This is a genomic window from Enterococcus sp. C50 (assembly GCF_040887505.1).
Taxonomy (GTDB): domain Bacteria; phylum Bacillota; class Bacilli; order Lactobacillales; family Enterococcaceae; genus Enterococcus_B; species Enterococcus_B thailandicus.
On the sequence record NZ_JBFOFW010000005.1, the window covers coordinates 115,344 to 230,686 of the forward strand.

The following is a 115,343-nucleotide window of genomic DNA, read 5'->3' on the forward strand; positions in this document are numbered from 1 at the left end:
CGTGTTCCTTATGGCGTGGTAGCTATCGCAGCAGGCCAAGGAATCCAAGAACTTTTTGAAAGTCTAGGTGCCAACTATGTGATTAGCGGTGGGCAAACAATGAATCCAAGTACAGAAGATATTTTGAAAGCAATTAAAGATGTTAATGCTGATCAAGTAATTGTTTTACCAAATAACAAAAATATTTTCATGGCTGCAGATCAAGCAGCTGAAGTTGCCGAAATTCCTGTAGCAGTTGTTCCGTCACGGACAATCTCTCAAGGCTTGACAGCGATGTTATCATTCAACGATCAAGTTTCATTAGAGGAAAACAAAGCAACGATGACTGATGTATTAAGTAGTGTCATAAGTGGTCAAGTAACACATGCTATCAGAAATACTTCAATTGATGGAGTAGAGATTGTCGAAGGCGACTTTTTAGGAATGATTGATGGAAAAATCGTTATTTCAAATCCTGATATTGTGGATACTTCTTTAACTACTTTAAAACAAATGATTAATGAAGATACTGAAATTGTGACAATCCTTGCTGGTGAAGGCGGTACAGTCGCACAGGCAGAGGAGTTGGCAGCAACGCTAACAGAAAAATATCCTGATTTAGAAATCGAGATTCACCAAGGAGACCAACCAGTCTATCCTTATCTGTTTTCTGCTGAATAGGAAAGTTTGTCACAAAGCCATCATTTCATGGTGCAGAAAGTATGAAGGACCTCGGTTTTCGATTAACTTTGATCGAAAACCAAAGTCCTTTTTTTGTTAAGAAAGGAGTGAAGTCGATGCGAGCGTTAACGGATCCAGTTACTGTGCTAGCTGGTGTAGGACAAAAAAGAGCAGAGAGTCTAGCTAGTTTAGGTATACATACAATTGAAGATTTGCTGACGTACTATCCTTTTCGTTATGAAGATATACAAGAAAGAAATTTAACAGAAATCCAAGATCAAGAAAAAGTGACGTTAAAAGGATTGGTTGTTTCACCACCCGTATTGAGTCGCTTTGGATACAAAAAAAGTCGATTGCAGTTTCGGATGATGCAAGATCATGCTGTTTTTAATGTTTCTTTTTTTAACCAGCCTTATCTTAAAGATAAAATTATTTTGTCTGAAGAAATTGCAGTGTATGGTAAATGGGATTCAAAAAGAAAAGCACTAAGCGGGATGAAAGTTCTTGGCTCGCAGACGTTAGATGATTTTTCACCAATTTACCATGTCAATAAGTCAATCAGACAAACAACGTTGGTTGATTTGATCAAAAAAGGGTTCGACGAGTATGGTGACTTAGTTGAGGAAAATCTTCCGTATACATTAGTGGAGAAGTATCGTTTGCTTGATCGTCAAACGGCAGTTAGAAGCATGCACTTTCCCAAAAATCATGAAGAAAATCATCAAGCCAAGCGCCGAGTTGTTTTTGAAGAATTTTTCTTATTCCAAATGCAGCTGCAAGGACTTAAACATGCAGAAAAATCTGAAAAAAATGGAATCGAAGTTTTATATGATGTTCAAAAGCTCAAAGAATTCACTCAAAGTTTGCCATTTGAATTAACTGATGCTCAAAAACGAGTAACAAATGAAATTTGTCGTGACTTACGGAGTCCTCAACATATGCAACGTCTCTTGCAAGGGGATGTTGGTAGCGGAAAAACAGTGGTAGCAGCAATTGCATTGTACGCAGCTGTTACAGCAGGGTTCCAAGGTGCGCTGATGGTTCCAACTGAAATTTTAGCCCAGCAGCACATGGAAAGTTTTGTACAATTGTTTTCAGATAAGCTTTCTGTTGCCCTGTTAACGGGTTCAACAAAAGCAAAAGAAAGACGTGAACTATTAGAGCGTTTGGAAAGTGGCAAAATAGATGTGGTGATTGGTACCCATGCATTGATTCAAGAAGGTGTAGAATTTAAGAACCTTGGACTAGTTATCACGGATGAACAACATCGTTTCGGTGTTAACCAACGAAAGGTTTTACGAGAAAAAGGATGGCGACCAGATGTTTTATTTATGACAGCGACACCGATTCCGAGAACGCTTGCTATTACTGCTTATGGTGAAATGGATGTATCCATTATTGATGAACTTCCTGCAGGGCGAATACCGATTGAAACTAGATGGATTCGTACGCCGCAATTAGATAGTGTCTTAGAGTGGACCAGAAAAGAGTTAGGCAAAGGACATCAAATGTATGTAATCTGTCCGTTGATTGAAGAATCCGAAGCACTAGATGTTAAAAATGCTGTAGAAATTTATGAAAAACTCAATGATTTATTCGCGCCAGAGTACGAAGTAGGTTTATTACATGGAAAAATGAAGAATCAAGAAAAAGAAAGAATCATGGAAGACTTTAAAGAAAATCAAACACAAATTTTGGTTTCTACCACAGTAATCGAGGTTGGGGTGAATGTTCCAAATGCAACGGTTATGCTAATCATGGATGCAGATCGTTTTGGTTTGGCACAGCTGCATCAGTTGCGTGGTCGAGTTGGTCGTGGAAGGGATGCTTCATTTTGTATTTTAGTTGCTAACCCGAAAAACGAAATGGGTGTGGAACGGATGAAAATTATGACGGAAACGAATAATGGTTTTGTTTTAAGTGAAAAAGATTTAGAATTACGAGGACCAGGTGAAGTTTTTGGTTTCCGTCAATCTGGGTTACCACAATTTGCAATTGCAGACTTGGTAGCAGACGGAAATATTTTAGAAGTAGCTCGGGATGAAGCCACACAAATTTGGCAGAAGGCTAATTGGCAAATTTTGCCAGAATATCGAGTATTAGTCCAAAGCTTACAATTAGAAAGTCAAGACAATCGTTATTTTGATTAGTGGATGTGCTATACTTTGAAATGATGAACGAAAGAGGAGTGAAGACAATGAGAATTGCGGTAGATGCAATGGGCGGTGATCATGCACCACAAGCAATTGTGGAAGGTGTTGCTTTAGCTCAACAAGATTTCCCAGAAGTTGAATTTTTATTGTATGGGAAAGAGTCAGAAATCAAAAAATATTTAACAAATGAAAAAAATATTACAATTATTCATACAGATGAAAAAATTAGTAGTGATGACGAGCCAGTGAAAGCAATCCGTCGTAAAAAAACGGCCTCAATGGTTCTTGCTGCACAAGCTGTTAAAAATGGCGAAGCAGATGCGGTTTTTTCAGCAGGAAATACGGGTGCGCTACTTGCCGCTGGTTTATTTATCGTTGGCCGAATCAAAAATGTTGAACGTCCTGGCTTGATGTCAACCTTACCAGTCATTGGAAAAGAAAATGCTGGCTTTGATATGTTAGATTTAGGTGCGAATGCTGAAAATAAACCAGAACACTTACTCCAATATGGGATTTTAGGTTCATTTTACGCACGAAAAGTTCGTGGAATCGGACGTCCTCGCGTAGCCTTATTGAATAATGGAACAGAAGCGACAAAAGGTAGTGAGTTAACGAAACGTGCTTATGAGTTATTGCAAAATGAAACAAGCTTGAACTTCATTGGAAATGTAGAAGCACGTGAATTGTTGAATGGTGTTGCTGATGTGGTTGTGACAGATGGTTTTACTGGAAATGCTGTTTTGAAATCAATTGAGGGAACAGCATTAAATATGATGGATTTATTGAAATCTGCAATTTTGAATGAAGGAATCAAAGGGAAGATGGGCGCTTTATTATTAAAAGATGGGTTACGTTCATTAAAATCTGAGATGGATTATTCAAAACATGGCGGTGCGGTTTTATTTGGATTAAAAGCTCCTGTGATCAAAACACATGGCGCAACTGGACCAGACGCCGTTCGTTATACGATTCGTCAAATCCATACAATGTTAGAAACGAACGTTGTTGGACAGTTAGTTGAGCAATTTGAAAGCTCTGCAGATTAATTATCATTTAATGTAAACGATGTGAAATATGAGATAATGAAAAAAAGGTAGACATTTTCAAAAAATGTCAGTAAAATTAGCCTTGGTTAAGGCAGTTGTCTCGATTGTTGGAGGTGAAAACATTGACTCGTGAAGAAATATTTAATAAAGTAGCGAAAATTATTTCAAACCACTTTGAAATGGATACAGATAAAGTTACAGATGATTTGAATATCAAGGATGATTTGAAAGCTGACTCAATTAGTATCATGGAATTTGTTTTGGAGCTTGAAGACGAATTTGGAACAGAAATTTCGGATGAAGACGCAGAACAAATTGAAACGGTGGGCGGCGCAGTAAATTATATCTCAGAACATCTAAAATAAGTTAAACCCACGTATAACCAAAAGACCTAAAAATCTTCGTTGATTTTTAGGTCTTTTTCTTTTATTTTAAAAGCACCTTTTTTAATCTAATGCAAATGGTAGCGGTTGTAGTAGATTTAGTTTTCAGACAATTCAGGCAACAATTTCAATTGTGCTTGCAAAGTAAAACGGTTTTCTATATAATTATTAAGAAAATATTATACTTCGTTAAGAATAGGATTGGTTTAAATGATTTTATTCTGTGTGAGTATTATTTTATTAACGAAAAACTTCCATCTAGGGAGCAGAGAGGGGTATTCGATTGTCGGATAATCAATTATTAGATGTTCAGAACCTACACACAGGCTTCCGTATCAAAGATGAATTTTACGATGCAGTAGACGACGTTTCTTTTACTTTAGATAAAAACGAAATCTTAGCAATCGTTGGAGAATCTGGTTGCGGAAAAAGTACATTAGCCACTACTATTATGGGGCTGTTGGATCCTAACAATACCAAGATTACAGGAGAAATTTTATATAATGATTTAAATCTAATTGATTTGAATGAAACACTTTATAACAAGATTCGTGGAAATGATATTGGAATGATTTTCCAAGACCCATTGTCAGCGTTGAATCCTCTAATGAGAATTGAAGACCAAATTAAAGAAGGTCTTTCTTATCATACAAAGATGAATGCAGAAGAGCGTCAAGCAAGAGCACTTGAATTGTTAGATCAAGTGGGGATTCCTAATCCGACTCGAGTGGGACGTCAATATCCGCATGAATTATCTGGTGGGATGCGTCAACGTGTAATTATTGCGATTGCGATTGCATGTAAACCGCCAATTGTCATTGCTGATGAACCAACAACAGCGTTAGACGTGACAATTCAAGCACAGATTCTTGATTTATTAAAAGACTTACAAGAAGAAACAAAAACAGGAATTATTTTGATTACCCATGACTTAGGTGTTGTGGCTGAAATGGCAGATCGCGTAGCTGTTATGTACGGTGGACAATTCGTTGAGGTTGCTGAAGTTGAAGAATTGTTTGAAAATCCAAAACATCCATATACACGTTCATTATTGAATTCAATTCCTCAAGAAGGACAACATGAAGAAGAACTACATGTGATTGAAGGAGTTGTTCCTTCATTGAAAAATATGCCACGTCGGGGTTGTCGTTTCGCTCCACGGATTCCATGGATTCCAGAAAGTGATCATGAAAAAGACCCAATTCTTCATGAAGTAGCACCGAACCATCTCGTTCGTTGCTCATGCTATAAGCATTTTCATTTTAGAGACGAAAAAGGAGAGGTGTAGATGACAGAATTAATCACAATTAATGATTTAAAAGTTCACTATCCGATTCGCAGCGGTTTTTTCAATCGAGTAAATGATTATGTTTATGCTGTAGATGGCGTCGACTTCGTTATTGAAAAAGGAAAGACGTATGGTTTAGTTGGAGAATCTGGTTCAGGAAAATCAACGACGGGTAAGGCGATTGTTGGGCTAGAAAAAGTGACGGATGGTCAAATCATTTATCAAGGAACAGATGTAACAAAACGTAGTAATCGCAAGAAAATCGAATACAACAAAGATGTTCAAATGATTTTCCAAGATTCAATGTCTAGCTTAAACCCTAAAAAGCGGGTATTAGATATTATTGCGGAACCAATTCGTAATTTTGAACGTTTAAGTGATCAAGAAGAAAAGAAAAAAGTAAAAAGTTTACTTGACATTGTTGGGATGCCAGAGGATGCGTTATACAAATATCCACATGAGTTTTCTGGTGGTCAGCGTCAACGTTTAGGTGTTGCTCGTGCCGTAGCAACAAATCCAAAATTGATTGTAGCGGATGAACCAGTTTCAGCGCTTGATTTATCTGTACAAGCGCAAGTTTTGAACTTTATGAAACGAATCCAACAAGAATTTGGACTTAGTTATCTATTTATTTCTCATGACTTAGGTGTTGTTAAACACATGTGTGATAATATCGCTATCATGTATAAAGGTCGTTTCGTTGAAATCGGAACAAGGGAAGATATCTACAATGACCCACGTCACATCTATACAAAACGTTTACTGTCTGCAATTCCTCGAATCGATGTTGAGAATCGCGAATTGCATAAAGAGAATCGCCGAAGAGTTGAACAAGAATACATCAATAGTCAAAAAGATTATTACGATTCAACTGGTCGGGTGTACGATTTGCGTGCATTATCAACTACTCATAAAGTAGCGTTAAAAGATGGAGGTGCTAGCTAATGTGGAAAACAATCCTACGTCGTGTGTTATTGATGATTCCTCAAGTTATTATTCTTAGTGTTTTAATTTTCATGTTGGCAAAAGCGATGCCAGGTGATCCATTTACTGGATTAATCAATCCAAACCAAGATCCAGCTGTGATTGAGCAAATGCGACAAGCTGCTGGGCTAAATGATCCGTGGTACGAACAATATTTCCGTTGGATTGGAAACGCATTGCATGGAGATTTTGGTCAAAGTTTCTTATACAAACGTTCAGTTGCTGACTTGATTGGTGAGCGTATCGTCAATACGTTGTACTTATCTATTTTGACAGTTATTTTAACGTATTTGATTGCTGTACCGTTAGGAATGTTAGCAGGTCGTTACCAAAATTCGATTTTAGACAAAGTCGTAGTTATCTATAACTTCTTCAGCTTTGCTGTACCATTGTTTATTTTCGGTCTAATCATGTTATTCATTTTTGGTTACCGTCTAGGTTGGTTCCCAACAAGTGGTTCACAGACTTTAGGACTAAGTGGCGGATTCTTTGCTCAGTTTGCCGATCGAATGAAATATATTTTATTACCATCAATCACGCAAGCATTTTTGGCTACGGCGGTTACGATTCAGTATCTTCGAAGTGAAGTAATTGATTCAAAATCATTAGACTTTGTAAGAACAGCACGTTCGAAAGGTGTACCAACTAAGAAAGTCTTCAGTCGTCATATCTTTAGAAATGCTGCTTTACCAATGGCGTCACAGATGGGGTACGAAATTACTTCATTGATTGCTGGTTCAGTGGTTATCGAGAAGATTTTTGGTTATCCAGGTGTTGGTAAGTTATTTATTGATGCTATTGGCCAACGTGATTATGCTGTTATTACTTCTTTAGTATTGATTTTAGGGATTGCAACATTAGTGGGGACCTTGCTTTCAGATATTATCATGAGTATTGTTGATCCACGTATTAGAATCCAATAAAAATCAATCAAAAAAGGAGGATGAGTCAAATGAGTGAAAAGAAAGATGTCGTAGCGCAAGAAAGTGTCCCACCAATGGGCCTGCGCATGATTGCACGTGAATTTAAAAAAGACAAAATAGCCATGTTTTCATTGGGCTTGTTAGTTCTTTTATTATTGTTTGTCTTTATTGGCGCTATTTTAACAGATCAAGATAAAGTAATGTATGTAAGTATTTTTGATAAATACGCTGAACCTGGAGCGATTTCTACTCAAGGTCATAAGTTCTTGCTTGGCGCAGATGAAGGTGGCCGAGATGTATTCGGTCAATTAGTGATTGGTGCTAGAAACTCTGTTTTAATTGGTTTTGCGATTACGATCATTACTTCGATCATCGGGGTAGGATTAGGAATCATTTCTGGGTATTACGGTGGAATGATTGATAATATATTGATGCGAATCGTTGATTTCGTCATGATTTTACCAATTATGCTGATTATTATCGTATTTGTTTCAATTATTCCTAAATACAATGTTTGGTCATTCATTTTTATCATGAGTGCATTCTACTGGGTAGCGAAAGCGCGACTCTTTAGAAGTAAAACATTATCAGAAGCAAGACGTGATTACGTCAGTGCATCGAAAACAATGGGAACAAGTGATTTTAAAATCATGTTCCGTGAAATTATGCCCAATTTAAGTTCATTGATTATTACCAACTTAACGATGAACTTTGCAGCAAATATTGGAATTGAAACTACTTTGACTTTCTTAGGATTTGGATTACCTACGAATGTACCAAGTTTAGGAACTTTAATTGGTTACGCAAGTAGTGGTGAAGTGTTAGTAAATCGTCAATGGATCTGGTTACCCGCGTCAATGCTAATTCTAGTTTTGATGTTGTGTATAAACTATGTTGGTCAAGCATTTAAGCGTTCTGCTGATGCGCGTCAACGTTTAGGATAGAACGAAATAAGGGGGATATAGGAATGAAGAAAACGATTTTTGGAGTAGTAACATTGTTATCTGTCGTAACACTAGCAGCTTGTGGCGGCGGCAGCGGTACTGATTCTTCTGGAAATGCTTCAGGAGATAAAGGGGATAGCCAAGCTTTATCATTCCCACTTGCAACAAAAAATGATAAAGATGCAATTGAAGATGGTGAGTTAGAAGCCGCAGTTGCAACAGATAGTCAATTCGCTGGGTTGTTCCAATGGGAATTCTATCAAGATGCGTTTGATGCGGCATTCATGGCACCATCACATGAAGCATTATTCTCAAATGATACAGATTTCAAAATCACTGATGATGGAGCAGCTACTTTAGACTTAGACCAAGATAAAAAAGTTGCGACAATCAAACTGAAAGACAATGTGAAGTGGTCTGACGGAGTGGACGTTACGGCGGATGACGTAATTTTCTCTTACGAAATCATTGGTCACAAAGACTATACAGGTATTCGTTATGACGATACTTTCCGTAATGTAATTGGTATGGAAGAATATCATGATGGCAAAGCAGATACGATTTCTGGAATCAAAAAAGTAGATGACAAAACAGTTGAAATTGAATATAAAAAAGTTGAGCCAAGTATGTTACAAGCCGGCGGTGGTGTTTACTCATATGCTGCTCCAAAACATACACTTGAAGGCGTAGCAATCAAAGACATGGAATCAAGTGATCAAGTTCGTAAACACCCTGTAACTTTTGGTCCTTATTACATGAGTAATATTGTTGCTGGTGAATCAGTAGAATACTTGCCAAATGAGTACTATTGGAATGGCAAACCAAAATTGAAAAAAATCACAATGAAGTCAGTGCAAACAGCTAGTGCAACAGAAGCATTGAACTCTAAGTTGTATGACATGATTTTCCAAATGCCAACAGATACTTACGAAACATATAAAGATATTGAAGGCTATACAAACTTAGGCCGTGAACAAACTTCATACACTTACCTTGGATTTAAATTAGGTAAATGGAACAACGAAGAAAGCACAGTTGAATACGATCCTAATTCAAAAATGGCTGACAAATCATTACGTCAAGCAATGGGTTACGCTTTAGATAATGACTCTGTTGGTAGCAAATTCTATGCTGGTTTAAGAAGCAACGCAACGTCATTGATTCCTCCAGTGTTCGAATCTTACCATGATTCTAAACTAAAAGGGTATACACAAGATATTGATAAAGCAAACAAATTATTAGATGACGCAGGATTCAAAGATGTTGATGGCGATGGTATTCGCGAAGACAAAGATGGCAAAGAATTCACAATCAAATTTGCTTCAATGTCAGGTGGCGAAACAGCACAACCATTAGCTGATTACTATGTACAACAATGGAAACAAATTGGTTTAAATGTTGAATACACAACTGGACGTCTAATTGAGTTTAACTCATTCTATGACAAACTAAAAAATGATGATCCTGAAATTGATGTTTATCAAGCAGCTTGGAATACAGGAACTGATCCAAATCCAAGTGGACTATGGGGACCAAATGCAGCATTCAACTACACTCGTTACGAATCTGAAGAAAACACAAAATTAATTGATGCAATCAATTCAAGTGATGCGTTTGATGCAGATTTCCAAAAAGAAGCATACCAAAAATGGCAAGAATATGCGTTTAAAGAAGCTTTTGCAATTCCAACATTATTCCGTAATGAAGTCTTACCTGTGAATGATCGCGTAAAAGACTGGAACTGGGCATACGACGAACGTAATCCTTGGGCAGAAGTTTCTGTAACAGATGCTTCACGCTAATCAAAATTTTTAACAGAAACTATTTTCGTTTATAATTTTACAATGAATAAGGTCAACCGCTTGCTGGTTGACCTTATTTTTTTGTTGGATACTAAAAGGAAAAAAAGAGTGACAGATTAGAACAAAGCTGTTCAAAAATTTAAGCAACCTTTTCTAAAAAAATCCCAATTAGTAAAGCAGCCTGTTTTGAACGACAGCCTTTTTCTTAAAGCTTTCTTACTTTTTAGTCAAACATTTCAAAATTATCAAAAAACCAGTATAATAAGGAAGTATGAAAAATATCCTATAAAAGGAATGTGGAAAATGGACAATCAGCTGACAAAAGAACTTAAAGAAAAATATACAATCGTTTTTCACGATCTAAATTTACTTGAACAAGCTTTTACCCATTCATCCTATGTGAATGAGCATCGCAATCTACACCTATCAGACAATGAACGTTTAGAATTTTTGGGAGATGCAGTGTTAGAATTAATGGTTTCTCAGTATTTGTATCGCTTGTATCCCGATTTACCAGAAGGAAAATTAACAAAAATGCGTGCAGCAATCGTTCGTGAAGACAGTTTATCAAAATTCGCAAAAGAATGTCATTTTGATCAACACGTCATGTTAGGTAAAGGTGAAGAAAACTCTGGTGGACGAACACGTCCTGCGTTATTATGTGACCTATTTGAAGCTTTTCTAGGTGCTTTATATTTGGACCAAGGCTTCGAAGTAGCGCATGCATTCATCAAGCAAGTTATCTTCCCAAAAGTCAAAGCAGGTGCTTTTTCACATGAGATGGATCACAAAACCAAATTGCAAGAAGTCTTGCAAAAATCAGGGGATGTTTTTATTGAATATCGCTTGATTAAAGAAGAAGGACCAGCCCATGAACGTATTTTTTGGATTGAAGTCTATGTTGATGATCAATTGATTGGTACGGGCCAAGGAAAATCAAAAAAATTAGCAGAACAAGCTGCCGCTGAAAATGCATTAGCAGCCTTGGAAGAGTAAGTGAGGGAAAGCTTTCGTGTATTTGAAACGAATTGAAATCGCTGGATTCAAGTCATTCGCTGATAAAACAGTGATTGACTTCGAAAACAGTGTCACAGCAGTTGTTGGTCCCAATGGTAGCGGAAAAAGTAACATCACGGAAGCCATTCGTTGGGTCTTAGGTGAACAATCAGCAAAAAGTTTACGTGGTGGAAAAATGCCAGATATTATTTTTGCAGGTTCAGATTCTCGTAAACAACTAAACGTAGCAGAAGTAACGGTCATTTTAGATAATGAAGACCATTATCTACCATTGGAATACAATGAAATAAGTGTGACACGTCGCTACCGTCGAACAGGAGAAAGCGATTTTTTTATCAATAAACAATCTTGTCGGTTGAAAGATATCCAAGAGTTGTTTTTAGATTCTGGCTTAGGAAAAGAATCTTTTTCAATTATCTCACAGGGAAAAGTTGAAGCGATTTTTAGTAGCAAACCGGAAGATCGCCGTGGAATCTTTGAAGAAGCAGCGGGTGTTTTAAAGTATAAACAACGTAAGAAAAAAGCAGAACAAAAGCTTTTTGAAACAGAAGATAACCTTAGCCGAGTTCAAGATATTATCTATGAATTAGAAGAACAGCTAACTCCTTTAGCTACTCAAAGTAAGGCAGCAAAGGAGTTTTTACGCTTAAAAGAAGAATTGACCGAAACAGATATTGCTCTAATGATTGCAGAAATCAAAGCGGCAAGAACTGAGTGGACCCAACGAGAAGCTGAACTAAAGCAATTTAATCAAGAGTTAGCGACCGTAACCGAGCAAATCCAAGAGCGTGAATCAACTCTGGCAACTTGGCGTAAACAAAATGCGCAAGCTGATCGTTTGATTGAAAAGAATCAGCAAAAATTACTTGCTTTGTCAGAAAGCCTAAAGCAAACAGAAGGACAAAAAGATGTTTTATTGGAACGCTCAAAGCATACCAAACAAAGTACACAAGAATATCAAGCATCTTTAGCGGAAGTACAGAAAAAAGTTCAACACTTTGAAAAACAACAAGCTAGTTTAACAAAAGATGTTGATAAAAAAGAAGCGGAAATCCAGCAAGCAGAAGCACAATTGATGGTAACCCAACAGGAACTTGAAAAATATCAAAAGTCGACAAAAGAATTATTAGCCGAATTACGCGATCAATATGTCGATTTAATGCAAGAACAAGCAGCTGTCGGAAATGAATTGAAATACTTAGAACGTCAGTACCAGCAAGAGACAGCAAAGAGTCAACAAACATTGGCAAAGCAAACAGAAGTTCAAGCAACTGTTGCAGAATTGTCGGCAAAAAAAGCAGAATTAGTGGAACAACAAACGAAACTGACTCAATCATCAGAAGAAATAAAAACAAAAGTGACAGCTATTCAGACAGAAGGAAAGAAATTCCAAGAACAGTTGAATACTGAACACCCAAAAATGTATCAATTGATGAATCAGGTGCAACAATTACGTGCACGACAAAAGAGTTTACAAGAAATCCAAGAAAACTATTTTGGCTTTTATCAAGGTGTACGTTTAGTGTTACAACACAAGCAACAATTATCTGGCGTTGTAGGTGCAGTCGCAGAACTAATTGATGTTCCAGCTGATTTCACTTTAGCAATCGAAACCGCATTAGGGGGAGCTGCACAACATATTATTGTTGAAAATGAAGTGGATGCAAGACAAGCAATCACTTATTTGAAACAACAAAAAGGTGGACGTGCAACTTTCTTGCCATTGACAACGATTAAACCACGTCAATTACCTGCTCATGTTGCGGCACAAGCAGCTACTATCGAGGGCTTTTTAGGCGTAGCAAGTGAACGAGTGACTTACCCAGATGCAGTCCAATCAGTAGTGAATAATTTATTGGGAACGATCCTTTTAGCAAAAGACCTAGCTAGTGCTAATACGATTGCACAAACGATTCATTATCAATATCGTGTGGTTTCTTTAGAGGGAGACGTTATGAACGCAGGTGGTTCAATGACAGGCGGAGCCAATAAGCGTGGAAACCAAGGAAGTTTATTCGCTCAAAATCAAGAATTGAAACAATTGACTAGTGAGTTTGACCAAGCAAATCAAGAACTACAAGTTCAAGAAAAGAAAGTTCAAGCTTTACAAGAAAAAGTTACGACACTTAGTGAAGAATACGAAGCTGCACGAAGTGTTATGGAACAGTTGCGTTTCGAAGAACAAGAAGTTGCAAATAAACTTCAAAATATCTCAAATGATTTAACACGTTTTGAAAAAGAACAACAGATTTCTAATTTTGAGACACGTGAGTTAAATCAATTTATCGAAACTTATGAAAAACAACGTACAGAATTAGCAACGAAGCAACAAGAATTGGAAGAACAACGCACGAAAATTGACGAAGAAATCAAATCTTTAAGTCAAGAAAGCGATCAAATGGAAGCTCGTCGCGCGCAAATCCAAGGACAAAAAGCGCAAGAACAAGCGGATCTTGCCGTATTAAAAGAACAGTTCAATCACTTGCAGATCCAGTTACGTGGTGCACGTGTCCAAAAAACAGAGGCAATGGAACGCCAGACAAGTTTAGAACAACAGCTAGCTGCGTTAACGGCAAACTTTTCTGATCATGAGTTGACAGAAGAAAGCTTAGACGAAAAAATTCGTGAATTATCTGTGCAACGTGAACAGCTACAAGCTGAACTTCAGGAAGTGAAAGCAACCCGTGACACAACGCAAAAAGAAATTGACCAGCTAGCAGAAGTATTGGCACAACAAAACCAAGAACACAAAGTTCGCTTGACTGAGCAATCAAAACTTGAAGTGAAAAAAGATCGTGCAGAGATGCTACTAGATCAGCACGTTACGTATTTAGAAACAGAATATCAAATGACTTTTGAGAAAGCTGTGATCGATTATCAACCAACAGCAGATGTTTTCGGTAGCAAAGAAAAAGTAGCGACATTGAAACGAAGTATTGAAGCACTAGGACCGGTTAACTTGAATGCCATTGAGCAATATGAACAAGTGAATGAACGTTATACCTTTTTATCTACTCAAAGAGATGATTTGCTTTCTGCGAAAAATCAGTTATTTGATACAATGGATGAAATGGATGATGAAGTTCGCACTCGTTTCAAAGAAGTTTTTGAAGCAATCCGCAAAGAATTCAAAGTGGTCTTTCCGAATATGTTTGGCGGTGGACGAGCAGAACTTGTCTTGACTGATCCCACTGATTTATTAAAAACAGGAATTGAAATCGAAGTTCAACCTCCAGGTAAAAAACTACAAAGTCTAAGTCTACTTTCTGGTGGAGAGCGCGCATTGACGGCAATTGCTTTGCTATTTTCAATCATTCGTGTGCGTCCGGTACCGTTTTGTATTCTTGATGAAGTAGAAGCAGCTTTAGATGAGGCAAACGTGACACGTTTTGGGAACTATTTGCGTAATTTCCAAAATGATACCCAATTTATTGTGGTCACCCACCGTAAAGGAACAATGGAAGCTGCGAATGTTTTGTATGGCGTAACGATGCAAGAATCAGGTGTTTCAAAAATCGTTTCTGTCCGTATGGAAGATCTTAAAGAAGATGAGAATCTTGTTGTGAAAGAGTAGGAAGTAAATATGATTAAATTAGTTGCCATTGATTTAGATGGAACATTACTAAACGAAGAAAAACAAATTTCTGCTAGAAATAAAGAAATTTTGGCGCAAGCAAAAAATCAAGGAGTTAAAATTGTTTTGTGTACAGGTCGTCCACTGGCGGCTATGGCACATTATTTAACGGAATTGGATTTGCTTGATTCAGGTGACTATAGCATTACGTTTAATGGTGGGCTTGTTCAAAAAAATGACACAGGCGAAATCATGGCGAAAAAAGTAATGACTATTGCAGACGTTGAGCAATTGACCCAGTTAGCACAAGCGTTGTCTTTGCCACTAGATGTGTTATCTGATGGGATTGTTTATCAGTTACCAACAGCTCCTGAAAAACAATCGCTTTATAATGTGCTGAATAAAGTTTTGGATTTCCGTCCGGGAACTTTGCTGGATGTTAAGAAAGCGGATGTTTTGAACAAAGCAGTTATTGCTTATGCACAAGAAGAATTAGATCCAAAAATTCAAGAAATTCCAAATGTGTTCCATGAACAATTTGAAATCATCAAGACACGTAGTATGCTGCTAGAATTTATGCCAAAAGGTGTTACTAAAGCGTATGGAATTTCTTTATTAGCAGAAGAGCTAGGAATCACCCAAGCAGAAGTCATGGCAATTGGTGATGAAGAAAATGATTTACCAATGATCGAATATGCAGGAATGGGTGTCGCAATGGCAAATGCTGTTCCTTTAGTTAAAGAAAGTGCAGACTATTTGACTGCAAGTAATGATGATGACGGTGTTGCACAAGCAATTGAAAAATTTGTTTTAGTATAGGGGGGAATCAAATGGGATTTTTTGACAAAATCAAGCGAGCGTTTACTGGTGAAGAGCAACCAGAAGAAGTCGTTGAAGTCCAAGAAAAGTATGACAAAGGATTAGAAAAAACGAGAAAAACTTTTGGCGAGCGAATGAATGAATTGTTTGCTAATTTCCGAACAGTTGATGAAGATTTCTTTGAAGAATTAGAAGAAACATTGATTGGCGCGGACGTTGGTTTTGAAACAGCAATTCAAATTACAGAGTCTTTACGTCAAGAAGTGAAGTTACGTAATGCGAAGAAACCAGCAGAAGTTCAAAATGCCATCATTGAAAAACTGGTTGATTTGTACGAACAAGAAGGTCTTAATGAAGTGAATGAGTTGAATATCCAACCAGAAGGACTGACGGTAATGCTTTTTGTTGGTGTGAATGGTGTGGGTAAAACGACAAGCATTGGGAAACTTGCACATCAATACAAAAATGAAGGCAAAAAAGTTTTGATGGCAGCAGCTGATACATTCCGTGCGGGAGCGATTGACCAATTAGTAGTCTGGGGTGAACGCGCTGGTGTGGAAGTCGTTCACGGAAATGCTGGTGGCGATCCAGCAGCAGTTGTTTATGATGCATTGGAACGTGCCAAAGCAGAAGAAGCAGATGTTTTACTTGTTGATACAGCTGGACGCTTGCAAAACAAAGTAAATTTGATGAAAGAGTTAGAAAAAATCAAACGTGTGATTCAACGTGAACTACCAGATGCACCACATGAAACATTATTGGTATTAGATGCAACAACAGGGCAAAATGCAATGGTTCAAGCAAAACAATTTAAAGAAACAACAGATGTAACTGGGCTAGTTTTGACTAAATTAGATGGAACTGCTAAAGGTGGAATTGTGTTAGCTATCAGAAATGAATTGCATTTACCAGTAAAATTAGTTGGATTAGGTGAAGGAATAGATGATCTAGAACCGTTTGATCCAAATGATTTTGTTGTTGGATTGTTTAAAGGATTACTGAAAGAAGAATAATCAATTAACTTATGAACAAATCATGGGAACATGACGTTTTAAATGTAAGAAGTATGCCGGAAAAAGACTGGTATACTTCTTTTTTTGTGCAGTTTTTCATAATCTCCTCATTTTAAGGCAAGATCGTTCTTTTTCTGATTGTTTTTTACTATAATGTCAATGTATGAAGTGGAGGACATGTAATGATGAACTTTAAAAAATTATTAGAACATTCAAGTGCGATACCGTTTATCGATCAAGCTCGATTTGGAATTGAACGTGAAGGACAACGGGTAACACATGACGGAAAGTTAGCAAGAACAGATCATCCAGCTATTTTTGGTGATCGCACGTATCATCCATATATTCAAACTGATTTTAGTGAGACTCAAGTGGAAATGATTACACCAGTAACAGATTCCATTGATGAACTTTTTCAATATTTAGATGCAATTTATGATGTGACTTCTCGGTCAATGTCAGATGAGGAAATGATTTGGCCACTAAGTATGCCACCTGCTTTGCCACAAAAAGATGAGGAAATCATGATTGCCAAACTAGCAACGTTTGAAGATGTTTTGTATCGTCGCTATTTAGCAAAAGAATATGGTAAACGAAAACAAATGGTCAGTGGCATTCATTTTAATTTTGAATTTGGTGAGGAATTAATTCGTTCTCTGTTTGTTCAGCAAACAGAGATTCAAGAGTTTGCAGCTTTTAAAACAGAAGTGTATTTAAAAGTAGCAAGAAACTTTTTGCGCTATCGCTGGTTGATTACGTATTTATATGGAGCTTCTCCATTAAGCGAGGCAAATTATTTCGTTGATGAACTACATCCTCATGAACCTGTTCGTAGTATTCGAAATAGTGAATATGGCTACACTAATCATTCAAATGTAAAAGTTTCTTATGCCTCAATGGAGCAGTACTTAGCAGATATTGAACAAATGATTGAAGAAGGCAAGTTATCTGAAGAAAAAGAATTCTATGCACCTGTACGTTTCCGTGGAGGTAAAAGAGTTGCGGACGTTGCAAAGATGGGTGTACGTTATATCGAGTTGCGGAATATTGATTTGAACCCGTATCATCATTTAGGAATTAGTAAAGAACAAGTCCAGTTTTTACAATTATTTTTAGTATTTATGCTCTGGGCACCCGAAGGATCATCTGTCGACGAGTGGGTGGAAGAAGGAACGCTTTACAACAATCGAGTTGCTTTGGAAGGACCATTGGATCAAACCGCGATGTACGAAGAAGGTCTAATGCTCTTTACACAAATGAAAGAGATGGTTCAAGCTTTGCAACATGAAGAATTGTTACCTACAATTGACAAATTAGCTGAACGTTTAAATAACCCTTCTCAGACGATTGCTGCCCAATTATACACAGAAGCACAAAGTGATAGCCAAAAAGCTGTTGCAGTTGCCTTAGGCAGAAAATACGATGCTGAAAGCCATGAGCGACCATATCAATTGGCGGGCTTTCGTGAGATGGAACTATCCACACAAATTTTCTTATTTGATGCAATTCAAAAAGGAATTCAAGTGAAAGTGATTGACGAAGCAGATCAGTTTTTACGTTTGCAATTTGAAAATCATGTCGAATACGTTAAAAATGCGAATATGACAAGTAAAGATAGTTACATTGTGCCTTTGATTATGGAAAATAAAACGGTGACCAAAAAAATTCTAGCAGAAGCAGGTTTCCGTGTTCCTTCTGGTGCGGAGTTTACTTCGATGGCTGAAGCAAAACGTGCCTATTCTCGTTTTGCAAAGGAAGCATTTGTCATTAAACCAAAGTCAACGAATTACGGATTAGGTATCACAATTTTTAAAGAGGGCGCGAGTGAAGAAGATTATCACAAAGGGTTAGAAATTGCTTTTCGGGAAGATACCTCCGTTTTAGTAGAGGAATTTTTACCTGGAACAGAATATCGTTTTTTTGTGATTGATGGACAAGTTCAAGCAATTTTACTTCGGATACCTGCAAACGTTATTGGCAACGGCGAGCAAACTGTGACGGAATTAGTTGCTCAAAAAAATCAAGATCCTTTACGTGGGACAAATCATCGCGCACCATTAGAATTAATTCAGTTGGGTGATCTTGAACAATTGATGTTGAAAGAACAAGGATTAACAATTGATTCTATTCCTGCGAAAGATCAAATCGTTTATTTACGTGAAAATTCCAATATCAGTACTGGTGGAGATTCAATTGATGTAACAGCTGAGTTTTCTGATGCGTACAAAGAAATTGCAGTCGCAGCCGTTACGGCGTTGGGGGCAAAAGTCAGCGGAATCGATTTGATTATTCCAGACAAAGAAATTGATCCGTCAACAGATGAGAAGGCTTATGGTATCATCGAAGCCAATTTTAATCCTGCAATGCACATGCATGTCTATCCATTTTCTGGGACAGGACGACGATTAACTTTAGCGGTGTTGAAACTTTTGTATCCGGAAGTCTGGGCGTTGAACCATTGGAACGAGGAAGAAAAATAAGTTGATTTAAATAAAGTAAAAAGCTCGTGTAAAATTCGTTAATGAATTTACACGAGCTTTTTGCTTTATTAGTGGAATAATTTGTCCCAAAGACTTTTTTTCGGTTTTTCTGATTGTTCAGGTTCTTGAACTTTTGGATATTTTTTTTCAATATCAATGACGGGCTCATTGACCGCTTCTTTAGCAGCTAAAATCAGACCAAGACTATCGTCATCATTTTTAACAAAATCATTGATAACTGTGAAACGAACTTTTTGTTTTGTTGCCAATTGGATATAGCGTGCTTGAAGGTCTTCAGGCATACTGCCATTTAATAAAATTTGTTCATCTGGGTATTTTTCAAGTTCCTTAGTGAAGTTTGCTTGATTCTCAGCTTTTTTCATTTCACCAATGGTCATACTGACATAGCAACGCTCACGAAAAGTTCCTAGATATTTATGTTGTTCATCTGGGTTGACCAAAGGTGTCCCGTAACGACCTTTGTCCAAGTGACTTTGCAATTCATCTTGTGGCAAAAGAAGCCCTCCTTTATAGCGATTGATACAGCGATTATAACACAAATTACTTGAAATAAGATAAATGGTAAAAAAGCGGTTGCTTTTGCTCAACTTCTCACTTAGAATAAGAATGAAAATCATTCTCAATTAGAAAAGAGGGGTTTTATGCGTTATCGCTGGTTGATTGCCAGCTTAGTGGGACTCAGTTTTCTTTCACTATTGATAGGAGTGTCATCGGTCCAATTAACAGAATTTTTTCAGGCAGATACACAAAGTGCGCAATTATTTCTTATTAGTCGTTTGCCTCGTACCATTTGTATTGTGCTAGTGGGAGCTACAAGTAGTATTTGTGGGTTGATTATGCAGCACTTGACTCAGAATAAATTTGTTTCACCAACGACTGCTGGAACAATGGACAGTGCACGCTTAGGAATTTTGATTGTAATGCTTTTTCTACCGAATGCGTCGATTGTCACACGTTCAGCAACGGCTTTTGCATTTGCTTTTTTAGGGACAGGATTGTTTCTTTATTTTGCAAGAATGATTCCACAAAAAAATCAGTTGATGCTGCCATTGATTGGTGTGATGTGGGGCAATATTATTGGTTCCATCGCAACTTTTTTTGCTTACCAATATCAGTTGGTGCAAAATATGTCTTCGTGGTTACAAGGAAATTTTTCTACCATTCTGCGTGGCAATTATGAACTGCTTTATCTAACGATTCCTTTGTTAGAAATTATTTATTATTTTGCGTATCAATTTACGATCGTTGGATTGGGTGAGTCATTTGCGGTGAATCTTGGTATGAATTATCACAAAATGCAGTTGTTAGGTGTCGGATTAGTTTCTTTAGCTAGTGCAGTCGTGTTAATTATGGTTGGAACAATGCCGTTTTTAGGCGTTATTGTTCCCAATTTAGTGGCGAGAATGTATGGGGATCAAGTCCATCAAACTTTAGGAATAACTGCATTATTTGGAAGTGTTTTTTTATTAATTTGCGATATTTTGGCTCGCGTTCTAATTTATCCTTATGAAATTCCAGTGAGTGTCATTGTTGGAATAATTGGCGGAATTATTTTCCTCTTTTTATTAGTGAAGGGGGAGAAACGATGAAAAACAATATACGCTGGCGTTTATTGTTATTAGTTGGTGTGGTGTGCTTGGTTACGATAAGTTATTTAATCATCAACACTTATGGAAACTGGTCGTTTGCTTGGGCATTAAGAAGTAAAAAAATTGGTGCTTTTTTCTTGGTTTCACTAGCAGTGAGTGGAGCAACAATTAGCTTTCAAACAATCAGTCAAAATCAATTTTTGACCCCGTCCGTTTTGGGACTAGATTCGTTGTATGTACTTGTTCAAACAATTTTATTTTTCTTGTTAGGTGGCGTGACGATGCTACAGCAAACAGGTCTTGTCTTTTTTTTGCTGACAATTAGTCTAATGGTTGGCTTGAGTTTGAGTTTATTCTATTTTTTATTAAAAAAAATGCAAGCTAGCTTATTTTTATTATTGATGACTGGGATGGTCTTAGGAACGTTGTTTGGCAGCATGAGTACGTTTTTACAAGTCATAATGGATCCTAATGAATATGATTTGTTACAAGGTCGGCTGTTCGCAAGTTTTGGGAATATTCAGAGTCAATATCTCTTGCCAGCCACTTGTTTGATTGTTGCTGGCTGGTGTCTGCTGTTTTATTTACATCGTTTTCTAGATGTTATTCACTTGGGAAGAGAAAAAGCGATGAACTTAGGTGTAGATGTTGCACGATTACAATTTCTTGTGCTGTTTGTGGTTAGCTTACTGACGGGAACAGCGACAGCGTTAGTAGGTCCTATGACCTTTTTAGGGTTTATCGTAGCAAATGTTAGTTACCGGTTATTTGCAACATATCAACACAAAGTTTTATTTGTCGGTAGTTTTTTAGTGGCAATGCTATTACTGACAGGTGGGCAGTTGCTTGTTGAACAACTTTTTGGTTGGAACACAACAATTAGTGTAGTGATTGAATTTCTGGGGGGGAGTTACTTTTTACTAAAATTAATTCGTGAAAGGAAGCAAGCAGGATGATTGATTTAGCTGGTGTGAATAAAGCTTATCAAGGAAAGTCAGTGGTAGATAATATCAACTTGACGATTCAAGAACAACAATTAACGGCTTTTATTGGACCAAATGGCGCGGGAAAATCAACTTTGCTTTCCTTGGTTAGCCGTTTAGTTCCTAAAGATACAGGTGAAATTTATTTAGATCATAATGAAGTGCGGACGTGGAAGTCAAATGAATTAGCGAAAAAATTAGCCATTTTACGTCAATCAAATGAATTGAATTTACAAATTACAGTTAGAGAATTGGTTGAATTTGGTCGGTTTCCTTATACAAAAGGACGCTTGACACAAGAAGACCATCAACTTGTGGAAGAAGCGCTCAAACATTTGGGGTTAACTAAGCTAACAGATCAATTCGTTCATACCTTATCTGGCGGACAACTTCAGCGTGCATATATTGCGATGGTCTTAGCTCAAGATACCGATTATATCTTGCTAGATGAACCGTTGAATAACTTAGATATGAATTTTGCAGTTCAAATCATGCAAATTTTAAAAAAATTGGTGACCGAGCTTGGCAAAACAGTCGTAATTGTCCTACATGATATTAATTTTGCGGCTAGTTATGCAGATGAAATCGTGGCAATGAAAGAAGGACAATTGTTTACGCAAGGAAAAACCAATGAGATTATCCAAAAAGCTGTACTCGATGAATTATATGAAATGGACATTCGAATTTGCGAAATTGAAGGTCGTAGATTCTGTCTTTATTTCTAAAAAAAAATGTTAGGAGAACAAGGAATGAAAAAATGGATGTTTAGTTTCGTGGTTGTTGCATCATTGTTAACAGCTTGTGGAACAGGGAATAAATCAGAAGAAACAACAGCAACAAAAACTGCTAGTAGTGAAGAGACAACGCTGACAGTCAAAGACAGCAATGGTGAGGTAAATGTAACCAAGAATCCTCAGAAAGTTGTTGTTTTTGACAATGGGTCACTAGATACACTTGACGCATTAGGCGTAGGCGACCATGTTGTTGGTGCTGCAACGCAAAATTTACCTGCTTATTTATCAAGTTACAAAGAAGTTGAATCTGCTGGTGGAATCAAAGAACCAGATTTAGAAAAAATCAATCAAATGAAGCCAGACCTGATTATTATTTCTGGTCGTCAAAGTGATTTTCAAGAAGAACTAAGTAAAATCGCACCGACTTTATTTTTATCAGTTGATACGGAAAAACCATGGGAATCAATTCAACAAAATGTCTTAACGCTAGGTGAAATTTTTGATAAAGAATCTGAAGCGAAGAAACAAATCAAAGAACTATCTACTGAAATCAAAAAGACAGCAGACAAAGCAAGTGACCTTGATAAAAAAGCATTAGTTGTTTTAGTTAACGAAGGCCAACTATCTGCTTATGGTTCTGGTTCACGTTTCGGATTTGTACATGATGTTTTTGGCTTCCCGCAAGCAGATAATGAAATTGAACCTTCAACACACGGTCAAAGTGTTTCATTTGAATATGTGTTAGAAAAAAATCCAGACTTATTATTTGTAATTGATCGTACCAAAGCAATTGGTGGTGATGACAGCCAAAATAATTTGGCAGAAAATGAATTGATTGCACAAACGAATGCAGGTAAAAATGGAAAAATCATTTCACTACAACCAGATGTATGGTATTTGAGCGGTGGCGGATTAGAGTCAATGAAATTGATGTTAGAGGATGTAAATCAAGCATTTGAATAAAGATGAAAGAAAAAACCAAGGCAAAACGATTATTCGTTTTGCCTTGGTTTTTTGCTATTTTCATACTCAGTCCGTAAAATCAGTTGGTAACAGGCATTCGCTATCAATCTCATAAGGACTGATTCGCGGCGGTTCATCGATTAAAAAAGTTGCGAGCCAGTGTAAGAACATCGTTCATCGCCTCCTTTAGGGTAAATCTATCATAAGTGATTCACCTTAAAGGAAGCTTAACTTACCTTACGCATAGTATTCTGCAAGTGGTTGGTATTGAACGATATTCATTTTACGATAAAAGTCGGCAGGTAAATGACTCCAGCGTTTTAATAATTGATAAAAATAACTTGCTTCAGCTTTGATTTTATATTCACTTAACGTCAAACCAAAGGACTTTTGTTGTTTCTTTGCCTGTGTTTCGTAAAATTGAAGAGCCGTTTCTTTGTCCTCATTGACAAAAAGAGTTTTGACTTCAATATATGATCCTTCAATGTTCTGAGTTTCTTCAATAAAATAAATATTTTTGATTTGCTCGCTCATAATGGTTCCTCCAAATACTTGATTTGCTTTGATAAGAAAACTATAACTAAGAGATATTAACAAACTGTGAACAAATCATTATTCTTTTTCAACTAGTTATTAAAACTTTCTTGTTTTGCTTTTCCATCTTGTTCTTTTAAGGAAGGTCTAAGGATAGTTAGGTAAATACTTGCTTCTTACAGCAAATTTCGCTACAGTAATTAGAAAACTAGAGATTGGTGCGTGTTGCAAATGGAATTAAAAGTAAACCGAAACTTGATTTTTGCTGAACATCAACAAATAGAAACAGCACGACTATGGTTGCGTCCCGTTTCAATTATGGATGCAAAAGACATGTTTGAATACGCGAATGATGAAGAGACGACTCGTTTTGTTTTTGTTCGCCATCAAACACTAGAAGAGACAAGAATTTCCATCGCCAATTATTTTATGAATGAACCGCTGGGAAAGTACGCCATCGAAGTCAAAGAAACGGGTAAGATGGTTGGCACCATTGATTTGAGAATCGAAGACGTTGCGGCAGTTGCTGAGTTAGGCTACGTACTGAACAAAAACTATTGGGGAAATGGATATATTGCAGAAGCAGCGGAAGCTTTACTTGATTTGGGCTTTACCAAGTTAGATCTCGTACGCATTTTTGCTTATCATGATGTTGAAAATCCAAACTCTGGTCGCGTAATGGAAAAACTTGGGATGAAACAAGAAGGAATGATTCCTGATGCGCGACGTTGGAAAGAAAAAGTAATTTCGGTTATATTAAGAGGCATTACAAAAAGCGAATGGGCAGCAGCTCATCAATGAATGAGAGGGGAACAAGCATGGAGTTAATAGTGACGAAGGAAGCACAAAGCTGGTTAGAAAAACATCGGGAAAAAGATGAACAAATTTTGCTGGATTTAGAAAATGGTGACGGGCCGTTTTCTGATAGTCGGATTACTTGTCAATTAGATACAGCTTTTCGTTTGATTTTTCTCAAGAAAGAGTCAACGGCTGATCTTAGTTTGTATTCGATTTTGGCAGACACACCTCTAGGGACAATTCGTATCAAGAAAAGTGCCGAGATGTATTTAGATGATCCAACAACTTTAGCTTTAGAACCAACTTATCAAAGTTTACAATTGAAAGGGCCAAGTGGTTTATTAAAAGGGAACTTACCAGTCGTTCGAAAAGCTTGAAAAATTTCAAATAAGAAGGTAACAAAAAATGGGGAAATTGGCAGTAATTAGTGATTTACACGTAGATATCAATAAATTTGGCGAGTCGCAAATGAATGATTTGTGGCAAGTGTTACAAAAAAAAGAAATCACTCGCCTGCATTTAGCCGGTGACATTGCCAATAAGGTCAATCAGGCTTTGGCAGTTGTTGATTTTTTTGCAATGAGAGGATTGCCGACGACGTTTAACTTTGGGAATCATGAACTAGCAGACGTGACGGGTGAACCAATGATGAATCATTTCCCAGATGACCATTTTTTGAATGAACGTTACCTTGCATTAAATGATCACACAGTCCTACTTGGAATGAATGGCTGGTATGATTATCAGTTTTCTGAGCTAACGGATGAGGAACAAATTTTGCGGATGAAGCGATTGTACTGGTATGACCGAATGATCGAGCGAGAAGGAACCGATTTGGAAGTCAATGAGCAAGTGCTTGTGGCAACCAAGCAACTCCTTGAAACACTTACGCAAAAAAAATTAGATGTCATATTGGCTACGCATTTTGTGCCAAAAAAAGAATTTATTGTATATCAATCTGCGCCTTATGAACGTTGGAATAAATTAAATGCTTTTTTGGGTTCTGCTTCAATGGGGCAACTTTTGGATCAATATACCAATGTAAAACAAGTTGTTTTTGGGCATACCCATCGTCGATTTGAAGACCAGGTCATTCAAGGAACGAAATATAGTTGTCGGCCATTTGGTTATTATTATGAATGGCAACTGACAAGGCAGTTTGTGCTACAAGAAAAGCTGGTAGAAAAATATAATCCAATGAAATTGCGTGGTGTTTTACGTGATCATTATCCAGCCTTTTTGGCCTATCAAAAAAAGCATTTGCAAGAAGAGTTTGAGCGAGCACTAACAATCATTGATTATTAATTGGATAACTAAAAAGGATGGGACAAGTAGTTGCTTTGTTCCATCCTTTTTAGTTATAAATATGAACAAAACTGCTACCTTCATTGAAATGTGTCAATTGTTCGCATGCTTTTTTGCAATGCTAGCTTGTTTCTAGCGCAATGATTCTGTTAAGGGTGAATGTACGCCAAGAAAGTGAAGCTAATTTGGAGAGGTGGGACTGTTTATATTGAAAAATCAACGCATTTGATTCAAAAAAAAACTCACAATGAAAAATTTCATCGTGAGTTTTTTTATAGATAAGATTAAGCCATAAATAATGCTTTGTATAAGAATACTGCAACGATCCCAGCGCAGATAGGTGCAACGACTGGTACCCAAGCATAGCTCCATTGTGATGAGCCTTTGTGTTTCAATGGTAAAATTGCATGTAACAAACGAGGACCAAGGTCACGAGCTGGATTTAATCCAGGACCAGTAGGACCACCTAGTGAAGCTACAAGTGTCCAAACAAGGAAACCAAGTGCTAAGTGAGCAGTTCCAAGATTATCTTGGAAGAAAGGTGCTTTGGTAATTCCTAAAGCGCCAAAGAATAAAACAAATGAACCAAAGAATTCGTTAACGAAACCGTTGAATTTAGAACCAACACTATTGATAGTTGAGAAAGTTCCTAACACGTGGTTTACGTCTTCTGTTTGATCGTAGTAAGGTTTGTAACAAGCAACAACGACTAACTGTCCAATGATTGCTCCAAGGAATTGTGCGCCAATATAAGGTGCAACTTCTGCCCAAGGGAATAATCCGTTCATTGCTAGAGAAATAGTAAACGCAGGATTGATGTGGTTTCCACTGATTCCACCAAATACCATTGCAGGAATCATAACCCCACAGCCGTAACCGACAGCGATCAACATCCAGTCACTACCATAACCTTTTGTACCTTTTAAATCTACATTTGCTACAGCGCCATTACCTAAAATAATCAATAAAGCTGTACCCAACATTTCCGCCGCAAGACGAGTCATTAATGAGTAATCCATATATACCTCCAAAAATTTATAAAAGTGCAAAAAAAAAGAAACATCAACACAAAAGCAGGTGCGGTGTCTCGTGCTAGTCATTCTTCGAGGTCGTAATAAGTGCAATCAATCAAAAGAAAAAATGATTTCGACCAACTTGAACAAGCTAACCCTTTTTTTAGAAAAAAAGTCCCCTACAACTCACCAACTTCACTTTTAAATATACCAAAGAAAACTTATTTATTTTTTCAAAAGATGCTTCTTAGAAACAACACGTTTTGAAACTTTCAGAAAAAGATTGTTAGTAAAATGAAAATCAGACGTAAGGAGTGTATTACATGAAATTTTTTCAAGAGTTTTTCATTATTCTTTTTTTCTCTGTCTTAGGCGAGGGAATACGAGTGTTTGCCCATCTACCAATTCCGGGAAGTATTTTAGGTATTATCTTTTTGTTTTTAGCATTTGAAATGAAATTAGTAGACCCTGAAAAAATTGGGGCAACTGGTGATTTTTTATTGAATAATCTGACCATTTTATTTGTACCTGCTGGCGTGGGATTATTGGAATATTATGATGATATTGCGACCATCTGGCCTATCTTATTGGGTGCAGTAGTTGTTTGTGCGATTGTTACGATGGTTGCTGCTGGGAAAACAGCAGAAGGTGTCGAAGCAGCAATCAACTATTTACAAGAGCGGAAAATTCAAAAAAATGAAGTGGAGGATAACCAAGTTGAGTGAGTTTCTTAAAAACCCATTGTTTGGTCTTAGCCTAACTTTAGGTGTGTATGTATTATCAGATAAATTTTTGCGGAAATACAAATTACCGATTATCAATCCTTTAGTGCTATCAATAGTTGTTATTATTTTCTTTTTACATTTTACAGGAATTAGTTATGCAGACTATAATGTCGGCGGGAATTTTTTAACGATGTTAATTACTCCTGCAACAGTTGCATTAGCGATTCCTTTATACAAGAATCTACATTTACTCAAAGAAAATTTCTTTCCGGTCATTTCAGCGATTTTGGCTGGAATTTTGGCGAATTGTTTAGTTAGTGTTGGAATTGGCTCTCTTTTTTTGTTGAAGAAGGAAATGGTCATCTCTTTATTACCAAAATCTGTGACAACAGCAATCTCCGTTGATCTTTCTCATACAATGGGTGGCGTTAACGCAGTTACTTTAGCAATTGTTGTATCAACGGGTATTTTTGGTTCATTGATTGCAACACACATCTTTCGTTTGTTTAAAATCAAAAGTCCAGTTGCACGAGGTGTCGCTTTAGGTAGTACCTCACATGCTATTGGGACTGCAAAAGCGATTGAGATTGGTGAAGTGGAAGGGATTATTTCTGGGCTTGCTATTTGTGTTAACGGGATGCTCACAGTTTTCTTACTACCGTTGATTTTCCAACCCTTTGCTAGTTGGTTTTAATGCGGGAAATGGCGTTTTGTGCTACAATAACCAAAAAGTTCTAGCACAAAGGAGCATAGCAAATGTATTTGTCATCAGATTATCTCAAGACGTTTGATAAAGACTTATATTATCAGATTCTCCTGCTGGAAAGCTTCGAGGATCATGAGTGGCACACTGCGGCTCAGCTTGCACAAAGTGTACAGCTTGACGCGCGGAGTGTCACAAAATATTTAAGTGAATTAACAAAAAGTTATCAGCGCTTCAGCGGAAAGACACAAGCGCTCTTTCGTAAAAATCGGCGCTCAGGTTACAACTTTTCAACGACGTTGGATCCGATAGAACATGAACGATTTTTAATCTATCTCGTGCAAAGTACGCTGAAGTTTCAGTTATTGCACGACATTTTTTTTGAAGAGTTTCGGACGATGTACCAGTTTGCTCAAAAAAATTATATCAGTGAGTCAACAGCGCACCGAAAAATCAATGAATGGAAACAAGAGTTACATTCATATGGAATCACGTTACAACGGAGAAGTTATGTCGCAAAAGGGGAAGAAGAAATCATCCGCTTATATTTACATATGACTTTTTGGCAATTGTTTCGCGGAAAAATCTGGCCATTTGAGACAATTTCACAAACAGATGTCAAAAAAATCGCAGATCAAATTATTGATTTTTTCCACGTTCAACTTAATGAAATCAAAAAAAGAAGACTCGAATACATGCTAGGTGCATTCTTTTTACGGAAATCACAAAAACATTTTGTTATTTTAAATCGTAAGAAGCGCGAGCTTATTTCTAACAATTTGTTATTTAAACGTTTTTGTCAAGCAATGGCACCAGTGTTCCCAAATTATTTTCAAGTTGAGGATGAATTAGGTGCATTGTTTTTAGTGTTGATGACTAGGGAAGAGTACTACTGTAATCCTCAAATCAGAGAAATGATCTACTCGTTTCATCATTCAGCAGAAACCCCGCCATTTAAAGCTTTGCGGGAAGCGGAGCGTGCCTTGCTACTTTATCAAAAAGAGCAGCATCTACCTGAGGAACCTTTGTCATTGGAAGCAGAGAATTATTTATTTAGTAGCCATATCTTTACTTTTTTATTTCCAGATGCAAAGGCGACGATTGATGGCAACAGTAGCGATTTTCATAATCATCTGATTGTGAAAAATCCTAAATTAAACCAATGGCTGCTCTCTTTTTTTGAAGACGCAAGAGAAACGGAAGCTAGTTTAGCGTTTCAAAATCAGGGGTTTTTGATGGCTCGTTATCTAACGGTCATGAAAACGTTAGGTGCGTTTATGACACAATTACCAGAAATTACTGTTTTGTTAATGACTGATTTCCCCGTTTTTGAAGAAGAATTGTTGATGGCAAGTCTTCATAATTTTTTCCGTAATGATTATCGACTGGTTTTTCTGCCGGCGAATTATCGTGGGCGAGAAGCTGATTTACTGATTTCGACGAGCAAGGTGCATAAAAAACCTTGGGCAGACCTAGATTATTTTATTGTTGCTCAAGAGTTACAGTTGACAGATTATATTCAGTTGACTCAAAAATTACAGACAATTCAAAAAGAAAAAAGTGAGAAGGGGTACAACAATGACATTTGAAGAAATTTTACCAAAAGTGAAACAAGGTGCGAAAATGATTCGTAAGGGCTGGAGCGGCTTTGAGCTGTATGTCATTTTAGTCACAGATGATGAATTTGATGGTTGTCCAGTAACGCCTTATTTTCTAATCAAGACAAGTGATGAAGGATTCTCAAGTTTTGCACCGACTGTGTGTGATATTTTAGCAGATGATTGGGAAATAGTTGAATGAGCAACCAGTATCCGGACTTAGCAAGAAAAGTCGTTTTTGTCACCGGTGCGGCTTCAGGGATTGGTGAAGCACAAGCGCACGCTTTTTTAGCGCAGGACGCTTTTGTGTTTGGGTTTGATCGACAAGCAGGGAAAATGGCAACAGTAGCGCAACATTTCCCTGATCAGTTTGCTTTTTTTGTAGGTGATATAAGAGATCAAGCTTCAGTAGAACAAGCAGTTAAACAATGTCATGAGCATTTTGGCACTGTGACTATTTTGTTAAATACTGCCGGCATTCTGGACGACTATAAACCACTACTTGAAACAAGTGAAGAATTGTGGGAAAACATCTATGAAACAAATGTAAAAAGCATGTTTCGCGTGACGAAGGTATTGTTACCTGAAATGCTCGCCCAGCAAGCTGGTGTGATTATCAACATGGCTTCCATTGCCGGCTTAGTAGCTGGCGGAGGTGGAATTGCTTATACGAGTGCCAAACATGCAATCGTTGGCTTTACGAAACAGCTTGCTTTAGATTATGCTGCAAAAGGGATTCGGATAAAGGCGATTGCGCCAGGTGCAATCGAAACACCGATGAACGCAGCTGATTTCGCAGGAACAGGAGAAATGGCTCAGTGGGTAGCAGATGAAACACCAGTTAAACGTTGGGCGAAACCAGAAGAAGTGGCAGAACTGACTTTGTTCTTGGCGACGCCCCAAGCGAGTTATATCCAAGGAGCAGTTGTGCCAATCGATGGTGGCTGGTTGCTAAAATAATCTTGAGTTTTTTCTTGATTCCTGTATGATAAATGTAGCGGAATTTCCGCACTACGGCACTTCAGTTGGAAGAAGATTCCCATCCTTTGGCCGTAGTTATTACCAAGATGTTGATCTTGCAAAGGAGAACAATTATGGAACAGAAAAATAGCCAGACTGCTAGTCGCTGGACGACGACAGAAGTGGCAACAATGGCGTTAGTTACTGGACTTTATGTGGCAGTGACCGTCTTTTTAGCTGTCATTAGTTTTGGTGCAATCCAAATTCGTTTATCAGAAATGTTTAATTATTTATCGTTGTACAATAAGAAATATATTATTTCAGTAACTCTTGGTGTTGCCTTGGCCAATCTGGCTTCGCCATTGGGACTCGTCGATGTCGTCGTTGGAAGTGTCAGTACATTGATTGTTTTGCTAATTAACTATCAAGTAACCAAACGTGTCAAGAATATGAAAATAAAAATGGTTATTACTGCATTGATTTTTGCTTTTTCAATGTTTACGGTGGCAGGTCAGTTGACTTTTTTCTATCAAGCTCCCTTTTTCTTTAACTGGGCAATCATTGCTTTAGGAGAGTTGGTGTCAATGGCAGTCGGCGGTGTGATTATCTATTGGATAAGTAAAAAAATTGATTTAACAAAATAAATGATTCGTCTATTGTGAGTTTGATGGGAACTTGCAGTGGGGACGATTACGTGAAGAGCTTAAGGGAGTGTCTTAAGCTCTTTTTTTATTTTGGAGTTAAAGTTATACTAAATAGAACGACAGGATAAAAATGAAAGAAGTTTTGTGTATGGAAAAAAATCAAACGAAAGATAATTTCAATGAATACATAGAGAAAAGAATCAAACAACCAATTATTCATCTACGCAAAAAAAGAAAACGATTGAAGAAAGTCATCTTTGTTAGCAATGCATCGAAATTGATTTTGTCTTCCTGTATACCCGTTCTAGCATCAATGGTGCCTGAGCACATGTATCTATTAACGGTCATCTCAATTATCAGTGCAATCGTGGCTGTACTTCAGGGGTTGCAAACGTGGAAAAATTTTGAGGAGCAGACGTTAGCTATCTCTAAGTTTATCAACGAGTTGGAAAAAGAATATTTTCTCTTTTATGTAAAGTGGGAAGAGGGAACAAGTACGAAAGCTGAGGTTGAAAAATTTGTCGAAAGCGTTGAAAACTTATACGACGAACAAATTAATGAAATGCTTGATTCTAGTTCAAATTAAACACAGAAAAAGAGTGGAACGAAACGCTAAGCCGTTTTGTTCCACTCTTTTTTCTGCTGAAAGTTGCTCTGCTTTGAACTTTTTTGAGTCAACGATATGAAGCAAAACCTCTATTTTATGACTGTGGCTGTTCAAATGAAAAATATTTTGGTAAACGATGACGAATGACTGTTCCTAGGTAACCGGCAGCAACTGCTTTGATGATTCCTGGTAAAATAAATGGAATGAATCCGCTAACTATGGCTGTATTCCATGATAAATCGCCACTAGCTTTTAGCCAAATGACACCAAAAATGAGTGTGACAAATGAACCAATCACGTTAGCAAAGATTACCCAAGTATAACTAGAAACATTTTTTTCAACGAGGTAGCCAGTAAGCCATGCTTGAAAAATGAAACCAATCAGATAGCCACCAGTGGGTCCAAAAACAATACTCAATCCACCTGATAGTCCTGCGAAAACAGGTAGTCCAATAATTCCTAATAATAAATAAATCAAGACAGAAAGTGTCCCACTACGTCGCCCCAATAAAGTAGCCGTTAGTCCAATCGCGAAAGTTTGCCCAGTCAATGGAACAATACCTAATGGAATCGTAAATTGAGATAAGATAGCAATAATAGCTGAAAATTCTGCAGCGATAATAAGTGGCTTCAATGACGTTTTCATAATTTCCTCTTTTCGTTAACTTCGTTTTTTATATTGGTTAACGATAGTTTAGAAGAAAAAATTTAATTTGTAAAGTGTTTTTTGCAAAAAAAAAAACCAAAGCCAACCATCCGAAGATAGTTGCTTTGGTTTTGAAGCCATGAATTATAGGCTTTGGTTGTAGTATTCAACGACAAGAGCTTCGTCGATTTCTGGATATAGTTCGTCACGTTCTGGTAAACGAGTTAATGAACCTTCCAATTTTTCAGCGTCAAAGCTTACAAATGCTGGACGTCCAACAGTAGCTTCTACAGCTTCTTTAACAGTTACGATGTTTTGTGATTTTTCACGAACACCGATTACTTGACCGATTTCTACGTGGTATGAAGGAATATCAACACGTTTGCCATCAACAGTAATGTGGCCATGGTTAACTAATTGACGTGCTTGACGACGAGTAGTTGCAAGACCTAGACGATAAACAACATTGTCTAAACGTTGTTCTAGTAAGATCATGAAGTTAACACCGTGTTTACCTTCTTTGATTTTGCTAGCTTTAACGAACAAGTTACGGAATTGACGTTCGTTCATTCCGTACATGTGACGAAGTTTTTGTTTTTCAGTTAATTGCATACCGTATTCAGATTGTTTGCCACGGCTGTTAGGTCCATGTTGACCTGGTGCGTAAGGGCGACGTGCTAATTCTTTACCTGTGCCTGATAATGAAATACCTAAGCGACGAGAAATTTTCCATGATGGTCCAGTATAACGAGACATTGAGATTTCCTCCAATAAATTAAATTTAGTTTTTGGAGTAAAATAATCCGTTAAAAAATTCATATTCGTTTAGTTTGTTCTTCAATCTTCACCTTTGCAGCCGCGGTTACACAATTGAACCCGAATCGGGGCAACAAACTAGGGACGAGCTATTATTTTCCTGCTGCATTATTTTACACAAACTACAGTATAGTTGATTTAAATGGCAAGTGTCAAGTAGATAAACACGTAAAAACGCTTTACAAACAATCATATGCTCTATAAAATGAGAAGGTGTCTGTTAAATCAATTTAGCTGACAGTAAAGAAAATTTTTAAAATAAGCATAAATCATGAAATGGTAAGGGAACGGTAAAGGAAAATCGCTTATTATTTTGAGCGGAGGAGCTAACTTGGAAGAACTTATTTTTCCTAGGAATGAAGAACAAGCTGTGCCCATGGCAAAGTATATGAAAAATCATTTTCCGTTTGCGGGCGTGCCAAAGCCGGAACGTGCGCGTTTACAAAAAAAGTTTTTGGTACAAAGCAAACAACTAGAAGTGACAGAAGTTTTGTCACTTGCAAAAAAATATTATCAAAAAGCAGAAAGAGAATATCAATATGTAGCAATTGAGTTGATTCAGCTCAATGTAAGGCGTCTGGCATTCTCTGACTTGGTAATGCTGTTATCACTCGTGCAAGAAAAAGAGTGGTGGGACAGTATTGATTCTTGGCGTAAAGTATACACGACGTGGTGTAAAGCTCACCCAGATCAGCTAGAGCAAGTATTTAACTTGTTCATTCAACAAGAAGATTTTTGGCTGCGAAGGATCGCAATTACTTTACAGCTGGGATTAAAAGAAAAGGTAAACCAGTCGCTATTGAAAAAAGCAATCCTGCAAGATCGAGAAACAACAGAATTTTTTATTCAAAAAGGGATTGGCTGGGCATTACGCGATTATAGCAAAACGAATCCTGGTTGGGTAAAAGATTTATTAGAACAAGAAGCATTAAGTAAGTTAGCAGTGAGAGAAGCCAGTAAATACTTATAAGAAAGCGAGACGATCAGACATGAAACGAGGCTTATTTGCCTTTGATATTGACGGAACGTTATTGGACACGAACAAGCAAGCATTGGATAGTACAAAAGAGGCATTGCAACAATTGCGTCGAGCAGGACATTTAGTGACAATTGCAACAGGGCGTAGTCGTTTTCATGCGCAAGAAATTATTCGTGAGTTAGAATTTGAAAATTATATTTTATGTAATGGTGCAGCTGGGTTCTTGGATCACGAACAAGTTTACAAAAATCTGTTGGATCGTGACCAGCTAGATACGTTTGTTGAAGAAGCGCAGACAAAAGAAATTGATACAGCCTTTGTTAGTTTGGACAATATGAAACGATCTTCTTCTAATGATGTTCAAATCATGGAAGAGGCGATGCATTCATTTGGCGCTGTGTTGCCTGAGTTGGATCAATTTTTTGTTGAAGACCAAGACATTTATCAAGCTTTAGCATTCTTCAATAAAAGCTACGACACACAATTTCAAAAATATGACAAACTTCGTTTTGTTCGTTGGCATGAAAACAGTGTAGATGTTGTACCACACGATGGTTCAAAAGCTGCAATGATTCTTCATTTGGCAGACCAAGTTGGAATTCCTCGCGAATCTATCATCAGTTTTGGTGATGGACTGAATGATCGAGAAATGTTACGTGAATCGGGGATTGGTGTGGCAATGGGAAATGCGTCAGCAGAAGTTCAAGCTACAGCTAATTTGGTAACTGACACGAATGACCAAGATGGCATTTGGAAAGCACTGAAAAAATTAGCTGTAATTTAAACACAAATAGTCAATTCGTGATTGTTGACCCTTGATAAAAAAGTTCGAGACTTTCTTTCGTCTCGGACTTTTTTTGTTCAATCGTTTGTCTTACGCCTCATAGTTACAACCTTCTCAGAGAGCTTTTCTTTCTTAAAAAAAACTACTATAATAATAGAATGATGTTAAAAGAGAAGAGGAATCAATGTGCGGGTATTGTTTATTGGTGATGTAGTGGGTTCGATGGGGAGAGAAATGATTACGGAATATGTCCCTCGTTTAAAGAAAAAATATCGTCCACAAGTAACCATCGTGAATGGTGAAAATGCAGCTTCTGGAAGAGGTATCACTGAAAAAATCTATAAAAAACTTTTACAAGATGGTGTGGATGTTGTGACTATGGGAAACCATACATGGGACAATCGCGATATTTTTGAATTTATTGATGACGCGAAAAAAATGGTTCGTCCAGCAAACTTTCCAGAAGGAACACCAGGTCAAGGAATGGTATTTGTCAAAGTCAATCAAGTGGAACTTGCTGTTATCAATATGCAAGCTCGTTCATTTATGACGGATTTGGATGACCCATTTCGTAAAATGCAAGCATTAGTTGCTGAAGCAAGAAAAAGAACGCCAATCATTTTTGTCGATTTCCATGGAGAAACGACTAGCGAAAAACAAGCAATGGGCTGGTTTTTAGATGGTGAAGTGTCAGCTGTTGTTGGAACACATACACATGTCCAGACCAATGATGCACGGATTTTGCCAAAAGGAACCGCGTACTTAACGGATGTCGGTATGACAGGACCATATGATGGTATTTTAGGAATGCGTCGGGATGTAATTATCGAAAAATTTTTAACGGCAATGCCAAAACGTTTTGAAGTTGTGGAAGAAGGTCGCGCTATTTTATGTGGTTGTTTGTTAGAAATTGATGATGCAACTGGAAAAGCAAAAGATATCCAATTGATCCAAATCAATGACGACCGACCATTTATGGAATGAGGCAGATCAATGGCTTTTTTAGAAAATGAACCAGAGATACAAGAAACAGTTGAGCAACTGACCAAACTTCTAAGCAACAATGAAATTATTATCCGCTATAAAGAGTTAGAAGAAAAGGTCCATCAAAATAATTACTTAAAAGAATTGACCGAAGAGATCAAAGTGGCGCAAAAAGAGGCAGTCCAATTTGGTCACTATGGAAAAGTGATTGCTGAGCAAACAGCAATCACTCGGGCGAATCAATTGACGAAAACATTTGAACAGCACCCTTTAGTGGTTGCCTATCGTCGCCAATTGCTCGAGGCAAATGATCTCTTGCACCATTTAACTGGGTTGATTCAAGATGAAATCAATGAATTATTAGAGGAGGAAAACGATGCCTCAAAAAACGAAGAACACACCAATGATGGAACAATATCTAAGCATTAAGGCGCAATACCAAGATGCTTTTTTGTTTTATCGTCTTGGTGATTTTTATGAACTATTTTATGAAGATGCAATCCAAGTTTCACAGCTATTAGAGCTGACACTAACGAGTCGAAATCGTAACGCAGATGATCCGATCCCAATGTGTGGCGTTCCGCATCATGCAGCCCAAGGGTATATCGACAGTTTAGTGGAAAAAGGTCATAAAGTGGCGATTTGCGAGCAAGTTGAAGATCCGAAAACAACGAAAGGTATGGTCAAACGTGAAGTTGTTCAGTTAATTACACCAGGAACAGTCATGGACAGTAAGGGACTTTCTGCAAAAGATAATAATTACTTGACTGCTGTTGTACAAGAAGACAATGAATTTGGTTTTGCTTATGTTGATTTAAGCACAGGTGAGTTAAAAACAGCGCATCTTTTTGATGAAGAAGGCGTTTTAAATGAAACTTCTGCATTACAGACAAAAGAATTAGTTCTGGGTACAGAAATTTCTGCTAGCCTACGTGAACAACTAAGTATTCGTCTGGGCTTAGTTTTTTCTTCTCAAGAAACACTAGAGGAAAATGCCGAATTTAATTTTTTGACTCGCGAAATAACGGATGATCTTGAAAAAGAAGCTACAGGTAAGTTATTAACTTACTTGGCAGTGACGCAAAAGCGGAGCTTAGCGCATATTCAAAATGCGGTGGAATATCAACCAGATCACTATTTAAAAATGGATTATTATTCCAAATTCAATTTGGAATTAAGCCAGTCGATCCGAACTGGTAAAAAACATGGCACTTTATTGTGGCTATTAGATGAAACAAAGACCGCAATGGGCGGCCGAATGCTAAAACAATGGCTTGATCGACCATTGATTCAATCGCATGCGATTAACGCTCGCCAAGAGATGGTGGCCTCCTTGGTTGATAGCTACTTTGAACGAATTGATTTACAAAGTGCTTTGACCAAAGTTTATGATTTGGAGCGCTTAGCTGGCCGAGTGGCATTTGGAAATGTTAATGGTCGTGATTTGATTCAGTTGAAGACGTCACTTGAACAAGTGCCGATGATCCGTCAACTGATTGAAGGAATCGACCAAGGACAATGGCAATCGCTATTAGAAAAAATGCAACCAATGGAAGGGCTAGTTCAACTAATCAGCCATGCAATTAAAGAAGACCCTCCATTACAAATCACAGAAGGTAACGTGATTCGTGATGAGTTCAATGAACAATTAGATGCCTATCGTTCAGCCATGAAAAACGGGAAACAATGGTTAGCCGAACTAGAAGCCCGTGAACGAAAAGAGACCGGCATCAAAAATTTAAAAGTTGGTTTCAACCGTGTGTTTGGGTATTATATCGAAATTACAAAATCAAATTTAGCAAACTTAGAAGAAGGAAAGTACGAGCGTAAACAAACGTTAGCAAATGCAGAACGCTTTATTACGCCAGAGTTGAAAGAACTAGAAACTCAAATCCTTGAAGCAGAAGAAAAATCTGTTGATTTAGAATATCAACTATTTTTAGCTGTTCGCGAAGAGGTCAAAAAAGCCATTCAACCTTTACAAACGTTGGCAAAATCAATCAGTGCGGTGGACGTGTTGCAAAGCTTTGCAACAATCAGTGAACGTTACCAATATGTTCGTCCAATCTTAACGAATAATAGTCAACAATTATGCATTCAAGATGGCAGACACCCAGTCGTTGAAAAAGTACTGGGACATCAAGAATATATTCCAAATAGTGTTGAGATGGATGAACAAGAGATGATTTTATTAATCACAGGACCGAATATGTCAGGGAAAAGCACGTATATGCGCCAACTTGCATTAACCGTCATTATGGCACAAATGGGTTGCTTTGTTCCGGCACAAAAAGCCATTTTGCCGATTTTTGATCGAATCTTCACTCGTATTGGGGCAAGTGATGACTTGATTGCTGGCCAAAGTACCTTCATGGTTGAAATGATGGAAGCCAATCAAGCATTGCGAAATGCTACACCCAATAGTTTGATTCTATTTGATGAGCTTGGTCGTGGGACAGCGACATATGATGGGATGGCGTTAGCACAAGCAATCATTGAATATATTCATCAAAATGTTCAGGCAAAAACACTTTTCTCGACGCATTATCATGAACTAACAGTCTTAGACCAAGAATTATCTCAATTAAAAAATGTTCATGTAGGAGCAGTCGAAAAAGATGGAGAAGTCGTCTTTCTTCATAAGATGATGGAAGGACCAGCAGATAAAAGTTATGGGATTCATGTAGCGAAAATTGCGGGACTACCAATCGATTTGTTGAAACGAGCATCAACGATTTTAGCAACACTTGAATCTGGGGAAGAAAAACATCATCAAATCCCTGTTGAACCAATTAAATCTGTTGTGAAGGTACAGGAAGAGCCTGCACAGACTTCGAAAGCACAAGTGAATGAGGAAACACAGCAACTTTCTCTATTCTCTGAGCTGACTGATGAAGAACAAGGGGTTGTTACGTCATTAAAAGAACTTAATTTATTAGAAATGACGCCAATGGACGCACTGAATAAATTATATGAATTGCAAAAACAACTTTAGAAAGAAGGCGTAGACCCATGGCGAAAATCCAAGAACTATCAGAACGTTTAGCCAATCAGATTGCAGCCGGTGAAGTCGTCGAACGACCTGCATCGGTTGTGAAAGAATTGGTTGAAAATGCGATTGATGCAGGAAGCAGTCAGATTGATATCTTAGTGGAAGAAGCTGGTCTGCGAACAATTCAAGTGATAGATAATGGTGAGGGAATTTTGACCGATGACGTTGAAAGTGCATTTAAGCGTCATGCAACAAGTAAAATTCATAATCGAGATGATCTATTTCGGATTCGTACACTTGGCTTTCGTGGCGAAGCACTTCCAAGTATTGCCTCTGTTTCTGAATTAACGATTGAAACAGCTAATCAAGAAGAAAGCCAAGGCACTTATGTAGCGCTAAAAGGTGGCGAGATTATGGAACATCGTCCAGCACCATTACGCCAGGGAACGAAGATTACGGTAAGCAATCTTTTTTTCAATACACCTGCTCGCCTCAAATATGTCAAAACGTTGCATACAGAACTCGCAAATATTGGAGATATTGTGAATCGCTTGGCGTTAAGCCATCCAAACATTGCTTTTCGCCTCGTTCATGATGGCAATAAAATGTTAGCAACAGCGGGAAATGGGGAACTCAAACAAACCATTGCTGGTATTTATGGTTTAGCTACTGCCAAAAAAATGCTAAAAATTGAAGCAAAAGATTTAGACTTTGAGCTGCTGGGTTATGTCTCGCTTCCAGAGGTAACTCGTGCCAGCCGAAACTATCTATCAACGATTATCAACGGACGTTATATCAAAAACTTTGCTTTGAATAAAGCAATTGTAGCTGGTTATGGCTCAAAATTGATGGTTGGTCGATATCCAATTGCTGTTTTAGAAATCAAAATGGATCCACTATTAGTTGATGTGAACGTTCACCCAACAAAGCAAGAAGTTCGCTTATCCAAAGAAAAAGAATTGACTGATTTGATAGCAAATGCAATACAAGAAGCACTGAGTCAAGAAAATTTGATTCCTAGTGCTGCAGATAATTTACGATTTAAAAAGAAAGTAACAGATCAGCCAAAAGTTGAACAAACAGAAATTGATTTATCTTATGCGTTTGAAGATGAAAAACCACAAAAACCACAAAGTTTAAATTTTGATCGAGAAACAAGTAGTTTTTACGTGAAAGAAACCGAACAAGCTAGTTTTGGAAAAGTTGTTGATAACTCTGTGGAAAATGTTGAAAACTTTGCTCCGTTTTCTGAAGAATCGACAAATTATCCAGAAAATAGTGGAAAAACGGTGGATAAACACGAAAACTCTGTGGAAAACTTTGTAGAAAAGTCTGTTGATAAAATTACAGAAGAGACATTATCCACTGTGGATAATGTTGAATTTCAAGAAGAACTATCCCCAACTGTTGAAATGAACGCCTCAGAACAAGTTTACGAAGACGAGCTTGCCTTGCATCCAGAATTTGGTCAAGGGAATAGCCGGGCATTGGATCAAGCCATTCAAAAATTAGAAACAGAAAAAGTAACTGAACGTTTTCCCCAACTGGAATATTTTGGACAGATGCATGGCACTTATCTATTTGCACAAAGTAGTACGGGCTTATACATTATCGATCAACATGCGGCACAAGAACGTATCAAGTACGAATATTTCCGTGAAAAAATCGGTGAAGTGTCAAATGACTTGCAAGAATTGTTGGTACCTTTTGTTTTGGACTATCCCAACAATGATGCATTGAAGCTAAAAGAAAAGAAACATTTACTTGAAGAATCCGGTATTTATTTGGAAGAATTTGGGCAAAATAGTTTCATTGTACGGGCTCATCCAACATGGTATCCAAATGGAGAAGAAGAATCAATCATCCGAGAAATGATTGATATGTTGCTGACGACAGGCAGTGTTAGCGTGAAAAAATTCCGTGAAGCAACGGCAATCATGATGAGCTGTAAACGTTCAATCAAAGCAAATCATTATTTGAATGAAGCACAAGCTCGCGTATTGCTAAAAGATTTAGCGCAATGTGAAAATCCCTTCAATTGCCCACACGGCCGACCAGTATTGATCCATTTTACTAATTCGGATATGGAACGGATGTTTAAACGTATCCAAGATCCACATTAAAAAATAGGAAAGAGGCAGAAAATGAAAATAGTATTAGCTTCTCAATCTCCTAGAAGAAAGGAACTGCTTGGTCGTTTAGTTTCTGAGTTTGCAATTCAACCAGCTGCTATTGATGAGACGCCGATTAAGGGTGAAGATCCTGTCACGTATGTTCAGCGAATGGCATATGAAAAAGCACAAGCAGTCGTGGAACAGCAAACGGAACAAACATTAGTAATTGCTAGTGACACAACGGTTGTTCATCGACAACAAATTTTAGGGAAACCGGTAGATTTAGCGGATGCAAAAGCAACGCTTCAATCATTAAGTGGGGAAACACATCAGGTATATACTGCTGTTGTCTTAAAATCAAAAGAACGTGAAGAAAAGATTTTAGCACAAGCAGAAGTAACCTTTTATCCACTAACAGAACAAGAAATCGATACGTATTTGGCGACAGGAGATTATCAAGACAAAGCAGGTTCTTATGGCATTCAAAGTTTTGCGGGTGCATTTGTCAAAGAAATAAGAGGCGATTACTACAGCATTGTTGGTTTTCCAATTGGCGCAGTTAATCAGTCGCTGAAAAAATTTGTGTTTTAAAGAAATAAAAAAATAAGAGCCACGACAATTGTCGTGGCTCTTATTTTTTTACTATTTATGAATCAAAGAGCGAAAGACTTAGCGAACTTCAGCTTGACCAACTTGTTCCTCTGGGCGAACAAGTCCAGTTTTATCAAGTGAGAAGCTGTCAATTTTTTCGGTGTTTGTTAAGACAACAAGAATGTCTGTTTTCTTGCCTGCTTGTTCTACTTGTTCGACAGCCATTTCTGCAATCAGTGAACTTGGTGTTACTAACTCGCCTTCTTGAACATGAACAGTAAACGGAGTGCCGTTTAACTCAACTGTATCTAAGCCCATGTGTACTAAAACTTCAATACCTTCTTTAGAAAGAATACCAATGGCGTGTTTGGTTTCAAAAATGTTAGTGATTGTTCCAGTAACTGGTGAGAAAACTTTATTGTTAGCTGGTACGATAGCATAGCCGTCACCCATCATTTTTTGTGAGAAAACTGGATCATCTACGTGAGTGATTTCTTTTAGTTCACCTGCAGCAACTGCAAATAATTTTTCTGTTTTAAGCGCAGTAGTAGTAGCTTCAAATTGCGTTTTTTCTGGGACAGCTGTTGTACCGTTTGCCGTTTCAAATTGTGCACCGATAGCTTCAGCAGCTGGCGAAACAGGATCAATTTTGTTTAAGATTCCTTGGCGTCTGAAAATAACTGTTAAACCAAATGGAATAAAGATGGCGATAATCATTGCGATAATGAACGGTACCCAAGACTCTGCTTGAATTGCTAAAATTCCTGGTAAGCCACCGACACCAATTGCATTTGCGCGAACGCTCATCAATGTGGCAAACATGCCAGCTAAACCAGAACCAATCATTGCGGCAACAAATGGATAAACATATTTTAAATTGATACCAAACATAGCAGGTTCAGTAACTCCTAAGTAACAAGAGATCATAGCAGGAATCGAAATTTGTTCTTCTTTCTCGTTTCCACGATGCAAGAAAATAATTGCTAAGACGGCTGAACCTTGTGCAATGTTCGACAGAGCAATCATTGGCCAAAGATTTGTTGAGCCAAAGTCTGCAATCAATTGCATATCGATTGCATTCGTCATGTGGTGAAGTCCTGTAATTACGAGTGGTGCGTATAAGAAACCAAAGACAGCACTGAATAACCAGCTGATTGAAGAAGTTAAACCAGCATTAACGACAGTTGAGATCCAGCTTCCGATTGTCCAACCAATTGGCCCTAAAATTACATGAGCCGCTAAAACAGTTGGGACTAAAGAGAAAAGTGGAACAAAAATCATCGAAATCGATTGTGGAATAATTTTTCGGAAAAAGATTTCTAAGTATGCAAGCATGAATCCGGCCAACATTGCAGGAATAACTTGTGCTTGGTAACCAATCATATCGATTTGTGCAAACCCAAAATCCCAAAATGGAATATCTGCAGCTGCAGTAGAGGCAACGCCATAAGCATTTAATAATTGCGGAGAAACTAAGGTAATACCTAAAACAATTCCTAATATTTGTGTAGTGCCCATTTTTTTCGCGATGCTCCAGGTAATTCCGACTGGTAGGAAATGGAAGATTGCTTCACCAGGTAACCATAAAAACGCATTCACGCCACTCCAAAACTGTGAGTGCTCAACGATTGTTCCACCAAGGCTATCAAATTGGATTCCTTCCAATACATTTCGAAATCCTAAAATCAGTCCACCAACAATAATTGCAGGAATCAATGGAGTAAAAATTTCAGCTAAGACAGCGACTGCTCGTTGAATAGGATTCAGATTTTGTTTTGCATATGCTTTACTTTGTTCTTTTGAAACGCCTTCTACACCAGATACAGCAACAAAATCATTGTAGAAAGTTGCTACATCGTTCCCAATGATAACTTGAAACTGTCCAGCATTAGTAAACATTCCTTTTACGCTTGGAATATCTTCTATTGCTTCCTCATTTGCGACTGCTGGATCATTTAAAACAAAACGCATACGAGTGGCACAATGGCTGACTGCAGCAATATTTTCTTTTCCGCCGATTTCTTTTAATAATTTCTCGGCATCTGCTTGGTACTTTGTCATAAGAAAAACTCCTTTCGTTCAACTTGTCTATGCAAGTTTCTTGAGTCAACTATACTGGAATCAAAAATAAAATGCAAGCGTTTTATCCCAAATGTTGTCATTGGTCGCCGGAATCGGTTTCTTTTCTGTTAAGATGCGTCTTTTTTCGTCTTTTTTGAACGTTGAAATGAAAACAAAGCTATAGTATAGTGAAGCAATAATCGAAAAAATAATTGGGTGGAGGAATCAAAACAATGAATAAATTTAATGAAATTTTTTTGGATCTGGAGAAAAAAATTTTAGCAAAGCAGTATCCTCCGCACACACTTTTACCAAGTGAAAATCAATTAATCAAAATTTATGGCGTCTCTCGAGAAACAATTCGAAAAGCATTACAATTATTGACAACAGAAGGTTATATTCAAAAAAAACAGGGAAAAGGATCGATTGTCTTAGAGCGAAGTCGTTTTGATTTTCCAATTTCTGGTTTGACGAGTTATAAAGAATTGCAAGAAACCCAAAATATTCCAAGTGAAACGATTGTTCAAGAACTAAGTGAAACAAAAGTGGATAAGGAGTTAAGTGAAATTACTGGGTGGAAAATTGGGACACCAGTTTGGCATTTAGTTCGGCAACGAAAAATTGCAGGTGAAGTTGTCATTTTAGATCGTGATTACTTGCTAAAGGAAGTCGTACCAACTTTGTCAATTGAACAAGCAAAGGCATCTATCTATGATTATTTTGAAAATGAACTTGGATTGACGATTGCTTATGCCCAAAAAGAAATCACAGTAGAACCTGTGACAACAGAAATCCATGAAGCCATGACCTTAAAAGACGATCCGTATGTGGTAATTGTCCGAGGATTAGTGCATCTGGAAGACACGCGTTGCTTTGAATACACAGAATCAATTCATCGATTAGATAAATTTCGTTTTGTTGAATTTGCTCGTCGCCGCAAAGTTTAATTCTTAGCAAGAAGTGAGCAGATTAGTTGCCTCTTCTCGTTGTTAGTCAGTAAGATTGACAAAAAAGGGGATGACATCAATGTCAAAAGAAACAAATCCAGTACCTGATGAAGAATTAAAACAAAAATTATCACCAATTGCTTACGCAGTGACGCAAGAAAATGCGACTGAACGTCCATTTAGCGGAAAATATGATGACTTTTATGAAAAGGGAATTTATGTTGATATCGTGAGTGGTAAACCTTTATTCAGTTCAACAGAAAAATATGACGCAGGTTGTGGCTGGCCTTCTTTTAGTAAGCCAATTAGTGAAGAGGAAATTACTGAAAAAACCGATCGCTCACATGGAATGCACAGAGTAGAAGTTAGAAGTCAAAGTGCCGATTCACATCTCGGTCATGTTTTTGATGATGGTCCGGTAGAAAAAGGTGGATTGCGTTACTGCATTAACTCGGCTGCATTAAAATTTATTCCATATGATGAAATGGCTGAAAATGGTTACGAAAAATATAAATCACTTGTTGAATGATTCAACTAACGAAAGAAGGAGAAACCTCGGAATAGGTAAGACCAAACGAGGTTTCTTTTTTATTCGCATTTTTCAGTTTTTTGTTTGAACTCGCTTAAGAGGAAGCTACTTTTTTCGGCCGTTGAAATGTGCTACAATAAAGCGAACGTATGTGTGTGAAAGAAAGAGGAAAATGGAATGTATGAATATCTAAAAGGGACGGTTACATTTATCAGCCCTTATTATATTGTGGTAGAAAATCAAGGAATTGGTTACCAAATCGCTTTAGGAAATCCTTATCGTTATAGTAGTAAGATGAACCAAGAAATCACTATTTATATCCAGCAGGTTATTCGTGAAGATGGCCATCTACTTTATGGCTTTTCTAGTTTAGAAGAGAAGCAACTTTTCTTAAGACTGGTGAGTGTTTCAGGAATTGGCCCAAAAAGTGCGTTAGCAATCATGGCAAGCGATGATCATTCAGGTTTGATTCATGCAATTGAGTCTGGTGATGTCACTTATTTAACGAAGTTTCCCGGTGTGGGTAAAAAGACTGCACAACAAATGATTCTGGATCTAAAAGGAAAACTAGGTGAAATCAGTATTGAAGCACCAATCAATTTATTTGATGAAGCAAACACGCAAGATACAACGGCATTAGCTGAAGCAATGGAAGCTTTAAATGCGTTGGGGTATAGTGCCAAAGAAGTGAAACGTGTAGAAAAACAATTACAAGCACAAGATAACTTGACTACCGATGAATACTTACGCCAAGCACTGAAATTGATGATGAAAAAATAGGAGGGAACTATGATGACAGACGAACATATTCTATCACCAGAAACTGGCGAGAATGAACTTAGTTTGGAAAAATCTCTCCGACCACATTTATTATCACAATACATTGGACAGGATAAGGTGAAGCAGGAACTCCAAATTTATATCGAAGCTGCTCGTAACCGTGAGGAACCACTCGATCATGTTCTATTGTATGGTCCGCCGGGTTTAGGAAAAACGACAATGGCAATGGTGATTGCAAATGAGATGTCTGTAAACATTCGTACCACAAGCGGGCCAGCGATTGAACGACCGGGGGACTTGGTCGCGATTTTGAACGAACTGGAAGCAGGGGATGTATTGTTTATTGATGAAATCCATCGCCTACCACGAGTAGCAGAAGAAACACTCTATTCAGCAATGGAAGACTTTTACGTGGATATCATGGTTGGGCAGGGACCAACAGCACACCCCGTACATTTTCCTTTACCCCCATTTACATTGATCGGGGCAACGACGCGTGCAGGAATGCTTTCGGCACCGTTACGTGACCGCTTTGGAATTATTTCACACATGGAATACTACGATGAAGGTGATTTACGAGAAATCGTTCAGCGTTCTGCTTCTATTTTTCAAACGGACATTGTCGAAGACGGGGCAATTGAAATTGCACGTCGTTCGCGAGGAACCCCACGAATTGCGAACCGTTTATTAAAAAGAGTACGTGATTTTGCACAAGTCCAAGCAGATGGAAAAATTGACCGAAATATCGCCGATCAAGCACTGACTCTTTTACAAGTCGATCATGCCGGGTTAGATTACGTTGACCAAAAATTATTACGAACGATGATTGAATTGTATGGCGGTGGACCAGTTGGCTTGAGCACGTTGTCTGTAAATATTGGAGAAGAGCGTGAAACGGTTGAAGATATGTATGAACCATTCTTGATTCAAAAAGGTTTTTTGAAGCGAACACCTCGTGGAAGAATTGCTACTGCATATGCCTATGAGCACTTTGGTTATCCGTATAATAATTAATCGAAGTAACAAGTTTATTGAGATGGGAGGAGAAAAAATGGGTGACTCCATTCACACAAAACAAGTAATCAAACAGGCATTGATTCACCTATGCCAACAAAAAACATTTCGTAAAATAAGTGTTCAGGAAATCGCGCATGAAGCGAACATCAACCGTCAAACATTTTATTATCATTTTACAGACAAGTATGACTTACTTCGTTGGGTGTACTTTGAAGATGCCTTTCACTTTTTAGATCCTCATAATTTATCATTAGATAATTGGGAAGAACAGGCACTAAAAATGCTGAAAGTTATTGCTGATGACAAAGAATTTTATAGCAATACGGTGGCGTCAGACCAAGAAGTATTGCAACAAGAATTTTCGACAATCATCCAGCAATCGTTTATCAGCATTTTTAACCAAATGGACCAAGAAAGACAATTGTCGCAACAAGATAAACTTTTTTATGCCCGCTTTTTCTCTTACGGTTGCAGCGGTGTTTTAGTCAATTGGATAACGCATGATTACCAGGAAACACCGATGGAAATCGCGATGCAACTATTTCGCTTAGCAAAAGATACGGAACTCTATTCTTACCGTCTATATGCACAGGAAGAATCAGAGTCGGATGAGTAAAGAAATAGCTGTCTTTTTATAAAATGGAGGGGAAAAAATGACCAAAGTTTTATTTGTTTGTTTAGGAAATATTTGTCGCTCGCCAATGGCAGAAGGTTTGTTGCAAAAACGAGTACAGAGAATAAAACAGGCTGCTGAATTTTTGATCGATTCTGCTGCTACCAGTTCTTATGAAATTGGTTCTGCACCGCATCCAGGAACGCAAAGAATCCTTGACGAAGAAGCGATTGATACAAGTGATATGATTGCTCGCCAAATTACGCCAAAAGATTTTGAAACGTTTGATTGGATTATCGGTATGGATCAAGAAAATGTACGAGAATTACAACGAATCGCACCTGAAAATGCACAAGATAAAATCAAATTATTTATGAGTGTTGTCCCTGGAAAAGAAATGGAAGATGTTCCTGATCCTTACTTTACAAATAACTTTGAGGAAACATTTCAGTTGATTAATGAGGGATTAGATCATTGGGACTTCACATCAAAAGCAAACATAAAATAACAAGTTGTATATTAAAAAATGAACGAGAAGGTTTTAATCAGAAAGCTTATTTTCTTGTTTTTTCCATTAGATTTAGGTAAAATAAAATTACTTAATTCATTACTTTCTTAGCAAAAGGAGGAGTACATTCGATGGACGAGGAAACAGTATCACCAATGAAGAAACTTACCAAGTTAGTGACGCATACGTCGTATCAGTTTTTTGATTCTTTTGTCAATGATACAGAAGAAAAGGCCAAGAATGTACGTAAACAAGGAGAGTTTGTTCTTGAGCTTCAAAAAGCTGCGGTACAAAATAGTCTAGTTGTTTTGCAAGTGAGAGAAAATCGTTTAAGTAATAAGCATGAAACAGTATCTGGATGGGTAGCGACAAAAATCGTTGAAAAAGAACGTGTCATGATTCGTTTACGAAATGAAGAGCAACAAATTCGGATGATTCCCATTGAGCAAATTGAAAAAATCACGAGCTTATCGCCAAGTGGAGAGCAAGAACGTTTATCACGTTAAGATTGGTGTTTTATTTTAAGGAAACTAAAAGAGCTTTTCTATCAGCTGATAAAAAAGCTCTTTTTTGATTTGTTTTATAAAAAAAGATCCTGCTAGCTGGGGGGCTAGCAGGAAAGGAGTTAAAAATGAAAAAGTGTTGTTAGGGTTGTTTGTTGGTATGTCTATATAATAGAGTGAAGTTGTGAATATTTTGTGACGATTTTTTTCGAAAGTTGTTAAGTTTTAGCTATAAAAAAATGTCTTTCTAATTTCGCACGTAAAGTAATCAAAAAAGTGTTACTCATTTACTGATGTGACAGTTTCTTTTTTTATAAAGCTCCAGCCTAATCCAATAACGAAACCGATAATTGCTGGAACAATCCAGCCCATGCCAAAGGAAAAGAATGGCAAATAGCTTTCAGCAAATCGTAAAATCGTTTGAACAAACGGTGTATCCTTGATGACAGCAGGTGACGCATTTAATGCGTCAAGAACAGATGCGATCAAAGTAAAGTACGTAGTCATTCGATAAACACATGCTCGTTTTTTGAACAAAGACTCGCATAATACCAATAAAATCAATGTCATTGCTAAAGGATAAATAAACATTAAAACAGGTAAAGAAATCTGGATAATATTTGTCAAGCCGACATTAGCAACCAAGCAAGCAAGGACACTTGCTAGTGTTACGAAAAATAAATAGCTTCTCTTTGGAAAAAGTTCTGAAAAAGTTTCGGCAAATGCCGTGATTAAACCAATGCCAGTTTTTAAACAAGCAAGAATGACAATCAATGCTAGCAAGATACTTCCGTAAGTTCCTAAATAATAATCAGCGATTTGAGCTAGAGCGATTCCGCCATTTTCACTTAAAGGAAACATACCTAAACTCATCGTTCCTAAGTAAGAAAGCAGAGTATAAATGATTCCCATCAAAAGAACACTGATTGCACCCGATTTGATTGTACCTTTTGCAATATCTGATGATTTGGTAATGCCCATTCCACGAATCGTTGTGACGATAATGATTCCAAAAGCTAGAGAAGCAAGTGCATCTAACGTATTGTAGCCTTGAGTGAAACCAGTGAAGAAGGCATGTGTTTGATAATGGGGTTGGATTGGAGCATCAGCAACGGAACCAAGTGGATTCAAAAATCCTAATAAAAGTAAGATTCCTAGTAAAACTAAAAAGATTGGATTTAAAAACTTACCAACGTAATCTAAAATTTTGGTTGGTCTACGTGATAACCACCAAGCAGTAAAGAAGAATAAGATACTAAAAAGTGCTAGAAAAAGTGATTGCTGCTTTGGTGCAATGAAAGGTGCCAAGCCAATTTCAAACGAAGTGCTGGCTAACCGTGGTAAAGCAAAAAAGGGGCCAACTACTAAATAAAGTAAAATAGTAAAAATAATTGCATATTTCCGATTCACGCGTTGGGCCAGTTCATAAACACCAGAGCTTTTTGATACACCAATGGCAATAACACCCAAGAAAGGCAAGCCAATTCCGGTAACTAGGAATCCAAGATTTGCCCAAAAAACGGCTGAGCCAGCCTCTTGTCCCATATGAACAGGAAATATTAAGTTTCCTGCTCCAAAAAATAATCCAAAAAGCATTGAACCAATAAATATACTTTCTTTAAATGACAGTTTTTTTGTCATAGACGAGTCTCCTTTAAAATTCATTTTTTTTAAGGTAACAGAAATTGTGTGTGTACGCAACAATTTTCTGAAAATTTATACAGTATTATTGGTAAGTATTTTTGCAGAACCAGTGCTAAAATGAAATCAGCGTTGAAGTAAAGGAGAAAAAAATGACAAAATCAAGGTTAGAGGCATTTACAGATGGTGTGGTAGCCATTGTTTTGACCGTATTGGTGTTAGATATTGAAATTCCTGATCCTGCTAATTTTCAATCGTTGTGGGGAATTAGAAATACTTTGCTTGCGTATTCAATCAGTTTTCTCTTTGTTGCAGTGATTTGGGTTAATCATCATCGCATCTTTCAAATGGCAGATAAAATTAATTATCGAGTAGTGTGGGCAAATATCTTTTGGCTGTTTTGGCTGACGCTTTGTCCGTCAGTTACAAGTTGGGTCGGGAGAAATCCGACAGCATTTTGGCCTGAGATGTCTTATGTCATTGTTTACACAATGTGGAGTCTATCTTTCGGCATTTTAATCAAACAAGTTTTGAAAGCAAATAGCAAAGATTCTCATGTAGTCAAAACAGTTTCTAAGGATCATCGAAGCATGATTTCGATGATTATCAATATTGGTTTAATTATTGGGGTCTTTTTTCAACCATTGATTGGCTTGTTTGGACGTTTCCTTGTATCTGGTTTATGGGTATTGTCCTATAAAAAATCAGACTATTACTATCAGAAAATCTTTTTACACAAAAGAAAAGAAGTGAGCAAATAAAGAAACTCTTTTTCCAAATCTAATTTCTTTTGGAAAAAGAGTTTCTTTATTTTTTTCGTTCATATTTCAAATGATAAATGGTTAATAAAGCAATAAACCAAATTGGAGTTAAGAAAAATGCCAGTCGAGTATCTTCACCTAAGATCAATACACCACAGACGAATAACATGTAGAGAAAGACAAGATAGTTACTAATCGGATAAAAAGGCATCTTGAATGAATGTGACTTCCTCCCTAAGATACTCCGACGATATTTTAAATGAGTATACACAAGCATGCTCCAGATAAATAAGAAACAAGTGGTTGCAATACTACTGACCAAAGTAAAGACCTCACTAGGCATAATGTAATTAAGAACAACTGAAATAAAAATAATAATTGTCGAAAAGACCAATGCTTGTCCTGGCACATGATGAGTGGTTAATTTTTTAAATCGTTTAGGTGCGCTCCCTTCTTGTGAAAGAGAACGAAGCATTCGTCCAGTGCTATAAATTGCACTATTACAGGCAGATGCCGCAGCACTTAAAACGACCAAATTGATGATTGAAGCAGCCATCGTAATACCAATTTCAGAAAATACTTCCACAAACGGACTTTCATTTGCGTTTAGACTGTTCCAAGGGTAGATTGACATGATGACAAATAGAGAACCTAAATAAAATAAAATGATGCGAATTGGAATATTATTGATTGCTTCTGGCAAGACTTTTTCCGGATTCTTTGTTTCACCAGCAACCAAACCAACTAATTCGATACCAGCGAAGGCAAAAGTAACCATTTGAAAGGAAAGAATAAATCCTTTTGCACCTTTTGGAAAAAATCCTCCATGTGACCACAGAGTTGAAAGAGCAGCAGGGCCAGCACTTGTTTGATAATGGGTGAGAATCATGTAGACACCAACAAGAATGAAGGCAATAATGGCAACCACTTTGATTAGTGCAAACCAAAATTCTAGTTCACCAAAAAGTGAGACAGCGACCATGTTCAAAGCAAGCAGTAAAATGAGAGCAATTAGTTCTGGAAGCCATTGAGGAACACCAGGTGCCCAATACCGAACGTACATCCCAATTGCGGTTAAATCTGCCATAGCAATTGCAATCCAACAAAACCAATAAGTCCATCCTGTAACAAACGCCGCTTTTTTTCCAAGATACTCTGCAATAAAATCTAGGAAAGAGTGATTGTTTGTGTTGGATAAAAGCAACTCACCTAGCGCACGCATAATGAAAAAACAAATACAACCAGTAATCAAGTAAGCGAGTAAAATGGAAGGCCCCGCTAACTGAATCGTCTTTCCGGAACCTAAGAAAAGGCCAGTCCCAATTGCTCCCCCAATTGAAATCAGTTGGACATGCCGATTCTTAAGTCCCCGCTGTAGTTCTTGTTCATTTTCGTCCATAAAATAATCATCCTAACTAAAAAGTAATTATCTTAAGTTTAAGAGAGTTTTCAGAAAATGACAACTTTGTTTTCTAAATAGGTGGAAAAAAGTTCCTAAAATAAACAAATAAGCTTCGCCAAAATAGGGTATAGCTATTCAAAAAAGTTTTCTGATTGTTAGAAATGAAAACGCAGGTTAATCAACTATCTTTGAACTTCAATGAAGGATGACAACAAAAAAAACTAGGATCTTGCTTGATCCTAGTTTTTTGTTTGAAGATTTATTTGTTTAAAATGCGTGATAAGAATTCTTTTGTTCGATCTTCTTTTGGATGAACAAAGATATCTTCAGGCGAGCCTTCTTCTGCGATGATCCCTTTATCCATGAAGATGACGCGATCCGAAACATCTTTTGCGAATTCCATTTCATGTGTCACGATAATCATTGTTAACCCAGTGTGAGCTAAATCTTTCATTGTGTTTAGAACTTCACCAACCATTTCTGGATCTAATGCTGAAGTTGGTTCATCGAATAATAAAACATCCGGATCCATAGATAACGCGCGTGCGATAGCGACACGTTGTTTTTGACCACCAGATAGTTGAGAAGGTCTCGCTTCGATGTAGCGATCCATGCCAACTTTTTCTAAATTTTCAATGGCGATTTTTCGTGCAGATTCTTTATCTCGTTTTAAAACGGTCACTTGACCGGACATACAGTTTTCTAAAACATTCATATTATTGAATAAATTGAACGATTGGAACACCATACCTAAGTGTGTACGGTATTTCGGCAAATTATATTTAGGGGCTAAGACATTTTCACCTTCGTAAATAATTTCGCCACCGGTTGGTTTTTCTAGAAGATTGATACAGCGTAAGAAGGTTGATTTACCTGAACCAGAAGATCCGATAATCGTTACAACTTCACCTTTATTAACCGTCACGTTAATGTCTTTTAGTACTTCGTTTTCACCAAAACTTTTTCTTAAATGATTGATTTCAATAATTGTTTCGCTCATGTTTCTTCCTCCTTATTCTTGCAAGTTTGAATTTTCGACTTCTTCAATTTTTGTGTAAGCTGAAGGGCCATCGATTTTCTTTTCAACAAAACGCAAGATTCTCGTAATTGTAAAGGTCATAACTAAGTAAATAATCCCTACAATCGTAAAGGTTTGGAAGAATTGGAAGTTTGCCCCGGAAGCAGAGTTCCCTTGGAAGAACAAGTCTGCTACACCAATTACACTCAATACAGCTGTGTCTTTAATGTTGATTACAAATTCATTACCTGTTGCTGGTAAGATGTTTCGTAGGACTTGAGGAATCACAACTTTACGCATCGTTTGTCCATGTGTCATCCCGATTGCTTGTGCGGCTTCAAACTGGCCTTCATCTACGGCGAAAATACCACCACGAACGATTTCTGTCATATAAGCACCTGTGTTGATTGAAACAATAAATAATGCTGCAATTGTCCGGTTCAATGAAATACCAAATGCTAAAGCTAATCCATAGAAGATAACCATTGCTTGTACCATCATCGGTGTCCCGCGGAAAACTTCGATATAAATTGAAAGCAGACCGTTTGCGATTTTTTGGAAAAACTGCGTAACTTTATTATCTGATTCAGGGATTGTACGGAAAACACCAATCAATAAACCAAGGGTTGTTCCGACAATTGTACCAATCAATGCGATGAATAATGTAAGACCTGCACCGCGAAGAAACATTTCCCCATATTGGTTCCAAATATTTTTGAAATCGGTAAAGATTCCTGATTGTTCTTCTTCGTCAGTTGAAGCAGGCTGGTCCTTGATTGCTTGATCCATCATTGCAGTACGCTCATCTTGTGAGATACCTGAAAGAATTCCATTGACTTTTTGAATATCAGTATCATTTTTGCGCATCCCGATGGCAATTTGAACATCTTCTGCATTTGTTTCAAAACCATTTTCGCCTGTGAATTCCAACATTTTTAGGTCTTTATTCACGCTAGTAGCTGTGACACCTTCAGGTCGCTCGCTGACGTAACCATCAATCATTCCAGAAGCTAAGGCAGTCCTCATAGCAGAGAAATTATCCATTGCTTGTTGCTTTTGAACATTTGGAATTTGGTCGATGACACTATAGTGGAAGGTATTTAATTGTGCAGTGATTTTCGCATTTTCTAAGTCAGCTAGTTTTTTTGCATTCGCAAAGTTGCCGTCTTTTTTAACTACCACAACTAATTGAGACTCATAGTAAGGGTCGGTGAAATCAATTTCTTTTTTTCTTTCCGCAGTCGGGCTCATCCCTGCGATGATTGCATCAATTTTTCCTGATTGAAGAGCAGGGGCTAAACCATCCCATTTTGTTTGGACGATAACTAAATTTTTTCCTAAGCCGTCAGCAACTTTTTTTGCGATTTGAACATCATAGCCACCAGCGTAACTTTTTTGTCCGTCAATTGGTAATGCGTTGTTCTTATCCGTTTGTTGAGACCAGTTGAATGGAGCGTAACCTGCCTCCATCCCAACGCGAAATTCGTTGTCGGGTGTTTTTTCATCGGCAAAAGCAGATGTGCTTACGCTAAATAATGAAAAGATAAATGCAAATAATACGGTAACTGAAACAAAATTTTTATTCATGTTCTTTCTCCTCTTCTTTCTGATACATCTTGAACGAGCGGTCTGATTGAACAATGAGTTGCAGCTGCTTATCTAAAAAAACAAAAAACGACCATCAAGCTTGTAAATACAAAATGGTCGTTAAAATTATCGGTCGATAAACCCCACACAAACCATAGCGCAACTTAGCATCACTGCTAAGACAGTCCGCAAGCTGTTAACTTGCGTCCCAACGTAAACTTTAAGCAAAAAAGAGTACATTTCGGCGATCCTCCCTAGTCCTGTTTCAACATGTTTGCTTCACTCCACAGGGGTAATGATTCTCGCGACCTCTACCTCATTGATTGAGGTAATCCCGTATTCAGTTATTTATACAAAAAGAAGTTTACGTTATTCTGGGGGCTTTGTCAATCAATTACCATTATTTTTCTGAAAATTGTTGATAAATATAGGGAATATAGGATGAATTTAAATGTTTTATGAAAAGAGGAGGAAAGGTGTATGTTGTTGAAAGAGAATAAATATGCAATGAGTGAATAGGAAGAGACAAAAAAGAAACTACGGCAATCATCAAAAAACGAAAATTGCTGTAGTTAGTCAAACTAAATTGATCGTTTATCAATTGTTAGGCTGCGGCTTTTGGTTCGCGACCTAAGATTGCTTGTAAAATAACTGTTACACCATAAATTGCTAACACTAAATAAATCAGGCTAGAATACTGAGTGATTCCCCAACCCCATGTGCGATAAACAGCTAATGTAATGGCTAAAACAATTGCAGCGATAACGTTAAATAACGCGAATGCCCATAGATTGCCGTTTTCTTTACGTACGAAATAGAAGATAGAGAAAAAGACGCTTAAGGCTAACCAAGCGATGCACGCTAAAATAACGCCCCAGTAAATGAAAAATGGTACCATATTGATTCACCTCTCTTTTATACAGCCTGTATTGTAGCACGTTTTCATTTCTTTGTCAGTTGTCATTGTGATAAAATTCGCAAGAAATGGAATCGTTTTACTTTTAGTGCGTGTTTTCATGTTAAAATTTAATTGTTTACCAATCAAAAAATGGTAGGTGAAATGTAGCAAATTGTAAATAAAAGAAGCACACATTTTTGAAAACGGATGTGTATCGATAAAAAGATGATTGTTGGTATAAGTATTCAACAAATTTTTTAATCATTCTTTTCTCGTGCTTTCTTTTTTGTTGAATTCAGTATAATAAAGATGAGGTGAGGAACATGAATGACCAAATAATGGATAAAATAGTTCAAGAAGTCTTATCTAGTCAGTCGATTACTTTTTTAACAGGAGCAGGCGTTTCGACACCTTCGGGAGTTCCAGATTACCGTTCGTTAAAAGGTGTGTATGCAGGAATGGAACAGCCAGAGTATTTATTAAGTACTCAAGCGTTGGAACATGAGCCAGAAAAATTTTATTCGTTTGTAAAAAAATTATATCATCCTCAGGCAGAACCTAATATTATTCATTTGGAAATGGCACAGCTAGCGACGAATAAGCAAGTTGCTGTTGTATCACAAAATATTGATGGTTTGCACGAGCGAGCAGGAAGCAAGCAGCTAGTCAATTTTCATGGGAGCTTGTATCATTGTCATTGTCGAAAGTGTGGTAAGAATGTGGCATGGCAAGCTTATTTAGAAAGTGACAGACATCAAGCGTGTGGTGGGCAAGTTCGCCCAACTATCGTTTTATATGGTGAAGGATTCCAGCAAGCGACGATTGACGCAGCCGTTTTTGCTGTGGAGCAAGCTGATTTAATCGTTATTGTAGGAACAAGTTTTCAAGTACATCCTTTTTGTGATTTGATTCAATACCGAAAAAAAGGTGCTCAGATAATCGTCATCAACCAGACACCAATTTTACTTTCCGCAGAACATTCGTTTATCCAAGAAGATGGCGCAAAAGTATTTCAAAAAATTCATGAAGCGAGGATTAATAATGACAGAGTTTAAAACAGAAAAAGAAAAAATGATTGCGGGTGAACTTTATTTTGCAGGTGATCCTGAATTAGTGGCAGATCGAAGTTTTGCACGAGAACAAGCAAAATTAATTAATCAAGCAGAAGACTCAGCGATCCGTTCACAATTAGTTAAGGAAACTTTTGGTAAAACAGGTGAAAATATCTACGTTGAACCAGCAGTCAACTTTGACTATGGATACAATATTTTTGTTGGCGAAAACTTTTATGCGAATTTTAATAATACATTTTTAGATGTAAGTACGATTGAAATTGGTGATAATTGTATGTTTGCACCGAATGTTCAACTGTATACGGCAACGCATCCGCTACACCCAGTCAAAAGAAATAGTGGATTAGAGTACGCAAAGCCAATCAAAATTGGGAACAACGTATGGCTTGGCGGAGGAGTTATCATTACACCTGATGTTACTTTGGGGAACAATGTAGTCGTTGGTGCAGGTTCAGTTGTGACCAAGTCTTTTCCGGATGATGTTGTAATTGCGGGAAATCCTGCCCGTGTAATTAAAACGATCAGTATTGAAAAAGCAGCACCGTCATTAGCAAATTTACGTGAACAAGTGGATATTATCGACGAAAAATTAATTGAGTTGCTAGAAAAACGATTGGATGTAGTTACCGAAATCAGTCAGTTAAAACAAGAAACTCAGCAAGCCATTTTCGATGAGGGCCGTGAACGAGAAGTTTTAGCAAAGGTCAAAAAATGGGTAAAGAATCCAGATTATGAAGAAACAGCAGTAGCTATGTATACTGATTTGATGCAGCAATCCCGCGGATATCAAGCGAAATTACGTGGGGAGGAGTGAAAATGGTAGAAGGAGAATTACGGCGACAACAAATCATGCAGACATTAGCAAGTGCAGAAAAACCAGTTAGTGCAAGCAAATTTGCTAAAAAATTTGGGGTTAGCCGCCAAATCATCGTAGGAGATATTGCCTTGCTCCGCGCAGCAGGAGAAGAGGTGGTTGCAACAGCACGTGGGTACATTTTGGAATCAAATGAAACAAATACAGGCTTTGTTAGCAAGATTGCTGTACAACATGAGCGCCAACAAACGGAAGAGGAATTACAAATTATCATTGAGCATGGTGGAGAAGTAGTGGATGTTATTGTAGAGCATCCTCTTTATGGTGAACTTGTAGGTATGTTGCACTTAAAAACGAAGCAAGACATAGCTTCTTTCATGAAACGTTATGAAAAAAGCCAAGCAACGTTACTATCAGAGCTAACCGCAGGCATTCATCTACACACCATTCGCTATCCTGATGAAGCCACGTTAAAAAAAATCAAACGTGCATTGTCAACTGCACATATTCTTTATGAGGATTAGTTAGAAATGAAAAAAGTTCGCTTAAACTCAACTATTTAAGTTGAGATTTTAAGCGAACTTTTTTGTTAATTACTTAAATAATTAGGTGAAGCCAATTGTTGCTTGATAATTTTGGTTGGAATCACAAATTCAGGTGTTCCCATGTAATAAGGAGCTATTTCGCCTTGCGCAAAAGTGATAATCAATTGGTGTTTGGTGTTGATATAGAAAGTTTGATTAGGCTTGATTTGTTTGAATGGTTGGACATCAGTTGGTTGGTCAGCTGCTTCAGACCAATAAATTTGATTCGGATCAGCTTTCATTTGTTCGTTCATCTGTTGCTTGATTTCCTCGCTGATTACAGAAAGGTAGTCTTCATTTTTAAAAATCAATGGTAAAGAAACCACGACATTCAACTTTTTATCAATCGTATCGTATTGGGTCGTTGTGGCAGAGCTTCCTTGAATCTGAGTCAACGTTCGTTTGACTACTAAGAAACGAGAGTCATCCACAACTTTTTCAAAGTCTCCAGTAACAGAAACACGTGAGCCATCAAATAATTGTTTTTTGACTTGTTGAAATTCAGCTTGAGCTTCTTTCAAGTATTTTTTGTTTAAAGCAGTAGCAACTTTTGTTGGTGTAGCTGTTTCGATTTTTGGTACGTCAATTGCTATCTCACTAGCTTCTTTTTTTGCTGTTAATGTTTGCAATGTAACCAACTGAACTAACTTATCGAAGCCTGGAAGGACACTAGCAGCTTCACCAACGCCCGGAAATAAGTTGACAGCCAGTATAAATGTCAGGGCGAGCGCTAAGGCACTTTGAGTGGCACGATTTCGGAAACGTCTCCAGGAATATTTTTTCTTTTCTTTATGAAAGAGGTTGGTCACTTGTGTGTGTAAGTCTTCTGGTAATGTTTGTTGACGATATTGCTTGGAAAAATTTCTGATTACGGTTTTTACAAAATCCTTCATGAAAATCTTCTCCTTTGATTATTCTAGTTTGCTTCTTAATTCATTCAAGCTTCGATATAGTTTTGTTTTGATCGTGTTCTCATTCAGCGCTAAAATGACAGAAATCTCTTTGAGGGTAAAGCCTTCAAAAAATTTTAATAAAATAATTTCACGATTAGGGCTGCTGATTTGATTGATGATTTCTTCTATTTCGAGATAACTATGTTGCGAGTCGTTCAAGAAAGACCATGACTGTTCATTTTGATCGAGATATTCGGCTTCGCGTTTGTTTTTTCGCCAAAAATCAATAGAAACAGAAATGAGGATTCGAAAAAACCAAGCATTAAATTCTTCGATTTCATGGAAATTTTTCTTTTGAATAGCTTTCAATGCTTTTTCAAAACTTTCTTGGATAATATCTAGTGCATCTTCCTTTGAATGGGAATAGTTAAAAGCTAGACGATACATTTTTTCATATTGTGTGTCCGCCAGTTCTTCTAACGCTTTTATATATTTTCTTCTCTTCCAACCATCGAAAACCATGTGTCTGGGTCACACTCCTTTCTCATCTACTTATATAGACGAATTAGATTGCTAAAAAGTTTCATATTTTTTCATTTTATTTAAGCTGAATTGATTCTATGTAACGGGCCAAGCAGCATTAGGACAGAAAGACTTGTTCTTTGATAATAAAAGACAAAAAAATAAACTCGTCAACCAAAAATGAGGTGAGACGAGTTTATTTTTCGACGATAAATTTTTCTGTTGAAGCAAGAAGTGCTAGCTAAAATCTGCTATCTTAGTCGATAACAAGCACGCCTTCTTTAAGAGAAAATGGATTAGCTTCATTGATGTGGTCATAGAACATAACCCCGTTGATGTGATCAATTTCATGTTGAACAACAATAGCTTCGTAGTTTTTTAAACGAATTTTTTGTTTTTGTCCGTCTGCGTCATAATAAGAAATCGTTACTTTTGCGTGACGAACGACATAACCTGGAACTTCACGATCAACAGATAAGCATCCTTCACCTTCACCAAGACAAGCATCTTGAACAGAGTGGCTTAAAATTTTTGGATTATACATCACTGTACTTAAAGTGGGTTCGGCTACTTCTGGATCTGCACTAGGCACATGAACAGCGATGATCCGTTTTGAAATATCTAATTGTGGTGCAGCTAGACCAACACCTCCACGTAAGTTTAATTCTTCCGCTTTAATAGGATCTTGGCTGTTTTTTAGAAATTCCATCATTTCTTTTCCTAATGCGATGTCTTCCTCACTAAGTGGAAGAGAAACTTCGCTTGCTACTTCACGTAAAGTTGGATTGCCTTCACGAATAATATCATCCATTGTAATCATGGAAAATGACTCCTTTCATCTAAGACTTGAATATGACAAGTCACCTTTCGCACTATAGTGTAACATAAAATAAAAAAAGTAGTAGTTAGATTGTTTGAAAACTATTCTTTCTTAATGATTCTTTACTTGATTTATAGCATCATTTCAGGTAAAGTATAGCTGTGTGTTTAAGCACGCGTCCTGTCACTTGGTTAAGCGAATCACCAACGTTTTACTCAGTCACAGGGAAATATTCGAAAGAGGTGGAAACAATGGCAATTTCAAAAGAACGTAAAAACGAAATCATTAAAGACTATGCACGCCATGAAGGAGATACTGGTTCTCCAGAAGTACAAATCGCTGTATTAACTGAAGAAATCAATCACTTGAATGAACATGCACGTGTTCACAAAAAAGATCACCATTCATACCGTGGCTTGATGAAAAAAGTTGGTCACCGTCGTAACTTGTTAGCTTACTTACGTAAAACTGACGTTCAACGTTACCGCGAATTAATCCAACGTCTAGGTCTACGTCGTTAATTTAATTTAAAGAGAGTGAGGTTCACATGAATCTCACTTTTTTTACTGTGAAACCAAAAGAATCTGTGATTAAGCATGATGGACTCCTACTAACCAAATGAAAGTTGCTAACTCGCCAAAAAGGATTGGCGGTTTTCATTTGTTTAGTAGCGTCTTGCTTTCACGAAATGGAAAAGGAGAAGTTATGTCAGAAAAACAAGTATTTAAAATGACATGGGGAGGCCGTCCCTTAGAAGTAGAAGTCGGTCAATTAGCAAAACAAGCGAATGGAGCTGTTTTAGTTCGTTATGGTGACACTGTAGTATTAAGTGCAGCAGTTTCTTCTAAAGAAGCAAAAGATACAGATTTCTTCCCATTAACAATCAACTATGAAGAAAAAATGTATGCGGCTGGTAAAATCCCTGGTGGTTTCATCAAACGTGAAGGTCGTCCAAGCACAGAAGCAACATTGACTGCACGCTTGATTGATCGCCCAATCCGTCCAATGTTTGCGGAAGGCTTCCGTAATGAAGTTCAAGTGACAAACATCGTAATGAGTGTTGAAACAGATTGTTCACCAGCCATGGCTGCTATGCTAGGTTCATCTTTAGCATTATCAATTTCTGATATTCCTTTTGATGGCCCAATCGCAGGTGTTGAAGTTGGTCGTGTAAATGGCGAGTATGTCTTGAACCCAACTGTTGAACAAGCAGAACAAACGGATATCGAGCTATCTGTTGCAGGAACAAAACAAGCGATTAACATGGTTGAAAGTGGCGCTAAAGAAGTTTCTGAAGAAGATATGCTAGGTGCATTGCTTTTTGGATTTGATGCAATCAAAGAATTAGTTGCTTTCCAAGAAGAAATCGTTCAAGCTGTCGGCAAAGAAAAAATGGAAGTTACTTTATTGCAAGTAGATGCAGATCTTAAAAACGAAATTTTTGCTGCTTCATACGAAACAATGAAAACTGCCGTTATGACGGAAGAAAAACTTGCACGAGAAGACAATATCGAACAAGTAAAAATTGATATTCGTGAAGCATACGCTGAAAAATTTGCCGATCACGAAGATGAAGCACATCTAGCTAAAGAAGTGAAACAAATTACAGAAGATCTAGAAAAAGATGTTGTTCGTGAATTAATCACGATTGACAAAATTCGTCCAGATGGTCGTAAATTAGATGAAATTCGTCCACTTGCTTCAGAAGTTGGCTTATTACCACGTGTCCATGGTTCAGGTTTATTTACTCGTGGACAAACGCAAGCATTATCTGCTTGTACACTTGCGCCGTTAGGAGAACATCAAATCATTGATGGCTTAGGGGTTGAAGTGAGCAAACGATTCATTCATCATTATAATTTCCCACAATTTTCTGTTGGTTCAACTGGTCGCGCAGGCTCACCAGGTCGTCGCGAAATTGGACATGGGGCTTTAGGTGAACGTGCATTGGCACAAGTTATTCCTGCTGAGGAAGACTTCCCTTATACAATTCGTTTAGTAGCAGAAGTTTTAGAATCAAATGGTTCTTCTTCTCAAGCAAGTATCTGTGCAGGTACATTAGCATTGATGGATGCAGGTGTTCCAATTAAAGCGCCTGTTGCTGGTATTGCAATGGGACTTGTTTCTGATGGCGAAAACTACACAATCTTAACTGATATCCAAGGGCTAGAAGATCACCTTGGCGACATGGACTTTAAAGTTGCTGGAACAAAAGACGGAATCACTGCCTTACAAATGGATATCAAAATTCAAGGGATCACTGAACAAATTCTAAAAGAAGCATTGGCTCAAGCAAAACAAGCGCGTATGGAAATCTTAGAAGAATTGACTTCAACGATTGCTGCACCACGTGAAGAGTTAAGCCAATACGCACCGAAAATCGAAATGATTCAAATTGAACCTTCTAAGATCAAGGATGTGATTGGTAAAGGTGGCGACACGATTAACGGAATCATCGAAGAAACAGGTGTTAAAATTGATATTGATCAAGATGGTAAAGTAAGTATTGCTTCCGCTGATTCAGAAATGATCAAAAAAGCCATTAAGATCATCGAAGATCTTACAAAAGAAGTAAAAGTTGGCGAAGTTTACTTAGGTAAAGTTGTCCGAATTGAAAAATTTGGCGCATTCGTTAACTTGATTAAAGGAAAAGATGGCTTGGTTCATATTTCTCAATTAGCAAACGAACGTGTCAACAACGTTGAAGATGTCGTTAAACTTGGTGACGAAGTTCTTGTGAAAGTAACAGAAATCGACAAACAAGGTCGTGTAAACTTATCTAGAAAAGTTTTGTTGAACGACGATGAAGCTTCAAAAGAAACGAAATAAAAACTGATTCATTAAAAGCTGAAAGCGAGACATTATAAATGTTTCTGCTTTCAGCTTTTTTATGTGAGAAAACAGAAATCGCCGGTAGAATTTTTACTGAAAAAAGCTTATCCATTGGTAAGACTAACTAAATAAGCGTAAAATCAAGTATATAAAGACTGAAGGAGGACGCGACATGTTAAGCTTTTTGGGTGCGCTTGTTGTTGGTAGCGTATTAGGAATGATTGCCGGAGCGATTTTGGGAAAAGATGTTCCCGGTGGCTGTACAGGAAATATTGTCGTTGGTGCTCTGGGTAGCTGGTTGGGTGAATTGATTTTAGGCGAATTTGGTCCAGTAATTATAGACGTTTATTTAATTCCAGCTTTGCTTGGCGCAATTTTGTGCTTAGTCATTTATTACTTCATTATTGAGCGATTATTTCGCAGTTGAATCACTTACTAAAAGTGGTTGACACGCAGGATGTTTCCTAAGATAATGAGAAGAAGTTTAGGAAATAAACGATAAGAAATAATGATTTTAGGTTACTAGCGTAGCAAAGATATCGCTGGTTTGATGCTTTTTATCAGATTCAAGTGATAGTTGTTTTGGCTGTTGCTTGAATCTTTTTTTTATTTTGTTTTCTAAATGCTAATTTGGGGACAGAAATGAGGGAGAAAAGTTGACAACAAAAAAGAATGTCAAAAAATTGTCAGCTGCAGGTCTTTTGGTAGCAATGGGTGTGGTTTACGGTGATATCGGAACTAGTCCATTGTATGTAATGAAGGCAATTGTAGGTGATAACGGGGGACTGCAAGGAATAAATCCTGACTTTGTCATTGGCGCAGTTTCACTAATTTTTTGGACATTGACTTTATTAACAACGATTAAATACGTTGTGATTGCACTAAATGCGGATAACCATGGAGAAGGTGGTATCTTTTCTTTGTATACTTTAGTGAGAAAAGGTGGCAAGTATTTAATTATTCCAGCAATGATAGGTGGAGCGGCATTACTTGCTGACGGTGTCTTAACGCCGGCAGTAACAGTTACAACCGCAATTGAAGGATTAAGAGGTATACCGCTGTTTTTTGAACGGTTTGGAAATGATCAAACAATTATCGTAATCATTACTTTAGTGATCATCTTGACTTTATTTATGGTTCAGCGCTTTGGTTCTGAATTAGTTGGGAAAGCATTTGGCCCAATCATGTTCTTATGGTTTACTTTTTTGGGCGTGATGGGTGTCATGAACTTTAGTCAAGACTGGACAGTTGTGCGTGCAATCAATCCTTATTACGCAATTCAGTTATTACTTAGTCCAGATAATCGGCTAGGTTTATTTATTTTAGGAAATGTTTTCTTGGCAACAACTGGGGCAGAAGCATTGTATTCAGATTTAGGTCATGTTGGTAAACTAAATATTCGTTTGAGCTGGCCATATGTCAAGCTTTGCCTGATGTTGAATTATTTTGGACAAGCAGCTTGGTTAATCAACGTGTATCAAAATCCAGAAATTCAAAAAATTGAAAATCTGAATCCATTTTTCCAAATGATGCCAAATAGTTTAACTGGTTTTGGCGTTGTATTTGCTACAATTGCTGCAGTGATCGCTTCACAAGCATTGATTTCAGGTTCGTTTACGTTAGTCTCTGAAGCAATCAAATTGAAACTATTACCAAGATTGAAAATTATGTACCCCGGAAGCAGTATTGGTCAAATGTACATTCCAGCAGTGAACTTTATGCTATGGCTGGCTTGTTCGATTATCGTGATTACTTTTAGAACATCACATCGTATGGAAGCAGCATATGGGTTATCAATTACGGTTACGATGTTGATGACGACAGCACTACTTTATTTTTATTTGATTCAAAGTGGACATAGTCATTGGTTAGCGCATCTTGTAACATTTTTCTTTGGAGCGATTGAGATAGTTTTCTTTTTATCAAGTATTGTGAAATTTTTCCATGGTGGTTTTGTGGCAGTTTTGATTGCGTTACTTATTTTGACTGTCATGTTTATTTGGGAAAGAGGAAATATTATTCGAGAGTCAGTGGCTGAAGATGTTCCACTTCGCGAATATATTCCTCAGTTAGCACAATTGAGAAAAGATACGTCGTTACCTGTTTATCAAACAAACGTCGTCTTTTTGGTACCTAACATGGAAGACGATCAGATTGGGAAACAATTTGTTTATTCGATTTTAGATAAGCGACCAAAGCGTGCGGGTGTCTATTGGTTTGTGCATGTAGAAGTTACGGATGAGCCTTATACTAAAGAGTATCAAATCGAAATGATGGATACTGATTTCATTGTTCAAGTAAAACTGTTCCTTGGTTTTCGTGTAGAGCAGGAAATCAATGTTTATATTCGTCAAATCATTCACGATTTGATGAAGGAAGGCCGATTACCGAAACAACCACAACGTTATTCACTCACACCAGGCAGAGAAGTGGGCGATTTCCAATTTATTTTGATTGATGAAGTTTTGTCGAATGTCACATCATTAAGCAAGTGGGATCGACAAATTATGCAAGCAAAATTAGCTATCAAAAAATACACGACGTCACCAGAAACATGGTTTGGTTTAGAATATAGTGAAGTCAAACATGAAACAGTCCCATTATTTATTGGACATACACGTAAGACTTGGTTGAAAGAACGAAAAGAAAACGAGTAAAAAGGTTGGGACAAAATTTTGTCCCAACCTTTTTTGTTTCTATGCTTCTAAAGTACGCTCTAATTGTTGTTGCTCATCCAATTTTCGTAGCTTTTTGATTGCTTTGAAATAAGAATAAAGTAATACGGCAACAGAACCAATCCATGCTAAAGGTGAAGCCGCAGCAGCACCAGGATAGCCCCACAAAGCTGTTAGAAAAATGGCTGCAAATGAACGCATAATAAGCTCCATAATCCCAGCAATTGTTGGAATCTTACTTTGACCAAGTCCTTGCAACGTGTAGCGTAAAATAAATAAAATGGCTAGTATCCAGTAAAGCGAACCATTAATATTAAAATAAATTTGTGCTAACTCAAACACACGCGTCTCGCTGGCATCGACGAATAGGTGGACAAAAGAGTGACCAAAGATAATAACGACTGCTCCTGCAATGATACTAAAGCCACCACTCATCAGGAGACACTGCTTCACCCCTTTTAATATGCGGCCATATTCTTTGGCACCATAGTTTTGGGCAGTAAATGTCGCCATTGTGATTCCAAAAGACATCATTGGTTGCGTAGCGAATTGATCAATCCGACCTGCTGCGGCTTGAGCGGCAACAACATCTGTCCCTAAACTATTGAGAGCTGATTGTAAAATGATTGCCCCAATAGCGATGATTGATGCTTGAAAGGCCATGGGTAACGAAATATTTAAATGAGTACGAATTTCTTTTTTATCAAAAACAAAATCTTTTTTGCGTAATTGAAGTAACGGAATCTTTCTTTTGATATAAATCAAGCAAAGCAAGCTCGACGCAACTTGAGCAATCACTGTTGCAATCCCAGCACCTTCTACGCCCATGCCGAAGTGAATAATAAAAACTAAATCTAAAATAACATTGATAATCACAGCGATAATCAGGAAAAAGAGGGGTGTACGACTGTCACCCAATGCACGAATGACATTTGATAATAAATTGAAGCTCATGGATGCGAAAATCCCCATTAAGATGATTGAAATAAATGCTTGGGCTTGATCAATGATTTCTGGAGGAGTTTGCATAAGCTGTAACATCGGACGAATGAATAAGAGACTGAGAACGGTTAAAATGATTGTAACGACGAGACTAATGATGATGCTGGTAGCAAAACTTTTCTTTAGACCACGATAATCTTGGGCACCAAAACGTTGAGCCGTAATAATTGCTAAACCTGCTGTTAGCCCTTGAGCAAAACCAATAATCAAAAAAGTTAAGCTTCCGGTTGAACCAACAGCAGCTAAGGCATTCTTTCCTAAAGTTTGACCTACAATGATCATGTCGACCATATTGTAAAATTGTTGGAAAATATTCCCAATCAAGAGGGGAATCGTAAAAATAAAAATTAGTTTCGCTGGATTCCCTTTGGTTAATTCACGCATCTGTACAACTCCTATTCGTAACATATTTAGTTAGTAGTATAGAGTTTTTATCGTGGAAATACTATAAAAAATTCGTGAAAATAAAAAAAGCTAAGGCTTGGAATTTTCTCCAAGTTCTCAGCTTTCTTTTTTCATTAAAACCTAAACTATTTTTAGACTAGTATTGTTTGATTTCGCTAGGTAAAAGAATCGTTTCTCTTGTACCATCATCATAAGCATAAACTTGTGTAGGAAACTGACTAGAATATGCAAAAGGCAAATCAATGTCCATCTCAACAGAACTTCCTGGTTGAGAAAAGTGCATAGTTACTTTTCCATGATTGTTAACAATATCAAAGGCAAGGATATTGTCTAACGGAATAACTCCTTTGAGGTCTAAGTCAATAATAAACCAGATACTGTCGATCAATTCACCGGGCATACTCGATACTACACCGACAGAGGCATAACGATTGCGTTCGCTGTCAAAACTTTCAAACATCTGTTTAACCTCCTTTGTTTCTTCAATCCTTCTATTAAATAGTATAAGACAAATTGAAAAAACTTGCTTTTGTGAGGATTTATTCTAATAAAGATTAGTTAAAAATGCAACAATAAGTAGTCAGTTTGTCTTAAAGGATCTTTTTTTTAATGATTTTTAAAAAAGTAGAGGAGGTCGGACGTGTTACGTCGACCTCCTCCGAAATGTGTGTATTGTTCAAAGTAATCTTCAAAATAAGTCTAAATTTCACAAAAATTTGAGAAGTGATTTCTGGAAATTTATTTTTATTTATTGGAGTTGAACATTTCTTTTATAACCTTTTTCCCGGTGTTTTCCAAGTAGCTTCTTCGGCAACAAGTCCTCTTTTCATAAAAATATGAAAAATTATTTTTAGAAAAGCATCCTTATTGCTTGAAGCTAATCGCTTGGAACCACAACCTTATGCACGGTGTTCCTCAAACAACTCCTCGAGCTAGCTTGCATTCACTTCAAAATATGAAAAGCTATTTTGAGTGATTACTCACTAGCTTGTCGGAGCTGGTCGTTTGGAGCCACAACCTTTATTCTTCAGTTGAACCAATTACTTCTGGTTCGCTTGCTTCAGCTGGTTCAGCTTCTTCTTCCACTTGTGCTTCGATAACTGCTGCAATTTGTTCTTCTCCATCAGTAATCACTGCGTAGTCTTTGTTTGCAGGAAGGTCAGCAACTGTAATTGAGTCACCGATATTCAAATCAGTTACATCAACTTCGATGCGTTCTGGTAATTTATCTGGTGTAGCTGAAACAATTACTGTATACAAGTTTTGAGCTAATACACCACCAGATTTAACACCAGCAGATTCACCCACAAGAACAACTTCTGTTTCAACTTCGGTATCTTCTGTCATGTTGACAGATAAAAATTCAACGTGTTCAAAATGATTGTTGAATGTATTTGTTTGAACTTTATGAACTAAAGTGTTCACTTTTTTGCCGTCAACGTCCATGGTAATAACTGTGTTAGCACCATTTTCACGCAACATTTTGCTGAAAATTTGTCCATCAAATGAAATAGGGGTACTTTCCATTTGGTAGCCATAAACCACTGCAGGCACCTTTCCTTCGTGACGCAATTGATTTCTTAATGAACGGGGACGTACTGCTCTTTTACTTACTTCTAATGATACTGACATAACCTAAATTCCTCCTTAAAATGTGATTGTCTTAGGTCATAAGACAAGTTTTATTTAAGTGAATTTGCATGGCTAATCTCTTGCACATTATTGGGTTGTGCGTTTGAAAAACGCAAAAAGACAGATGCGTACATCTGTCTAAGGAAAGTTATGATTCAACTTTTCTCCACCAGGTCATTACGCTGTGTATGAGAAATCCGATTCACTTTACCTATTAACCGTAGCGCGAATCAAAAGTTAAGTCAAGGGATAAGGTGTTTGTTCATTTGCAAGCGACTGATTTCAAGTTATAATGCTTTTTAGTAAGAAAGGAACTTGTATGCGATTAGATAAATTGATTGAGAAAGAATTACAAACAACGAGAAAAGAAATGAAACGTTTGTTTACGACGAAAAAAGTCAAGGTAGACGGCGTAGTCGAATTTCAAGAAAATCGGAATGTCGATAGTTTATTGCACGAAATTGAAGTAGCGGGCGAGCGATTGCAAACAAATGAAGTGTATTATCTTTTGAATAAACCAAGTGGTGTCGTAACTGCTGTGAAAGATCCAAATAAGGTAACAGTCATCGACTTGATTGCATCGGCAGATCAACAACCGTCACTTTATCCTGTTGGCAGGCTAGATCGAGACACGACAGGATTATTACTGCTGACATCCAATGGTCAACTGGGTTATGAATTACTTTTGCCTGATAAAAAAGTAGAAAAAACATATCAGGTTACGGTAAATGCTAAATTAGGTGTAGAAGATATTCGTGCTTTTGCTTCAGGAATTCGTTTTGCAGATGGAACAAAGTGTCAACCAGCGACATTAACAATTAGTTGTGCTACTTCAAAAGGAAGTCAGGCATTCCTGACGATTCAAGAAGGAAAATTTCACCAAGTGAAGAAAATGTTTTTGGCGCAAGGGAAAAAGGTGAGTGCATTGACCCGAATTTCAATGGGCCCTTTGACGTTAGATGAACAATTAGCACCAGGCGCTTACCGTGCGCTGACATTGACTGAGCTACGACAACTGAGCAATTATTTTAAATGAGAGAGGAAGGCAATCAAATGAAATATACCACTTTATTATTTGATGTAGATGATACTTTATTGGATTTTCAAAAAACAGAAGAACGTGCGCTCAATGAATTATTCGCTGAACAAGGCATTATGCTTACGCCAGAAGTAAAAACGAGTTATAAAGCATTGAACCATCATCTATGGCAAGAATTTGAAAAGGGAAACATGACGAGAGAAGAAGTAACAGGAAATCGTTTTGGCTTGTTGTTCCAACAATTTGGTCAAACGGTGGATGGTCCTCAAATGGAAGCAAGATATCGTCATTATTTGAATCAAGGTCATGATTTAGTAGCAGGCAGTCGAGAGCTGATTCATTCTTTGGCACCAAAAGCGGATCTTTATATTGTAACGAATGGCGTCTCACAAACGCAGTATCAACGTTTAACGGATGCTGAATTATTGCCTTATTTCAAAAAAATTTTTGTTTCTGAAGATGTAGGCGCACAAAAACCGATGAAAGAATTTTTTGATTATGTGTTTGATCGAATTCCAGAGTTGGATCGAGAAAAAACTGTAATTATTGGTGATTCACTAACCTCAGATATCCAAGGAGGTAATCAAGCTGGGATTGATACGATTTGGTTCAATAAAAATCAATTACCAGAAAGCGAGAAGATCACACCGACTTACCGAATTGATTCGTTAGCTGAAATTTATACTATTTTAGAGAATGGAAATGAATAATTTTCAGAAAAATCGTAGCATTTTCATATTTTTCCGCTATAATAGATAGGAATGAAAAATAGGATATGAAAGAGGTTTTAGTTAATGACAAAAAGCAAGCCAATTATCATTGGTGTGACGGGCGGATCAGGAAGTGGCAAAACGAGCGTCAGTCGTGCGATTTTTAGTAATTTCCCAGACCACTCGATCATGATGCTTGAACAAGATTCGTATTATAAAGATCAAAGTCATCTTAGTTTTGAAGAACGATTGAACACGAACTATGATCACCCATTTGCTTTTGATAACGACTTACTAATTGAGCATGTCGAAAAATTATTGAATTATGAAGCCATTGAAAAACCCGTGTACGACTACGTAGAACATACTAGAAGTCAAGTAACGATTGTTGAAGAGCCAAAAGAAGTCATTATTCTTGAAGGAATTTTGATTTTGGAAGATGAACGTTTACGTGAGTTGATGGATATAAAATTGTATGTTGATACGGATGATGACATTCGCATTATTCGCCGCATCAAACGAGACATGGAAGAACGAGGCCGCACGTTGGATTCTGTTATTGAACAATATTTAACGGTAGTGAAACCGATGTATCATCAATTCATTGAACCTACTAAACGGTATGCGGATATTATTGTTCCAGAAGGTGGCGAAAACCACGTAGCAATTGATTTAATCAATACAAAAGTAGCTAGCTTCTTAAACCATAATTAAGTAAGACTTTTTAATACACAGCAGTTGACTGAATCAACATTTCCGGTTGGGTTTTGACTAGAAGATTCAGCAGCTGCTTTTTTCTGTGGAACTTTTTTCTAAAAACGTAGGTATAGGAAAAAACAAAATTTAAAAGAGATGGAGACCTGCTATGGAAAATTATCGATCAACGATTCGGCGAATCTTTCAAATTTTACCTATAATTGGTTTTAGCTTATTTTTCATACTTGCCATCTATGCGTATCGCCATGGAATTTTTCAATCAACGGATTCGTTGCAAGTATTTATTCAACAATTTGGTCAATATGCGGTATTGATTTTTATTTTGTTACAGATTATCCAAGTAATCATTCCCATTTTGCCTGGTGGTATTTCATCTGTTGTAGGGATGCTGATGTTTGGCACTGGGTGGGGCTTAGTTTATAGCTACATTGGATTAGTAATCGGTGAAGCACTTGGCTTTTTACTTGTGCGTTACTACGGCGTAAGCTTCGTTCAATTGATTTTATCACCAAAAAAATATCAAAAATTTGATCAATTATTGACTGCACATACCCAAAACATCCGCCGTTTTTTGATTTGGACGTTGATTTTACCTTTTGCACCAGACGATCTCGTTTGCTTAGTAGCCGGCTTAACAAAAATGTCTTTTCGTGAATACATGCGAATTATTTTGATTTTAAAGCCGTGGTCAGTGGGAATATATGGACTTATGATGCTTTATTTATTTAGAAAAGCACAAGGTTTGTAGCATTTGTTTTTTCATGGAATAATAGCAACAACCTGTACGGAAAGGAAGTTAGTCAATGTTAGAAAAAAAGCGTGTGACAACAGAAGAAGAGCTTGATCAGCTTTTACCAATCATTCATGATGTTTGGCAAGAAGCGTTTGTGCCAATTATTGGTCAAGCACAAGTGGACTACATGCTAGCCACTTATCAATCAAAAGAACAAATTCAAAAAGAATTAGGCAATGATGTGTATTATTTTTTATTAATAAAAGATGATCAACCTGTTGGATACACAGCCTATGAAAAATTTGAGTCTAGCATTTACTTAAGCAAATTATATTTATTGGCGAGTGTGCGTGGTCAAGGGCTAACTTCAGCCGTTTTCGATTGGTACGAAGAACTTGCCAAAAAAGAAAAAGTCTCCGAAATTTTTTTGCGTGTGAATCAAGATAACCTTCATGCAATAGATGTTTATAAGCACCAAGGCTTTCAGTTGGAGGAAGAATTAATCTCAGATATTGGCGAAGGTTTTCAAATGGTTGACTATAAAATGAAAAAAGAACTCGCATAACAGTGTAACTTGTGATAAAGTAGTCACATGCGACGGGTCGAGAAGGTCTCTGGTTTACAGAGTACCTAATTGATTTTGGAGGCACGCGATGATTTTCATCACCTACCGGATGTAGGCAGTGTCGGGTAAGACTTTTGTGGAGAAGGGCTTATCTACTTGATTATTCAAGTACCAGTTGAGGCACGACATTTTGTCGTGCCTCTTTTTTTTAATCAAGATTATTTTGGGTGTGATCAGAGGTTGATAAGATTGGTTTGTCCACTCTTTAATGATAAACTTGAACTAACTAAAGGTCGACAAACTTGTCATTGACCATTCGAGGAGTTTTGATTATGTTAGACAGACTGAAACAATTTGGTCGTAATTTTACTGAGACAACCCCTTTTATTTTGAGTAATACGGTGATTTTTATTCCGTATCTTTTATTTTTGAGTTTGAATAACGGTTACAATTGGGCAACCGTTTTGCCATTTACTTTGTTTTATACGTTCCGAATGACTGGTTTGTTTTTGATTCGGGGAATTCATGCTGGTTTAGATAGTTACACTTTGCTGATGATCTCACTTTTGGTTGGAGGTGCAGGTTCACTGCTTGGCTTGTTCGGGTTATTGTCGTTCCCTTTGTTTTATCTTTCGGCGATTTGCCTAGGGCTTAGTGCTGCTTGGCTCGTTCCCGCAAATGTCACTGTTAACTTCCATGAAAAACAACAGGGATTCATCAATATTAAAGGCAAAAAATATATTTATGCGTTAATTATGCTGGCACTTCTTTATGAAGTTGTTCGCTTACCAATGCCTTTACAATTAGCAGCAACACTAGGTTTTTATACGTTGCTTTACGTGATGGCTTATCACACAGTCAAACATTACCCACGTTATGAGTTAGATTTTAAAGACGTGCAAAGAAATTTGATTGAAAAAAAGGAATTAATTTTATTTTTTGGCTTTTTTATTTCTCTTTTTTTGTTGCGAACTGCGCGACTATTGATGGATACGGTATTATTTGATGTTGCTCTTTTCAGTATCTTATTGTTGTATATTTTGATTACGTTCTACTTAAGCCGAAAGAAGCAGACATGGGTATTACCTAGTTGGCTGAATTTATTGACGTTTTTAGATGGAATGCTTGGCAATTTTTTATTTTTATTCGGCACTTTTTATCTAGGAATCATTGCTGGCTTTAATCAATTAGCTACGACGCTCTATTTTCCATATATCGTTGGGCTGATTTTGGCAAAGATAGTCAGACCAGTTGTAACAAAAAAATTACCTGAAGATTATTCGATTGCTAGTTATTGCTTAGGACTACTTGTTTCATTTGGCGTATTATTTAGCCCCAATGCTTTCTCAATTGGCATCCTTTTACTGAGTTTGGTACATACGTTACTTGGTAGTCACTTAAATCAATTGTATGAGCAGTTGGAAGAAATTTCGCCAGATCAACGTTTAATCGTGAAGTATACGACGCAAAATAAAGGGAGTTTGACCCATCAATTTTTCTTGATGGGTGTCCTACTTTTCTTAACGAAACAGTTGGGGCAGCCTATTCGTTTCTTACTACGAATGACAGGTACCATGAGGCAATCTGCTGAAAGTATTCAACTAGTAGAGCAGGCAAAGTGGTTTAACCTAAGTGTGCTGATTCTGCTGACAGTTATTGTTTATTATTTATGGAAGGAAGCGAAAAAGAATGCGACTATTCATTGATGGAGATGGTTCACCAGTCAAAGATGATGCGATTCAAGTAGCACGAGCTTTTAATCTAGAAGTCGTAATTGTAACGAGCGTGGATCACTATACGACGAAAGAATATCCGGAAAATGTGCGCTTTGTTTATGTTGATCGTGGTGCAGACAGTGCAGATTATAAAATTGTTGGCTTAATCCATGCAGGGGACTTTTTAGTGACACAAGATTATGGATTGGCTTCTCTAGTATTAGCTAAAGGTGTTCGTGTATTTCACCAAACAGGTAAAGAGTTTGATGAAACAAATATAGATACTTTATTAGAACAACGTTATCACAGTAGCAAATTAAGGAAGGCGGGTCTGCGAACAAAAGGACCAAAACCATTTACGCAAAAAGAACATGAAGATTTTTTGTCCGCGTTAACTAATGCAATGAAAGAGCTACGCAAATAAAAATTTCTTTTTTGTACGATTTTTTTTAATGTTAATTGAATAAAATAAAAAAGATCAAGTTGAAAGATTACTTGGTCTTTTTCTTTTGCTTTAAGCAAGGAAGAAAAGAAAAAATTTTTTCAAAGGAGTTTACCGTGAAAAAAAGTTGTGAATGATTTTTGTCGCACTTTTTTACAAATAAGTTGGTCGATTATTTTCATTTTGTGCTAAAATATGGAGGTAAATCACTGAATGATTTGAAAATACAGGAGGACAATCTTTTGAAGATTACTTTACTATATGGTGGACGTAGTGCAGAACACGACGTATCTATTCTTTCGGCGTTTTCTGTTTTAAATGCCATTTATTACGCATATTATCAAGTTCAACTCGTTTTTATTAGCAAAGATGGACAGTGGGTCAAGGGCCCATTATTAACAGAAAAACCTGATAACAAAGAATTATTACATTTGACATGGGATCCAAGTGGAAAAGTAACAGAAGGATTCACTGGGAAAGTCATTAACCCAGGTGAAATCAAAGAAGAAGGAACAATCGTTTTTCCAGTCCTTCATGGTCCGAATGGAGAAGATGGAACGATTCAAGGATTTTTGGAAACGTTAAATCTGCCTTATGTTGGTGCAGGCGTACTGACAAGTGCTTGTGCAATGGATAAAATTATGACGAAGTACATTTTACAGGCTGCGGGTGTTCCACAAGTTCCTTATGTACCCGTATTAAAAAATCAATGGAAAGAAAATCCGAAAAAGATTTTTGATCAATGTGAAGGTTCCCTGTTGTATCCAATGTTTGTTAAACCAGCAAATATGGGTTCAAGTGTTGGAATTACAAAGGCTGAAAATCGTGAAGAGCTTCAAAATGCGTTGGAAACAGCTTATCAATTTGATTCTCGTGCAATCGTTGAACAAGGAATTGAAGCGCGTGAAATTGAAGTAGCTGTTTTAGGTAATGAAGATGTGCGAACAACTTTACCTGGAGAAATCGTGAAAGATGTTGCTTTTTATGACTATGATGCAAAATACATTGATAATAAAATAGAAATGAAAATTCCTGCTGAAGTACCTGAAGAAGTACATCAAAAAGCACAGGAATATGCAAAATTGGCTTACACAATGCTTGGTGGAAGTGGCTTAAGCCGTTGTGACTTCTTCTTGACAAGTAAAAATGAGTTGTTCTTAAACGAATTAAACTCAATGCCGGGATTCACTGAATTCAGTATGTATCCTTTATTATGGGAAAACATGGGATTAAAATATGGTGACTTAATTGAAGAACTGATTCAATTAGGAATGAACCGCTATGAACAAAGACAAGGCTTTTTTGAAGCACACGAATAAAAAAGAAGGGGTGTGACAATGATTGTCGCAACCCCTTTTTATGAATAGACAGGCATTTCAGAAAGGAGTAACTGTTTTTTTTTTTTCTGGAGTGACCTCTTCTGAGGAGAGAAAATACATGAAGGTAACAAGTCAAGAAATTGCAGAGGCACTTTCAAGTCATTGCGAGAAGAGCGTTGAAATCACAAATGTTGAATTTGATAGTCGAAAAGTCACTGAAGGTAGTTTGTTCGTACCACTTGCGGGTGCGCGTGATGGCCATGAGTTTATTCAACAAGCCATTGAAAATGGAGCAACAGCCACTTTCTGGAGTTGGGACATGGCTCAAGCACCTACAGAAATTTCAGTGATTCCAGTCGAAGACACATTGAAGGCAATGCAGGCACTTTCAAAATATTATTTAGCAAAAGTTGGCGCAGAAGTAATTGCAGTTACAGGAAGTAACGGAAAAACAACAACGAAAGATTTGACCGCTTCCGTTTTAGCACAACGATATCGGACGTATAAAACGCAAGGAAACTATAACAACAATATTGGTTTACCGTACACTATTTTGCATATGCCGGAAGAAACAGAAAAATTGGTCTTAGAAATGGGAATGGATCATGCTAATGAGATCACGGAGTTATCTCAAATGGCACAGCCAAAAGTTGCTGCAATCACTATGATTGGAGAAGCCCATATTGAAAATCTTGGTTCTCGTGAAGGGATTGCAAAAGCAAAAATGGAAATCGTTGATGGTTTGTCGGAGAAAGGTCTATTGATCATTCCAGCGAATGAGCCATTATTGAAACCACTAAGTCAGAATTTGTCACAAGAAGTAACAACATTTGGGCTTGCTGAGGGGGACGTGCGAGGCGAGGTAACAAGGGAAGAAAAAACAGCTACGACATTTACAGTTGCAGGCGAATCATTCACGATACCTTTACCAGGAAGTTACAATGTAACGAATGCGTTGATTGCTTATACCGTTGGTCGCTTCTTTGGTTTATCCATTGAAGAAATTCGTCAAGGCTTTGCGACAGTTGCAATAACGCAAAATCGAACGGAATGGTTAACAGCTGGAAATGGAGCAGCGATTTTGAGCGATGTTTATAATGCAAATCCAACAGCGATGGGATTAGTCTTAGAAACTTTCCAAAAATTACCAACGAATGGTCGCCGTTTTGCGGTTCTTGCTGACATGTTAGAACTTGGTCCGGACTCTCCAACAATGCATGCCCAAATGAGTGAGCATATCGATCCTGATAAATTCGCGGGAATCTTTTTATATGGTAGTCAAATGGAAAATTTACGTGATGCCCTACAAGTAAGTGGTGAACTACCTGTTTTTTATTTTGAAAAGGATAAGCAAGCTTTAATTCAAGAAATTGAAACACAATTGGAAGCAGAAGACAGTATTGTTTTAAAAGGAAGTAATGGAATGGGCTTGTATGAAGTAGTTGAAAGATTACAAAAGCTCAACTAAATTTAGTAATAGCAAGGGTACGAGAAATCGTACTCTTTTTTGTTTAAAATTTTATTGTTTTTCAATATGTACATATTGTTTTACGATATAGAGAACGTTATACTATTTTTATCTTAAAGGTAGGGGAGATTGTATTTATGAAACCAAAAACAACTTTTTTAAAATTTATTTTAGCAGGTTTAGTGGCATTTATTCTGTTTCTCAGCTTTTTACTAACCATGGGACTACTGTTTTCAATCAATGAGCATTCCGTGTTTCCAGAGCAAGTACTTGCCAGTATTTCACTTTATTTGTCAGCGATTGCTTCCCTTTTAATCATTTATTACATGTATCGAATGTTAAGTTTAGTGGATAATGATCGTGCATTCTCGGCGATGAGCTTGATTTACGTTCGGGCAATTTTTCGTTTAACAATCATGGAATTTATCGTACTTATAGGGACTGTACCTTTTGTTTATTATATTGCAGACAATGATGATGCACCAGGCGTGATGATTATTGGCTTGGGTATGTTGATTATTCCACTAGCAGTAGCGACCTTCGTTTCGATTATCGAAAAGCTTCTTAAAAATGCAATTGAGTTGAAGTTAGATTATGAGTTGACTATTTAACCAACAGAGAATGAGTATTCGATTTCTTAACCAGACTGAAGAGGTGAACAAAAATGATAAAAGTGAATCTTGATATTATGTTAGTCAAACGTAATATGAGTGTTACAGAATTGGCTGAGCGTGTCGGAATCACCCAAGCAAACATGTCCATTTTAAAAACAGGTAAAGCAAAAGCAATTCGATTTTCGACACTTGAAAAAATTTGTCAGGTATTGTCATGCCAACCTGCTGACTTATTGGAATATGTTGACGAAACATCGTAGAGATATTGCATGCCAATAAAAAAGCTTCTAGAAAATTCTAGAAGCCTGAGAGATAACCAAATTGGTTCAACAAAAAGATAACTAGCGCAGCTAAATTACCTAGAAAAGATAGAATAATCAGTGCAAAAGGAATCGTCCAAATCGCGTACCAGCCGCCATCATAACTTGGGGGAGAACGTCTACCTTTGTAACTAAGCAAAGGAATTAATGTTAAGCCAAAAAGAATTAATTGGAAAAAAATCGCTAAAGACAATGAATAAGTATGGTTCGTAATAGCAGAGTAATTGAAAAATGTACCAATACCTGTCAAAAGTGCGAGAACTAGCATAAATTAGATCTCCTTTCAGTTTTTTATGAATTATAACAAAAAAAGAAGTAAAGAAGTTTATTTCTCTTGTAGCAGAACTAGTTTTGTAAAAAGATTGTTCTTGCTTGAAATAAAAACTGGAAACTTGCAGAAAACAAGTTACTATGGTAGAATAACCTATTGCCGAAAGATGAAGATAAATTGGACTGACTTTGAATGTCGTTACATCCGGAGATCAGATGTCATAACAATGATAAAGCTGAACGTGACCCGTTTGGCTTTTCTAATGCCTAACTAAACTTCGCAAAGTGATTTTTCGGTGGTGTCACAGCGGCTCTGCGCATAAATAGTTATAGTGGCCACTGTCAAAAAGAGAACGACTTCACTTTGACCGAACAAATCGACGGGGTAGCAAAAAGAAGCTACATCCTCAGTTAACAACCACATAGGAGGATTCATTTGAAATTTAAAGAATTAGAATTATCACCAGAATTATTGAAATCAGTTGAACGTGCTGGTTTTGAAGAAGCAACACCGATCCAATCAGAAACAATTCCTTTAGCATTAGCTGGGAAAGACGTTATTGGTCAAGCACAAACAGGTACTGGTAAAACAGCTGCTTTTGGGCTACCAATGTTAGAAAAAATCGACCCTCAACGCCATGAATTACAAGGTTTAGTTATTTCACCAACACGTGAGTTAGCTATCCAAACACAAGAAGAACTTTATCGTTTAGGTCGCGATAAAAAAATTCGTGTACAAGCTGTTTACGGCGGAGCAGATATCGGTCGTCAAATCCGTGGCTTAAAAGATCGTCCACATATCGTTGTTGGGACACCGGGACGTATGTTAGATCACATTAACCGTCACACATTAAAATTAGGAACTGTTCAAACATTAGTTTTAGATGAAGCAGATGAAATGTTGAACATGGGCTTCTTGGAAGATATTGAAAAAATTATTTCAACTGTTCCAGAAGAACGCCAAACATTATTATTCTCTGCAACAATGCCACCAGCAATCAAAAACATTGGTGTCAAATTCATGAAAAATCCAACACACGTAAAAATCAAAGCAAAAGAAATGACAGCTGATTTGATTGATCAATATTATGTACGTGCAAAAGAATATGAAAAATTTGATATCATGACTCGTTTATTCGATGTTCAAAAACCTGAATTGACGATTGTATTTGGTCGCACAAAACGCCGTGTAGATGAATTAGCTCGTGGATTAGAAGCACGTGGCTATCGCGCAGAAGGAATTCACGGTGATTTATCACAACAAAAACGTATGAGCGTTTTACGTTCATTCAAGAGCGGTCATTTAGATATTTTAGTTGCAACCGATGTAGCTGCCCGTGGATTAGATATCTCTGGTGTGACACATGTTTACAACTACGATATCCCTCAAGATCCAGAAAGCTACGTTCACCGTATTGGACGTACAGGTCGTGCAGGTAAAGGCGGAATGTCAGTTACTTTTGTTACACCAAACGAAATGGGTTACTTACACGTAATTGAAAACTTAACGAAAAAACGTATGACTGCTTTGCGTCCACCAACCGAAAAAGAAGCATTTAAAGGCCAACTAGGCGCTGCTTTTGAAGAAGTTGAAGCAAAACTTGAAGAAAACGGTTTGGACAAATACTTGTCACCAGCAGATAAATTGTTGGAAAAATATTCAGCACAAGATTTGGCTGCACTATTATTAAAAACTGTTGCAAAAGATCCTTCAGATGCAATTCCAGTGAAAATCACACCAGAACGTCCATTACCATCTCAGAAAAAAGGGTTCAATAAAAATGGTAAACGTGGTGGCGGCAATAATCGTAATCGTCGAGGCGAAGGCGGAAATTACCGTGGAAATAAATCTAAAGGCGGATATAACAAAAACAACGGAAATCATAAAGACGGCGGTCGTCGTCAAAACGATAAAAAACGTGGATTTGTAATTCGCTCAAATAACGATTAAAAAACAAATGAAAGCTTCTCTTATTTTAAGAGGAGCTTTCATTTTTGTTATATATAGACTTAATTGTGGTAAATTGGCAGGAATTTGGTAGAATGAGATTGTTCGAAATTTGATGAAGAGAGAAGATAAATGATAAAAGGGATTGGAATCGACGCAGTTGAATTACCAAGGATTGCTAAAATTATTCAAGAAAAAACAAATTTTATTGATCGCGTACTAACAGTCAATGAGATTGAATTGTTTCGTGTATTACCCTTTCATCGCCAAGTAGAATTTTTAGGTGGGCGTTATGCATGTAAAGAGGCTTTTTCAAAAGCTTGGGGAACAGGAATCGGTAAAGTAACATTTCAAGAAATTGAAATTTTAAAAGATGTGCTCGGTCAGCCTGTTGTCACACAGTCACCACATCAAGGAACTGTTTGGGTAAGTATCACACACACAGATGAATTGGCTTTTGCACAAATTATTTTGGAAGAATAGAAAGAAGGAAAGAAAATGGTTGTCGCTTGGAATCGTCCGACAAAAGCAATTATACATACACAAGCTATTACAGAGAATGTGGCAAATGAATTAGCAAGACTTCCAAAAGGAAAAGAATTATTTGCAGTTGTGAAAGCAAATGGTTATGGACATGGTGCGATTGAAACGGCACATGCAGCGATTGCGGGAGGTGCTACAGGCTTTTGTGTAGCTAACTTAGATGAAGGTCTAGAATTAAGAGAAGCAGGTTTCACTCAGCCAATTTTAGTCTTAAATATGATTCCTTTTACCACAATCGAATTGGCAATTGCCAATGATTTGGCAGTAACGGTGGGGACCAAAGAATGGTTAGATGACGCCAAAGAATATTTTTCAGAACATGCAATTGAAGGCCAGTTGAAAATTCATTTAAAAGCAGATACAGGAATGGGACGAATTGGTTTTTTAACACCAAAAGAAATCAGAGAAGCAGTTGAATTTGTTCAAGCAATATCGTATTTTGAATGGGAAGGGTTATTTACACATTTTTCTACTGCTGACCAAGAAGATGATACGTATTGGAATTTACAAAAAAATCGTTTTTTAGCTGTTCTTGAAGAATTACCAGAGTTACCTCGCTATGTGCATGTTAGTAACAGTGCAACAGCTTTGTGGCACGACGAATCAATTGGGAATATGATTCGTTACGGAATTGCGATGTATGGATTGAATCCATCTGGTCATGCGTTACCAGAAGTTTATCCATTACAACCAGCACTCGAACTTGTTTCTGAATTGATTCAAGTGAAAGAATTAGCTGCTAATGAAGGAATTGGCTATGGTGAAACATACATCACATCAAAACCAGAATGGATTGGAACCGTACCAATTGGTTATGCAGATGGCTGGTTGAGAAAGATGCAAGGATTTTCTTTATTAGTTGATGGAAAATTTTGTGAAATAGTTGGGCGAGTTTGTATGGATCAATTGATGGTTCGCTTACCTTATGAATTACCTGTAGGAACAACTGTGACTCTGATTGGGAAAAACCAGGATCAGGTGATTGCGATGCAAGATGTAGCCGATCAATTAGAAACGATTCATTATGAAGTAGCTTGTATACTAGGAACACGGATACCAAGAGAATATCAAAAATAAGGAGGATCCTATGGTAAAAAGAGGAGATATTTACTTTGCTGATCTTTCTCCAGTTGTGGGATCAGAGCAAGGCGGAACACGCCCTGTGCTGATTATTCAAAATAATTTAGGAAACCATTTTAGTCCAACGGTAATCGTGGCAGCAATTACTGCAAAAATGGCGAAACCTAAATTACCCACGCATATAGGGATCAAAGCAACGGGAACAGGAATAGACCGAGACTCCGTCATTTTATTAGAACAAATTCGGACCATTGATAAATCAAGATTGAAAGAAAAAGTGTGTCACTTAGATCGTGAAATTATGCAAGATGTCGATCGCGCATTAAAAATCAGTGTTGGTGTGGAGGCAATCGCTCCAGTATCAAAGTAACGATGATGTGACTTGCCTGAATGAAATTTAGTCGATATGTAGCAGCTCTGACTAACTTGATAAATTATATTTACATAGAAAAAGCAGTGTTCGCAAACAATTGTGATATGAAGGCAAAAAAGGTGAGGGCAAACGAAATCTCGTTTGCCCTCACCTTTTTAATTAGTTCTTCAGTCAGTCTTGCTTGCAAAGTATACGAAAAAGAGATTGGGACAAAAGTAGTCACCCGCAAGTTTTGAAGCGCAAAACTTTTGAACCGCATTTTTTCCGTGAAAGGAAATTCTTCAACTTATTCAAAGCAGAACTCTGTAATAATTACCAGCTAGCTTTTTTAACGCCGGGAATCAATCCCTTATGAGCTAATTCACGGAATTTCACGCGAGACATTCCGAATTTACGCATGTATCCGCGTGGACGACCATCAATTAAGTCGCGATTTTTCAAACGTTCTGGGCGCGCATCTAAAGGGAGCTTACGCAAGCCTTCATAATCATGGTTCGCTTTTAATTCTTGTCGTACTGCCGCATAACGTTCAATCGTTGCTTGCTGTTTCTTTGCTTTTGCAATTTTTGATTTTTTTGCCATTGTGTTTCCTCCAATTGTTTAAAATTTATTTTTTATTTTGATATAAATCGTAATTGTTACGATTATGAGATGTCCGTTCATAATTTAGCACGTCTGATTAAAAAAGACAACTATTTTTACTCATACACTTTTTTTGTAAAAAATAGCACTTCCACGTAAACTAATAAAGAGGAGTGTGACAAGTATGAAAAGATTTGCGATAAAAGAGTATGGTTTAGCACAGGATGTATTTGAAGAAATCGATGCGAGTCCACGTGAAGTAAAGGATGGACGCCTTCGAGTAGCGTTAAAGGCATTTAGTATCAACCCATATGATGTATCTCTTCGACTTGGAAATATGAAAGAGGTTCGTCCGTTAAAATTTCCTTATGTTTTGGGAAATGATGGTGCCGGAATTGTAACCGAAATCGCTTCAGACGTGACTGATTTTGTTGTTGGTGATCGAGTAGTTGTCCACGCGGTTGGAGGGACCTATGGCGAAGAAATTGTTGTTCCCGCGAAAAAAGTAGCAAAGATTCCTGAGAAAATGGATTGGGCGCAAGCAGCAGGTATGGTAACAACAGGATTGACTGCGTATAATTTATTGACACATTTACTTGATGTACAACCAACGGATGTTGTGATGATTGAAGGAGCTTCTGGCGGTGTTGGTTCAAGCCTTGTCCAGTTATTGCATGCTAAAGGGATCAAAGTGTTAGCCAGTGCTTCCAAAAAAAATGAAGAAAAAGTACGTGAGCTTGGAGTAGCGGAATTCGCTGCTTACGATCAAGAAGATGCCGGCGAACGTTTTGCGAATCAAGCAGATATTGTAATTGATGCAACAAAAGGTAGCAAACGCGGGACTTCGGGTATCGAGATTATGAAACCGGGGGGGCGTTATGTTGCATTGACGCAACTACCAGATTTGGATCTACGAGAGAAAAAAAGTGGTTTTTATGAATCATTTGTTCCAAGAAAGGAATATCAAGATCAAGAAGCATTTTCTTATTTATTACGAGCATATGAAAAAGGAACATTCACTGTACCTATTAGTCAACTGTTGCCAGCAACATTAGAGAATGTCATCCATGCACATCAGTTAGTGGAAGGCCATCCTCCTGCTGGAAAAATTGTATTGACACTCGCTTAGTTATGCTATACTTTCGCATGAGGTGAGAGGATGAATAAAAATTGGCAAGCAATCAAACAACAGTTAACTGAAAAAGAATGGCTAACGAATGGTTATTATCGTTTACGTAAACAAGGAGAATACTATGAATTTGCTTTTTTACAACCAGGTCCCTGTGGTGATTTCATGTATCACCCGCAAATCACTGTTCAAGAAATAGCAAATGAACCAGTCCCAATCAAATGTTTTGATAATGGTGGCTCTTCTGTCCAATCTTTCGTAAGAGATGAAAGTAATCAACAACAGTTAAATGAAATATTTGAACAATTGATGCAAACCTATCTTGAAGAAAAAAGTAGGTAAATAATTTTTAATTCTGTCAGAAACTTTTTGGCGAGGACAAAACAAGAAAAAAGTTTTGTCCTCACTTTTTTTATGTTTGCGAAAGAGATTTCATGGATTAGGGCTAAATTTTTATCATAAAATTATCATTCCACGTTATTTCATGATAAAGTGAAGGAAATAAAATTTAATAGTTTTTTAAATTGTAAGAGATTACAGTTCGACAGTTGTCCTTATATGTCAAAATTCTCGCTTTTTTTGATTAATGTTCATTGAAATCATAGAGAATTGCATGGTAAAGTAGTTCAGCTAGAAAAAAAGAAGGGGAAAATTATGGGATCAATCAAAAATACATTTAAACTTTACTTACTTGATTGGAAACGAATCTTTAAAAACCCGATTGCGACACTTCTGATTATCGCTATCATGATTATCCCTTCACTGTACGCATGGTTTAATATCAAAGCTTTGTGGGATCCATATGGAAATACTGGAGAGTTACCAATCGCCGTATACAGTGCGGATAAGCCAGTTGAATTTCAAGGAAAAGAAGTAGCTATTGGGAAAGAAGTAATAAAGTCACTACACAAAAATGACCAGCTGGGTTGGCAATTTGTTGACTCAAAAGCTGAATTAGAATCTGGTGTTCGTTCAGGAAAATATTATGCAGGTATTTATCTGCCAACTGATTTTTCTGAAGACTTATTAAGTTTTACCAGTGGGGACATTAAGAAACCAAAAATCGAATACACCGTTAATGAAAAAATTAACGCGATTGCGCCGAAAATCACTGATAAAGGTGCAAGTTCGATTCAGTCACAAATCACAGAGGAATTTATTAACACAGCAAGTTCAACCTTGCTAAAAGTTTTTAACGAAATTGGTTACGATATTGATTCCAACTTAGTGAGCATCAATAAAGTAAAAGATATGATTCTTTCTACTGATGAAAACCTGGATGACATTGAAGGGTATACCAAAAAAGTGCTAGAACTTCAAAGCCAACTTCCTGGCATCAAAGAAAAGCTCAACAAAGCAAATGAATTTGTTGACTATCTACCAAAAGTAGACGAAATGGGTGAAAAAGTCATTGCATTGAATGACAAGATGCCTGAACTTCAAGAACAAGCGAAGATTATTTTGGATCTACAAGAAAAAATTCCTGAAATCCAAAACGCTGGGAAACAATTAGCGATGATTGATGAAGATTTTGCTTCAATCCAAGATACAATGAATCAAGGAATTGATGAAGCAAAACAAGGATTAGTGATTATTGGCCAAGTGCAAGATGCTTTGCCAGATATCAAAAGATTGGAATCACAGGCAAGTAATCTTGCGTCGACAACTGAAAATGGTGCGACACAATTAAAAGAGGCTGTTCCAAGTATTGTGACCAGCGTGCAAGTGACTTTAAAATCAATTGGCGAAGTTGCCACTACGACAAATTCGATTATTGAAACAATCGAAGGAGCGATTGCAGATGGTGAACTGACGACTGAAGAAAAAGCGAATATCGGTCAAATCTTAACTGATTTTTCTGCTAGTTTGGGTCGTCAACAAGAAGCCATTGATCAAGTTGTCCAATTTATGACAGACTTACAAACAAGTGCTGGAAACAATAAACTAGACGACGTTATTGCTGGATTGAAAAATATCAAAACAGCACTTGGTAATTTGAACACACGTGTGAATGAATTAAATACGGCTGTTCAAAATGGGAACTTAAATCAAGTGAAAAGTTTGCTTGAAGGCGTCAAAACAATTGCTTCAAATATCAAAGAATTGACAGGTAATATTGATGTTAATGCAGTTGGCTCAACTGTTGAATCAATCTTAGATCAGTTGATTCACACGATTCAAACAGCAAATGGTGTCTTAGACAAAGCAGACCAAATCGACTTTGATTCGTTATTAAGTTCGACAAAGACAACTGTTTCAAATGCAGTTGGTATCCTAGAAAAATATCAAAAAGAAATGCCCGCAATTGGTCAAGAAGTCCATGATGCGAACACCATGCTGAATGGAAACATGAATACGATCGTTGACGGCATCAATAAAGGCGCTGACTTGTATAATAATGATTTGCCAGTCGTTGCGCAAAAATTAAACACAGCTGCTGATTTTATTAAGAATGATTGGCCAACTTTAAAAGGTGAATTAACGGGTACGTTGACAACGGTCAATGAAAAGATGCCAGAAGTTGAGACAGCTGTTAATGCTGCCGCAGACTTGATTACAAATGATTGGCCAAGTATCAAGGCAGGAATTGAAAAAGCTGCTGATGCTATCCGTAAAGGGGAAGAAGAAGTCGATCTTGGTGAAGTAATTAAATTATTGAAATTAGATGCGACAAAAGAAAGTGATTTCTTTACAAACCCAGTTGAATTGAAAACAAATCAACTGTATCCAATTGCCAATAATGGTTCAGCAAGTACACCATTCTACACGGCATTATGTATTTGGGTTGGTGCAGTCTTACTTTCAAGTGTAGCAACTACTGACTATTATCTTGAGAAAAAAGATAAAACAAAATTCACGAAGCGAGAACAATATGTTGCTCGAATGTTGACATTCTTAACGATTGGTTTGGCACAAGGATTGATCGTTGCTCTTGGAAATATCTTCCTATTGGGCGTAGACGTTCATAATCCAGTGTATAGCGTGTTATTTGCGTTATTAGTGTCCTTATCCTTCATGATGATTGTTTATGTGCTAGCGTCCTTATTCGGCAACGTAGGGAAAGGGCTGGCGATTATCATCCTCGTGCTGTCAATTTCAGGTGGTGGTGGGAATTATCCAATTCAAGTTTCTGGAAAATTCTTCCAAATGATCAATCCATTCTTACCGTTCACTCACGCGGTGAATTTATTGCGTGAATCAGCTGGTGGTATTTACTGGCCAACGGCAACGAATGCGATTTGGATTATGATTGGTTTGTTCATCGTCTTTGGGATTGTCGGAACGGCTGTTTATCCATTTATTGAATCTAAAATGAAAAAATTGCAGGAATACTCACACGAAAGTCATATTTTCCACTGAGTATGTTGCGATGAATCAAAAATTGAACTGGAATCTCTTGAGTGAATGGAGATTCCAGTTTTTCTATAATTAAAAATCTTTTCGTTTTTTGAAAGATTTTTTTAGTAGAATGTTGACTTTTATATTTGATGAGCGTACTATATCATCTTGTTTACTGTAAATTTTCAAAAACAATATTTAACATGAAAAAAAGTGTAAAGGAGTTTAAGAGTTGGATTACTTAAAAAGGTTGTTAGTCGGTAAACCGTTAAAGTCTGCTGAAAATGACGACCATAAATTGAGTCGATTTGCTGCGCTAGCATTATTGTCTTCTGATGCACTATCTTCGATTGCATATGGGACAGAACAAATCGTTGTTGTGTTGGTTGCTTTGTCTACCGCAGCAATTTGGTATTCATTACCTATTGCAGCATTTGTTATTATTTTACTTATTTCATTAACTTTATCTTATCGACAAATTATTCATGCTTATCCTCATGGCGGTGGTGCTTATGTGGTAAGTAGTGAAAACTTAGGGAAAAACGCTGGTCTGATTTCTGGGGGATCATTGTTGATCGATTATATGCTGACTGTTGCGGTATCTGTTTCTGCTGGGGCAGAGGCGATAACGTCGGCGATCCCAGCTTTGTATGGTCATCAGGTAGGTATTTCCGTCGCAATTGTCTTGTTATTGATGATGCTGAATTTAAGAGGGTTACGTGAATCGGCCTCTTTCTTATTAGTTCCTGTTTATACATTTATTATTGTCATTACCTTGCTGATTGTCGTTGGTCTGTTCAACATTGTGACTGGTGCAGTACCGTTAAATGCGACTGCCTTGCCAGGCGCGGCCGTTCCAGGTGTTTCGATTGCATTGATTTTACGTGCCTTTTCATCTGGCTCCTCTTCACTGACTGGGGTTGAGGCAATCAGTAATGCGGTACCGTTCTTTAAAAAACCACGGGCGAAAAACGCTGCGGGTACGTTAACAATGATGGCTGTCATTTTAGGATTTTTCTTTGTGGGAATTACATTCATTAACTACTGGTATGGCATCGTACCTGAAACAGAAGTGACGGTCTTGTCTCAAATCGGTAAAGCTGTCTTTGGACATGGTGTGTTGTATTACGTTTTACAATTTGCAACTGCTTTGATTTTAGCAGTAGCCGCAAATACTGGTTTCTCTGCGTTTCCAGTTTTAGCGTTTAATTTAGCAAAAGATAAATTCATGCCACATATGTATCAGGATCGTGGTGACCGTTTAGGTTATTCAAATGGGATCATGACTTTAGCCTTTGGTTCAATCATCTTATTGTTTATCTTCCAAGGATCAACGGAACGATTGATTCCACTTTATTCGATTGGTGTATTTATCCCATTTGCTCTTTCTCAAACAGGGATGGTTATCAAGTGGCGAAAAGAAGGTAAGAAGTGGTTGCAAAAATCAATTGCAAACATTGTTGGAGCATTTATTTCTTACTCGATTATTATTATTTTGTTCATCTATCGTTTAGGTGATATCTGGCCATTCTTTATCATTATGCCTATTGTTTTGTTTGTTTTTTACAAAATTCATGGACACTACAAAAATGTGGCAGAACAACTTCGCTTAGAAGAAGATGCTAAGTTACATGATTTTGATGGAAATACGGTGTTAGTTTTAGTGGGAAATGTTACTCGTGTAAACATTGGAGCGTTGAATTATGCACGTTCGATTGGGGACTATGTAGTAGCAATGCACGTATCCTTAGATGAAGATGTGGCGAAGGAAAAAGAAATCGAAGCCGAATTCAAAAAACATTTTCCTGATGTTCGTTTTTCGGTTGTTCATTCTTCGTATCGTTCAATTGAAAACCCAATTATTCGCTATGTGGATCTAGTGAGCAAAAATGCAGCAAAACAAAACTATACGACAACGGTGTTGATTCCACAGTTTGTACCAAACCGTCGTTGGCAAAATATTTTGCACAACCAAACAAGTTTGCGTTTACGTTTGCGACTTTCTTGGCGAGAAAATATTGTTATCAGTACCTATAGTTATCATCTGAAAAAATAAGTAATGGAGCATAGTGATTACTTTATCAATAAACAAAGATTGTGGATCCAAGTGCTCAGTTTCGAAAAAATAATTCATAACTGTCAAAAATGCCTACTCATATTTTTGAACAGTTATGAACTATTTTGAGGAGTTGTTTTGGGAACACTGTTTATAGAAAAAAAGGCCCTGTGACAAACTGTCGCAGGGCCTTTTTTTCTATTGTTCAGCTTCGTACACTAAGCTTTTTTTGCTGCAGGATCTAAGCGTCGTTCTACGATACCAAGTACCCAGTCAGTAATGATCGCCATTAAAGCTGTTGGTAACGCACCTGCAAGAATGATTGAAGCACCGTCTGTTGCATTGGTCCCGCGGATAATGATGTCACCAAGGCCGCCGGCACCAACGAATGCACCAATCGCAGTAATTCCGATCGCAACAACCAAAGCGTTACGAATCCCAGCCATAATGACCGAAACAGATAAAGGTAGTTCCACCATGATTAAACGTTGACGAGCAGTCATACCCATTCCTTTACCGACATCCAAAATATTTTTATCTACTTGGATCATGCCAGTATAAGTGTTTTTGATAATTGGTAATAAGGAGTACAAGAAGACTGTAACAATAACTACGTTAACGCCTAGCCCCAGTCCAATCATCAAAATAGAAAGCATTGCTAAAGAGGGGACAGTTTGAATGATGTTTGCTAAGCGAATGACCCAATTGGCAAGTTTGCGTTTACGAGAGATCAATATCCCAATCGGAATCGCTACAACAGCGGCGAAAAAGACACCGTAAATTGAAATCAAGAAGTGACGGATAAATTGACTAAAGACATAGGCACCGTTTTCTTGAAAATAATAGACGAATTGTTGAAATAAATTCATTTTATCCATGCAATCACTTCCCTTCCTCAAAATAATGATGTTCTTTCAAAAAGCGTTCGGCAACAACAGAAGGTTCCACCAAATTGTTGTCTGCCTCATAATTTAATTTTTGCATTTCCTCTGTAGTGATCGTACCACCTAATTTTTGTAAGGCTTCCTCTAGGTGAGGCGTGTCTTTCAACACTTGGTTTGCGACGACCGGTGCAGCATCATAAGGTGGGAAGAAGCTTAAATCATCCTCTAACATCACCAAATCATAACTTGCAATTCGTCCATCAGTAGAATAACCTAATACGATGTCCATTTTTCCTGCTTCAACAGCGTCATAGACTAAACCAATTTGCATTGGCAAGATAGATTCAAACGAAAAGCCATATGTTTCTTGGAAGCCATCATAGCCATCACCTTTACGGTTGATCCAAGAAGTATCGACACCTGCAACGAGTTCATCCGCTACATTTTTCAAATCACTGACTTTCGTTAGATTGTATTTCTCAGCTGTGTCTTTGCGAACGAGAAAGACATACGTGTTTTCAAATCCATAAGAAGGAAACCATGTTTGATTGTACCGTTTTTCAAATTCTTCTTTCACTATGGCAAATGCTTTTTTAGGATCTTTTTCAGGCGGTAGCCCTAAGGTAGTTGTTAAGTCCGTTCCTGTATAGCGTGCCGCAGAAATCGAAGCGTCCCCATTAATCATAGCTTGGTGATTAATCGTTGTTGTTGCTAAATTGTTGATAATCGTTGTGTTTTTGTCTGTATAATGTTCAACCATTCCAGCGACAATCCCTGCAAGAATTTGTGCTTCTGAAGTAATGCCACCAGTAATCGAAATCGTTTGGTCATCCGTATTACTTGCTAAGCCTGGCAAAGAACAGCTACCGAGAATGAGTGAGAGTCCAAAAAGCAAAATGAGTTGTTTAAGTCGTTTCATTCATCATTCTCCTTTCTAAGCGCAATCGGAGTGAGATGTGTTTCTAATAAACCAAGTAAGAAATCAGCAAGCAGAGCTAAGATCGTTACCGGAATCGTTCCAGCAAAAATCAGATCTGGTTGATAATTATTTAGTCCACTAAAAATCAAATCACCTAAACCGCCTGCACCAATGTAAGAGGCTAAAGTTGCCCAAGCAATCACATAGACTGCAGCTAAACGAATCCCAGCCATAATCGTTGGCATCGCGATTGGAAGTTCCACTGAAAGAATGGACTGCAGATTGGTCATGCCCATTCCTTTGGCAACATCTCGATAGTTCCAATCCACATTTTTCATCCCAATATAGGTGTTTCGTAAAATAGGCAATAGCGAATAAATAAAGAGAGCAATAATTGCGGGTGTTTTTCCAACGCCTAGCAAGGGTATCATCAGAGCTAACAGCGCCAAAGAGGGAACCGTTTGAAGTGCGCTACTAATACCAATCACAATCGTTGCCGCTTTTTGAAAACGAGTTAAGAGAATCCCTAGCGGAACTGCGACCAAAATACCAAGTGCTAGAGCGAAAAAAGAAATATAAAGATGTTCAGCACTCTTTGTTAAAATTTCGGCGCCATGCTGATTAAAAAACTGCTGCATGAGCTAGACCTCCTTTGTTTCTACAGGCTTCGTTGACTCAATCGCATCTGTGATAGATTGATCTTCTCCCCAAATCACATCATAAACAATATCAACTAGTGAAGCACGAGTTAAAATACCAACTACTCGGTTTTGTTCATCAACGACAGGCACGTATTTTAGTCCACGTTTTAAAATCCGTTGTAAAGTGTCACGTAAATAAGCAGATTCTTTCACATAGAAAACTTTAGGATTTAAAATATCCCCAACACTCGAAACTTTGCCACGTTTTCGGTCAAGCGTTTCAACATCAATGAAGCCCTTCAATACATTTGAGTTGTCTGTTACTAAAAGGGTATCCACGCGTTTTTCGCGCATGAGTTTGATTGCTTCTTGCAATGATTTTTCCGGAGTAATCGTAATGGCAGTGTTCAACATGACTTCGTTGACGCGAGTCGTGTCCGGTTTTGCTTGAAGCAAACGATCTTCACCGATAAGTTCTTCTACGAATTCATTGGCAGGGTTACGTAAAATATTTTCTGGTGTATCAAACTGGATCACTTTTCCTTCACTCATGATAGCGATACGACTTGCTAATTTTAATGCTTCGTCCATATCGTGGGTAACAAAGACAATGGTTTTCCCTAGACGTTCTTGTAAGTCTTTCACTAGATCTTGCAAGGCGTCACGCGTAATTGGATCTAGCGCGCCAAATGGTTCATCCATCAAAATAATATCTTGATTAGCAGCTAATGCCCGAACGACACCAATTCGTTGTTGTTGTCCGCCAGAGAGTTCGCTTGGATAGCGATCAAGCATCTCACGAGGTAATTCGACAAGGTCAATCATTTTCTCGGCAGTTTTATTACGTTCTTCCTGACTAACTTTCAGTAGCTTTTGTACAAGTGTAATATTTTCTCGAATGGTCATGTGTGGCATCAAACCAATATTTTGAATAACATAGCCAATTTGTCGGCGTAGTTCAACCGGATTGATATCTAGGATGTTTTTTCCATCAATCAAAATTTTTCCTTTAGACGGGTCAGTCATTCGATTTATCATGCGCATCGTCGTTGTTTTCCCACTACCACTAGTTCCGATAAAGCAGATAAATTCTCCTTGTTCAAACGAAAGATTCACGTCATCAACAGCAACTTTGTTTCCTTTATAAATTTTTGATACATGTTGAAATTCAATCAAATTTTCTCACCTCAAATTATCATTTTTTTAATCTTCACATAACTAGTATGGCTGAAAAATCGTTAACATACAAATCGAAGGGTTTGAAAGAAGAGATTTTTTACTGGAATATGGATTGGGGTGTACTAAAAAGTTTGAACTGAGCTGTTCGCCAAGTCTCTAAAAAAGTGTTAGAATAGCTTGAGATAAATGACTAGAAAGAGTGGATAAGATGTTAACAACAGAGGATTTTGATTTTGATTTGCCAGAAGAACTCATTGCACAAACACCGTTAAAAGATCGTGACCAGTCACGTTTGTTAGTGGTCAATCGTACAACAGGAGAGTTAGAAGATAAACATTTTCATGATATTATTGATGAATTGAACCCAGGGGACGCCTTGGTCATGAATGACACCCGCGTGCTACCCGCTCGTTTATATGGAGAAAAACCAGATACTGGCGCTCATTTAGAAGTATTGCTTTTAACGAATACAGAAGGTGATACATGGGAAACGTTGATCAAGCCAGCTAAACGTGCCAAAGTAGGGACAACGATTTCATTTGGTGATGGTCGACTAAAAGCTGTGGTGGAAGAAGAACTAGAGCATGGTGGACGCATCATTACGTTTAAATATGACGGGATTTTTCTTGAAATTTTAGAGTCGCTGGGTGAAATGCCCTTGCCACCTTATATCAAAGAACGCCTAGAAGATCCAGATCGTTACCAAACAGTGTATGCGAAAGAAAATGGTTCTGCGGCAGCCCCAACAGCGGGATTACATTTTACCAAAGAATTATTGGAAGAAATCGAAGCCAAAGGAATTGAATTAATCTACTTGACACTTCATGTTGGCCTAGGAACATTCCGTCCAGTTAGCGTAGATAAGATTGAAGATCATCATATGCATAGTGAATTTTATCGGTTAACAGAGGATGCTTCGAAACGTTTGAACCAAGTTCGCGAGAATGGCGGGAAAATCGTAGCGGTAGGGACAACTTCTATTCGGACATTAGAAACGATTGGGACAAAGTTCAATGGTGAAATCAAAGCTGACAGTGGTTGGACAGAAATTTTTATTACACCAGGTTATGAATTTAAAGTCGTCCAAGCGTTCTCAACAAATTTCCATTTGCCAAAATCAACTTTAGTGATGTTAGTAAGTGCCTTTGCAGGTCGCGAATTAATTCTGTCTGCATACCAACATGCGATTGACGAACGTTACCGCTTCTTTAGTTTTGGAGATGCGATGTTCGTCAAATAAATGGGTTGACAATTACATGTTTGAATAAAAATAAGAGAGTGAATGATCCTTAGCGATCATTCACTCTCTTTTCTATTTTCCACTTTTAATGAATCACATAAGCAAGGTGAGGCTTACTTTCCGAATTTTAAACTAGCTCTGAGCAATTGAATTAGCTGGAGTAATTTTCCTTGGCTAATAATCAATCAATGTTAAGACAGTATTTTTTGGATCAAATAAATGGTCTGTTTTTCATTTTCAATATAAATGTTTCTTTTGCGCAGAGAGTATCAAAAATTGCTTGTTCAACCGCCATTTTTTGATAATAAATTTTATGAATTTAGTTTTTTTTTAGGAAAAAGGTAAATAAAAATACAAATGAAAAAGGTACGATTATAAAAAATAAAATAAAAAAGACAGGAGCTGATGGAATGCTTTTGACCAATAAAAGCCTCGACAATTATTTTGATAAATACGACCAATATTTTTCGTTGATGACTGAATACGAGTATCCACTCATTTATCGCGAATACGATAAAATAAAAAAAGAAGCCTATTATCTGGTTGACCAAATTTCTTCAGAAAATTTTTTCTCCAAGTTGAAACAACTACTGATATTAGATGCTCGGATACAAATCATTCAAAGTTTACTTGAATTGGAATCAGAAAAAACTACTGAGGCAGAGATTCTCGAATTAGCTAAAACAGATAGCTGGACGTTTTATAAAGAAGCAGCGGGCTACCGATTAAATGAAACAGTACCTCACACGTTACTTAATTATGTTTTGGCAGAAGACGAGGGTAGCCGTGATTAAATTTTTTGTAGAGAGTGGCTGAATCGAAGTGTTTATTTTGCTAAATATTCTTAGCTATCAAATTTTTCGAAGTACTAGTAAGGAGAAAAGAACGCATGGATACTTGGAAGTAGACAACACAAAAAAGCTGGACTCTCGACAAGTCCAGCCTCTGTATTTCGGAAGGAATCAAATAAGTAGAATTTTTGTTACTTTCCATGATACATGTAAAGTACCTTGTTGAATTTCTTCTTGATAAACAAAAAATCTTGTTTTCGTTACATCTTCAACACTCATTGACACATCTTTTACTAGTATTCAATTTTCAGATGTTCATTGTTTATTTTACGTATCTTTGTTACTTCTGGTTTTGGGAAACGAATCATCCAAACTCTTTATACGCATTCACTATTTTCATCAGTTTGACGCTTTGTACTTCACACGTATACTTGGTGAAACCTGTACTTCTAACAACTTTGTTTGCTTACAATACTTCATCGAGAAATCCTTCAACTTATTTGATGTTATCCTCCTTCCTTACACCTACATAGTAGCACGAAATGTTAGCGTTTGCAAATGAGATGCTCGCGATTCTATGCCTTTTTTATGAACAAAATTCATAAATTGTCTGAAATAGTTTATTAAGTTGAAAAAAATAAAAAAATGATGTTATATTTAATATAGGATTATTATTTAATGAAGATTGAAGGAGGAATAGGATGGAAGAATATAAAAAAACGGTGAGGGAAGTCCAAGAAGAAACAAATGCAAACCTAGAACAAGGATTGTCTTCGCAAGAAGCAACTAAGCGGGGCAAGGAACAGGGACTTAACCGTTTTGATGAGGCAAAGAAAGAATCATTAGCCAGAAAATTTTTTAGAAGTTTAGCAGATTTTACGACGATTATTTTATTGGTTGCTGCTGTGATCTCTTTTTATACGGCCTTTGCAACAGAACACGGAGATTTATTTGAAGGTCTGTTGATTATCGCTATCGTTGTTATCAACTCCGCACTTACAATTGTTCAAGAAGGAAATGCAGAAAAAGCATTAGAGTCGTTGCAGGATATGAATAAGCAGACGGCACTGGTTTTACGTGATGGCAAACGAGAACAAATTGATGCAGAACAATTAGTTGTTGGGGACATTTTGATTTTAGAATCAGGTGCAACCATTCCTGCAGATGCTCGGTTGATTCAAAGTTCACAACTCCGAGTAGAAGAATCAGCTTTGACTGGTGAGAGTGAAGCGGTTGAGAAAGATGCTACTTATGTTAGTAAAGAAGAGGTACCTTTAGGCGATCAGATTAATATGGTGTTTAAAGGGTGCAGTGTAGCTGCCGGTCGTGGTCAAGCAATTGTTACAGCAATTGGGATGCAAACTGAAATGGGAAAAATCGCTGGACTATTAAGTGGCGATATGATGCAGAAAACACCTTTGCAAGTTCGCTTGAATCAGTTAGGTAAACGAATTAGTTTTATTGCATTAGGAGCGGCTGCATTAGTTTTTATTATCGGTGAGTTGCAAGGAGAACCGCTACTGGAAATGTTTATGACTTCTGTATCTTTAGCAGTTGCGGCAGTTCCAGAAACATTGACAGTTATCGTGACATTAACTTTAGCATTTGGCGTTCAGAAAATGGCAAAAAAACATGCAATTATTCGTCAACTGCCTGCAGTTGAAACATTAGGAACAGCTAACGTAATTTGTTCTGATAAGACGGGAACGTTAACCCAAAATAAAATGCGCGTGCGTCGAGTTTGGAGTCGCGGCGATGAAGTTACTGATACAGAAGATGCTATGACAGATAGTGCAATGGAAGTCTTGAAGATGGCAGCCTTATGTACAGATGTAAGTGTTGAAAAAGAAAATGATGAATTGATTATCAAAGGGAATCCAACAGAAGCCGCAATTGTGCGTGCTGTGGAAGAAAACTATCATACAAAAGCAGAGTTGGAAGAAAATTATCCTCGAATTGGAGAATTGCCGTTTGACTCAGAGCGAAAAATGATGACAACGGTACATAAGATGGGAAAAAAATATATTTCCATTACCAAAGGTGCTTTTGACGTATTAGCTCCACGCTTTCGTTATGGAGACATCGAACAAGCCACAGTTGTCAATGACCGTTTCGGAAAACGTGCGCTTCGTGTGATTGCAGTTGGTTTTGCTGTCTATGACGAAGAGCCACAAGACATTAGTTCAGAAGCGTTAGAAAAAGATTTACGTTTAATCGGGTTGATTGGCATGATTGATCCACCTCGCCCAGAAAGTAAAGGAGCAATTGCTCGCGCGAAAAAAGCTGGGATCAAAACAGTAATGATTACTGGTGACCATGTGGTGACAGCGAGTGCGATTGCAAAAGAACTTGGAATTTTGGAGCATTCTTCAGAAGCTTTAACAGGCGCAGAATTGCACGCGTTGACTGATGAAGAACTAGATGAACGTGTAAAAGAATTGTCTGTCTATGCACGAGTAACGCCAGAAGACAAGATTCGGATTGTTAAATCATGGCAACGAACAGGCGCAGTTGTAGCGATGACTGGTGATGGAGTAAATGATGCCCCTGCGTTGAAAGCAAGTGACGTTGGCTGTGCCATGGGAATCACTGGGACGGATGTAGCTCAAAGTGCTTCAGATATGATTTTAACGGATGATAATTTTGCAACGATTGTTGATGCAGTTAGCCAAGGCCGTTCTGTTTATCAAAATATTCGAAAAGCGATTAATTTTCTTTTGAGCTGTAATATCTCAGAAATTTTCATTGTGTTGATTGCGATGCTTCTAGGTTGGGGTGCGCCATTTACGGCAGTTCAATTACTATTTGTCAACGTAGTAGCTGATGGGCTACCAGGATTTGCACTAGGAAGGGAACCGGCGGAAGCAGGAATTATGGATCAAATGCCAATACCGCGAAATGAGGGGATTTTTGCACGTGGATTGTGGCAAAAAATTGCAGTGAACGCAAGTGTGTTTACCGTTGTAACACTTTTTGGTTACTATCTAGGAAGTTTTGTTGACACAATTAGCCCTTGGGTTGATGCTAGTCAAGAAGTTGGTCAAACGGTTGCTTTCCTAGTCTTAGCCTATTCTTCAATTTTGCATGTTTTTAATGTGAGAAGTAGTCAATCAATATTTAAGGTAAGTCTATCCTCCAATAAATCGCTATTAGAAATGGCCGTCTTAGCTGTAGTAATTACTACAGCAATGGCACTGTTCCCATTCACACAAGAACTTTTTGGACTTGTTCATATTAGTTTGAATCATTGGTTGCTAGTCTTCATTTTATCAGTCACACCAATTGCAGTGAGTGAGCTGATTAAGTTCCATCAACTGCCAGATGTGGATGATGAAGAAGAATAAATAAAAAAGTGTAGCAAAAAAGCTGCGGTATTGACCGCAGCTTTTTTTTTGTACCTGTTTAGTTTAGTAAGCAACATCTTTAGGCAATTCATTGTAGAAAGCAGCTTTTGTTGCTGTAATATATGGATTCAACCATAAATAGCCGATTCCTGCAGTCATTAATGCAAGAATGTGCCATCCGATAAACGACAAATCCAACCAGAACAATTTCCCTTTGTAACCATCCATTAGCTTACGACTTGCTGTAATCGTATCAAGCACACGAGGTTTTTGACCTGTTTCTTGAATCGTGTCGTAGTAGATAAAGTAGCTTTGAGAGTAAGAATAACTTTTGATAATCCCAGGGATAATAAGCAACAATGTCCATAATGTGGTGAATAACCAAATTAAAATGGCTAAACCGATTACGCCACCGATAAAGATACCTGAAAATCCACGAAATGCATCTTTAAATGGTTCGATTTGTGATTTTTGTCCACGTAATACATCAAGATAAGTCCAAGAAATACCACTCATGAACAATGCGCTAATAATGCCGGAAACAACTCCGCCACCACTACCACCGCCAGCACCAGATCCACCATTATCATTAGCAATCGTTTCCTGGATACTTGAAACATCTGACATACTTGCAATAAACAAGATGAATGGTACAAGAATCAAAAGAATAAGTGCAATAGCAATTAACGACGGAATCAAATTCAATAATACCGCTTGCCCCCAACGACCTTTCAAACTAGCCTTAGCTTGTGATTTTAATTCAGCAGAAGATTTCATCTATTTTTCACTCCTTTTCCATAAGTTAAAATTATTATAACAAAGATTCACTTTTTTGCCTTTCATCTTGCATTGATTATTCCGGAAATGTCTCTAAAAAAAGAGGATTAAATAGAACAGAAACAATAGATAAACTCTTGCAAAAAAGTGCCGAAACGATTATGATTGTGTGAGTTGTCAACGCTATTTTATAGAGAAAGTAGGGAATTGAATGTCACAACCTGCCATTCGCTATCGTTTAATCAAAAAAGAAAAACATACGGGTGCCCGCTTAGGTGAAATTATTACGCCACACGGTACTTTTCCAACTCCCATGTTCATGCCTGTCGGAACATTGGCGACAGTAAAAACTATGTCTCCTGAAGAATTAAAGGAGATGGGTGCAGGAATCATTTTAAGTAACACGTACCATCTGTGGTTGCGACCTGGAGAAGATCTAGTCGCTGAAGCTGGTGGTTTGCATAAATTTATGAATTGGGATCAACCGATTTTAACCGATTCTGGTGGTTTCCAAGTATTTTCATTAAGTGATATGCGTAACATTGAAGAAGAAGGGGTCCATTTTAAAAATCATTTGAATGGTTCTCGGATGTTTTTATCACCTGAAAAAGCAATTGATATCCAAAATAAATTGGGTTCAGATATCATGATGAGTTTTGATGAATGCCCACCATTCGATGAAAGCTATGACTACGTGAAAAAATCTGTAGAGCGTACTTCACGCTGGGCAGAGCGTGGACTAAAAGCTCACGCAAATCCAGCAACACAAGGTCTATTTGGAATTATCCAAGGGGCAGGATTTGAAGATTTACGTCGTCAAAGTGCGAAAGATTTAGTTAGCATGGATTTCCCAGGCTATTCAATCGGAGGATTATCTGTTGGGGAACCAAAAGCAGACATGAACCGTGTTTTAGAATTTACGACACCATTAATTCCAGAAGACAAACCACGCTACTTAATGGGGGTTGGTGCAGCTGATTCCTTGATTGATGGAGTAATTCGTGGAGTAGATATGTTTGACTGTGTATTGCCAACAAGAATCGCACGTAATGGAACTTGTATGACTTCGCAAGGTCGTTTAGTTGTTAAAAATGCAAAATATGCACATGATTTTCGTCCAATTGATGAAAAATGTGATTGCTATACATGTAAAAACTATACTCGTGCTTATATTCGTCATTTAATCAAGTGTGATGAAACATTCGGTATTCGTTTAACTTCTTATCATAATCTTTATTTCCTATTGAATTTGATGAAACAAGTTCGTCAAGCAATCATGGATGATAACTTATTAGAATTCAGAGCAGCCTTCTTTGAAGAATACGGATTTAACAAAGAAAATGCTAAGAGTTTCTAAATTCATGACTTTTATGTGAAATTTAGGTAAAAAGCTAGTGTAGATAGTACTTTTTATGCTAAAGTGTTTTTTGTAGATAGATTGAGTGAGGTGAAAAAAATGGGATCATTACCAATGATTGTGATGTTCGTTGCGTTGTTAGCAATGTGGTACTTTATGTCACGTACACAAAAGAAACAACAACAAGAACGTCAAAACTTGTTAGATAGTATGAAACCAGGCGATGCAGTTGTTACAATTGGTGGCTTGCATGGCGTAATTTCAGAAATCGATGAAGACAAACGCACAGTCGTTTTAGACTGTGAAGGTATCTTCTTAGAGTTTGACCGTGCGTCAATCAAAACGGTTAAACCAGGAGTGACTGTAGAAAACGATGCTACAGTGACAACTATCGAAGAACCAGTTGAAACAAAAGAAGAAACAATCACTGAAGAAGTAACAGAAGAAGTTTCTGAAGAAAACAAAGACGAGAAATAAGCATAGATTCTATAATTATTTTTCATCTGAAGAGACACAACTAATTAATTAGTTGTGTCTCTTTTTTTATTTGAAAATCAAAAGCGAGAAAATAAGTTCAATAGTGAACGTGATTGATAAATAAAAAATATTTTTTTCTTAGATAGTTCAAAAAATGCTTATAGCTAAATAACTTTATAATATCAAGGTTTATCTTTGATTTTAAAACTGTGAAAAAAATCACAAAAAACTATTTACAACTAAAATAAATTATTGTATGATACATATGTGAAATAATTAACAAACAAATGTGATACCCACTAGGAGGAAGACAATGGCTAAGACATTGGAAAAAGAACAAGTAAAAACGATCGACGTGCAAGCAATGATCGATGATCTTGCAACAAAAGCAAATGTAGCCCTAAAGGAAATGGAAGACTTTGATCAAGCGAAAGTGGACCATATCGTACATGAAATGGCAATGGCTGCCTTAGATCAACATATGCCTCTAGCAAAAATGGCAGTTGAAGAAACTGGTCGTGGTATTTATGAAGATAAAGCAATTAAAAATATGTATGCTTCAGAGTATATTTGGAATAACATTAAACATGATAAAACAGTTGGTGTAATTAATGAGGACGTTCAAAAAGGATTAATCGAAATTGCTGAACCAGTCGGAGTTGTTTGTGGTGTAACACCAACGACTAACCCAACTTCAACAACGATTTTCAAATCAATGATTGCATTGAAAACAAGAAATCCAATCGTGTTTGCTTTCCATCCAAGTGCACAAAAATCTTCTGCAGAAGCAGCACGTGTTGTTCGTGATGCGGCAATCGCAGCTGGTGCACCAGAAAACTGTATCCAATGGATCGAGCATCCATCAATTGATGCAACTTCAATGTTGATGAACCATCCTGGAATTGCAATTGTTTTAGCAACAGGTGGAGCAGGAATGGTTAAATCTGCTTATTCAACTGGGAAACCAGCTTTAGGAGTTGGACCAGGTAACGTGCCAGCATACATTGAAAAAACAGCAAAAGTAAAACGTGCAGTGAACGATTTGATCGTATCAAAAACATTTGATAACGGAATGATTTGTGCGTCTGAACAAGCAGTAATTGTTGATAAAGAAATTTATGCAGCTGTAAAAGCAGAATTTCAAGCGCATCAAGTGTACTTCGTAAAACCAAGCGAACTAGCAAAATTAGAAGATGCAGTGATGAATGAAGGCAAGTATGCTGTTAACCCAGCAATCGTTGGACATTCAGCAATGGAAATTGCTAAATTAGCAGGTATCAAAGTACCAGAAGGAACAAAAATGTTAATTGCTGAATTAGAAGGTGTAGGTGCTGATTACCCACTTTCACGTGAAAAATTATCACCAGTTTTAGCAATGGTTAAAGCAAACAATACAGACCATGCATTTGAATTATGTGAAGGTATGTTAAATCTTGGTGGACTAGGACATACAGCTGTTATTCATTCAGAAAATGAAGATTTACACGTGAAATTTGGTTTACGAATGAAAGCTTGTCGTATTCTAGTTAACACACCATCAGCTGAAGGCGGAATTGGTAATATCTACAATGAAATGATTCCTTCATTAACTTTAGGTTGTGGTTCTTATGGTAAAAATTCTGTTTCTCGTAATGTATCTGCTGTCAACTTAATCAACGTCAAAACTGTAGCGAAACGGAGAAATAACATGCAATGGTTCAAATTACCACCAAAAATCTTCTTTGAAAAGAATTCATTACTTTACTTAGAAAAAATGGAAAATGTTGAACGTGTCATGATCGTTTGTGACCCAGGAATGGTCCAATTTGGTTACTGTGATACAGTTCGTGAAGTACTTGCTCGCCGTAAAAACGACGTAAAAATTGAAGTTTTCTCTGATGTTGAGCCAAACCCTTCAACAGATACTGTTTACGCTGGAACAAAACTAATGGCTGATTTTAAACCTGATACAGTAATCGCATTAGGTGGTGGATCTGCAATGGATGCTGCCAAAGGAATGTGGATGTTCTATGAACACCCAGATACTTCTTTCTTTGGAGCAAAACAAAAATTCTTGGATATTCGTAAACGTACGTACAAAATTGCAAAACCTGAAAAAACTCAATTTGTATGTATTCCAACAACTTCAGGAACAGGTTCAGAAGTAACGCCATTTGCAGTTATCACTGATAGCGATACACATGTTAAGTACCCATTAGCAGACTATGCATTAACACCAGATGTTGCAATTGTTGATCCACAATTTGTTATGTCAGTTCCTGCCTCTGTAACTGCAGATACTGGTATGGATGTCTTGACTCACGCAATTGAATCATATGTATCTGTCATGGCATCTGATTACACTCGTGGTTTAAGTTTGCAAGCAATCAAGTTAGTCTTTGATTATTTAGAAAAATCAGTAAAAACACCTGATATGGAATCACGTGAAAAAATGCATAATGCGTCAACGATGGCTGGTATGGCGTTTGCAAATGCGTTCCTAGGAATTTGTCATTCAATCGCCCACAAAATTGGTGGAGAATATGGTATTCCTCATGGACGTACAAATGCAATCTTGTTACCACACATTATTCGTTACAATGCGAAAGATCCACAAAAACACGCAATGTTCCCTAAATATGACTACTTCCGTGCAGATACAGATTATGCAGATATTGCTAAATTCTTAGGTCTAAAAGGCGAAACAACTGCTGAATTAGTAGATGCATTAGCAAAAGCTGTTTATGAATTAGGTAAAAACGTAGGTATCGATATGAACTTGAAAGCACAAGGTGTGACACAAGAAACACTTGATACAACAGTTGATCGTATGGCTGAATTAGCTTACGAAGACCAATGTACAACTGCTAATCCAAAAGAACCATTAATTAGTGAATTAAAACAAATCATTATTGATGCTTACAAAGCTTAATAATTACCACTAGTTAGCGTACGGCTGGCAGCTGTTCGCTACATGAATCCCCCACACAAATTTCCGCTCAAATTTGTGTGGGGGATTTAAAATCATATTGATTCATATAAGTTTGTCTGGATGATTCTCTCATTCAGACAATTTTTTTATGTAAAGATAAAAATATGTGTTCCAATATGTACCTTTAGAATTACTTTGAAAAAATCCTTGTCTACCAAAAAAGAGAGAAACATTTCAAGGACCACTTAGTTATAAATTATCAGGATATGTAAAAATTTAAAATATAAGAGCAATTTTAGATTTTTTTCTCAATTAGAAATCGCAGATGAAAAATTATAGGAAGACTTTGCTCGAACGCCGATTAACCAAAAATGGTGGACATATATGGCTCCTTTTATGGAAACCAATGACGAGGATTCGCCTGTGGCACAAGAACTAACTCCTGTATTTGAAGTTTGAATCAGTCGTACTATTAAAATCAAAAGTTTTCCGTTATAATTTTCCTATAAAGAAACGGGAGTGTGCAATATGGAAAATAAAAAACCTTACGGAACTGTTTTGATTAAGGCATCAACTATTTTAGATTACTTAGCAGAAGCGCCAGATTCTTCATTACAAGCAATTGCTAAAGGCACGGGAATGACTGCTTCAACTGCTTTAAAAATTTTAGATACATTAACTTTAATAGGATATACAAATAAAAACTCGGACAAAAATTATCGTTTAGGTAGTAAATTTATCCGTTATGCGAACAAAAGTATTGAGGAACAAGATTTAGTGGAAGCAACGCGTCCGTATCTTGAACAACTCCAAGACACGATTGATGAAACCATTCATCTAGGAATTTTAAATAATGAAGAAATTTTATATGTCAATAAACTAGAAGCGAAAAACCAAACGATCCGAATGTCGTCCAAAATCGGTGTGACTAGACCACTCTATAGTTCTGCTATGGGAAAAGCTGTATTAGCTGAGTTTGATGAGAACCAATATGATACATACTTAACGAAACATCCGCTAGTTCCATTTACTGAATACACGATTACTAATCCACTGCGTTTAAAAAGCGAGATTGAAAAAGTACAGCAGTCCAAAATTGCTTACGATGATGAAGAAATGGAACAAGATATTTTTTGTATCGGTGCAGCTATTGTCAAAAATAATGAAATCATTGGTGCATTTAGTATCAGTATGCCTAAATATCGTTTAACAGGCGAAATTAAAAATCAAATTGTTGCAGCAGTAAAGCAAACGAAACAAAAAATAGAAGAAACATTAACAAAAAAATGAAAAAGCGTTTGCATTTTTTCTTTTCTCCTTTATAATACGAGTATAGATTTCCAAATTATAAAACTTAATTTCTAAATAGGAAATAAGAGGTGGAGAAAATGAAAAAAATTGAAATTTTATCTCGATTGAAAAATGCTGGTGTGATTGCTGTAGTTCGTGGAAAAACGAGTGAAGAAGCACTGAATGCTTGTCATGCAATTATCAAAGGTGGCTTAACGGGCATCGAACTTACGTTTACCGTGCCACAAGCTGACCAAGTAATCAAAGAACTTTTAGCAACTTATCAAGAACGAGAAGAGATTGTCATTGGTGCTGGAACAGTGTTAGATGCGGTTACTGCTCGTTTAGCAATTTTAGCTGGTGCAGAATATATTGTGAGCCCATGTTTTGATAAAGAAACAGCAGAGCTATGTAATTTGTACCAAGTACCTTATTTACCAGGTTGTATGACGATTGATGAAATCAAAACAGCACTGAAGAGTGGGGTTGATATTGTGAAATTATTTCCTGGCAGTGCATTTGGTCCAAGTATTGTTTCCGCATTCAAAGCACCTATGCCACAAGTCAACATTATGCCAACTGGTGGTGTAAGCTTGGAAAATATGCAGGATTGGTTTGATGCAGGTGTGGTAACTGTTGGTGTGGGTGGCAATTTACTTGCGCCGGCTGCTACAGGTGATTTTGAGAAAGTGACAGAAGTAGCTAAGCAGTACGCGGCGAAAATGAAAGAAATCGCGGGGTAATTCATGATGGGAAAAGTGGTAACTCTTGGAGAAATCATGTTGCGATTATCTACAACTCAAGGAACGCGTATCATTAAAAGTGAGCAGTTCAGAGCTGATTATGGTGGCGGTGAAGCTAATGTCGCTATTTCATTAGCAAACTATGGACATGAAACTATTTTTGCTAGTAAAGTTCCGACTCATGCATTAGGCGATGCAGTTCAGAAACATCTTCAAAGTTATGGGGTGTCAACTAATTACTTGTTACGCGGTGGTAAGCGATTAGGGACATATTACATGGAGGCTGGGGTTGGAGAACGAGCGGCCTCGGTAATTTATGATCGAGCAGGTTCCAGCTTTGCGACAATGACGGAAATCGAATGGTCATTAGAAAATTTATTTGAAGGCGTTGACATCTTTCATGTTTCTGGAATCACACCTGCTTTGTCTAGCGAATGGCAGCAGATGACAAAAAAATTGATGGAAGCTGCGAAAGAATCAGGCTGTTTGATTAGTTTTGACATCAATTATCGCGGGAAACTATGGACACAAGCAGAAGCAAGCCGAGTAATCAAGCAATTGTTACCTTTAGTAGACATTTGTTCAGCTGGAGAAATGGATGCGCTTTACTTGTTGGGAGTAGATAAAGCACCAGAAGAAGAAACAGAATCCCTGATTTATTATTATCAAAAAATGCAAGAGAAATTTCCTATGATTAAAGCATTCTATTCAACCAAAAGAAAAGTTTATTCAGCTAGCGCAAATCAATTAGTGGGAACCTTATGGATGGATGAAACTTATTTTGAATCACAAGTTCATGAAATCGAACCGATCGTTGATCGTGTTGGAGGTGGTGATGCTTTTGCTGGCGGAATACTACATGGTATGTTAACGGACATGCCGCCGCAGGAAATAATCAACTTTGCGACAGCTGCGTCCGCGTTAAAACATACGGTTCATGGTGATTGCAATCAATTCAGTCAAGAAGAAGTCACACAATTTTTAACCTGTGGCTCTGGAAAAATTATACGATAGGGAGAGTATTTATTATGCAAGAAATGAAAACACGTTATACACATAGTCCGGAAGATATCCGTCATTATTCAACTGAACAATTAAGAAATGAATTTTTAGTTGAAAAAGTATTTGTTCCTGGAGAAATTCGTTTAACTTATACTCACAACGATCGCATGATCTTTGGCGGAGTGACGCCTACAACAACTACTTTAGAAGTCAAATTAGATAAAGAACTCGGCGTTGACTATTTCTTAGAACGTCGTGAACTAGGTGTCATCAATATTGGTGGTCCAGGTTTTATTGAAATTGATGGACAAAAAGAACCAATGCAAAAACAAGATGGCTACTATATTGGGAAAGAAACGAAAGAAGTGATTTTTTCTTCAGAAGATGCTGAAAACCCAGCAAAATTTTATTTGAGTAGCGCACCAGCCCACCATAAATATCCAAATGTAAAAATTAGTATCGACCAAATCAAGCCAATGGAAACTGGTGAAGGTGTTACCTTGAATGAACGAAAAATTTATCAGTACATTCACCCAAATGTTTGCGAAAGTTGTCAACTTCAAATGGGTTATACAATTTTAGAGCCAGGTAGTGCTTGGAATACCATGCCTTGTCATACGCATGAACGTCGAATGGAAGCTTATGTTTATTTTGATTATGCAAATGAAGACACGCGTGTATTCCATATGATGGGTAAACCAGATGAAACAAAACATTTAGTGGTTGCGAATGAACAAGCAATCATTTCACCAAGTTGGTCAATCCATTCAGGTGTTGGTACAAGTAATTATTCATTTATTTGGGCAATGTGTGGCGAAAATATCACTTATACGGACATGGATATGGTTCAAATGGATCAATTAAAATAAACCAATATAAAGGAGAATCATTATGGATTTTACAATGGATAATTTTCGATTAGATGGAAAAGTTGCACTTGTTACAGGTGCAGTTTATGGGATTGGTTTTGAAATTGCCCGTTCATTAGCATCTGCAGGTGCAACAATCGTTTTTAATAATTTGACGCAAGAATCTGTCGATGAAGGAATCAAACACTATCAAGAAGCTGGTATTGAAGCAAAAGGATATGTTTGTGATGTGACGGATGAAGAAGCTGTTCAAGCGATGACTAAGCAAATCAAAGAAGAGGTTGGCTCGGTAGATATTTTGGTGAACAATGCCGGAATCATCAAACGGACACCAATGATCGAAATGAGTGCTGCTGATTTCCGTCAAGTCATTGATGTTGACTTGAATGCACCATTTATCGTAGCAAAGGCCGTTATCCCAGATATGATTGAAAAGGGTGGCGGAAAAATTATCAATATTTGTTCGATGATGAGTGAGTTAGGTCGTGAAACAGTTAGTGCCTATGCTGCTGCAAAAGGCGGCTTGAAGATGCTAACAAAGAACATTGCTTCTGAGTATGGACAATACAACATTCAATGTAATGGCATTGGCCCTGGATATATTGCGACGCCACAAACAGCACCTCTGAGAGAGCAACAAGAAAATGGTGAACGCCATCCGTTCGATCAATTTATCGTAGGAAGAACGCCAGCTGCGCGTTGGGGTGAACCAAGTGATTTAGCTGGACCAGCAATTTTCCTTGCTTCAGGTGCTTCAGATTTTGTTAATGGACACATCCTGTATGTTGATGGCGGTATTTTGGCATACATTGGAAAGCAACCATAGGAAAATAGTCGTGAGATAAAAGAGTATTTCCTTCAATCTAAACAAAAAAGTGTCTGGGACATTAATCAAAATGATTATGTCCCAGACACTTTTTTTAGCAATAGTTATTTTCGTCTGCCATATTTTACTAAGGATATTTCTCTGGCTTCACACCAATCTTTAACAGCACCAGAAAAAATAAGTGATTGATATTTTAACTCATTTGTTGTTCTAGCACCAACTAAAGTATAGAGCAAACGTAGTTCTTCTTGCCATTGTTTAATCAATAAAATCGTTTCTTCTACGCCATGATTCATTAGATGTGTTAAAACTGTACCAGAAGTACCAACGGCTTGAGCCCCTAAGCAAAGAGCTTTGAAAATATCATAGGCAGAACGTATACCACCAGATGCAAGGATATCAACAGTGGCATTTGCTTCATGTGCTTCGAGTAATGAGGTGACGGTTGATTGTCCCCAATCAGCGAGATAAGTTAATTCACGCTTTTCTCGGCGCGCATTTTCAATCTGAGTAAAGCTAGTCCCACCACGTCCACTGACATCAATTGTTTTGATGCCAATTTGTGCAAGTTGCTCAATTGTTTCACGTGTCATGCCAAAACCGACTTCTTTTACGATTAAAGGTACAGCAATTGTTTGTTGGATTTCTTGAATCAATTCCAACCAGTTTGAAAAATCACGGTCACCTTCAGGCATAACTAACTCTTGTGGGGCGTTGAGATGAATTTGTAAAGCATCTGCATGGAACAATTGAATAGCTTCTTGGGCTTTTTCAACAGAAGTTCCAGCACCGATATTAGCAAGAATCTTTCCTTCAGGGTATTCTTCACGCATCACGGTATAACTGTCAGCTAAGCTGGAATCTTTCAAAGCAGCACTCACTGAACCTGTTGCAATCATCAAATCAGTTTCGCGTGCAACAATTGCAAGGTCACGATTGATTTTTTTTGTTTTTTCACTGCCACCAGTGATAGCGTTGATATAAAACGGACTGGTCAACGTAAAGCCAGCAACAGTCGTCGATAAGTCGACATCAGTTGTTGCTAGCTGGGGTAACGCATTATGAATGAGGTGAACAGCGTCAAATTCATTTTTTTGCTTATTGTGAAAAGCCTTGGCTAATGAAACATGTTCGTCTTTTCGATTCATGATTGATCCTTTCTGCGATAACTATAAACATGAAGTGGAAGTGGTGTGATTTCTGCATTTTCCCATGCACTCATGAGAGGTAAGATGCCGGATTTTTGATCCACGATCACGATTCCACAATCACCACCGCCAGCACCAGAAGACTTAGCGGCTCCTTCATATTCTTCTGCTAAGTTACACAATTCATTTAACGCAGGTGTTTCGATGACTACACCGGTAACGGTAGATAGGTTGCGTAGCAATTGGCGATTTTGCCGAATTTGTTTTTGAATCAGAGCCACATCATCTTGTTTGAATCCTTGAATCATTTGATTGACACAATTTTCACTATTTCTAAGAAATGTTTCGTAAGCCGTTTTTTTATCTTCTCGTGAACGATGGACTTGGTCAACTAAATCAGAAGTAGAAGCTGGACTACCTGTCCAACCAATAAGCAATCGTAAATCTTTTGGTGCCTCAAGGGGCTCAATCGAAAGTCCTGGCCAATCCATTGCAAGTAACTCACTAATTGTCTGCTGTTTTTCTTGTTGCTGAACCCAACGATGATCAAAAGTAGAAAAAGCAATCCAACCACCATAACAACTAGCGGCAATATCTCCGCAAGAACCGTTGTCTTGAACAGCTAGATTTGCTAAAGCAGCAATTTTGAAAATTTCTAACTGGCTTAGGTGCAAATCATAAAAAATATTTAATGCTTTAACAGTTGCGACCGTAACAGCACCGCTTGAACCAAGACCATATTTTCGGCCATTTGAACTATCTAGCTCGCTGGTTACCTTCAAGTCATAAAAAGAAAGCAAACTATTTTTTTCTTGTGCGTATTTTTCAGTTAACCGAATTGCTGCCAGAATGTAATGAAATGGATTTTCTCGAATATCTAAAACTAATTCACCATTTCTTCTAGTCCAACGAATCGGCATCTCACTATATTGTGCAGACTGGATACTTCCCACTTTTCTAGCCGCTTCGACTGTTACCGTGACAAATTGGTCAACCGCCACGATGATGGCAGGGTGCCCAGTTTCTACAACTGCATATTCACCAGCAATGTAAAGCTTTCCTGGTGCAGATACTTCAATCATAAAAATCTCCCTTTACTTGATAATCGTAATTCCAGAACCTGCTTGGGCTGAAACTACTTGTTTTTCACTAAATAAATGATTACAAGCTGTTTTAACTGCAGCTAAATGTTTTTTCTCGACTAAAATTTTTACATTTGGTCCAGCATCCATTGTAAAGTAACACGGAACGCCTTGCTTTCTCAAATCACGGACTGCTTGCATTGCTTTTAAACTATCAGGAGACCAGTAAGTAAACGGTGGGTTCGCTGCTAGTGTAGTGCCATGCATCTTTAATGCGTTTCGTTCCATTGTTTCCCCTAAAGATTGAAAATTTTTGTCAGTAATGGCTTGCTTTAACTGCGCTAAATCTGCATCTAGGGAGTCAAGCCAGCCTTGATAAAAGCTTGAAGTTTCAACTGTGCGACGCATGCCATCACGACTAGAAACGTCTTTTTGCTGATCGTTTAGTAATAAAAAGACCATGGCTAAATCATCTTCAAAATGATCGGAAGGGATTTGCTTTGCGTAGGAGGTAAAATCGTCAACCCCTTTTTCCCATTCCACAAATCCGCCGTAAATACTACGACACGCTGAACCAGAGCCCCGACGAGCTAATCGAGATAATCCTGCGTTATCTAAGCCTAATTGAAGTGCCTCATTACAAGCACCAGCTAATGCAGCTAAGCCACTTGCGGAGGAAGCAAGTCCAGCAGCTGTAGGAACAAAATTTTGACTGATAACTTGCGCATTGAGCGTTGTTTGGCCTTTTTCTCGTACAAGATCAAGAAAAGTGCTGATTTTTTTCGTTGCTTTTTCGTCTTGTTGCTCACCATCCAAATAAAATTCATCCTTAGTAAAAGTATCAGAGAAGATGACTTCTGTTTCGGTGTAAAAAGCATCTAGTGTAAGAGATAAACTATTATTCATTGGTAAAATGAATTCCTCATCTTTTTTCCCCCAATACTTGATGAGTGCAATATTCGTGTAAGCACGAGCTTTTCCTTTAAACATGGGTATGTACTCCTAATCCTTGAATCCAAGTAGCTACAGCACCGGCATCTTCCAGAGCTGTACAAATCGCTTGGGCTTCTGTTTTTGTTTTGGCAAGAGCGAGCATACAACCACCGCGTCCGCCTCCAGTTAATTTCGCTCCTAGAGCACCAGCATCTAACGCTGTTTCAATCAATAGGTCTAGAAAATGATTACTGATTGTTAATTCTCTCAATGTAACTTGTGCCTGATTCATGACTTGCGCTAAATTTTCGGGATTGTTTTGGATGATTGCTTGTTTTGCTTTTTGTGTGAGTTGTCCTAATTGTTGAATTTTTTGTCCAGTCTTGTGTGAGTCTTTTTCAAATAAATGAGCGACGTCTTTAACAGCTTCCCGCGTTTGTCCTTTGATCCCAGTATCAGCAACAATCAAAAAAGCATCCAAGTTGATTGTGAAATACTCGAAAGGTTGCCCTTTGATAAAATAGATTGGGTTATGACTACTTGTAGCGGCAGCATCGATTCCACTTGGGTTGCCATGAGCAATTTTTTCAGAAATCTGAACATAGCTTAACAATGTTTCATGTGCTAGTGAAAGTGAAAGATAATCATAAAAGGCGCGTGTGATTGCTACTGCAACAGCAGCGCTAGAACCCATTCCGCGTTCAGCAGGAATGGTACTTTCAATGGTGAGGCTGACTGATTCCTTGACACCATGATCCTGTTTTAAATGTGTGACTAAAGCTTTGATATTTTTGAGTGCTTGTGGTGCATGAATCAACTTTCCTACATAATAGGCTGAAAACAATTGATCTTGGGTAACATCTTCAGTTAACGTTTCAAATTGTGCAGTGACTTTCGTTGCATAAAATGGAAAGGCAATTGCTGGTTCGCCGTATACAACAGCATGTTCACCCATCAAGATAATTTTTCCGCTTGATTCCCCTTGGCCATAGTTTGCCATAACTTAACTCCTTTTCCTCACATAACAGTAACTTTTAGACAAAAAATAAAGCGCCCTAAATAGTTGCGCTACTCAACGAGAATTTGGTTTGATGATGTGAAAAAAAGCAAACCAAAAATCATTTCCTCCCTATTTTACTAAATCCGCTCAATAAGTAAAACCAAGAATGCGTTTTCTGTCAAAAAATCACTGTTTTCTTAAGAATTTTTTTGAGTTTTTTTTCGAAGGGCGTTCAATAAATTCCATTTGACACTACTAGATATTGGGGGTATATTTAGAAAGATTGAAAAACACATACAATATTTAGTAATGAAGTGAGTTGGAGGTAAATGAGCGTGATCGTTTTAGCTGGTACAATTGGTGCAGGAAAGTCAAGTTTAACAGAAATGATAGCTGAAGAATTTAATAGTCAGGCTTTTTATGAATCAATTGATGATAATGAAGTGTTACCTTTGTTTTATGCTAACCCTGAGCAATATGCTTTTTTATTACAAATTTATTTTTTAAATAAACGTTTTGCAAGTATTAAACAAGCAATGAAAGATGATAACAACGTTTTGGACCGTTCAATCTATGAAGATTCTTTATTATTCCATTTGAATGCAGATTTAGGAAGAGCGACAGAAACAGAAGTGCGTGTCTATGATGAATTACTAGAAAATATGATGGAAGAGCTACCTTATGCAGCCCACAAAAAAAATCCTGATTTACTGATTCATATTCGAGTTTCTTTTGATACAATGTTGGAACGAATCGAGAAACGTGGTCGTTCATATGAGCAATTATCTTTTGACCCATCGTTATATGATTATTATCAAGAATTGAATCGTCGTTATGATCAATGGTACGAAAACTACAATGAAAGTCCTAAAATTCAAATTGATGGAGATCGCTACAATTTTGTCGAAGATCCACAAGCAAAAGATGAAGTGGTCCGAATCGTGAAAGAAAAATTAGCCGAAATCCGTCAAGAACAATTTGTATATTAAATAAAAACTATTCAAGCAATGGCTTTTACCTTGTTTGAATAGTTTTTTTCTTTATACTGTTAAGAGAAAGTGTTATGAGGAGGTCAATAATGAGTAATAAACGTTTTTTTAATTCTGACCAAAATTTTTGGCTAAATATTCAACGTGACAATGTTATTGGTGTTAAAAACTTAAAAGAAGAGTATAAATTAAGCGACGAGATGCTAACTTACTCTCTCGATAAAAACGAACGCGCACGGGTAGAATATGATGTGCTTGATGAGGCAATGCTTCTTGTCTACAATGTTCCTCAC

110 protein-coding genes, 1 pseudogene and 1 riboswitch (2 of these 112 cut by a window edge) are annotated in these 115,343 nt (G+C 37.4%); of the genes and pseudogenes, 83 read left to right on the plus strand and 28 right to left on the minus strand.

Going from position 1 to position 115,343, the window contains the following annotated elements; translation table 11 throughout:
* The 14 genes from AB3I20_RS08160 to gshAB form a co-directional block, all read left to right on the plus strand.
* Positions 1–660, plus strand: partial view of a DAK2 domain-containing protein gene (locus tag AB3I20_RS08160; protein WP_067483503.1) — the end only. The gene continues 1,020 nt to the left of window position 1, outside the view; only the last 660 of its 1,680 coding nucleotides appear in the window; its start codon lies off the left edge, out of view; its stop codon occupies positions 658–660.
* A gap of 116 nt (positions 661–776) precedes the next feature.
* Positions 777–2,810 (plus strand): ATP-dependent DNA helicase RecG, encoded by a 2,034-nt coding sequence (gene recG, locus AB3I20_RS08165; protein ID WP_349702640.1) that lies wholly within the window; start codon positions 777–779, stop codon positions 2,808–2,810.
* Positions 2,811–2,857: 47 nt separating this feature from the next.
* Positions 2,858–3,859 (plus strand): phosphate acyltransferase PlsX, encoded by a 1,002-nt coding sequence (gene plsX, locus AB3I20_RS08170; protein ID WP_067483499.1) that lies wholly within the window; start codon positions 2,858–2,860, stop codon positions 3,857–3,859.
* Positions 3,860–3,981: 122 nt separating this feature from the next.
* Positions 3,982–4,224 (plus strand): acyl carrier protein, encoded by a 243-nt coding sequence (acpP, locus tag AB3I20_RS08175; protein ID WP_067483497.1) that lies wholly within the window; start codon positions 3,982–3,984, stop codon positions 4,222–4,224.
* 301 nt (positions 4,225–4,525) lie between these two features.
* The gene (locus AB3I20_RS08180; RefSeq protein WP_067483495.1) at positions 4,526–5,530 is read left to right on the plus strand and encodes an ABC transporter ATP-binding protein; all 1,005 of its coding nucleotides are present in this window, start codon (positions 4,526–4,528) and stop codon (positions 5,528–5,530) included.
* Positions 5,531–6,475 carry an ABC transporter ATP-binding protein gene (locus AB3I20_RS08185; RefSeq protein WP_067483493.1) on the plus strand — a complete coding sequence of 315 codons (945 nt, stop codon included), beginning with the start codon at positions 5,531–5,533 and terminating at the stop codon, positions 6,473–6,475. It abuts the gene before it with no gap.
* Positions 6,475–7,437, plus strand: a complete 963-nt coding sequence (opp4B, locus tag AB3I20_RS08190; protein WP_067483491.1) for an oligopeptide ABC transporter permease — start codon at positions 6,475–6,477, stop codon at positions 7,435–7,437. The genes AB3I20_RS08185 and opp4B overlap by 1 nt, the downstream gene beginning before the upstream one ends.
* Before the next feature lie 29 nt (positions 7,438–7,466).
* On the plus strand, positions 7,467–8,381 hold the full coding sequence (locus AB3I20_RS08195; RefSeq protein WP_067483489.1) for an ABC transporter permease: 915 nt from the start codon (positions 7,467–7,469) through the stop codon (positions 8,379–8,381).
* Positions 8,382–8,404: 23 nt separating this feature from the next.
* Positions 8,405–10,183, plus strand: coding sequence for an oligopeptide ABC transporter substrate-binding protein (locus AB3I20_RS08200; RefSeq protein ID WP_067483487.1), 1,779 nt, complete (start codon positions 8,405–8,407; stop codon positions 10,181–10,183).
* A gap of 303 nt (positions 10,184–10,486) precedes the next feature.
* Positions 10,487–11,179 carry a ribonuclease III gene (gene rnc, locus AB3I20_RS08205; protein ID WP_067483701.1) on the plus strand — a complete coding sequence of 231 codons (693 nt, stop codon included), beginning with the start codon at positions 10,487–10,489 and terminating at the stop codon, positions 11,177–11,179.
* Between the two features lie 16 nt (positions 11,180–11,195).
* A complete protein-coding gene (gene smc / locus AB3I20_RS08210) occupies positions 11,196–14,774 on the plus strand; it encodes a chromosome segregation protein SMC (protein ID WP_368027156.1) in 3,579 nt (1,192 codons plus the stop codon).
* Positions 14,775–14,783: 9 nt separating this feature from the next.
* Positions 14,784–15,593: a Cof-type HAD-IIB family hydrolase gene (locus tag AB3I20_RS08215; protein ID WP_067483482.1), complete on the plus strand. Its 810-nt coding sequence runs from the start codon at positions 14,784–14,786 to the stop codon at positions 15,591–15,593.
* 11 nt (positions 15,594–15,604) lie between these two features.
* A complete protein-coding gene (gene ftsY / locus AB3I20_RS08220; RefSeq protein WP_067483481.1) occupies positions 15,605–16,606 on the plus strand; it encodes a signal recognition particle-docking protein FtsY in 1,002 nt (333 codons plus the stop codon).
* A gap of 182 nt (positions 16,607–16,788) precedes the next feature.
* Complete coding sequence (gene gshAB, locus AB3I20_RS08225) at positions 16,789–19,086, plus strand: bifunctional glutamate--cysteine ligase GshA/glutathione synthetase GshB (protein WP_368027157.1); 2,298 nt, start codon at positions 16,789–16,791, stop codon at positions 19,084–19,086.
* Positions 19,087–19,154: 68 nt separating this feature from the next.
* On the opposite strand, the gene AB3I20_RS08230 is transcribed toward gshAB, so the two are convergent.
* Complete coding sequence (locus AB3I20_RS08230) at positions 19,155–19,601, minus strand: YueI family protein (RefSeq protein WP_067483477.1); 447 nt, start codon at positions 19,599–19,601, stop codon at positions 19,155–19,157.
* A 147-nt stretch (positions 19,602–19,748) separates the two neighbouring features.
* Here AB3I20_RS08230 and AB3I20_RS08235 point away from each other — a divergent pair, with 147 nt between their 5' ends.
* From AB3I20_RS08235 to AB3I20_RS08250, 4 genes are read left to right on the plus strand one after another with little or no spacing between them, the layout of a single operon-like run.
* On the plus strand, positions 19,749–20,696 hold the full coding sequence (locus AB3I20_RS08235) for an ABC transporter permease (RefSeq protein ID WP_368027158.1): 948 nt from the start codon (positions 19,749–19,751) through the stop codon (positions 20,694–20,696).
* Complete coding sequence (locus tag AB3I20_RS08240; protein WP_071868750.1) at positions 20,693–21,652, plus strand: iron chelate uptake ABC transporter family permease subunit; 960 nt, start codon at positions 20,693–20,695, stop codon at positions 21,650–21,652. The genes AB3I20_RS08235 and AB3I20_RS08240 overlap by 4 nt, the downstream gene beginning before the upstream one ends.
* Positions 21,649–22,404 (plus strand): ABC transporter ATP-binding protein, encoded by a 756-nt coding sequence (locus AB3I20_RS08245; RefSeq protein WP_067483471.1) that lies wholly within the window; start codon positions 21,649–21,651, stop codon positions 22,402–22,404. Before AB3I20_RS08240 ends, AB3I20_RS08245 begins: the two co-directional genes overlap by 4 nt.
* A gap of 24 nt (positions 22,405–22,428) precedes the next feature.
* Complete coding sequence (locus AB3I20_RS08250; RefSeq protein WP_075491306.1) at positions 22,429–23,376, plus strand: siderophore ABC transporter substrate-binding protein; 948 nt, start codon at positions 22,429–22,431, stop codon at positions 23,374–23,376.
* A 237-nt stretch (positions 23,377–23,613) separates the two neighbouring features.
* Here AB3I20_RS08250 and AB3I20_RS08255 read toward each other — a convergent pair whose 3' ends face one another.
* Positions 23,614–23,910 (minus strand): hypothetical protein, encoded by a 297-nt coding sequence (locus AB3I20_RS08255; protein ID WP_067483467.1) that lies wholly within the window; start codon positions 23,908–23,910, stop codon positions 23,614–23,616.
* 231 nt (positions 23,911–24,141) lie between these two features.
* Here AB3I20_RS08255 and AB3I20_RS08260 point away from each other — a divergent pair, with 231 nt between their 5' ends.
* The 3 genes from AB3I20_RS08260 to AB3I20_RS08270 are packed head-to-tail and all read left to right on the plus strand — an operon-like array spanning position 24,142 to position 26,013.
* Positions 24,142–24,711 (plus strand): GNAT family N-acetyltransferase, encoded by a 570-nt coding sequence (locus AB3I20_RS08260; RefSeq protein ID WP_067483700.1) that lies wholly within the window; start codon positions 24,142–24,144, stop codon positions 24,709–24,711.
* A 17-nt stretch (positions 24,712–24,728) separates the two neighbouring features.
* The gene (locus tag AB3I20_RS08265) at positions 24,729–25,085 is read left to right on the plus strand and encodes an iron-sulfur cluster biosynthesis family protein (RefSeq protein WP_071868748.1); all 357 of its coding nucleotides are present in this window, start codon (positions 24,729–24,731) and stop codon (positions 25,083–25,085) included.
* 28 nt (positions 25,086–25,113) lie between these two features.
* Positions 25,114–26,013 carry a metallophosphoesterase gene (locus AB3I20_RS08270; RefSeq protein ID WP_368027159.1) on the plus strand — a complete coding sequence of 300 codons (900 nt, stop codon included), beginning with the start codon at positions 25,114–25,116 and terminating at the stop codon, positions 26,011–26,013.
* Between the two features lie 284 nt (positions 26,014–26,297).
* On the opposite strand, the gene AB3I20_RS08275 is transcribed toward AB3I20_RS08270, so the two are convergent.
* Positions 26,298–27,032 (minus strand): MIP/aquaporin family protein, encoded by a 735-nt coding sequence (locus tag AB3I20_RS08275; RefSeq protein ID WP_067483461.1) that lies wholly within the window; start codon positions 27,030–27,032, stop codon positions 26,298–26,300.
* A gap of 317 nt (positions 27,033–27,349) precedes the next feature.
* On the opposite strand from AB3I20_RS08275, the gene AB3I20_RS08280 reads away from it, so the two are divergent.
* The 7 genes from AB3I20_RS08280 to AB3I20_RS08310 all read left to right on the plus strand — a co-directional run bounded on the left by AB3I20_RS08280 (position 27,350) and on the right by AB3I20_RS08310 (position 32,242).
* Positions 27,350–27,751: a CidA/LrgA family protein gene (locus tag AB3I20_RS08280; protein WP_067483459.1), complete on the plus strand. Its 402-nt coding sequence runs from the start codon at positions 27,350–27,352 to the stop codon at positions 27,749–27,751.
* Positions 27,744–28,445, plus strand: coding sequence for an LrgB family protein (locus AB3I20_RS08285; RefSeq protein WP_095803346.1), 702 nt, complete (start codon positions 27,744–27,746; stop codon positions 28,443–28,445). The genes AB3I20_RS08280 and AB3I20_RS08285 overlap by 8 nt, the downstream gene beginning before the upstream one ends.
* Positions 28,446–28,507: 62 nt before the next feature.
* Positions 28,508–30,043, plus strand: a complete 1,536-nt coding sequence (locus AB3I20_RS08290) for a helix-turn-helix domain-containing protein (RefSeq protein ID WP_368027160.1) — start codon at positions 28,508–28,510, stop codon at positions 30,041–30,043.
* On the plus strand, positions 30,033–30,254 hold the full coding sequence (locus AB3I20_RS08295; RefSeq protein ID WP_368027161.1) for a DUF2829 domain-containing protein: 222 nt from the start codon (positions 30,033–30,035) through the stop codon (positions 30,252–30,254). Before AB3I20_RS08290 ends, AB3I20_RS08295 begins: the two co-directional genes overlap by 11 nt.
* Positions 30,251–31,012, plus strand: coding sequence for a 3-oxoacyl-ACP reductase (locus tag AB3I20_RS08300; RefSeq protein WP_067483451.1), 762 nt, complete (start codon positions 30,251–30,253; stop codon positions 31,010–31,012). Before AB3I20_RS08295 ends, AB3I20_RS08300 begins: the two co-directional genes overlap by 4 nt.
* Positions 31,013–31,146: 134 nt before the next feature.
* On the plus strand, positions 31,147–31,656 hold the full coding sequence (locus tag AB3I20_RS08305; RefSeq protein ID WP_271026969.1) for a QueT transporter family protein: 510 nt from the start codon (positions 31,147–31,149) through the stop codon (positions 31,654–31,656).
* 148 nt (positions 31,657–31,804) lie between these two features.
* Positions 31,805–32,242, plus strand: coding sequence for an SLATT domain-containing protein (locus tag AB3I20_RS08310; RefSeq protein WP_067483449.1), 438 nt, complete (start codon positions 31,805–31,807; stop codon positions 32,240–32,242).
* 115 nt (positions 32,243–32,357) lie between these two features.
* Here the strand turns inward: AB3I20_RS08310 and AB3I20_RS08315 are convergent, their stop codons facing one another.
* Together AB3I20_RS08315 and rpsD are read right to left on the minus strand one after the other, a co-directional pair.
* A complete protein-coding gene (locus AB3I20_RS08315; RefSeq protein WP_071868742.1) occupies positions 32,358–32,909 on the minus strand; it encodes a biotin transporter BioY in 552 nt (183 codons plus the stop codon).
* Between the two features lie 144 nt (positions 32,910–33,053).
* A complete protein-coding gene (gene rpsD / locus AB3I20_RS08320; protein WP_067483447.1) occupies positions 33,054–33,665 on the minus strand; it encodes a 30S ribosomal protein S4 in 612 nt (203 codons plus the stop codon).
* A gap of 391 nt (positions 33,666–34,056) precedes the next feature.
* On the opposite strand from rpsD, the gene AB3I20_RS08325 reads away from it, so the two are divergent.
* The 7 genes from AB3I20_RS08325 (at position 34,057) to AB3I20_RS08355 (ending at position 42,169) form a co-directional block, all read left to right on the plus strand.
* Positions 34,057–34,695, plus strand: a complete 639-nt coding sequence (locus tag AB3I20_RS08325) for a DNA alkylation repair protein (RefSeq protein WP_067483446.1) — start codon at positions 34,057–34,059, stop codon at positions 34,693–34,695.
* A 19-nt stretch (positions 34,696–34,714) separates the two neighbouring features.
* Positions 34,715–35,488: an HAD family hydrolase gene (locus AB3I20_RS08330; protein WP_368027162.1), complete on the plus strand. Its 774-nt coding sequence runs from the start codon at positions 34,715–34,717 to the stop codon at positions 35,486–35,488.
* 186 nt (positions 35,489–35,674) lie between these two features.
* Positions 35,675–36,472 carry a TIGR00282 family metallophosphoesterase gene (locus AB3I20_RS08335; RefSeq protein WP_270492878.1) on the plus strand — a complete coding sequence of 266 codons (798 nt, stop codon included), beginning with the start codon at positions 35,675–35,677 and terminating at the stop codon, positions 36,470–36,472.
* A gap of 9 nt (positions 36,473–36,481) precedes the next feature.
* Positions 36,482–36,901, plus strand: a complete 420-nt coding sequence (locus tag AB3I20_RS08340) for a YlbF family regulator (protein WP_067483441.1) — start codon at positions 36,482–36,484, stop codon at positions 36,899–36,901.
* Entirely contained in the window at positions 36,849–39,467 is a 2,619-nt protein-coding gene (mutS, locus tag AB3I20_RS08345) for a DNA mismatch repair protein MutS (RefSeq protein ID WP_368027163.1), read from the plus strand. Before AB3I20_RS08340 ends, mutS begins: the two co-directional genes overlap by 53 nt.
* Before the next feature lie 17 nt (positions 39,468–39,484).
* Positions 39,485–41,587, plus strand: coding sequence for a DNA mismatch repair endonuclease MutL (mutL, locus tag AB3I20_RS08350; RefSeq protein ID WP_075491313.1), 2,103 nt, complete (start codon positions 39,485–39,487; stop codon positions 41,585–41,587).
* Between the two features lie 21 nt (positions 41,588–41,608).
* Positions 41,609–42,169 (plus strand): nucleoside triphosphate pyrophosphatase, encoded by a 561-nt coding sequence (locus tag AB3I20_RS08355; RefSeq protein ID WP_368027164.1) that lies wholly within the window; start codon positions 41,609–41,611, stop codon positions 42,167–42,169.
* 78 nt (positions 42,170–42,247) lie between these two features.
* On the opposite strand, the gene treP is transcribed toward AB3I20_RS08355, so the two are convergent.
* Positions 42,248–44,230: a PTS system trehalose-specific EIIBC component gene (gene treP / locus AB3I20_RS08360; protein WP_368027165.1), complete on the minus strand. Its 1,983-nt coding sequence runs from the start codon at positions 44,228–44,230 to the stop codon at positions 42,248–42,250.
* 233 nt (positions 44,231–44,463) lie between these two features.
* On the opposite strand from treP, the gene treR reads away from it, so the two are divergent.
* From treR to AB3I20_RS08395, 7 genes are all read left to right on the plus strand, one after another.
* A complete protein-coding gene (gene treR, locus AB3I20_RS08365) occupies positions 44,464–45,177 on the plus strand; it encodes a trehalose operon repressor (protein WP_368027166.1) in 714 nt (237 codons plus the stop codon).
* Between the two features lie 79 nt (positions 45,178–45,256).
* Entirely contained in the window at positions 45,257–45,706 is a 450-nt protein-coding gene (gene msrB / locus AB3I20_RS08370) for a peptide-methionine (R)-S-oxide reductase MsrB (protein WP_067483430.1), read from the plus strand.
* 177 nt (positions 45,707–45,883) lie between these two features.
* Positions 45,884–46,486: a Holliday junction branch migration protein RuvA gene (gene ruvA / locus AB3I20_RS08375; protein WP_067483428.1), complete on the plus strand. Its 603-nt coding sequence runs from the start codon at positions 45,884–45,886 to the stop codon at positions 46,484–46,486.
* 12 nt (positions 46,487–46,498) lie between these two features.
* On the plus strand, positions 46,499–47,500 hold the full coding sequence (gene ruvB / locus AB3I20_RS08380; protein WP_067483426.1) for a Holliday junction branch migration DNA helicase RuvB: 1,002 nt from the start codon (positions 46,499–46,501) through the stop codon (positions 47,498–47,500).
* Positions 47,501–47,537: 37 nt separating this feature from the next.
* Positions 47,538–48,119, plus strand: coding sequence for a TetR/AcrR family transcriptional regulator (locus AB3I20_RS08385; protein ID WP_218658025.1), 582 nt, complete (start codon positions 47,538–47,540; stop codon positions 48,117–48,119).
* A gap of 37 nt (positions 48,120–48,156) precedes the next feature.
* Entirely contained in the window at positions 48,157–48,624 is a 468-nt protein-coding gene (locus tag AB3I20_RS08390; RefSeq protein ID WP_368027167.1) for a low molecular weight protein-tyrosine-phosphatase, read from the plus strand.
* 131 nt (positions 48,625–48,755) lie between these two features.
* Entirely contained in the window at positions 48,756–49,130 is a 375-nt protein-coding gene (locus tag AB3I20_RS08395) for a hypothetical protein (protein ID WP_071868736.1), read from the plus strand.
* A 276-nt stretch (positions 49,131–49,406) separates the two neighbouring features.
* On the opposite strand, the gene brnQ is transcribed toward AB3I20_RS08395, so the two are convergent.
* Positions 49,407–50,768, minus strand: coding sequence for a branched-chain amino acid transport system II carrier protein (gene brnQ / locus AB3I20_RS08400; protein WP_075491317.1), 1,362 nt, complete (start codon positions 50,766–50,768; stop codon positions 49,407–49,409).
* Positions 50,769–50,920: 152 nt separating this feature from the next.
* Between brnQ and AB3I20_RS08405 the strand changes: the two genes are divergently transcribed.
* Positions 50,921–51,529: a TMEM175 family protein gene (locus AB3I20_RS08405; RefSeq protein WP_071868734.1), complete on the plus strand. Its 609-nt coding sequence runs from the start codon at positions 50,921–50,923 to the stop codon at positions 51,527–51,529.
* 46 nt (positions 51,530–51,575) lie between these two features.
* Here the strand turns inward: AB3I20_RS08405 and AB3I20_RS08410 are convergent, their stop codons facing one another.
* The 4 genes from AB3I20_RS08410 to AB3I20_RS08425 form a co-directional block, all read right to left on the minus strand.
* A complete protein-coding gene (locus AB3I20_RS08410; protein ID WP_368027169.1) occupies positions 51,576–52,928 on the minus strand; it encodes an amino acid permease in 1,353 nt (450 codons plus the stop codon).
* Positions 52,929–53,190: 262 nt separating this feature from the next.
* Positions 53,191–53,931: an amino acid ABC transporter ATP-binding protein gene (locus AB3I20_RS08415; RefSeq protein WP_067483419.1), complete on the minus strand. Its 741-nt coding sequence runs from the start codon at positions 53,929–53,931 to the stop codon at positions 53,191–53,193.
* Between the two features lie 12 nt (positions 53,932–53,943).
* Positions 53,944–55,536, minus strand: coding sequence for an ABC transporter permease subunit (locus tag AB3I20_RS08420; RefSeq protein WP_071868733.1), 1,593 nt, complete (start codon positions 55,534–55,536; stop codon positions 53,944–53,946).
* Positions 55,537–55,683: 147 nt separating this feature from the next.
* Positions 55,684–55,858, minus strand: a riboswitch (Lysine riboswitch).
* A 282-nt stretch (positions 55,859–56,140) separates the two neighbouring features.
* Positions 56,141–56,434: a hypothetical protein gene (locus tag AB3I20_RS08425; RefSeq protein ID WP_067483415.1), complete on the minus strand. Its 294-nt coding sequence runs from the start codon at positions 56,432–56,434 to the stop codon at positions 56,141–56,143.
* Between the two features lie 323 nt (positions 56,435–56,757).
* Here AB3I20_RS08425 and AB3I20_RS08430 point away from each other — a divergent pair, with 323 nt between their 5' ends.
* From AB3I20_RS08430 to AB3I20_RS08440, 3 genes are read left to right on the plus strand one after another with little or no spacing between them, the layout of a single operon-like run.
* Entirely contained in the window at positions 56,758–57,489 is a 732-nt protein-coding gene (locus AB3I20_RS08430) for an NAD-dependent protein deacylase (protein ID WP_067483413.1), read from the plus strand.
* Complete coding sequence (locus AB3I20_RS08435; protein WP_284591122.1) at positions 57,476–58,321, plus strand: chorismate mutase; 846 nt, start codon at positions 57,476–57,478, stop codon at positions 58,319–58,321. Before AB3I20_RS08430 ends, AB3I20_RS08435 begins: the two co-directional genes overlap by 14 nt.
* 2 nt (positions 58,322–58,323) lie before the next feature.
* Positions 58,324–58,845 carry a transcription repressor NadR gene (locus AB3I20_RS08440; RefSeq protein WP_067483408.1) on the plus strand — a complete coding sequence of 174 codons (522 nt, stop codon included), beginning with the start codon at positions 58,324–58,326 and terminating at the stop codon, positions 58,843–58,845.
* 65 nt (positions 58,846–58,910) lie between these two features.
* Here the strand turns inward: AB3I20_RS08440 and AB3I20_RS08445 are convergent, their stop codons facing one another.
* The 3 genes from AB3I20_RS08445 to def all read right to left on the minus strand — a co-directional run bounded on the left by AB3I20_RS08445 (position 58,911) and on the right by def (position 61,140).
* Positions 58,911–59,798 carry an RsiV family protein gene (locus AB3I20_RS08445; protein WP_086270538.1) on the minus strand — a complete coding sequence of 296 codons (888 nt, stop codon included), beginning with the start codon at positions 59,796–59,798 and terminating at the stop codon, positions 58,911–58,913.
* A gap of 18 nt (positions 59,799–59,816) precedes the next feature.
* Entirely contained in the window at positions 59,817–60,320 is a 504-nt protein-coding gene (locus AB3I20_RS08450; protein ID WP_067483404.1) for an RNA polymerase sigma factor, read from the minus strand.
* A 256-nt stretch (positions 60,321–60,576) separates the two neighbouring features.
* A complete protein-coding gene (gene def, locus AB3I20_RS08455) occupies positions 60,577–61,140 on the minus strand; it encodes a peptide deformylase (protein WP_067483402.1) in 564 nt (187 codons plus the stop codon).
* A 251-nt stretch (positions 61,141–61,391) separates the two neighbouring features.
* Between def and rpsO the strand changes: the two genes are divergently transcribed.
* The 4 genes from rpsO to AB3I20_RS08475 all read left to right on the plus strand — a co-directional run bounded on the left by rpsO (position 61,392) and on the right by AB3I20_RS08475 (position 66,629).
* A complete protein-coding gene (gene rpsO, locus AB3I20_RS08460; RefSeq protein ID WP_010734375.1) occupies positions 61,392–61,661 on the plus strand; it encodes a 30S ribosomal protein S15 in 270 nt (89 codons plus the stop codon).
* 184 nt (positions 61,662–61,845) lie between these two features.
* Entirely contained in the window at positions 61,846–63,969 is a 2,124-nt protein-coding gene (pnp, locus tag AB3I20_RS08465; protein ID WP_067483400.1) for a polyribonucleotide nucleotidyltransferase, read from the plus strand.
* Between the two features lie 175 nt (positions 63,970–64,144).
* The gene (locus tag AB3I20_RS08470) at positions 64,145–64,399 is read left to right on the plus strand and encodes a GlsB/YeaQ/YmgE family stress response membrane protein (RefSeq protein WP_067483398.1); all 255 of its coding nucleotides are present in this window, start codon (positions 64,145–64,147) and stop codon (positions 64,397–64,399) included.
* Between the two features lie 283 nt (positions 64,400–64,682).
* Positions 64,683–66,629: a KUP/HAK/KT family potassium transporter gene (locus tag AB3I20_RS08475; protein WP_086271069.1), complete on the plus strand. Its 1,947-nt coding sequence runs from the start codon at positions 64,683–64,685 to the stop codon at positions 66,627–66,629.
* Between the two features lie 39 nt (positions 66,630–66,668).
* Here AB3I20_RS08475 and AB3I20_RS08480 read toward each other — a convergent pair whose 3' ends face one another.
* The 3 genes from AB3I20_RS08480 to AB3I20_RS08490 all read right to left on the minus strand — a co-directional run bounded on the left by AB3I20_RS08480 (position 66,669) and on the right by AB3I20_RS08490 (position 69,686).
* A complete protein-coding gene (locus tag AB3I20_RS08480; protein ID WP_218658029.1) occupies positions 66,669–68,033 on the minus strand; it encodes an MATE family efflux transporter in 1,365 nt (454 codons plus the stop codon).
* Positions 68,034–68,190: 157 nt separating this feature from the next.
* A complete protein-coding gene (locus tag AB3I20_RS08485; RefSeq protein ID WP_067483392.1) occupies positions 68,191–68,514 on the minus strand; it encodes a DUF960 domain-containing protein in 324 nt (107 codons plus the stop codon).
* 560 nt (positions 68,515–69,074) lie between these two features.
* Complete coding sequence (locus AB3I20_RS08490) at positions 69,075–69,686, minus strand: 50S ribosomal protein L25/general stress protein Ctc (RefSeq protein WP_368027170.1); 612 nt, start codon at positions 69,684–69,686, stop codon at positions 69,075–69,077.
* 319 nt (positions 69,687–70,005) lie between these two features.
* On the opposite strand from AB3I20_RS08490, the gene AB3I20_RS08495 reads away from it, so the two are divergent.
* From AB3I20_RS08495 to AB3I20_RS08545, 11 genes are all read left to right on the plus strand, one after another.
* Positions 70,006–70,722, plus strand: a complete 717-nt coding sequence (locus AB3I20_RS08495) for a 16S rRNA pseudouridine(516) synthase (protein WP_368027171.1) — start codon at positions 70,006–70,008, stop codon at positions 70,720–70,722.
* A gap of 17 nt (positions 70,723–70,739) precedes the next feature.
* Positions 70,740–71,435 carry a YjjG family noncanonical pyrimidine nucleotidase gene (locus AB3I20_RS08500; protein WP_271026961.1) on the plus strand — a complete coding sequence of 232 codons (696 nt, stop codon included), beginning with the start codon at positions 70,740–70,742 and terminating at the stop codon, positions 71,433–71,435.
* Between the two features lie 84 nt (positions 71,436–71,519).
* Positions 71,520–72,149 (plus strand): uridine kinase, encoded by a 630-nt coding sequence (udk, locus tag AB3I20_RS08505; protein ID WP_067483384.1) that lies wholly within the window; start codon positions 71,520–71,522, stop codon positions 72,147–72,149.
* 151 nt (positions 72,150–72,300) lie between these two features.
* Positions 72,301–72,900 carry a TVP38/TMEM64 family protein gene (locus tag AB3I20_RS08510; RefSeq protein ID WP_075491322.1) on the plus strand — a complete coding sequence of 200 codons (600 nt, stop codon included), beginning with the start codon at positions 72,301–72,303 and terminating at the stop codon, positions 72,898–72,900.
* 55 nt (positions 72,901–72,955) lie between these two features.
* Positions 72,956–73,450 (plus strand): GNAT family N-acetyltransferase, encoded by a 495-nt coding sequence (locus AB3I20_RS08515; protein WP_071868727.1) that lies wholly within the window; start codon positions 72,956–72,958, stop codon positions 73,448–73,450.
* 332 nt (positions 73,451–73,782) lie between these two features.
* Positions 73,783–75,156, plus strand: coding sequence for a hypothetical protein (locus AB3I20_RS08520; RefSeq protein WP_218658031.1), 1,374 nt, complete (start codon positions 73,783–73,785; stop codon positions 75,154–75,156).
* Positions 75,140–75,589: a YaiI/YqxD family protein gene (locus tag AB3I20_RS08525; RefSeq protein ID WP_067483376.1), complete on the plus strand. Its 450-nt coding sequence runs from the start codon at positions 75,140–75,142 to the stop codon at positions 75,587–75,589. The genes AB3I20_RS08520 and AB3I20_RS08525 overlap by 17 nt, the downstream gene beginning before the upstream one ends.
* Before the next feature lie 260 nt (positions 75,590–75,849).
* On the plus strand, positions 75,850–76,926 hold the full coding sequence (locus AB3I20_RS08530; protein ID WP_067483374.1) for a D-alanine--D-alanine ligase: 1,077 nt from the start codon (positions 75,850–75,852) through the stop codon (positions 76,924–76,926).
* A 118-nt stretch (positions 76,927–77,044) separates the two neighbouring features.
* A complete protein-coding gene (gene murF, locus AB3I20_RS08535; protein WP_368027172.1) occupies positions 77,045–78,394 on the plus strand; it encodes a UDP-N-acetylmuramoyl-tripeptide--D-alanyl-D-alanine ligase in 1,350 nt (449 codons plus the stop codon).
* Positions 78,395–78,531: 137 nt separating this feature from the next.
* Positions 78,532–79,005, plus strand: coding sequence for a DUF2975 domain-containing protein (locus AB3I20_RS08540; protein WP_368027173.1), 474 nt, complete (start codon positions 78,532–78,534; stop codon positions 79,003–79,005).
* A 53-nt stretch (positions 79,006–79,058) separates the two neighbouring features.
* Positions 79,059–79,268, plus strand: a complete 210-nt coding sequence (locus AB3I20_RS08545; protein ID WP_067483366.1) for a helix-turn-helix transcriptional regulator — start codon at positions 79,059–79,061, stop codon at positions 79,266–79,268.
* A gap of 37 nt (positions 79,269–79,305) precedes the next feature.
* On the opposite strand, the gene AB3I20_RS08550 is transcribed toward AB3I20_RS08545, so the two are convergent.
* On the minus strand, positions 79,306–79,596 hold the full coding sequence (locus tag AB3I20_RS08550) for a hypothetical protein (protein ID WP_368027174.1): 291 nt from the start codon (positions 79,594–79,596) through the stop codon (positions 79,306–79,308).
* 438 nt (positions 79,597–80,034) lie between these two features.
* Between AB3I20_RS08550 and AB3I20_RS08555 the strand changes: the two genes are divergently transcribed.
* From AB3I20_RS08555 to AB3I20_RS08570, 4 genes are all read left to right on the plus strand, one after another.
* Positions 80,035–81,549, plus strand: a complete 1,515-nt coding sequence (locus AB3I20_RS08555; RefSeq protein WP_067483362.1) for a DEAD/DEAH box helicase — start codon at positions 80,035–80,037, stop codon at positions 81,547–81,549.
* A 129-nt stretch (positions 81,550–81,678) separates the two neighbouring features.
* A complete protein-coding gene (acpS, locus tag AB3I20_RS08560) occupies positions 81,679–82,029 on the plus strand; it encodes a holo-ACP synthase (protein WP_067483359.1) in 351 nt (116 codons plus the stop codon).
* Between the two features lie 15 nt (positions 82,030–82,044).
* Positions 82,045–83,166, plus strand: a complete 1,122-nt coding sequence (gene alr, locus AB3I20_RS08565) for an alanine racemase (protein WP_368027175.1) — start codon at positions 82,045–82,047, stop codon at positions 83,164–83,166.
* 10 nt (positions 83,167–83,176) lie between these two features.
* On the plus strand, positions 83,177–83,539 hold the full coding sequence (locus AB3I20_RS08570) for a type II toxin-antitoxin system PemK/MazF family toxin (protein WP_067483355.1): 363 nt from the start codon (positions 83,177–83,179) through the stop codon (positions 83,537–83,539).
* A 315-nt stretch (positions 83,540–83,854) separates the two neighbouring features.
* Here AB3I20_RS08570 and rpsN read toward each other — a convergent pair whose 3' ends face one another.
* Positions 83,855–84,124, minus strand: a complete 270-nt coding sequence (rpsN, locus tag AB3I20_RS08575; RefSeq protein WP_067483353.1) for a 30S ribosomal protein S14 — start codon at positions 84,122–84,124, stop codon at positions 83,855–83,857.
* Between the two features lie 184 nt (positions 84,125–84,308).
* Here rpsN and AB3I20_RS08580 point away from each other — a divergent pair, with 184 nt between their 5' ends.
* The 4 genes from AB3I20_RS08580 to AB3I20_RS08595 all read left to right on the plus strand — a co-directional run bounded on the left by AB3I20_RS08580 (position 84,309) and on the right by AB3I20_RS08595 (position 90,648).
* Positions 84,309–85,253 (plus strand): NADP-dependent oxidoreductase, encoded by a 945-nt coding sequence (locus AB3I20_RS08580; protein WP_067483351.1) that lies wholly within the window; start codon positions 84,309–84,311, stop codon positions 85,251–85,253.
* 30 nt (positions 85,254–85,283) lie between these two features.
* Positions 85,284–85,595, plus strand: coding sequence for a hypothetical protein (locus tag AB3I20_RS08585; protein WP_270346074.1), 312 nt, complete (start codon positions 85,284–85,286; stop codon positions 85,593–85,595).
* A 312-nt stretch (positions 85,596–85,907) separates the two neighbouring features.
* Positions 85,908–88,613, plus strand: coding sequence for a YhgE/Pip domain-containing protein (locus tag AB3I20_RS08590; protein WP_075491328.1), 2,706 nt, complete (start codon positions 85,908–85,910; stop codon positions 88,611–88,613).
* A 211-nt stretch (positions 88,614–88,824) separates the two neighbouring features.
* Positions 88,825–90,648 carry an amino acid permease gene (locus AB3I20_RS08595; protein WP_067483346.1) on the plus strand — a complete coding sequence of 608 codons (1,824 nt, stop codon included), beginning with the start codon at positions 88,825–88,827 and terminating at the stop codon, positions 90,646–90,648.
* Positions 90,649–90,866: 218 nt separating this feature from the next.
* On the opposite strand, the gene AB3I20_RS08600 is transcribed toward AB3I20_RS08595, so the two are convergent.
* From AB3I20_RS08600 to AB3I20_RS08615, 4 genes are read right to left on the minus strand one after another with little or no spacing between them, the layout of a single operon-like run.
* Complete coding sequence (locus tag AB3I20_RS08600; RefSeq protein WP_067483344.1) at positions 90,867–91,526, minus strand: ABC transporter permease; 660 nt, start codon at positions 91,524–91,526, stop codon at positions 90,867–90,869.
* Between the two features lie 4 nt (positions 91,527–91,530).
* Positions 91,531–92,451 carry an osmoprotectant ABC transporter substrate-binding protein gene (locus AB3I20_RS08605; RefSeq protein WP_067483342.1) on the minus strand — a complete coding sequence of 307 codons (921 nt, stop codon included), beginning with the start codon at positions 92,449–92,451 and terminating at the stop codon, positions 91,531–91,533.
* On the minus strand, positions 92,448–93,089 hold the full coding sequence (locus AB3I20_RS08610) for an ABC transporter permease (RefSeq protein WP_067483340.1): 642 nt from the start codon (positions 93,087–93,089) through the stop codon (positions 92,448–92,450). Before AB3I20_RS08610 ends, AB3I20_RS08605 begins: the two co-directional genes overlap by 4 nt.
* Before the next feature lie 3 nt (positions 93,090–93,092).
* Positions 93,093–94,268: a betaine/proline/choline family ABC transporter ATP-binding protein gene (locus AB3I20_RS08615; protein WP_067483338.1), complete on the minus strand. Its 1,176-nt coding sequence runs from the start codon at positions 94,266–94,268 to the stop codon at positions 93,093–93,095.
* Between the two features lie 211 nt (positions 94,269–94,479).
* Between AB3I20_RS08615 and queA the strand changes: the two genes are divergently transcribed.
* The 3 genes from queA to AB3I20_RS08630 all read left to right on the plus strand — a co-directional run bounded on the left by queA (position 94,480) and on the right by AB3I20_RS08630 (position 99,646).
* Positions 94,480–95,511, plus strand: coding sequence for a tRNA preQ1(34) S-adenosylmethionine ribosyltransferase-isomerase QueA (gene queA, locus AB3I20_RS08620; protein ID WP_095803357.1), 1,032 nt, complete (start codon positions 94,480–94,482; stop codon positions 95,509–95,511).
* Positions 95,512–95,921: 410 nt separating this feature from the next.
* Positions 95,922–96,305 (plus strand): hypothetical protein, encoded by a 384-nt coding sequence (locus AB3I20_RS08625; protein ID WP_368027176.1) that lies wholly within the window; start codon positions 95,922–95,924, stop codon positions 96,303–96,305.
* 698 nt (positions 96,306–97,003) lie between these two features.
* Positions 97,004–99,646 carry a cation-translocating P-type ATPase gene (locus AB3I20_RS08630; RefSeq protein ID WP_271026959.1) on the plus strand — a complete coding sequence of 881 codons (2,643 nt, stop codon included), beginning with the start codon at positions 97,004–97,006 and terminating at the stop codon, positions 99,644–99,646.
* Between the two features lie 63 nt (positions 99,647–99,709).
* Here the strand turns inward: AB3I20_RS08630 and AB3I20_RS08635 are convergent, their stop codons facing one another.
* On the minus strand, positions 99,710–100,423 hold the full coding sequence (locus tag AB3I20_RS08635) for a DUF975 family protein (RefSeq protein WP_067483330.1): 714 nt from the start codon (positions 100,421–100,423) through the stop codon (positions 99,710–99,712).
* A 211-nt stretch (positions 100,424–100,634) separates the two neighbouring features.
* On the opposite strand from AB3I20_RS08635, the gene tgt reads away from it, so the two are divergent.
* The 9 genes and pseudogenes from tgt (at position 100,635) to AB3I20_RS08680 (ending at position 109,898) form a co-directional block, all read left to right on the plus strand.
* Complete coding sequence (gene tgt, locus AB3I20_RS08640; RefSeq protein ID WP_067483328.1) at positions 100,635–101,780, plus strand: tRNA guanosine(34) transglycosylase Tgt; 1,146 nt, start codon at positions 100,635–100,637, stop codon at positions 101,778–101,780.
* Between the two features lie 99 nt (positions 101,781–101,879).
* On the plus strand, positions 101,880–102,257 hold the full coding sequence (gene yajC, locus AB3I20_RS08645; RefSeq protein ID WP_067483326.1) for a preprotein translocase subunit YajC: 378 nt from the start codon (positions 101,880–101,882) through the stop codon (positions 102,255–102,257).
* A gap of 313 nt (positions 102,258–102,570) precedes the next feature.
* Entirely contained in the window at positions 102,571–105,168 is a 2,598-nt protein-coding gene (gene adhE / locus AB3I20_RS08650; RefSeq protein WP_368027177.1) for a bifunctional acetaldehyde-CoA/alcohol dehydrogenase, read from the plus strand.
* A 312-nt stretch (positions 105,169–105,480) separates the two neighbouring features.
* Positions 105,481–105,627: pseudogene (locus AB3I20_RS08655) on the plus strand (L-rhamnose mutarotase); the annotation flags it as partial.
* 69 nt (positions 105,628–105,696) lie between these two features.
* A complete protein-coding gene (locus AB3I20_RS08660; protein WP_067483322.1) occupies positions 105,697–106,458 on the plus strand; it encodes an IclR family transcriptional regulator in 762 nt (253 codons plus the stop codon).
* Between the two features lie 98 nt (positions 106,459–106,556).
* Entirely contained in the window at positions 106,557–107,201 is a 645-nt protein-coding gene (locus AB3I20_RS08665) for a bifunctional 4-hydroxy-2-oxoglutarate aldolase/2-dehydro-3-deoxy-phosphogluconate aldolase (protein ID WP_067483320.1), read from the plus strand.
* A 6-nt stretch (positions 107,202–107,207) separates the two neighbouring features.
* On the plus strand, positions 107,208–108,215 hold the full coding sequence (locus AB3I20_RS08670; protein WP_067483318.1) for a sugar kinase: 1,008 nt from the start codon (positions 107,208–107,210) through the stop codon (positions 108,213–108,215).
* 14 nt (positions 108,216–108,229) lie between these two features.
* Positions 108,230–109,072 (plus strand): 5-dehydro-4-deoxy-D-glucuronate isomerase, encoded by an 843-nt coding sequence (gene kduI, locus AB3I20_RS08675; protein ID WP_067483315.1) that lies wholly within the window; start codon positions 108,230–108,232, stop codon positions 109,070–109,072.
* A 22-nt stretch (positions 109,073–109,094) separates the two neighbouring features.
* On the plus strand, positions 109,095–109,898 hold the full coding sequence (locus tag AB3I20_RS08680; protein ID WP_067483314.1) for a gluconate 5-dehydrogenase: 804 nt from the start codon (positions 109,095–109,097) through the stop codon (positions 109,896–109,898).
* A gap of 104 nt (positions 109,899–110,002) precedes the next feature.
* Here the strand turns inward: AB3I20_RS08680 and fni are convergent, their stop codons facing one another.
* The 4 genes from fni to mvk are packed head-to-tail and all read right to left on the minus strand — an operon-like array spanning position 110,003 to position 114,061.
* Complete coding sequence (fni, locus tag AB3I20_RS08685) at positions 110,003–111,046, minus strand: type 2 isopentenyl-diphosphate Delta-isomerase (protein WP_271026951.1); 1,044 nt, start codon at positions 111,044–111,046, stop codon at positions 110,003–110,005.
* The gene (locus AB3I20_RS08690) at positions 111,043–112,128 is read right to left on the minus strand and encodes a phosphomevalonate kinase (protein ID WP_067483309.1); all 1,086 of its coding nucleotides are present in this window, start codon (positions 112,126–112,128) and stop codon (positions 111,043–111,045) included. Before AB3I20_RS08690 ends, fni begins: the two co-directional genes overlap by 4 nt.
* 12 nt (positions 112,129–112,140) lie before the next feature.
* Positions 112,141–113,118, minus strand: a complete 978-nt coding sequence (gene mvaD / locus AB3I20_RS08695; RefSeq protein WP_067483307.1) for a diphosphomevalonate decarboxylase — start codon at positions 113,116–113,118, stop codon at positions 112,141–112,143.
* Positions 113,111–114,061, minus strand: a complete 951-nt coding sequence (gene mvk / locus AB3I20_RS08700; protein ID WP_071868714.1) for a mevalonate kinase — start codon at positions 114,059–114,061, stop codon at positions 113,111–113,113. Before mvk ends, mvaD begins: the two co-directional genes overlap by 8 nt.
* Positions 114,062–114,390: 329 nt before the next feature.
* Between mvk and AB3I20_RS08705 the strand changes: the two genes are divergently transcribed.
* Both AB3I20_RS08705 and AB3I20_RS08710 read left to right on the plus strand, forming a co-directional pair.
* On the plus strand, positions 114,391–115,050 hold the full coding sequence (locus tag AB3I20_RS08705) for a deoxynucleoside kinase (RefSeq protein WP_172843715.1): 660 nt from the start codon (positions 114,391–114,393) through the stop codon (positions 115,048–115,050).
* An 89-nt stretch (positions 115,051–115,139) separates the two neighbouring features.
* Positions 115,140–115,343 carry the 5' portion of a magnesium transporter CorA family protein gene (locus AB3I20_RS08710; protein WP_067483303.1) on the plus strand. 702 nt of this gene lie beyond the right edge of the window, so only the first 204 of its 906 coding nucleotides appear in the window; its start codon is at positions 115,140–115,142; the stop codon falls past the right edge of the window.

Coding starts and splice junctions, on each gene's coding strand:
- AB3I20_RS08475 (WP_086271069.1), top strand. CDS start 64,683: ATGGGTGTGGTTTACGGTGATATCGGAACTAGTCCATTGTATGTAATG.
- AB3I20_RS08580 (WP_067483351.1), top strand. CDS start 84,309: ATGAAAAGATTTGCGATAAAAGAGTATGGTTTAGCACAGGATGTATTT.
- AB3I20_RS08420 (WP_071868733.1), bottom strand. CDS start 55,536: ATGAATAAAAATTTTGTTTCAGTTACCGTATTATTTGCATTTATCTTT.
- AB3I20_RS08605 (WP_067483342.1), bottom strand. CDS start 92,451: ATGAAACGACTTAAACAACTCATTTTGCTTTTTGGACTCTCACTCATT.
- rpsN (WP_067483353.1), bottom strand. CDS start 84,124: ATGGCAAAAAAATCAAAAATTGCAAAAGCAAAGAAACAGCAAGCAACG.
- AB3I20_RS08385 (WP_218658025.1), top strand. CDS start 47,538: ATGGGTGACTCCATTCACACAAAACAAGTAATCAAACAGGCATTGATT.
- AB3I20_RS08445 (WP_086270538.1), bottom strand. CDS start 59,798: ATGAAGGATTTTGTAAAAACCGTAATCAGAAATTTTTCCAAGCAATAT.
- AB3I20_RS08450 (WP_067483404.1), bottom strand. CDS start 60,320: ATGGTTTTCGATGGTTGGAAGAGAAGAAAATATATAAAAGCGTTAGAA.
- AB3I20_RS08260 (WP_067483700.1), top strand. CDS start 24,142: ATGGAATTAAAAGTAAACCGAAACTTGATTTTTGCTGAACATCAACAA.
- yajC (WP_067483326.1), top strand. CDS start 101,880: ATGGGATCATTACCAATGATTGTGATGTTCGTTGCGTTGTTAGCAATG.
- AB3I20_RS08280 (WP_067483459.1), top strand. CDS start 27,350: ATGAAATTTTTTCAAGAGTTTTTCATTATTCTTTTTTTCTCTGTCTTA.
- queA (WP_095803357.1), top strand. CDS start 94,480: ATGTTAACAACAGAGGATTTTGATTTTGATTTGCCAGAAGAACTCATT.
- AB3I20_RS08425 (WP_067483415.1), bottom strand. CDS start 56,434: ATGGTACCATTTTTCATTTACTGGGGCGTTATTTTAGCGTGCATCGCT.
- ruvA (WP_067483428.1), top strand. CDS start 45,884: ATGTATGAATATCTAAAAGGGACGGTTACATTTATCAGCCCTTATTAT.
- AB3I20_RS08485 (WP_067483392.1), bottom strand. CDS start 68,514: ATGTTTGAAAGTTTTGACAGCGAACGCAATCGTTATGCCTCTGTCGGT.
- AB3I20_RS08390 (WP_368027167.1), top strand. CDS start 48,157: ATGACCAAAGTTTTATTTGTTTGTTTAGGAAATATTTGTCGCTCGCCA.
- AB3I20_RS08680 (WP_067483314.1), top strand. CDS start 109,095: ATGGATTTTACAATGGATAATTTTCGATTAGATGGAAAAGTTGCACTT.
- AB3I20_RS08660 (WP_067483322.1), top strand. CDS start 105,697: ATGGAAAATAAAAAACCTTACGGAACTGTTTTGATTAAGGCATCAACT.
- gshAB (WP_368027157.1), top strand. CDS start 16,789: ATGATGAACTTTAAAAAATTATTAGAACATTCAAGTGCGATACCGTTT.
- AB3I20_RS08440 (WP_067483408.1), top strand. CDS start 58,324: ATGGTAGAAGGAGAATTACGGCGACAACAAATCATGCAGACATTAGCA.
- opp4B (WP_067483491.1), top strand. CDS start 6,475: ATGTGGAAAACAATCCTACGTCGTGTGTTATTGATGATTCCTCAAGTT.
- mutL (WP_075491313.1), top strand. CDS start 39,485: ATGGCGAAAATCCAAGAACTATCAGAACGTTTAGCCAATCAGATTGCA.
- AB3I20_RS08330 (WP_368027162.1), top strand. CDS start 34,715: ATGAAACGAGGCTTATTTGCCTTTGATATTGACGGAACGTTATTGGAC.
- AB3I20_RS08295 (WP_368027161.1), top strand. CDS start 30,033: ATGACATTTGAAGAAATTTTACCAAAAGTGAAACAAGGTGCGAAAATG.
- acpS (WP_067483359.1), top strand. CDS start 81,679: ATGATAAAAGGGATTGGAATCGACGCAGTTGAATTACCAAGGATTGCT.
- kduI (WP_067483315.1), top strand. CDS start 108,230: ATGCAAGAAATGAAAACACGTTATACACATAGTCCGGAAGATATCCGT.
- AB3I20_RS08355 (WP_368027164.1), top strand. CDS start 41,609: ATGAAAATAGTATTAGCTTCTCAATCTCCTAGAAGAAAGGAACTGCTT.
- pnp (WP_067483400.1), top strand. CDS start 61,846: ATGTCAGAAAAACAAGTATTTAAAATGACATGGGGAGGCCGTCCCTTA.
- AB3I20_RS08250 (WP_075491306.1), top strand. CDS start 22,429: ATGAAAAAATGGATGTTTAGTTTCGTGGTTGTTGCATCATTGTTAACA.
- murF (WP_368027172.1), top strand. CDS start 77,045: ATGAAGGTAACAAGTCAAGAAATTGCAGAGGCACTTTCAAGTCATTGC.
- AB3I20_RS08310 (WP_067483449.1), top strand. CDS start 31,805: ATGGAAAAAAATCAAACGAAAGATAATTTCAATGAATACATAGAGAAA.
- AB3I20_RS08540 (WP_368027173.1), top strand. CDS start 78,532: ATGAAACCAAAAACAACTTTTTTAAAATTTATTTTAGCAGGTTTAGTG.
- msrB (WP_067483430.1), top strand. CDS start 45,257: ATGTCAAAAGAAACAAATCCAGTACCTGATGAAGAATTAAAACAAAAA.
- AB3I20_RS08545 (WP_067483366.1), top strand. CDS start 79,059: ATGATAAAAGTGAATCTTGATATTATGTTAGTCAAACGTAATATGAGT.
- fni (WP_271026951.1), bottom strand. CDS start 111,046: ATGAATCGAAAAGACGAACATGTTTCATTAGCCAAGGCTTTTCACAAT.
- AB3I20_RS08585 (WP_270346074.1), top strand. CDS start 85,284: ATGAATAAAAATTGGCAAGCAATCAAACAACAGTTAACTGAAAAAGAA.
- brnQ (WP_075491317.1), bottom strand. CDS start 50,768: ATGACAAAAAAACTGTCATTTAAAGAAAGTATATTTATTGGTTCAATG.
- AB3I20_RS08670 (WP_067483318.1), top strand. CDS start 107,208: ATGGGAAAAGTGGTAACTCTTGGAGAAATCATGTTGCGATTATCTACA.
- rpsO (WP_010734375.1), top strand. CDS start 61,392: ATGGCAATTTCAAAAGAACGTAAAAACGAAATCATTAAAGACTATGCA.
- AB3I20_RS08635 (WP_067483330.1), bottom strand. CDS start 100,423: ATGAAATCTTCTGCTGAATTAAAATCACAAGCTAAGGCTAGTTTGAAA.
- AB3I20_RS08495 (WP_368027171.1), top strand. CDS start 70,006: ATGCGATTAGATAAATTGATTGAGAAAGAATTACAAACAACGAGAAAA.
- AB3I20_RS08185 (WP_067483493.1), top strand. CDS start 5,531: ATGACAGAATTAATCACAATTAATGATTTAAAAGTTCACTATCCGATT.
- AB3I20_RS08245 (WP_067483471.1), top strand. CDS start 21,649: ATGATTGATTTAGCTGGTGTGAATAAAGCTTATCAAGGAAAGTCAGTG.
- AB3I20_RS08525 (WP_067483376.1), top strand. CDS start 75,140: ATGCGACTATTCATTGATGGAGATGGTTCACCAGTCAAAGATGATGCG.
- ftsY (WP_067483481.1), top strand. CDS start 15,605: ATGGGATTTTTTGACAAAATCAAGCGAGCGTTTACTGGTGAAGAGCAA.
- alr (WP_368027175.1), top strand. CDS start 82,045: ATGGTTGTCGCTTGGAATCGTCCGACAAAAGCAATTATACATACACAA.
- recG (WP_349702640.1), top strand. CDS start 777: ATGCGAGCGTTAACGGATCCAGTTACTGTGCTAGCTGGTGTAGGACAA.
- AB3I20_RS08340 (WP_067483441.1), top strand. CDS start 36,482: ATGGCTTTTTTAGAAAATGAACCAGAGATACAAGAAACAGTTGAGCAA.
- AB3I20_RS08625 (WP_368027176.1), top strand. CDS start 95,922: ATGCTTTTGACCAATAAAAGCCTCGACAATTATTTTGATAAATACGAC.
- def (WP_067483402.1), bottom strand. CDS start 61,140: ATGATTACAATGGATGATATTATTCGTGAAGGCAATCCAACTTTACGT.
- AB3I20_RS08570 (WP_067483355.1), top strand. CDS start 83,177: ATGGTAAAAAGAGGAGATATTTACTTTGCTGATCTTTCTCCAGTTGTG.
- AB3I20_RS08395 (WP_071868736.1), top strand. CDS start 48,756: ATGGACGAGGAAACAGTATCACCAATGAAGAAACTTACCAAGTTAGTG.
- AB3I20_RS08515 (WP_071868727.1), top strand. CDS start 72,956: ATGTTAGAAAAAAAGCGTGTGACAACAGAAGAAGAGCTTGATCAGCTT.
- rpsD (WP_067483447.1), bottom strand. CDS start 33,665: ATGTCTCGTTATACTGGACCATCATGGAAAATTTCTCGTCGCTTAGGT.
- AB3I20_RS08255 (WP_067483467.1), bottom strand. CDS start 23,910: ATGAGCGAGCAAATCAAAAATATTTATTTTATTGAAGAAACTCAGAAC.
- rnc (WP_067483701.1), top strand. CDS start 10,487: ATGGACAATCAGCTGACAAAAGAACTTAAAGAAAAATATACAATCGTT.
- adhE (WP_368027177.1), top strand. CDS start 102,571: ATGGCTAAGACATTGGAAAAAGAACAAGTAAAAACGATCGACGTGCAA.
- AB3I20_RS08430 (WP_067483413.1), top strand. CDS start 56,758: ATGAATGACCAAATAATGGATAAAATAGTTCAAGAAGTCTTATCTAGT.
- AB3I20_RS08275 (WP_067483461.1), bottom strand. CDS start 27,032: ATGGATTACTCATTAATGACTCGTCTTGCGGCGGAAATGTTGGGTACA.
- treR (WP_368027166.1), top strand. CDS start 44,464: ATGAATAAATTTAATGAAATTTTTTTGGATCTGGAGAAAAAAATTTTA.
- AB3I20_RS08630 (WP_271026959.1), top strand. CDS start 97,004: ATGGAAGAATATAAAAAAACGGTGAGGGAAGTCCAAGAAGAAACAAAT.
- plsX (WP_067483499.1), top strand. CDS start 2,858: ATGAGAATTGCGGTAGATGCAATGGGCGGTGATCATGCACCACAAGCA.
- AB3I20_RS08480 (WP_218658029.1), bottom strand. CDS start 68,033: ATGCGTGAATTAACCAAAGGGAATCCAGCGAAACTAATTTTTATTTTT.
- AB3I20_RS08410 (WP_368027169.1), bottom strand. CDS start 52,928: ATGGACGAAAATGAACAAGAACTACAGCGGGGACTTAAGAATCGGCAT.
- ruvB (WP_067483426.1), top strand. CDS start 46,499: ATGACAGACGAACATATTCTATCACCAGAAACTGGCGAGAATGAACTT.
- AB3I20_RS08600 (WP_067483344.1), bottom strand. CDS start 91,526: ATGGATAAAATGAATTTATTTCAACAATTCGTCTATTATTTTCAAGAA.
- AB3I20_RS08665 (WP_067483320.1), top strand. CDS start 106,557: ATGAAAAAAATTGAAATTTTATCTCGATTGAAAAATGCTGGTGTGATT.
- AB3I20_RS08610 (WP_067483340.1), bottom strand. CDS start 93,089: ATGCAGCAGTTTTTTAATCAGCATGGCGCCGAAATTTTAACAAAGAGT.
- AB3I20_RS08415 (WP_067483419.1), bottom strand. CDS start 53,931: ATGAGCGAAACAATTATTGAAATCAATCATTTAAGAAAAAGTTTTGGT.
- AB3I20_RS08305 (WP_271026969.1), top strand. CDS start 31,147: ATGGAACAGAAAAATAGCCAGACTGCTAGTCGCTGGACGACGACAGAA.
- AB3I20_RS08590 (WP_075491328.1), top strand. CDS start 85,908: ATGGGATCAATCAAAAATACATTTAAACTTTACTTACTTGATTGGAAA.
- AB3I20_RS08215 (WP_067483482.1), top strand. CDS start 14,784: ATGATTAAATTAGTTGCCATTGATTTAGATGGAACATTACTAAACGAA.
- AB3I20_RS08235 (WP_368027158.1), top strand. CDS start 19,749: ATGCGTTATCGCTGGTTGATTGCCAGCTTAGTGGGACTCAGTTTTCTT.
- mutS (WP_368027163.1), top strand. CDS start 36,849: ATGCCTCAAAAAACGAAGAACACACCAATGATGGAACAATATCTAAGC.
- AB3I20_RS08520 (WP_218658031.1), top strand. CDS start 73,783: ATGTTAGACAGACTGAAACAATTTGGTCGTAATTTTACTGAGACAACC.
- AB3I20_RS08705 (WP_172843715.1), top strand. CDS start 114,391: ATGAGCGTGATCGTTTTAGCTGGTACAATTGGTGCAGGAAAGTCAAGT.
- udk (WP_067483384.1), top strand. CDS start 71,520: ATGACAAAAAGCAAGCCAATTATCATTGGTGTGACGGGCGGATCAGGA.
- AB3I20_RS08500 (WP_271026961.1), top strand. CDS start 70,740: ATGAAATATACCACTTTATTATTTGATGTAGATGATACTTTATTGGAT.
- AB3I20_RS08200 (WP_067483487.1), top strand. CDS start 8,405: ATGAAGAAAACGATTTTTGGAGTAGTAACATTGTTATCTGTCGTAACA.
- AB3I20_RS08270 (WP_368027159.1), top strand. CDS start 25,114: ATGGGGAAATTGGCAGTAATTAGTGATTTACACGTAGATATCAATAAA.
- AB3I20_RS08300 (WP_067483451.1), top strand. CDS start 30,251: ATGAGCAACCAGTATCCGGACTTAGCAAGAAAAGTCGTTTTTGTCACC.
- tgt (WP_067483328.1), top strand. CDS start 100,635: ATGTCACAACCTGCCATTCGCTATCGTTTAATCAAAAAAGAAAAACAT.
- AB3I20_RS08490 (WP_368027170.1), bottom strand. CDS start 69,686: ATGTCAGTATCATTAGAAGTAAGTAAAAGAGCAGTACGTCCCCGTTCA.
- AB3I20_RS08405 (WP_071868734.1), top strand. CDS start 50,921: ATGACAAAATCAAGGTTAGAGGCATTTACAGATGGTGTGGTAGCCATT.
- AB3I20_RS08690 (WP_067483309.1), bottom strand. CDS start 112,128: ATGATTGAAGTATCTGCACCAGGAAAGCTTTACATTGCTGGTGAATAT.
- AB3I20_RS08315 (WP_071868742.1), bottom strand. CDS start 32,909: ATGAAAACGTCATTGAAGCCACTTATTATCGCTGCAGAATTTTCAGCT.
- AB3I20_RS08435 (WP_284591122.1), top strand. CDS start 57,476: ATGACAGAGTTTAAAACAGAAAAAGAAAAAATGATTGCGGGTGAACTT.
- mvaD (WP_067483307.1), bottom strand. CDS start 113,118: ATGTTTAAAGGAAAAGCTCGTGCTTACACGAATATTGCACTCATCAAG.
- AB3I20_RS08470 (WP_067483398.1), top strand. CDS start 64,145: ATGTTAAGCTTTTTGGGTGCGCTTGTTGTTGGTAGCGTATTAGGAATG.
- treP (WP_368027165.1), bottom strand. CDS start 44,230: ATGACAAAGTACCAAGCAGATGCCGAGAAATTATTAAAAGAAATCGGC.
- AB3I20_RS08240 (WP_071868750.1), top strand. CDS start 20,693: ATGAAAAACAATATACGCTGGCGTTTATTGTTATTAGTTGGTGTGGTG.
- AB3I20_RS08195 (WP_067483489.1), top strand. CDS start 7,467: ATGAGTGAAAAGAAAGATGTCGTAGCGCAAGAAAGTGTCCCACCAATG.
- AB3I20_RS08265 (WP_071868748.1), top strand. CDS start 24,729: ATGGAGTTAATAGTGACGAAGGAAGCACAAAGCTGGTTAGAAAAACAT.
- AB3I20_RS08550 (WP_368027174.1), bottom strand. CDS start 79,596: ATGCTAGTTCTCGCACTTTTGACAGGTATTGGTACATTTTTCAATTAC.
- AB3I20_RS08510 (WP_075491322.1), top strand. CDS start 72,301: ATGGAAAATTATCGATCAACGATTCGGCGAATCTTTCAAATTTTACCT.
- AB3I20_RS08290 (WP_368027160.1), top strand. CDS start 28,508: ATGTATTTGTCATCAGATTATCTCAAGACGTTTGATAAAGACTTATAT.
- mvk (WP_071868714.1), bottom strand. CDS start 114,061: ATGGCAAACTATGGCCAAGGGGAATCAAGCGGAAAAATTATCTTGATG.